Below are 115,343 nucleotides of genomic sequence, written 5' to 3' on the forward strand. Positions count from 1 at the left end.
AGCGCACCCTCACCGACACCTGCCGCAGCCTGTGGGGCGGCTGGGTCCTCACCGCCCCCGACGGCCGCCGCGTCTACTTCGCGGGCGACACCGGCTACGGCCACTGGTTCACCCGCATCGGCCAGCGCTACCCCGGCATCGACCTCGCCCTGCTTCCCATCGGCGCCTACAACCCCCGCTGGTGGCTCAGCGACGTCCACTGCGACCCCGAGGAGGCGGTCCAGGCCACCCAGGACCTCGGCGCCCACCGCATGGCCCCCATGCACTGGGCGACGTTCGTCCTGTCGGCGGAACCGGTTCTGGAGCCCTTGACCAGGGTGCGCAGGGCATGGAAGGAAGCAGGCCTCAGCCGGGCCGACCTGTGGGACCTCCCGGTAGGAGGCTCCCGCACCCTGTCCGACGGAGGCGCGTTGGCCTGAGGGGCGCGGGGAACCGTGCGAGCAACCACAACGCACCGGCCCCGGCACTCAGCCCGCGCCAGCTCCTCGCAGCCGCCGCCAGACCCCCGGCGCCGCGCTGATGAGCACGGTCAGCACCACCGCGGCCACCACCCCCTCCCACGGCTCCGGAAACAACGACCCCCCGAGCACCCCGATCAACTGATACGTCAACGCCCACGCCAGGCAGGCCGGAAAGTTCCCCCGCACGAACCTCCGCAGCGGCCACCGCGCCAACAGACACGCCAGCATCACCGGAATCCGCCCGGCAGGAACGAGACGCGACAGCACCAACACCGCCACCTCGTGCTCGGACAGCTTCGCCTGCGCCTGCGACAGCCGGTCCTCCGGCGCCCGCGACCGGATCGCCTCCAGCCACCGCGACCCGTTCCTCGACCGCATGCCACGCCGCCCCAGCCAGTACAGCGTGACGTCGCCGAGGAACGCGGCCAGCGCCGCCGTGGCGAACACCAGCGCCATCGACACCGGCGCCGCCCGGTGGAACGCCACCACCGCCGCCGAACTGACCAGCGCCCCCGTCGGCACCACCGGCACCAGCGCCCCGATGAGCACCAGCAGGAACAGCGACGGATACCCGATCACCTGGGCGGAGTCCGGGGTCGTCGTCGCCGGGGCCACCGCGAGCCAGCTCACCGCGCGACCTCCAGCCGTAGTCGCTCCCCGTGCCCCAGCCGGTGCACCGCGACCCCCGGCGCCCGCTCGGCCGCCAGCCGCGCGAACTCGTCGCCCGGCGCGTGGAACTCGTGCGGGCGTATCGCGTCCAGCCCGATCGGCCAGTACGTGCCGTAGTGCACCGGCACCGCGACCCCCGGCGCGAGCCGGGCCAGCGCCTCGGCCGCCCGCCCGGGGTCCAGATGGCCGTCGCCGAGGTACGGTCCCCAGCCGCCCACCGGCAGCAGCGCCACGTCGACCCGCCCGACCTCCTCGGCCATCGAGTCGAACAGCCCGGTGTCCCCGGCGAAGTACGTCCGCGCCTCGCCCTGCACCACGAACCCGAGGGCGGGGGAGCGGTGCCGCCCGACCGGCAGCCGCCGCCCGTCGTGCAGCGCGGGCACCGCCCGTATCGTCAGCGCCCCGACCGTCGTCTCGTCGCCCGGCGCCATCTCGGTCAGGCGCAGATGGGTGAGGCGGCGCAGTCCCGGCACGGCACGGGGGGCGCCCCGGGGCACGAGCAGGCGCGTGCCGGGCGCGAGCCGGGACAGCGACGGCACATGAAGGTGGTCGGCGTGCAGGTGGGAGACCAGGGCGACGTCCGCGCGCCGGGCGGCGGGCGGCGGCAGCGCGCCGCGGCGGCGCCGCAGGTGTGCCAGCCGCCGCGCGAACAGGGGGTCGGTCAGCAGGCGCACGTTCGAGTCCTCCACCGCGCAGGTGGCATGGCCCCACCAGGTGATCTCCACCGGCACCTCTTTGCCTCCTTCGCGCGACTCCCCGAAGCCTACGGGCAGGAGTAGGGTCAGCGGCGAAAGCCGGAGGTGAGGGGGACGCCATGGGACATTCCGCGGGTCGGGTCCGCGTCACGGCCATCGCCAGCCTGACCCCGCTCCAGGAACTGGACGCCGATCCCTTCCTGGTGGACTCCCGCAGCCAGCACGCGATGTGCGCCCGCTGGGCCGCCGAGCACGGCTATGTGGTCGTCCGTGAGCTGCTGGTGCGCGGCCTGCGGCCGGACCACGGCGTCCTGTGGGACGGGGTACGGCCGGGCACCGACGTGTTCGTGGCGCCCAGCGACCGGGTGCTGGCCAACGCCCTGTCGGACGTGGCGGCGTTCACCGCCGAGTGCGCCCGGCGCGGGGTCCGCGTGGAGACCGTCGGGTCGGCCGAACCGTCCTACGACGCCCGGATGAAGGCCTGTGTGCACCGGCGGCTGTCGATGCCGACGGCCGGGTACGACGGCCGCTGACGATCGGGCCCCCGCACCGGCCGCGCGCCCTGTTTCGCCGGGCGGTGTGACACGCTGGGTACGGGCCCGCGCCGATGACGGGCCGGGACGTGAGGTGTACGGGGCGTGCTGGGCGGGCGTTGGCGGCGGGTGGCCAGTCAGGTCGGGCGGAGCGTCACGGTGTGGGCCGTCTCCACGGTCACCATGCTCGTCCTCGCCGGGATCCTGCCCGACTTCCGGCTGCGCTCGGCCGACGGCGACAGCGCCACCGACATCGCCGTCACGGCCGCGTTCGGCGCCGGGGCGTTCGGTCTGCTGTCGGCCCTGGTCTGGCCGCTGATGGTACGGCTGCTGCTGCTGGTGCCCGCCCTGGTGCTCGGCCTGCTGGTGTTCTTCCTCAACGGCGCGCTGCTGCTGCTCGCGCTGCGCCTCAACCCCAACCCCGGCGAACACGGCGCCGCCGCCCCCGAGACCGCCGTGGTCGTCGCCGCCGTGATGTCCGCCGTCGCCTCCGCCACCGGCGCCGCCCTGGCCGTGCGCGACGACGACGCCTACCGGCGCCGCCTGTACCGCCTCTCCGACCGCCGCCGCCGCTCCCTGCCGCCGGGCCCCGCCAGCCCCGGCACCGTCTTCCTCCAGTTCGACGGCGTCGGCCACGACGTCCTGCTGGACGCGGTCGGCAAGAACCTGATGCCGACCGTCGCCCGCTGGCTCGGCGGCCCCGGCCAGCACGCCTCCCACCGCCTCACCCCCTGGCGCACCGACTGGTCCAGCCAGACCGGCGCCAGCCAGCTCGGCATCCTGCACGGCTCCAGCTACGACGTCCCCGCCTTCCGCTGGTACGAGAAGGACACCCGCGAGGTGATGGTCTGCAACCGCCCCACCAGCGCCGCCGAACTCCAGCGCCGCGCGGTCGCGCGCACCGGTGACGGCGGACTGCTCGGCGCCGACGGCGCCTCCCGCGGCAACCTCTTCAGCGGCGGCGCCGACGAGCAGGCCCTGGTGCTGTCCATCGCCACCCGGCGGCGCAGCCGCGAGACCCGCTCCCGCGCGGGCTACTTCGCCTACTTCTCCGACCCCGCCAACGCGGTGCGCACCGCCCTGTCCTTCGTCGCCGAGGTCGGCCGCGAGATCGGCCAGTCCACCCGGGCCCGCCTGCGCAAGCAGCGCCCCCGGGTCTCCCGCGGCGGCCTCTACCCCTTCGTGCGGGCCTTCGCCACCGTCGTCGAACGGGACGTCGTCGTCGCCGCGGTGATGGGCGACATGCTCGCCGGGCGCACCTCCGTCTACGCCGACCTGGTGGCGTACGACGAGGTGGCGCACCACTCCGGGCCGATGAGCCGGGACGCCGAGAAGGTCCTGCAGCGCCTGGACCGGGCGCTCGCACTGATCGAGAAGGTCGCCGAGCACGCGCCCCGCCCGTACCGGATCGTCGTCCTGTCCGACCACGGCCAGAGCCCCGGCGAGACCTTCCGCGCCCGCTACGGCCTCACCCTGGGCGACCTGGTGCGGGCGGGCTGCGGGCTGCCCGTGCCGCGCCGGGCCCGGCGCACCCACAGCGGCGCCGAGGCACGGGCCGCGGTGCGGGCCGCGCTGCGCATCCGGGTCGACCGGGGCGACGAGGAGTACCGGCCCGCCCGCCGCTCCGAACCGATCGTGCTCGCTTCCGGCAACCTCGGCCTGGTCTCCTTCCCGGACGTCTCCCACCGGATGACCAAGGAGGAGATCGACGCCCGCCACCCCGCGCTGCTGACCACCCTCGCCAACCACCCCGGCATCGGCTTCCTGCTGGTGCGCAGCGAGACCCACGGCGGGGTCGTCCTGGGCGCGTACGGCGCCGAGATCCCGGTCGCCGACCTCGACCACCGCCCCGGGCCGCTCGCCCCGTTCGGGCCGGGCGCCGCCGACGCCGTGCGCCGCACCCACGCCTTCCCGCACACCGCCGACATCATGGTCAACTCCTTCCACGACCCGGCCGACGGCGAAGTCCTCGCCTTCGAGGAGCAGATCGGCTCGCACGGCGGCCTCGGCGGCGCCCAGGGCAGACCGTTCCTGCTGTCCCCGCTGGTGTTCTCCGACCCGGCCGACGACGGCGCCGAGCTGGCCGGGGCCGAGCAGGTCCACCACGTACTGCGCCGCTGGCTCACGGAGGCATGCGGCCCCCAGGCGCCCGTCGACGAGGCCGAGCCGGACCGTCGCGCCGCCTGAGCCCCGTACCACACGGAACCCGCGCCCGCTCCACCGGTGTTGTGCGTGGGATGCGCTGGAATGTGATCGGATGGTTCCCGGACCCCGGGCACCGGGGTCGCCTCACGGCTTGTGAACGTCTCACCGGCTTGCGAAATCTCACCGGCTTGCGAAAGGAAGAACCGTGGCCACCACGCGCTCCGCACACACCGTCTGGGAAGGCAATCTCCTCGAGGGCAACGGAGTCGTCACCTTCGACTCCTCCGGCGCCATCGGCGACCAGCCCGTCACGTGGGCGTCGCGCGCCCAGGACGCCAACGGCAAGACCAGCCCCGAGGAACTGATCGCCGCCGCCCACTCCAGCTGCTTCTCCATGGCGTTCTCCAACATCCTCACCAAGGGCGGCAACCCGCCCACCAAGCTGGTCACCTCGGCCGACGTCGACTTCCAGCCGGGCGAGGGCATCACCGGCATCCACCTCACCGTCGAGGGCACGGTGCCCGGCATGGAGAGCGAGGCGTTCCTCGCCGCCGCCGAGGACGCCAAGGTCAACTGCCCGGTCAGCCAGGCCCTGAAGGCCGTACCGATCACGCTCTCCGCGAAGCTGGTCTGACCTCCCCGCCGAACCCCGCCCCGCGCGAGGGCGGGGTTCGGCCGGAGCAGGGGCCGGGTATCCAAGCCGGGTGAGCGACCGGTGGGGAAGGGATGGTGCGATGCTGCCGGACGCGGTCGGCGACGCGGCGCTGCTCGACTCCGCCACCCGCGCGCACACCAGGATCGTGCTGCTGTTCAGCCTCGCGGGCCGGATCGACCCCGGGCACGGCACGCGGACCCGCCCGGACAGCCTCGTCGACGGCTACGACTTCGGCCGGTTCGCGCCGCACCTGCTGACCAGCGAGGCGGTGCTGCCCGTACCGGTGCTGTCCGAGCACCCGGCGCCCGCCGCCCTGGCACTGCCGGGCGGTGACGCGCACCCGGCCCTCGCCGCCGTGCGGATCCTCCTCGTCACCACCCCGCGCGGGGACGCCACCCTCCTGCTGGACTGCGAGTTCACCGACCGCACCGAGCCCGCCGCGCTCGCCGCGTGGCTCGCGGCCACCTGCTTCGACCGGGAGCGGATCACCCTGCACGACCGGCCGCTGCTGACCGTGCTGGGCGAACGGCTCGCCCTGCCCGAGCCCCTGGCCTTCGGCCAGAACGTCCACCAGCTCGTCTTCCCCGGTGGCCCGCTCCTCGACGGCCTGCTCACGGCCGCCCGCGGCGGCGACCCGCAGCGGCTGGCCGGACCCCTGGGCGAGATCATCTACCGCGGCAGACTGCGCGCCGCCACGGCCCCGCCGCCCAACCTGCACCACCACGGCGTGACCCTGTCCGCGCACGGCCGCGGCGTCTCCGTCCAGGCGGGCTGGGCCCCGCACGTCGAGAACGGTCTGATGCTGGTCGCCCTCGGCCTGGTCTCCGCGCTGGCCGCCCTGCAGCGCACCCGGCTGGCCGCCTTCGCCATGATGCGGGCCAACGAACAGGCACCGGTCGACTCACCCACCGAGGTCCGCGCCCTCATCTCCCGGCTGTCGGCCGGGGTCAACGAACTCCAGCTCGACCTCGCCTTCGGCGTGGAGGCCTACGTCGACAGCCTCCTCGTACCGGAGATGCTCATGGAGGGCTTCCAGACCTCCCTGGGCGACGCCCTCGGCATCCGCGCCTGCCTGGACAACTCCGCCCGCATGGTGGAGCGGCTGACCTCCGTCATCAACGCCCGCTCCGCCGCCCTCGACGCCGCCCTCGCCGAACGCGACGAACGCCGCGACCGCACCGTCTCCGCGCTGGTCGCCGCGGCCACCTTGATCGCCCTGCCGCCGACGCTGCTGCTGGCGTTCTTCGGCGTCAACGGCACCGACGTCGACGAGGGGCGCTCCATCCTCGACCTGGAGGCCTACGGACCGGCCTACGCGCTCGCCTGGCTGCCCTTCGTGGCGCTGGCGGCCGTCGGCTATGCGCTGCTGCGCCGCGCGGGCCGCCGCTCCGGCGCCCTGCTCACCCCGCCCGACGAGGCCCGCCTGCCGGTGCCCGGGCCCCGCCCGCCCTCCGGGAGCTGACCGCCGTGCCGCCCGGCCCCGCCGTCTCCGCCCACCGCGGCGGCTCCGAGCGCTTCGGCGCCGCCACCTGGCAGGCGTACGAGGACGCGGTCGCCTCCGGCGCGGAGTACGTCGAGTTCGACATCCGCCGGACCTCCGACGGCGTCCTCGTCGTCCACCACGACCCCCGGGTACGGCACACCGGGCCGCTCCTGTCCGAGATCACCCACGCCGAGCTGAGCGCCCGCGCGGGATACCCGGTGCCGGTCGTCGACGAGGTCATGTCGCTGATCGCCGGGAAGCTGGCCGGGCACCTCGACCTGAAGGAGACCGGCTACGAGCGGGAGGTGATCGACCGCGCGGTCACCCTGCTCGGCGCCGACGGCTTGGTGGCCACCACCCTGGAGGACCGCTCCGTCGCCGAGATCACCCGGGCCTTCCCCGAGGTGCGCACCGTCCTGTCCCTGGGCCGCGACCGCAAGGAGATCGCCGCCTCCCGGCTGACCGCGACCCGGCTGAGCGAACTGTTCCCGCTGCGCCGGGTGCGCGCCTGCGGCGCCCACGGGGTCGCCGTGCACCAGCGCCTGGCCCGCGCCAACGTGCTGCGCGAGGCCGCCCGGCACCGCCTGTACACCATGGTGTGGACCGTCAACGACGACACCGCCCTGCGCACCTTCCTCGCCGACCCCCGCGTGGACGTCCTGGTCACCGACCGCCCCCGGCACGCCGTCGCCCTGCGCCGCGACACCCGCGCCGACCGGGGTACTCCGCTGTAGAGGACGTGGCCCCCGGGTAGCCCATACGCGCCATTGACAAGAGGCCACTCAAGTTTTGTGCTGGAGGGAGTGGCGGACACTCCCTGACGCGGAAGGGGACTGCGATGGGACGCGCGGTCGGTATCGATCTGGGGACCACCAACTCGGTGGTCGCCGTCCTGGAGGGCGGCGAGCCCACCGTCGTCGCCAACGCGGAGGGCGCGAGGACCACACCCTCGGTCGTGGCCTTCGCCAAGAACGGCGAGGTCCTGGTCGGCGAGGTCGCCAAGCGGCAGGCCGTGACCAACGTCGAACGCACCGCCCGCTCCGTGAAGCGGTACATGGGCGACGCGCACTGGCGCTTCCCCGACCAGGGCTCCGTCGACGGGACCCGCTTCCGCGCCCAGGAACTGTCCGCGCGGGTCCTGCAGAAGCTCAAGCGGGACGCCGAGTCCTATCTCGGCGAGGACGTCACCGACGCGGTGATCACCGTCCCCGCCTACTTCGACGACGCCCAGCGCCAGGCCACCAAGGAGGCCGGGGAGATCGCGGGCCTGAAGGTGCTGCGGATCATCAACGAACCGACCGCCGCCGCCCTCGCCTACGGCCTCGACCGCGGCGAGGAGCAGACCGTCCTCGTCTTCGACCTCGGCGGCGGCACCTTCGACGTCTCCCTCCTGGAGATCGGCGAGGGCGTCATCGAGGTCAAGGCCACCAACGGCGACACCCACCTCGGCGGCGACGACTGGGACCAGCGGATCGTCGACCACCTCGTGAAGAAGTTCAAGGGGCAGTACGGCATCGACCTCGCGGGCGACAAGATGGCGGTGCAGCGGCTGCGCGAGGGCGCCGAGAAGGCCAAGATCGAGCTGTCCTCGTCCTCGGAGTCCTCGATCAACCTGCCCTACATCACCGCCTCCGCCGAGGGCCCCCTCCACCTGGAGGAGAAGCTCACCCGCGCCCAGTTCCAGGAACTCACCGCCGACCTCCTCGACCGCTGCAAGACCCCCTTCCACCAGGCCGTCAAGGACGCCGGGATCAAGCTCGCCGCGATCGACCACGTCATCCTCGTCGGCGGCTCCACCCGGATGCCCGCGGTCACCGAACTGGTCCGCGAGCTGACCGGCAAGGACCCGCACAAGGGCGTCAACCCCGACGAGGTCGTGGCGGTCGGCGCGGCGCTCCAGGCCGGTGTCATCCGCGGCGACGTGAAGGACGTACTCCTCCTCGACGTCACCCCGCTGTCCCTCGGCATCGAGACCAAGGGCGGCATCATGACCAAGCTCATCGAGCGCAACACCACGATCCCGACCCGGCGTTCGGAGATCTTCACCACCGCCGCCGACAACCAGCCCTCCGTCGGCATCCAGGTCTACCAGGGCGAACGCGAGATCGCCGCGTACAACAAGAAGCTCGGCACCTTCGACCTCACCGGCCTGCCGCCCGCGCCGCGCGGCATCCCGCAGATCGAGGTCGCGTTCGACATCGACGCCAACGGGATCATGCACGTCTCCGCCAAGGACCTGGCCACCGGCCGCGAACAGAAGATGACCGTCACCGGCGGCTCCGCCCTCCCCAAGGACGACATCGACCGCATGATGCGGGAGGCGGAGCAGTACGCCGAGGAGGACCGCAGGCGCCGGGAGTCCGCCGAGACCCGCAACCAGGCCGAGCAACTCGTCTACCAGACCGAACGGTTCGTCACCGAGAACGGCGACCGCATCCCCGCGGAGACCCGCACCGAGGTCGACTCCGCCGTCACGGAACTGAAGGGACTGCTCGAGCAGAACGCCGAGACCGCCGCCCTGCGCACCGGCGTCGAGAAACTCGCCGCCGTCAGCCAGAAGATGGGCCAGGCCATGTACGCCCAGGCGGAGCAGCCGACGGCGGGCTCCGCCCAGGAGCAGGGCACGCCGCAGGACGAGGAGGGCGTGGTGGACGCGGAGATCGTCGACGAGGAACGCGACCAGAAGGGCGGCGCGGCCTGAGGCGCGGGCGGGCGCGGCCCACCCGGGGGCGCGGGGAACCGCGTGACCAGCCACCACGCACCCGCGGACGGAAGGCTCAGCGTGGCTGCGGCACCGGGTCCGTCAGGTCGCCCGGATGGGCGGGCGGCAGTGTCGCGCACACGGCGTCCAGGACACAGGCGTACGGCGTCCCGAACCCGGCCAGGCGCGCCCGCAGTTCCTCCAGCGCGTCCCGGTGCCCGGTCAGCGGATCGGTGTTGCCCGTGCGCGCGGCGAACTCCAGCACCGCGGGCAGGAAGTCCGGCCGCTCCTCACCGGTGCACTCAAGACCGTGCGCCCGGTACAGGTCGGACAGCCGCGCCGGAGCGGCCCCGCCCCGCCCGAGGTAGAGGCCCTGCGCCCCGAACACCCGCACGTACTCCTCCGCCAGCTCACCCGGCGGCGTGACCGCCGCGTGGTCGGCGAACTCCCGCACCTGCGGAGCGGCCTCCCGCAGCAGCGGCAGCCGGGCCAGGAAGTCGTCGTCCGGGTAGGTCAGACAGAGCGCCGCCGCCTGGTACAGCACCTCGAATCCGGGCATCAGGCTCGCCTCCTGCCGGTCGGTCCCGCGCACTCCCTCGCCCGCCCGTCCCTTAGAACCTAGGCGGCGACGCGCCGACGCACCCGCCGACCGCACCCGTACGGGTCACACGCTCCCGCGGTACTCCCGCAGCAGCTGCTTGGTGCGCGCCACCGACGCCGCGTGCGCCGACATGTGGTCCAGCACCTCCAGGTGCCCGGACACCTCGGCACGCGAGTCGAGGTACAGCGCGCCGGTCAGGTACTCGGTGAAGACCATGTCCGGCAGCTCCGGCTGGCCGAACCTGAACAGCGAGAACGGCGCGTACGTCCCCGGATGCGGGCCGTGCCGGAACTCCGCGATCTGCAAGGTCACCAGGTCGCTCTCGGTGGCCTCCAGCAGCCGGTCCACCTGGTCGCGCATCACCTCGGGCTTGGTGCTCACCGGACGCCGCAGCACCGTCTCGTCCATGATCACCCACAGGTGGGGCGGATCCGGGCGCTTCCACAGCTCCTGCCGGGTCAGCCGCAGCTTCACATGCCGTTCGATGGTGTCCGGCCCGGACTGCCCTATCGTCCCCGCCTCCAGCACCGCCCGCGCGTACGCCTCCGTCTGGAGCAGCCCGGGCACGAAGTGCGGCTCGTAGCTGCGGATGATCCGCGCCGCGCCCTCCAGGCTGACGTACATGCTGAACCACTCCGGCAGCACATCGTGGAACCGCTGCCACCAGCCCGGCTGGTTCGCCTCCTCGGCCAGCGACACGAAGGCCGCCACCTCCTCCTCGGCCACACCGTACGTGGTCAGCAGCACCTGGACGTACGGGATCTTCAGCGCGACCTCGGCCGTCTCCATGCGCCGCACGGTGGCCGGGGCGACCCGGAGCACCCGCGCGGCCTCCTCACGGCTCAGCCGGGCCGCCTCCCGCAGTTCCTGCAGACGTCTGCCGAGTACCACCTGGCCCACCGTGGGCGCGGGTCGCCGCTCACTCACGCCACGCCTCCCCTACGCGCCGAAAGCATGGGTGCAGTGTGTCATGTTCCCGCGGCGGTCTCACGTGGCGGGAGGTGAGGTTCTCACCACTCCTGGTCACCAAATCGGGGCGGAGGGACGGATTCTGACCACTGATCACGCATTACCTCGCAGGTAATGGACCACGCCCCCGGCCCGCGGGATCGTGAGGGCACCGGATTCCGGGTCGGCGCACTCCGACCCGGGAGCCGGGTCCCCGCGCACCACCACGACCCCGACGGAGGGTGTTCCGCCATGTCCGCAACCCACCTCGCCGCTCTCGCCCGCACCACCGAGCCGCAGCTGATGCTGCGCCGCTTCCTCGCGCTGGACGCCGTGGTCACCGGGACGAACGGCATCGCCTACCTCGTCGCCTCCGGACCGCTCGGCCGCCTCTTCGACGTCGACTCCGGCCTGCTGCTCGTCCTCGGGGTGTTCCTCGTCGTGTACGCGGCGGCCGTCGGCCTGCTCGGTTCCCGCCCCAGCCCGGCCGCCCTCGGCGTGCGGGCCGTGGTCGAGGCCAACCTCGCCTGGGCGGCGGTGAGTTTCGTCGCCCTCGGGGTGTGGCTGTCACCGAGCACCACCGGGGTGGTCTGGATCGTCCTCCAGGCGCTCACCGTGGCCGGTTTCGCCGCCCTCCAGTACGGCTCCCTCAAGGCACGTCAGGGCAGCAGCGACTGAAGGTACTTGACCGTCGCCGGGTCGCCCGGGAGCAGCGTCTCGATGGCCAGCTCGGCGACGGTCACGTCCATCGGCGTGTTGAACGTGGAGATGGACGAGATGAACGACAGCGTCCGGCCCTCGTGCTCGATCAGCAGCGGCAGCGCGAAGTACGGGACCGGCCCGGCCGGTTCGGCCTCCACCGCCGACTCCGGCACCGGATACGCCGCCACCTCCTCGTACAGCGCCCGCAGCGCCGCCGACCGGTGCAGCGCGATCTGCCGCTCCATCTGCGCCAGCAGATGCCCGCGCCACTCCCGCAGGTTGCGGATGCGCGGCGCGAGCCCCTCCGGGTGCAGGGTCAGCCGCATCGCGTTCAGCGGCGGCCCGAGCAGCGCCTCCGGCACCCCGTCGAGGAGCATCGTGATGCCCCGGTTGGCCGCCAGCACGTTGTAGGTGGCGTCGACCACCAGCGCCGGATACGGCTCGTAGCCCTGTATCAGGCGCTCCATACCGGCCCGCAGCGCGTCCAGCGCCGGGTCGTCCAGCGGGGTCTCCGGGAAGCGGGGGGCGTAACCGGCCGCCAGCAGCAGCGCGTTGCGCTCCCGTACCGGCACGTCGAGGTGCTCCGCGAGCCGCAGCACCATCTCCTCGCTCGGCCGGGAGCGGCCCGTCTCGATGAAGCTGATGTGCCGGGAGGAGGAGTCGGCGCGCAGCGCCAGCTCCAGCTGGCTGATCCGCCGCCGCTCCCGCCAGGCCCGCAGCAGCGGGCCGACCCCCTGGTCGGCGGGCGCGGCGCCGGGCGCGGTACGGGCGGGTGTCGCAGTGCTCATGCCTACGACGGTATCGGCAGACGGCACGCCGGAACGAGCCACCCGGACGGTCCCGGTTCGGTCCTGCCCTCCTGTGGCACGCTGAGAAGGTACCCGTACCCAGGCCCGCGCCCGCGGTGTCCGAGAGCGCCCGTACCCGAAGGGGAGCGACCCCATGCCCGTCCAACCGCTGTCGCCCGGGGAGATCGAGGAGCACCTCGCCGAACTGCCCGGCTGGTCCCTCGACGGGAACCGGCTCACCCGCTCCTACCGGCTCGGCTCGCACATCGCGGCGGCGGCCCTGGTCGTGCACATCGCCCAGGTCCAGGACGAACTGGACCACCACTCCGACCTCACCCTCGGCTACCACGGCGTCGACCTCTCCGTGAACACCCACAGCGTGGGCGGCGCCGTCACCGAACTGGACGTCGAACTCGCCCGCCGCGTCGAGGCGCTGGCCCCCGCGCACGGGGCGAGCTGAGCGGACGCCGCGCCGCGGACGTAGGAGACGTAGGAGACGTAGAAGACGGAGAAGCGGATCAGGTCCGGAGGGGGGTCGGCGATGCTCGACTACGACAAGGAAGCCGAGGGCTACGACGCCTGGCGGGGCGGTGAGCCGAGGGCGGCCGAGGCCGCCGACGCCGTACGGGGACTGATCCCGCGGCAGACCCGCGCCCTGCTCGACCTCGCCTGCGGCACCGGCATCGTCACCCGGCGGCTCGCCACCGCGCGGGAGGGCATGCGGGTCACCGGCGTCGACCGGTCGGTGGCCATGGCCCGGCAGGCCGCCGCCCGGCTGCCGGGCACGATCGTGCTCGCGGACGCCCGCCGACTGCCGTTCCGTGACGGCGAGTTCGACGCCGTCACCAGCGTGTGGCTGCTGCACCTCCCGCCGACGGACGACGACGTGCGGGCCATCGTCGCCGAGTGCGCCCGGGTGCTGCGGCCCGGCGGGGTGTTCGTCACCACCGTCGACAAGGCCGCCTCGCACAACGTGGGCAGTGACATCGACGCCGTGATGGCCGCGCGGCCCCGCCGCCCCGCCAGGGACACCCCGCACCTGGTGGAGTCGTACGCCGCCGAGTGCGGTCTGCGCGCCGCGGGGCAGGCCCGTTTCCGGGGCCGGGGACAGGGCCGCAGCCCCCGCCGTACGATCGCCGACCTGCGCCGCGGCTGGTTCGTCACCGTGCCGCCGGGCAGCCCGCTGGCCGAGGAGTTCATCGGCCGCCTGGCCGCCCTGCCCGACCAGGAACGCGACCGTCCCGACCCGGTGTTCACCCTGCGGGCCTTCCGCAAGGACTGAGGCGGGGGCCGCGAGGACCGAGGCGGGCCGAGGGGGGCCGAGGGGGCCGAGGGGGCCGAGGGGGGGCCGCGCGGGGGGCAACCAATCCGGGCCCGGTGGCGACTGGGAGACGGAATCCATCCGTCCTCCCGGGAGGTACGTCCCGTGCAGCACCCCCACAGGCACCGCAGACGCCGCACGCCCATCCTCGCGGTGGCCGTCGCCGCGACCGCCCTGACCGGCGCCGGACTGACCGCGCTCACCACCGACACCGCCGAGGCCGCGACGGCCCGGCAGGTCGAGAGGCTCGACCGGGGCGTGGCCAGCGTCCACACCGGCACCGGCAACCTGGTCAGCTGGCGCTGGCTGGCGACGGACCCCACCGACGTCGCCTTCAACGTCTACCGGGCCGGTACGAAGGTCAACCCCGCGCCGATCACCGGCTCCACCAACTTCTTCCACTCCGGCGCGCCCAACTCGGCCGACTACACCGTCCGCGCCGTCGTGGGCGGCGTGGAGCAGGGCGACTCGGTGCACGCGGTGCAGTTCCGCGCCGGATACAAGGACGTGCCCATCGCCCCGCCCGCCGGAGGCACGACCCCGGACGGCGTCGCCTACACCTACGAGGCCAACGACGCCTCGGTGGCCGACCTGGACGGCGACGGCGCCCTGGACTTCGTCCTGAAGTGGCAGCCCACCAACGCCAAGGACAACTCCCAGTCCGGCTACACCGGCAACACCGTCGTCGACGGCATCAAGCTCGACGGCACCCGGCTGTGGCGCATCGACCTGGGCCGCAACATCCGCTCCGGCGCGCACTACACCCAGTTCCAGGCCTACGACTACGACGGCGACGGCAAGGCCGAGGTCGCCATGAAGACCGCGGACGGCACGGTCGACGGCACCGGCGCGGTGATCGGCAGCGCGTCGGCCGACCACCGCAACTCGTCCGGCTACGTCCTGTCCGGCCCCGAGTACCTCACGATGTTCAACGGCCAGACCGGCAGGGCGATGGGCACGGTCGACTACGTCCCCGCCCGTGGGACCGTCTCCTCCTGGGGCGACTCCTACGGCAACCGCGTCGACCGCTTCCTCGCGGGCACGGCGTACCTGGACGGCGCCCGCCCCTCCCTGATCATGGCCCGCGGCTACTACACGCGCTCCGTCATCGCCGCCTGGGACTGGCGGGGCGGCGCCTTCACCCGCCGCTGGACCTTCGACACCAACTCCTCCACCAACAGCGGCCGGGGCTACGACGGCCAGGGCTCGCACAGCCTCTCCGTCGGCGACGTCGACAACGACGGCCGCGACGAGATCGTCTACGGCTCGATGGCCGTCGACGACAACGGCAACGGCCTGTGGACCGCCCGCACCGGCCACGGCGACGCCCAGCACCTGGGCGACCTCGACCCGTCGGCCTCGGGCCTCGAGTACTTCAAGGTCTCCGAGTCCACCTCACAGCCCGCCGAGCTGTACCTCAACCCCGCCAACGGCTCGATCCGCTGGCAGCTCTCCGCCTGCTGCGACAACGGCCGCGGTGTCGCCGCCGACATCCACGCGGGCAACGACGGCGCCGAGATGTGGTCGGCCTCCGACACCTCCATCCGCGACGAGGCCGGTGCCGCCAAGGGCCGTGAGCCGTCCTCGGTGAACTTCCTGTCCTGGTGGGACGGCGACACCGTCCGCGAACTCCTCGACGGCACCCGGATCGACAAGTACGGCACCTCCGCCGAGACCCGTCTGCTGACCGGCTCCGGCGTCTCCTCCAACAACGGCACCAAGTCCACCCCCGCCCTCGCCGGGGACATCATCGGCGACTGGCGCGAGGAGGTCGTCTGGCGCACCAGCGACAACCGCAACCTGCGCATCTACTCCACCCCCCACGAGACCACCACCAAGATCACCACCCTCCTCCACGACACCATGTACCGCACGGGCCTGGCCTGGCAGAACACCGCCTACAACCAGCCCCCGCACCCCAGCTTCTTCATCGGCAACAAGATGCCCACGGCGCCTCGGCCGACGGTGTACACGCCGTAGTCCGCCCACATGCCGTGGTGCGTACGGCGCACAGGGGGCGCGTGCCGGGCACGCGCCCCCTGTCCTTGTGCCCGTTCCGGTCAGCCGACCGTGCAGTTCTGGTCGCCCAGCTTGAACGCGGCCGGTTTCGGGTTCGACTGGTTCCAGTTGCCCGTGAAGCCGAAGCTCACGGAGGAGCCCGCCGCCACGCCCGCGTTCCAGCCGACGTTCCTCGCCGTCACCGTCGTGCCCGTCTGGGTGTGGTCGGCGTTCCACATCTGCGAGACCGTCTGGCCCTGGGGGAACGTCCAGCTCAGGGACCAGCCGGACCATGCCGTGGTGCCGGTGTTGGTGAGGCGTACGTCCGCCTGGAAGCCGCCCGACCACTGGTTGGTGACGGCGTACGTGACCGCGCAGGCGCCGGTCGGGTCGGGATCGGGGTCCGGGCCCGGGCCGCCGGAGTCGGACGTGTCGCCGTAGATGATGCCGCGGCCGTTCGTCGACACGTACACCCGGCCGTAGACGCGCGGGTCGCCGGTGATGGCGGCGCCGGTCCAGCCCCACTGGTGGGCGTCGTCGTTGATGCGGGTCCAGCTCGTGCCCTGGTCGGTGGAGCGGAAGACGCCGCGTACGCCGCCGATCTCGGCGCTGGTGTAGAGGGTCTGGTAGGAGGCGCCGGGGGCCGCCTTGCCGAAGCCGATGGTGTCGGCCTCGGCGACGTTCGCCAGCTTGGTGAAGCTGGTGCCGCCGTTGGTGGAGTGCCACAGCCCGTAGGTGCCGCCCTCCTCGCCGCCCGCCAGCCAGATGTCGCCCTTGGTGCCGGGCAGCGCCTTGAAGCGGACGCTGTCCCCGCCGGGCAGCCCGGTCGCGGCGGACGCGGTGAAGGTCGCGCCGCCGTCCGTGCTGACGTAGAACGTCCCCGACTTGAAGCCGTAGAAGGTGCGCGGGTCGACCCGGTCGGACTCGACGATCGCGCCCGCCGGGATGCCGCTGGACGCCGACCAGGACGAGCCGAAGCCGGTGGTGTGGTGGACGCCCGCGCCCTCGGGGCTCCACACGAACCGGCTCCCGTCGGCCGCCGCCGCGACCGTGCCGCCGCCGCTGACGCCCGAAGGGTCGCTGCCCGCGAACCAGTTGGCGCCGTTGTCGGTGGAGAAGGCGACATGCGGTCCGGAGTCGAGGTTGCCGACGCGGACGACGGTGTTCGGGTCGGACTCCGCGAAGTCCAGGCTGGTGGTGGAGGTGAAGTTGGGCTGGGTGTACATCATCGGCGGGACCTTGGTGAGATCCGTGTGCCGGAAGCCGCCGACGTCGCCCAGCGCGCTGAGCAGCGGGGCGCCGGAGGGGGGCGAGGCGAGGTCGAGGACCGCCGTCTCCTCCAGGCCCCGCACCATGGGCGTGATGGTGAACTGGCTTCCGCTGTCCCAGTCGGTGAGGTCCTCGGTGCCGTAGATCGTCGCGCCCGTGCCGTACATCATGCGGTCGGAGTCGAACGGGTCGATCTCCATCGCCTCGGTCATCCAGCCGAGCTTGGGTGTCTGCTCGGGCGGCGACGGGTTCGCGCCCCAGGTCAGCCAGGGGGAGGACGAGACGTCCATGGTGTAGCGGTTGGAGCGGTTGGGGTAGGACGTGTACTCCCACGCCTGGGTCCAGGTGGCGCCGCTGTCGGTGGAGCGGAAGATCTGGGTGTCCGGCCACCAGGAACTGTAGGCCGTGGCCATGACCGTGCCGGGGTTCTGACGGTCGACGGTCAGCCCGCTGAAGCCGTAGTAGGTGTCGGCCTCCGCGACCGGGCTGATGTCGGTCCAGGTGCCGGTCGCGGTGGAGTAGCGCCAGAGCTGGCCCTTGCCGCCGTCGTAGGGACCGCCCTTGTCGCTGTATGCGATGTACAGATGACCGTTCACGGTGTCCAGTACGCCCTTGTGCGGTAGGTAACCGGTCGGTTGACCCGCAACTCGTGACCAGGTCGCGCCCGCGTCCGTGGACCGGTACACCGCGTTCTCCTTGTCGGCCACGCCGACGTAGATCGTCCGCGTGGCGCTGCCCGCCGCGCCCGTCGACTCGTCGAAGGTCACCCAGGCGATGCCCTGGTTGTCGGAGGCGTAGCCGCTGGTGTCGCCGGGATCCTGTATGTAGTTGCCGGGATTCGGGAAACTGGCGACCTTCGACCAGGTCGCGCCCGAATCCGTCGACCGCCACAGCCCGTTGCCGCTGGGCGCGCCCAGATACAGCACGCTGTTGCGGTTCGGGTCGATCGCCAGGCGCTCGCCCATGCCGCGGCCCGGCATGTTGCCGCCCAGCTTGAACGGCAGCGCGGCCTTCTGCCAGCTCGCGCCCCGGTCGGCGGAGCGCAGCACGGCCCCGTTCCCCGGATCCCAGCTGTTGGTGTACGTGCCGACGGCCGCGTACACCCGATCCGGGTCGACGGAGTCGGTGGCGAGGCTCACCACACCGGTGTGGCCCCAGTCGTCCCAGCCGACCGAGTCCAGCAGCGGTGTCCAGGATTTTGTCGACTGCTGCCAGCGGTAGGCGCCGCCGATGTCGGTACGGGCGTAGGCGAGGTTCGCTTCCTTGCGGTTGAAGACGATGCCGGGGACGAAGCCGCCGCCGTCGACGCGGGCGTTCTGCCAGGTGTAGGTGTCCGCGGCGAGTGCCGCCGTCGGCCGCGGCGCCTCGGCCGCCAGCGCGGGCGGGGTGCCCGCGAGCAGCCCGGCCGCGAGCGCCAGCACGGCCGTGAGGATACGGGTTCTTCGCACGGTGGGGAGTCCTTCCTGTCCGGTCGGTCCGGTCCGTTCAGGTAGTTCCGTCGCGGTGGTTCCGCAGGGGATTCTGTTGCGGTCGTTCCGTCGGGGAGCGCGCGACGGCCGGACGGTCCCCAGTGCGGGTGGGGACCGCCCGGCCGCGAGGGGGCCCGCCGTCAGGTGGCGGGCCCCATGTACACGGAGCGTTCAGCGGGGGCTATTCGAGCAGCTCCGCGTACGTGCCCATGGCCAGGGCGATGTCCGCCTGGGCCCAGAACCGGTGGTACGTGAAGGTGGGCGCGGCACCGCCCGCCAGATAGCTCTCGATCTTCGACCAGGCCGGGTCGTCCTCGTAGAAGGTGCGGATCGACTCGAACGTCGACGAGGAGTTGATCGGGTCGCCGTTCGGCATGGTGCCGGTCCAGCCGCTCGGCACGTACACCGCGTCGTCGAAGCGGCTGTAGTCGGTGCGGGTCTCCGGGACGGCGATGCCGAGCGCGTCCTGGTTGTGCTCCCACATGCCGTCGAGCAGCGCCTTCGCCACCCGGGCCGCCTCGGTGTCACCGGAGCGGTCCGCGTAGTGGATCAGGGTGTTGGCGTAGCTGCCCGCCACACCGACGTCGCTGCTGTAGTCGGTGACGGAGACGTGCAGGCCGTTGTTGGCACCCGGGTTCGCGGCGTTCCAGGTGTCGGGCGCACCCGACCACTGGAGCGTGGCGGGGATACGGAAGGTGCCGTCCGGGTTGATCGTGGTCTCGGACAGCGCCCAGTCGACCCACTTGTCCAGGACCGACTTGGCCGTGGCGTTGCCGGTCTGCTGGTACAGCTCCGCGACCCGCTGCATGGACCAGGCCTGGAAGCCGAACCACTGGTTGGACGGCGGGTCGTGGTAGACCGGCTTCTCGTCGTAGTACATGCCGTAGAAGGTCGGTGTCCCGGACGGGGGAGTGGCGTAGCGGCCCGCCCAGCTGTTGGTCGCGCCGCCCGCGATGGCGCCCTCCGCCGACTGCAGCCAGCGGTAGAACTCCACCTGGCGGTCCAGGGACTTGGCCCAGTCCGCCTGACCCGTCGCCGACTTCGGCTTCAGGTCCGGGTAGTTGGCGAGCGCGTAGGCGGCCATGGGGTTCTGGTAGCCGCCGTGCGCGTGGCTGGAACCGATCCGCCAGGCCCAGCCCGCCGAGGAGTCGGTGGCGCCGCCCCAGGCGTAGTACCAGGACAGCAGGTAGTGCGAGGAGTCCTTGCCGGTACCGGCCGGGCAGGTGGACGGCCCCACACAGTTGCCGATCTTCTTGAAGTACTTGTCGTAGGTGGCGTAGCGCAGGTAGTCGCCCATCTTCGCCGCCTTGGCGACGGTCCCGGCGACCTCGCCGCCCTTGCCCTGCTCCTCGGCCCACAGGTCCGCCCAGTACGCGGCCTGCACGGCGCGCGCGTCGGCGTCGGGGGCGTTGGTGAACTTCCACTGCTTGGCGTAGGACGCGTCCTTGGTGAACAGGTCCAGATAGCCGTTCGTGCCGCCGTACTTGAAGGCGTCGCAGGTCGGCTGCGGGATCGTCTCCCAGACCGACTCCTGCGGGCCGCGCTGGAAGGTGTTGATGTACGACGGTCCGGTGTCCGTCGGGCCCGCCTCGCACTTGCCGGGCGCGTTGCCGTAGCCGTAGACGTTGTCGACGTCCTGGAGCCAGTGCATACCGTAGACGTCGTCCGTACCGTATGCGGTCTTCAGTTCACCGGCGATCGGATCCGGCCCCACCGACACACCGGTGTCCAGCGCGGACGGGTACTGGCTGGGCTGGTCGTGCTCCGGTGCGTAGGTCGCGGGCTTGGACGGCGTGTAGAAGGAACTCGTCGCCTGGTCCGCGTGCGTCGGGATCATGTACTTCTCCATGATCTCCCAGGCACTGTTGAACTTGGTCCAGTCGCCGGTCACCTTGCCGTACATGGCCTGCAGCCAGATCAGATAGCTGTACGCCTCCGAGGTGGTCTCATGGCCGTGGTCCGGCGCCTCGACGATCAGCGTCTCGACCGAGTGGTACGGGATGCCCTCCGGCGAGAAGTAGCCGCTCGCCGGGTCGGTGATCTTCCCGTACAGCTCCAGGAACCGGGCGTCGTACTCCTTCGACGCCGCGATCTGGGTGACCGTGACGCTTGCCTTGCCATGGCCGGGCGCCGTCGACTCGAAGGTGGCCGCGCCGGTGCCGGAGGAGTCCGCGCTGATGGTCACGCGCTGCGCGGTGTTCCAGTTCGACGGGGTGAAGGTGAGCGAGGCGCCACCCGTCACGGACAGTCCGGTGTTGCCGCCGGTGCGGGCGGTCGTCACCGTCACATTGCCGGACGGCTGTGTCGACAGCTTGACGTCGAACGTGCCCGACTGGCCCTGGCGTACCGGCAGCTGGGCCGGGGTGGCCACCACGGCCGGTCCCGAGGCGACGGTGATGCCGACCGGAGTCGAGTCACCGGTGGCGCCCAGGCTGTCGTACGCCTTCGCCACCAGCGAATGACTGCCCACGGTCAAATTCGAGACCGAGAGCGAGTACGGCGCGCTGGTGTCGGTGCCGAGCAGGGTGGTGTCGTCGTAGAACTCCACCTTGGTGATGGTGGCGTTGTCGGCCGCGGCGGCCGTGGCCGCGAGCGGGACGGCGGTGCCCTGCGAGTACACCGCGCCCGGTGCCGGGCTGGTCAGCACCGTGATCGGCGGCTGGTGGGCGCCGACGCAGTTGACGCCGTTGACCGCGAACGAGGCCGGGGCGGTGTTGCTGCCGCTGTAGGTGAACTGGGCGCCGGTCGAGACCGCGGCCCCGGCGGCGATCCTGCCGTTGTAGGACGCGTTCCGCACGGTGACCGACTGGCCGGACTGGGACCAGGTTCCGTTCCAGCCGTTGGAGAGGCGCTGGTTGCCGGAGTAGGCGTAGGTCAGGGTCCAGCCGTCGATCAGGTCCGTACCCCGGTTGGTGATCGTCAGGTCCGCGGTGAAACCGGAACCCCAGTCATTGGTCTTGTAGTCGACGCTGCACTGAACCGCCGCCGCCTGCGCGGGCGTCGGATTCGCGGCCAGCAGCGACAACGGCACCGCGAAAGCGGCCACGAGGGCCGTCCATAACCGCCGCGCGGTGCGGCGTCTGCTTCTGGGGGGCATGGTGCTGGTTCCTCCTTGCGGCTCGACGAAGTCAAGGCTTGAACCAGTGGGAGCGCTCCCATAGTGGAGACGGGGCGTTGACGGGTCAAGATGCTTGAAGAGTCGAAAAAGTTCGACGGGTTCAACTCCAAAAAGTCAAGTCAACCCTCTGTTCTTTACCGTCACTTGGCGCTACCTTCGCCGTCACCAGTGGGAGCGGTTCCAACAGTCGACGCGTCCGTCACGTCGTGCCCGTACTGCCAGGAGTCGCTCATGTGGCACCCCCCGCGTTCAGGTCTTTTACTCGCGTAGCGGCACCGGGCTGCGCGCCGTTCGGCGCGCCCTCGACGGACTCACCCCCACGAGAGGAAACCCGCACCGATGAGCCGTACCACCAGCACCAGAACAGCGTTGCTCGCTGCGCTGACCCTGGTCGTCGGCAGCGCGGGGACCGCCCTTGCGGCCGTCCCCGGCGATGTCGGCACCGCCGCCGTCCCCTGCACCGTCGACTACCAGATCCAGAACCAGTGGGGCTCCGGCTTCACCGCCTCTGTCAAGGTCACCAACAACGGCGCCGCCAAGAACAGCTGGTCCGTGAAGTGGTCGTACGCGGGCAACCAGCGTGTCACCAGCGCCTGGAACGCCCGCGTCACCCAGAGCGGCGCCGAGGTCACCGCGGCGAACGAGTCGTACAACGCCTCGCTGGCCACCGGTGGTTCGGCCACCTTCGGCTTCCAGGGCAGCTACAGCGGCACCAACGCACTCCCCACCACCTTCACGCTCGACGGTGTGACCTGCAATGTCGACGACGGCGGCGGTGGCGGTCCCGACCCGGACCCGGGTGGCCCCGGCAACCGGGTCGACAACCCGTACGCCGGTGCCAAGGTGTACGTGAACCCCGAGTGGTCCGCGAACGCCGCCGCCGAGCCGGGCGGCAGCCGGATCGCCAACCAGCCGACGGGTGTGTGGCTGGATCGCATCGCCGCCATCAACGGCGTCAACGGCGGCATGGGGCTGCGCGACCACCTCGACGAGGCGCTGGTGCAGAAGGGCTCCGGCGAACTCGTCATCCAGCTGGTCATCTACAACCTGCCCGGCCGGGACTGCTCCGCCCTCGCCTCCAACGGCGAACTCGGCCCGACCCAGATCGACCGGTACAAGACCGAGTACATCGACCCGATCGCCGCGATCCTCGCCGACCCGAAGTACGCGGGCCTCAGGATCGTCACCACGGTCGAGATCGACTCCCTGCCCAACCTCGTCACCAACACCGGCAGCCGTCCGACGGCCACCCCCGAGTGCGACGTGATGAAGGCCAACGGCAACTACGTCAAGGGCGTCGGCTACGCCCTCAACAAGCTCGCCGACGCGGGCAACGTCTACAACTACGTCGACGCCGGGCACCACGGCTGGATCGGCTGGGACGACAACTTCGCCCCGTCCGCGCAGCTGTTCAAGGAGGCCGCGACCGCCGAGGGCGCGACCGTCAACGACGTGCACGGCTTCATCACCAACACGGCCAACTACAGCGCCCTGAAGGAGAACAACTTCACCATCGACTCCACGGTGAACGGCACCTCCGTCCGCCAGTCCAAGTGGGTCGACTGGAACCGCTACGTGGACGAGCTGTCCTTCGCCCAGGGCTTCCGCAACCAGCTGGTCTCGGTCGGCTTCAACAGCAACATCGGGATGCTGATCGACACCTCCCGCAACGGCTGGGGCGGCAGCGCCCGGCCCGCGGGCCCGGGCGCCACGACCAGCGTGGACACCTACGTCGACGGCGGCCGCTACGACCGCCGCATCCACATCGGCAACTGGTGCAACCAGTCCGGAGCGGGCCTGGGCGAGCGCCCGCAGGCCAGCCCCGCGACCGGGATCGACGCCTACGTCTGGATGAAGCCGCCGGGTGAGTCCGACGGTTCCAGCAAGGCGATCCCGAACGACGAGGGCAAGGGCTTCGACCAGATGTGCGACCCGGCCTTCACCGGCACCCCGCGCAACGGCTACAACCTGACCGGCGCCCTCCCGGACGCGCCGATCTCCGGGCACTGGTTCTCGGCCCAGTTCCAGCAGCTGATGCAGAACGCCTACCCGCCGCTGCCGTAACACGGTGACGGCACCCGTCGCCGCGGTGCGGTGACGGTCCCGGTCCGCCGGGCGGGGCCCGCCCGGCGGACCACCTCTCTTTGCTGCCTTGGCAACCTGACTTGCCTCCTCGCGGTGTGCCGTCGCACGCTGACGCCATCCGGAGGAGAGGCTGAGACCATGGCGCACGACCACCACGACCACGACCACCACCAGCGGCAGCGGCACGACCACGCCCACGGTCACCACCACGACCACGACCACGGCGACATCGACTGGACCGCCATGGCCCCACACCTGGAGGCCGAGGCGGAGCTGTACACGCCCTTGTACGAGCGGGCCATGGCCTGGCTCGGCAAGAAGCAGACCGAACCCGGCCTGATCGTCGACGCGGGCAGCGGGCCCGGCGTCATCTCGGCCCTGCTCGCCGAGGCCTTCCCCGGCGCCCGAGTCGTCGCCGTCGACGCCGCCGGACCGCTCCTCGAACGCGCCCGCGAACGGGCCGAGCGGCGTGGCGTGGCCGACCGCTTCAGCACGCTCACCGGCGAACTGCCCGACGTCCTGGGCGACTTGGACTACCCGGCCGATCTGATCTGGGCCAGCAACAGCCTGCACCACCTCGGCGACCAGCGCGCCGGGCTCGCCGCCTTCGCCGAACGCCTCGCGCCCGGCGGCACGCTCGCGCTGCTGGAGGGCGGACTGCCGGTACGGTTCCTGCCGCGTGACATCGGCATCGGCCGCCCCGGCCTCCAGGCCCGGCTCGACGCGGCGCAGGCCGACTGGTTCGCCGAGATGCGGGCTGCCCTGCCCGGCACCGTGGACGTGCCCGAGGACTGGCCGGACCTGCTCGCCTCGGCCGGGCTACGGCCCACCGGTACCCGCAGCTTCCTGCTCGACGTCCCGCCCCCGGCCACCGACCGGGCCCGCGCCTGTCTGGTCACCACCCTCTCCCGGATCCGGGAGGCCTGCGCCGACCGCCTCGACGCGACCGACGTCGCCACGCTCGACCGGCTCATCGATCCCGAGGACAAGGCGGGCCTGCACCATCGCAGGGATGTCTTCTTCCTGACGGCGCGGACGGTGCACACGGCTGCCCGGCTGGAGAGGGGCTGACCTCTGGACCGGGCATGACCTCTGGGGAGGGCTTGACCTCGAGAGCGCTCCAAGTGATGGACTCCCGGCATTCACCGGACAAGAGGGGGACATCATGAGCGACTCTTCGAACACTCCGGACTCTCCGGAGTCTCCGGTCGCGCTCATCACCGGGGGTGGCAGCGGCATCGGGGCTGCCGTGGCGCGGCAGTTGCTGGCTGCCGGGTGGCGGGTGGCCGTCACCGGGCGGGGCGAGGAGCGGCTGCGCGGCTTCGCCAAGGAACTCGGCGAGCAGGGACTTGGTGAGCAGGGACTTGGCGAGCAGGGACTCGGTGAGCAGGGACTCGGTGAGCCGGACCGTCTGCTGACGATGGTCGGCAGTGCGGCCGAGTACGACGATGTACGGTCGGCGGTCGACACGACGCTGACCGCATACGGCCGACTGGATACAGTCGTCGCCAACGCCGGTTTCGCCACCCATGACTCGGTCGCGGACGGCGACCCCGCCGGATGGACCGAGATGGTGCTGACCAATGTGCTCGGCCCCGCCCTGCTCATCCGCGCGTCGGTGGACGCGCTGAAGGAGACCCGCGGCCGGATCGTGCTGGTCGGCAGCGTCGCCGGGTTCGTGCACACGCCCGGCAACATCTACGGCGCCACCAAGTGGGCGGTCACCGGATTGGCCGAGAACACCCGGCGCCAGGTCACCGAGTGGGGCATCGGGGTGACCCTGATCGCGCCGGGCCGGGTCGAGACCCCCTTCTGGGACGGCTACGGCAGCCTGCCGCCCGGGCAGTTGCTGACCGCCGACCAGATCGCCGACTCGGTGGTCTGGGCGATTCGGCAGCCCGCGGGCGTCGACGTCAACACGGTGGTCGTACGGCCGGTCGGGCAGCCCAACTGAGATACGCCGGTGCCCCCGTCACCGCGGCGGTCACGGGGGCACGCGGGCGCGGGGCTCGGTCAGCCGAAGGTGGCCGGGTCCGGGCCCAGCCGCCGGTCCTCGTTGAGGGCGCTGATCGCCGCCAGGTCCTCGTCGTCCAGGCTGAAGTCGAAGACGTCGATGTTCTCGCTGATCCGGGACGGGGTCACGGACTTCGGGATCACGATGTTGCCCAGCTGGAGGTGCCAGCGCAGCACGATCTGGGCCGGGGTGCGGTCGTGCTTCCGCGCGATGGCGACGATCGCCGGGACCTCCAGGAGGCCCTTGCCCGAGCCCAGCGGCGACCAGGCCTCGGTGGCGATGCCCTGTTCCGCGTGGTACTCACGGGCGGCGCGCTGCTGGAGGTGCGGGTGCAGCTCGATCTGGTTGACCGCCGGGATGACCGACGTCGCCTCGATCAGCCGCTCAAGGTGCTCCGGCAGGAAGTTGGAGACGCCGATGGCGCGGATGCGGCCGTCGGCGAGCAGCTTCTCGAACGCCTTGTAGGTGTCGGTGTACTTCCCCTGCGACGGCATGGGCCAGTGGATGAGGTACAGATCCAGATAGTCCAGGCCCAGCTTGCCGAGGGAGGTGTCGAAGGCACGCAGGGTGGTGTCGTACCCCTGGTCGCTGTTCCAGAGCTTGGTCGTGACGAAGAGGTCCTCGCGGGGGATGCCGGACCCGGCGATGGCCTTGCCGGTGCCCTCTTCATTGCCGTAGGCCGCCGCCGTGTCGATGCTGCGGTACCCGGCCTCCAGCGCCGTGGCCACCGCCTGCTCCGCCTCGGTGTCCGGCACCTGCCAGACGCCGAAACCCAGCTGGGGCATCGCGACGCCGTTGTTGAGGATGATCGGGGGGACCTTGCTGCTCACGAGCTTCTGATCCTTACGGTTGTCGTCAGGTGGTACTCCCATCGTCAACGATCAGCGGCCCGTTTGCATTCCTGACGGTGGAATTCAGGTCCGGTACAGCGCCTCGACCACATCCGCGTACGCGTTCTCGATGGCCTTGCGCTTCAGCTTCAACGACGGGGTGAGCAGACCGTGCTCCTCGGTGAAGGGCTGGGTGAGGATGCGGAAGGTGCGGATCTGCTCGGCCTGCGAGACCAGGGTGTTGGCGGCGACCACCGCGCGCCGCACCTCCATCTCCAGGTCCGCGTCCCGCACCAGTTCGGCGTCCGGCGGCCGGGGCTTGGCGCGCATCTGGAGCCAGTGGTCGACGGCCTCCTGGTCGAGGGTGACCAGGGCGGCGACGTACGGGCGGTCGTTGCCGACGAGGATGCACTGGTGGACGAGCGGATGGTCCCGTACCCGCTCCTCCAGCGGGCCGGGGGAGACGCTCTTGCCGCCGGAGGTCACCAGGATCTCCTTCTTGCGGCCGGTGAGGGTGAGGTAGCCGTCGTCGTCGAGGAAGCCCAGGTCGCCGGTTGCCAGCCAGCCGTCGTGCAGGGTCTCGTCGGTGGCCTTGGGGTGGTTGAGGTAGCCCTGGAAGACGTTGGCGCCCCTGAGCCAGATCTCGTTGTCGTCGGCGATGTGCACGCTCACGCCCGGCACGGGCTGCCCGACGGTGCCGTAGCGGGTGCGTTCGGGCGGGTTGGCGGTGGCGGCGGCCGTGGACTCGGTGAGGCCGTACCCCTCGTAGACCTGCACGCCCGCGCCCGCGAAGAACAGCCCGAGCCGCCGGTCCATGGCGGAGCCGCCGGACATCGCGTTGCGGATCCGGCCGCCCATCGCGGCGCGCACCCTGGCGTAGACGAGCTTGTCGAACAGCTGGTGCTGGAGCCGCAGCGCCGTCGACGGTCCCGGCCCGGTGCCCCAGGCCTTCGCCTCCACGGCGTCCGCGTACTTCACGGCCACGTCGACGGCCTTCTCGAACGGCCCGGCGCGCCCTTCCTTCTCGGCCTTGCGGCGGGCGGCGGCGAGGACCTTCTCGAAGATGTACGGCACCGCCAGGATGAACGTCGGCCGGAACGCGGCCAGATCCGGCAGCAGCGCGGCGGCGTTCAGCTGCGGCTGGTGCCCGAAGCGGACCCGGCCGCGGATCGCCGCCACCTCCACCATCCGGCCGAACACATGGGCGAGCGGCAGAAAGAGCAGGGTGGCCGCCTCGTCACCCTTGCGGGAGTGGAACACCGGCTCCCAGCGCTCGATGACGGTGTCCGCCTCCCACATGAAGTTGCCGTGCGAGATGACACAGCCCTTGGGGCGGCCGGTGGTGCCGGAGGTGTAGATGACGGTGGCGATGGAGTCGGGGGTGACCGCCCTGCGGTGCCGGTGCACCACCTCGTCGTCCAGATGGGCGCCCGCGTCGTACAGCTCCCGCACCGCGCCCGAGTCCAGCTGCCACAGCTCGCGCAGCAGCGGCAGCCGGTCGATGACGGTGGCGATCGTCATCGCGTGGTCCTCGTGCTCCACCACCGCCGCGGTCACCTCGGCGTCGTACAGCATCCAGAAGCACTGCTCCGCCGACGACGTCGGATACACCGGCACCACCTGCGCGCCGATCGTCCACAGGGCGAAGTCGAACAGCGTCCACTCGTAGCGGGTACGGGACATGATCGCGACGCGGTCACCGAACCGTACGCCGCGCGCGAGCAGCCCCTTGGCGAGCGCGAGCACCTCGTCGCGGAACTCGGCGGAGGTCACGTCCCGCCACTGACCGGCCTGGTCCTTGCGGCCGAGGGCGATGGCCTGCGGGTCCGTGCGGGCGTGCTCGAAGACGACGTCGGCCAGGCCGCCCACCGGCGGCGGCAGCTCCACCGGAGGACTGGTGAACTCGCGCAACCCGCATCGCTCCTTGTGACGGCTCCTTGTGACGCTCCGCACAGTGCGCTGCAAGTTACCCCACCGTTTTCTGGGCGGGGAGGGGCTCAGGGGCCCGGCAACGGTCCGATTCGTGCGGTTCGTCGACAGAGAATGCACCCACATGGGGCAGGAGCGGACACAAATCTGACCGCGGAGTAAGTTTTCGCTCCGTAATCTGCACGGAATCTGTACGACCCGATTACGGCCGTCGTGGCGGTGTCGTCGTGCTGCGGTGCCGTCTCGTTACGGTGCCGTCGCGTTGCGGTGCCAGCGCGCTACGGCCGTTGCAGGCGGTCGCCCGCCGCCAGGATCGCCGTGGACAGCGCGTCCGCGGCGCTCGCCGTGTCAGGGGCGGTGGGGCGGCGGGGGCCCGGCGCGAGGGCGAAGTCGACCTGCCCGAGTTCGGGCAGGCCGAAGCGGTCCGGGACGCGGACCAGGCCCGGGGGGATGAACCCGCGCGAGTGGGCCATCACCCCGAGGCCCGCGCGGGCGGCGGCGATCAGACCGTTGAGGCTGCCGCTGGTACAGGCGATCCGCCACGAACGGCCCTGCCGCTGCAGGGCCTCCAGCGCCAGGGCGCGGGTGATGCCGGGCGGCGGATAGACGATCAGCGGGACCGGACGGTCCGCGTCCAGACGCAGACGCTGGGCGCCGATCCACACCAGCCGGTCGTGCCAGACCAGCTCGCCCAGCGGATCCTGCGGTCGCCGCTTGGCCAGCACCAGGTCCAGCTTCCCGGCCGCGAGCATCTCGTGCAGCGTGCCGGACAGCTCGACCGTCAGCTCCAGGTCCACCTCGGGATGATCGTGCCGGAAGCCCTCCAGGATCTCCGGCAGCCGGGTCAGTACGAAGTCCTCCGAGGCGCCGAAGCGCAGTCTGCCGCGCAGCCGGGTGCCGGTGAAGAACGCGGAGGCCTGCTCGTGCACCGCCAGGATCCGGCGCGCGAACCCGAGCATCGCCTCGCCGTCCTCGGTCAGCTCCACCGAGTGCGTGTCCCGGCTGAACAGCTGCCGCCCGGTGGCGTCCTCCAGCCGCCGTACGTGCTGGCTCACCGTCGACTGGCGCAGGCCGAGCCGCCGGGCGGCCTGGGTGAAGCTCAGCGTCTGCGCCACCGCCAGGAAGGTCCGCAGATGGGAGGGGTCGTACACGCCGCCAGGTTATCGCGGAACGCGATGACAGTCAGAGTGGTGTGCGGGATTCCCGATCGAAGCGCGGAGGAGCAAGATGGACCGGGGACCCCTTGTCCCCGTGTACCAGCGAGAAACCGTCAGTGGAGCACCGTGAGACGCCTGCGCTGGCCGGCCCGGATGCCGGTCGACCCCTACATCCTGCTGCTGCTCGGGACGGTGGGCCTGGCGGCGCTGCTCCCCGCCCGCGGCATGGGCGCCGAGGTGGCGTCCGGGGCTTCCACGGCCGCGATCGCCATCCTGTTCTTCCTCTACGGCATCCGGCTGTCCACCCGGGAGGCGCTGGACGGCCTCAAACACTGGCGGCTCCACCTCACGGTCCTGGCCTGCACCTTCCTGGTCTTCCCGGTGCTCGGCCTGGCCACCCGGGGACTGGTCCCGGTACTGCTGACCGACCCCCTCTACCAGGGCCTGCTCTTCCTCACCCTCGTCCCCTCGACCATCCAGTCGTCGATCGCCTTCACCTCCATCGCCCGCGGCAACGTGCCCGCCGCGATCTGCGCGGGCTCCTTCTCCTCCCTGGCCGGAATCGTCCTCACCCCGCTGCTCGCGGCCTCGCTGCTGGGCAGCGCGGCGGGCGGGTTCGCCGCCGACTCGGTGCTGGAGATCGTGCTGCACCTGCTGGTGCCGTTCGTCGCGGGGCAGTCGCTGCGCCGCTGGCTCGGCGGCTTCGTCGCCCGGCACAAGCGGGTCCTCGGGCTCGTCGACCGCGGTTCCATCCTGCTGGTCGTCTACACCGCGTTCAGCGAGGGCATGGTCGAGGGCATCTGGCACCAGGTGAGCCCCGCCCGGCTGGCCGGGCTGCTCGGCGTGGAGGCCGTACTGCTCGCCGTGATGCTCGCCCTGACCTGGTACGGCGCCAAGGCGCTGCGCTTCGACCGGGAGGACCGCATCGTCGTCCAGTTCGCCGGGTCGAAGAAGTCCCTGGCCGCCGGACTGCCCATGGCCAGTGTCCTGTTCGGCCCGCAGGCCTCGCTCGCCGTGCTGCCGCTGATGCTCTTCCACCAGATGCAGCTGATGGTGTGCGCGGTGATCGCCAAGCGCCGCTCCCGCGACCCGGTCGAGGAGGACCCGGTCAGCGCGCCGGGGTCAGACGCAGGGTCACGAACCGCGGTCGGTACAGGGACACGTTCCCGTTGATGTGCGCCGAGGCGCCGACCGTGTGCAGGGAGTTGACGTCGTAACTGAGGACCAGCCGCCCGTCACCGCCCAGTTCGGGGTGCGTCTGCGGGTTGTAGGCGGCGACGACCTCGGCACCCGTCGGCCCACCGCCTGGCAGCGGCGGCCGGAAGTCCCTGGCGGGGCCGTGCCAGGGGCCGGTGGGGGAGCAGGCCCAGTACGACGTCACCGCGGTCAGCCCGGCGCCACCCGCCGCCATCGTGAACAGCACGTACGTGCCTCCCCTACGGACCACCGAGAACGCGCTGCCCACACCGGTGCGCCGCTCGTCGCCGAGGACCGGGGCGGCCCGCTCGGCGGCGCGGGTCCAGGCGCCGCCGTCCCAGTACCGCCAGGCGGCGGGATCCGCCAGCCGTCCCTTCGGCACCCGTGCCACATACGCCGACGAGGTCGCCCGCGAGGCCGCCTGACCGTCGTCGCCGCCGAAGACGTACGTCCACCCGTCGCGCTCGATCAGCGTGGTGCCGTAGAGGACGCGCCGGGAGGGGTCGGGGAGCAGGCGCTGGCCGAGGACCTCGGTGACGGACTCCACGCGCAGGTCCGGCAGGGAGAGCGTGGCGACCTCGGTGGCGGTCGGCACGCCGTAGATCCACGGGGCCTGGCCTTCGGCGCGCACCCACAGCAGCACCCGCACGACCTGCTCCGTCGAGCCGGGGGAGCGCGGCTCGACGCGGGCGGCGACCGGCCAGCGCCACTGGCTCGGGGCCGGGTCGGGGAAGAGGGGCGCGGGCAGGGTCCGGGTGAGCCGTCCGTCCCGCATCACCACCGCCGAGTTGCGCACCAGGGGCGCGGTCGTGTCACGCCAGGCGGCGGACTCGCCGGACGGATTGGGCGGGGGGTGCACCCGGCCGAGGTAGGTGTCGGAGAACAGCCACAGCACCCTGCCGTCGGGCAGGGCGAGGGAGTGGGTGCCGTCGCCGCCGGTCCAGTCGTCGGTGCGGGTGGCGTCGTCGCCGTAGCGGGCGAACTCGGTGGTGAGGCGGTCGGCGGTCGACCACTCGGCGACGGTGTGCGGTATACAGTCGCCGCCATTTTGTCGACTGTCGTCCCGGTGTCGACGGTCGTCGGTATCCGGTAGCGCCGTGAGCAGCACGGCCGCGAGAACCAGGGTCAGCAGCAGGCCGACCCCGGCTCCCGTTCGCTGTCGTGCTCGTACGTCGTCGGGCACGCTCCCGGACGTTAGCCGCTGGTGCTCACCTGGTCCATGGGCAGCCATGTCAGGGTGCCGAGGGCCGGGCCGGTGCCGGTGCCGCGCATGGTGCCGATCTCGCCGTCGCTCAGCGCCCGGTTCCAGACCCGTACGTCGTCGATGGCGCCGGTGAAGAAGGCGCGGCTGTCCATCCGCTGGCCGATGTGCACCCCGAACGGCGAGTTGCGGCTGACCGAACCGGCCACGTCGGCGGTGCTGCCGACCGCCTCGCCGTCCAGGAACAGCGTCAGCTTGCCGCCGCCCCGGCGCAGCACCACGTGGTGCCACCGGCCGTCGTTGTAGGCGCCGTTCGCGTCGACGTAGGCGGTGCGGACGGTCCGCGCGCCCTCGCGGGTCGTGATCAGTCCGCGCAGGAGGCCGTTCGCGGGGTCGCCGCGCAGCCACACCTGCGGCTGGCTGACACCGATGCCGCCGATCCACAGCAGCGGCTGCTCACCCCTGTCCGCCGTGTGACGGAACCACAGCGAGGTGGTGAAGTCGCCGCTTCCCAGGGCGAGTTCGGAGCGGTAGGGGAGGCGTACGGCGTCGTCCTTGCCGTCGAAGGACAGCGCCTCGCCGACCACCCCGGGCGTCGGAGCGGCGCCGCCGAGCACCGTGGCCCGGGGGGCGAGCAGGCCGTGGTCGGCGGTGGTCGGGTCCGGGTCGCGGCGCGGGGCGAGCTGGCTCTCGGTGACCCGGACGAAGCGGATCTCGTCGCGTGCGTCGACCGTGCCGCCCTCGTACATCAGGCCCACGGTCTCGCTGTCGACGTCCACCAGATCGGAGTAACCGGCCCAGTCGTGGCCGATGACCGTGCCCCGGTCCACGCTGTCCCAGGTGCGGCCGCCGTCGTAGGAGGAGCGCAGCATCATGGTGCGGCGGCGGTCGGGGTCGCCGGGGGCCGCCAGCAGGACCCGGTCGTCCAGGCTGAGCAGCGCCCCCTGGACCTCCGGCGTGTAGAGGTCGGGCAGTCCCTGGAACGGGGTGGTGAAGCTCTCGCCGCCGTCCCGGCTCAGCGTCTGGGAACGGTGGCCGAGGTCGGTGCCCTCCTCGTCGCGACTGCTGACCAGGAGCGAGCCGTCGGCCAGTTCGGTCGGGGTGACCTCGGAGGGCTTCTGCCGGAAGGAACCGTCGGAGGCGACCGGGTAGGAGTCCGTGGCGCCGATCCGCCAGTGCTCGCCGCCGTCGTCGCTGATCACCAGCGCGGCGTGGTTGGTGGTGACCCGGCCGTCGCTGAACGTCTCGGCGTTGACGCCGAGGACGAGCCGTCCGGCGTGGGCGCCGCGGGTGAGCTGGATGCCGTGTACGGGGCCGGTGGCGAACCAGGAGTTCCAGTTCGCCGGGAGCAGTTCGGCGCTCAGGTCGCGCGGCTTGGACCAGGTGCGGCCGTCGTCGTCGCTGTACTGGAGCCACGGGGCGCGGTCACAGGGGATGGTGCAGTGCGCGCTGTCCGGACGGCCCGTGTTGTAGGTCTGGGCCAGGATGATCCGGCCGGTCTCCCGGTCGACGACCGGCGCCGGGTTGCCGTGGGTGTCGCCGTTGCCGTCGTTGACCACCTGGAGCGGGCTCCAGGTGCGGCCTCCGTCGGTGGAGCGCTTCAGGACGATGTCGATGTCCGTCGCGTCGCCGCAGTTGAGGACCCGTCCCTCGGCGAACGCCAGGAGCGTGTTGTCGTTGGTGCGCACGATCGCGGGGATCCGGAAACAGGCGTAGCCGCCGGGGTCGCGGTCGGCGCGGAAGAGGACCTGGTGGTCGAACGGGGCCGCCGGGGCGGCGGGGCGGGCGTGTGCGGCGAGGTCGGCCTGTGCGGTAGGGCGGGCCTGCGCGGCGCTCGGCAGGAAGGCCGCGGCGGCGGTGACGGCGGCCGCGGTGAGGGTCGCCGTGGTGAGGGTGGCTCTGGGACGGACGCGACGGCTTGACGGCCGGTGTGACCTGCCCTTCAGGGCTGGGCGACGCATCGACCGCACCTCCAGGGGTTCGTTGGGGATCCCAACGATTAGCAGGTAATCGTAGGGAAGTCCAACGAATCTGACCTAGAGTGTTGGCATGTCAGAAGCCCCACCGCCCGCGATACGCGCCCTGCCCAGTTGGCTGCTCGCCCGGGCCGCGGCCCGCGGTCGCACCCTGATGGCCGACGCGCTGGCCGCGGAGGGCCTGAAGGTGTGGCACCACGTGGTGCTGCTCGCCGTGCGCGATCTCGCCCCCGTCGCCCAGGCGGACCTCGGCCGACGGGTCCGGCTCGACCCCAAGGACCTGGTCGGCGTACTGGACGACCTCCAGTCGGCGGAGCTGGTCGTCCGCGCCCCCGACCCACACGATCGGCGCAAGAACGCCGTCTCGCTCACGGAGCAGGGGGTCCGGCTGCTGGAGCGGTGCGAGCGGGCGGCTGGGGAGGCGAATGATGCGCTGCTCGGGCCGCTTACGGAGGCGGAGAGGGAGCGGTTCACCGGGATGCTGGTGCGGATTGCTGGGGCGGATGAGGGGGTGGCGTAGGGCGTAGGGCGTAGGGCGTAGGTGTGGGGCCGTGGGCTGTATGTCGGCGGCGGTGGGCCGGATGCCGGTGCCGGTGGACTGTATGCAGGCGGCGGTAGGTTGCATGTCGGTGTCGGTGTCGGTGTCGGTGTCGGTGTCGGTGGAGCGTCTGCGGGTGGCGGTGGGCCGTAGGCGGGCGCCGGTGGACCGTATACCGAATTCCGGGGATCGCGGACTGTATACCGCAGCCCGCAGCCCGCAGCCCGCAGCCCGGATCCTGGATCCTGGCCCAGTGGCCCGCCCGCGGACGCGGCGGGTGAGGCGGGGCCCCTGCGGCGCAGGGGGCGCTCCCCGCCGGTCGGGGCCCCGCCGCCGTGCCGCGGGGGACCGTCAGCCCTGGGTGGCCGCGGCCCGCAGAGCGATCCGGTCCTCGCCCGCGTACACGTTCATGGAGCTGCCCCGCAGAAAGCCCACCAGGGTCAGCCCGGTCTCCATGGCCAGGTCCACCGCGAGCGACGAAGGCGCCGACACCGCCGCAAGGACCGGGATCCCGGCCATGACCGCCTTCTGCGCCAGCTCGAAGGAGGCCCGGCCGGAGACCAGCAGGACCGTCCGGGACAGCGGCAGGCCGCCGCTCCGCACCGCGCGCCCGACCAGCTTGTCCACCGCGTTGTGGCGGCCCACGTCCTCGCGCACGTCGAGCAGTTCGCCGTCCTCGGTGAACAGGGCCGCCGCGTGCAGGCCCCCGGTGCGGTCGAAGACCCGCTGGGCGGCGCGGAGCCGGTCGGGGAGGCTCGCGAGCAGCTCGGGTTCGAGCCGCACCGGGGGAGTGTCGGCGATGGGCCAGCGGGCCGTCGTACGCACCGCGTCCAGGCTGGCCTTGCCGCACAGGCCGCAGGAGGAGGTGGTGTAGACGTTGCGTTCGAGGGTGATGTCGGGGATCACCACGCCGGGGGACGTTCGGACGTCGACCACGTTGTAGGTGTTCGAGCCGTCGGCGGTCGCCCCGGCGCAGTAGACGATGTTCTGCAGATCAGATGCGGTCGCCAGTACGCCCTCGCTCACCAGGAACCCGGCGGCGAGCGCGAAGTCGTCGCCAGGGGTGCGCATCGTGATGGCGAGGGGTTTGCCGTTCAGCCGGATCTCCAGGGGTTCCTCGGCGACGAGGGTGTCCGGGCGCGCGGAGACCGTGCCGCCCCGGATGCGGATCACCTTGCGTCGTTCCGTGACTCGTCCCATGTCCCCATCAGCCCCGATCAGTTTCGGTTCTGCACGTGCTGGTAGCCGAAGCGGCCCTTGATGCAGAGATTGCCATGGGTCACAGGATTGTCGTGCGGCGAGGTGACCTTGACGATCTCGTTCTCCTGGACGTGCAACGTAAGGTTGCAGCCCACGCCGCAGTACGCGCACACCGTGGTCGTCTCCGTCTGCTTCGACTCGTCCCATGTACCCGCCGCCCGCATGTCGAACTCCGACTTGAACGACAGCGCCCCCGTCGGACACACCTCGATGCAGTTGCCGCAGTACACACACGCCGAGTCGGTCAGCGGGGCGTCGTGCTCCACCGCGATCCGGGCGTCGAAGCCGCGGCCCGCGACCGAGATGGCGAAGGTGTTCTGCCACTGGTCGCCGCAGGCGTCCACGCACTTGTAGCAGAGGATGCACTTGTCGTAGTCGCGGACGTAGAGGTCGTTGTCGATCTTCGGGCCCTCGTTGAGGCGGGCCGCGTCCGGGCCGAAGCGATCCGGTTTCGCCTCGTACTCCTTCAGCCATCCGGCGACCTCGGGCGTCGTCGACAGGTCGACGGAGGAGGCGAGGAGTTCGAGGACGATCTTGCGGCTGTGGCGGGCGCGTTCGGTGTCGGTGCGCACGACCATGCCGGGCTCCGCCTTGCGGGAGCAGGCCGGGACCAGGGTGCGGGAGCCCTCGACCTCGACGACGCAGACCCGGCAGGCGTTCTTCGGGGTGAGTGTGTCGCCCTGGCAGAGCGTCGGCACGTCCTTCCCGACGGCCCGGCAGGCGTCCAGGATCGTCGCGCCCTCGGGCACCCGGGCGGCCTCCCCGTCGATGGTGAACTCCAGCAGACGGCGGGGAATCCCCAGCGGTGTCACGGTCATTCGTACGCCCCCAGACGGTCGATGGCGGATTCCACGGCGTTCCACGCGGTCTGCCCGAGACCGCAGATGGAGGCGTCCCGCATCGCGCGGCCGACCTCCCTGAGCAGGGCGATGTCATCGGCGGCAGCCGCTCCGGTGCGGTCCGCGATCCGGTGCAGCGCCTCCTCCTGGCGTACGGTGCCGACCCGGCAGGGCACGCACTGCCCGCACGACTCGTCGCGGAAGAACTCCGCGATCCGCAGCAGCAGCCGGGGCAGCGGCACGGTGCCGTCGAAGGCCATCACGACCCCGGAGCCGAGCGTCGTGCCCGCCTCCCGGGTGCCTTCGAAGGTGAGCGGGATGTCCAGCTCGTCGGCGCGTACGAAGCCGCCCGCCGCGCCGCCGAGCAGTACCGCGCGCAGCCCGTCCCGCACCCCGGCGAGGGTGAGCAGCTCGCCGAGCGTGGCGCCGAACGGCAGCTCGTAGATGCCGGGCCGCGCCACGCTGCCGGAGACGCAGAACAGCTTGGGGCCGGTGGACTTGGGGGTGCCGATCGCCGCGTAGGCCTCGGCGCCCATGGTCAGGATCGGCAGGACGTTGACGAGCGTCTCGACGTTGTTCTCCGCCGTCGGCTTGCCGAACAGGCCCTTCTCCACGGGGAACGGCGGCTTGGAGCGCGGCTCGCCCCGGTAGCCCTCGAGGGAGTTGAACAGCGCGGTCTCCTCGCCGCAGATGTAGGCGCCCGCGCCGCGCCGGATCTCGATGTCGAAGGCGTAGCCCTGGCCGAGGATGTCGTCGCCGAGCAGTCCACGGGCTCGCGCCTGGTCGACGGCATATTGCATACGGTGTATCGCCCGCGGATATTCGCCGCGCAGATACAGGAAACCCTTCCGCGCGCCGACCGCGTACCCCGCGATCGTCATCGACTCCACCAGGGCGTACGGATCGCCCTCCATGATCACGCGGTCCTTGAAGGTGCCCGGCTCCGATTCGTCCGCGTTGCACACCAGGTAGTGCGGATGGTCCGGCTGGGACGCCGTCGCCTGCCACTTGCGGCCGGTGGGGAAGGCCGCGCCGCCCCGCCCGACCAGGCCGGAGTCGGTGACCTCCCGGATCACCCCGGCCGGACCCAGCTCGAAGGCCCGCCGCAGCGCCGCGTAGCCGCCGTGCGCCCGGTAGTCGTCCAGCGACGCCGGGTCCACCGTGCCGACCCGGCCCAGCAGCGTCAGCGAAGGGTCACCGGCCTGCGGTACCGCCATCGCCGCCGAGGGTTCCTCCGGCGCCGAGTCGGGCGCGCTCGCGGCGAGTACGGCGCCCTCCACGGTCGCCGGTGCCGCCACCGCCGTACGCACCGGATCGCCCGCCCGGATCGCCAGCGCGGCCGGGGCCCGTTCGCACAGTCCCAGGCAGGGGCTGCGCTCCACCTGCACCCCGCTGCCGAGGCCGAGCCGCGCCTCGACACCCGCGCACAGCTCCTGCGCGCCCGCCGCCGCGCACGCCAGGTCCGCGCACACATGGAGCACGGTCGCGGGCCGGGGCCGTACCGAGAACATCGCGTAGAAGGTGGCGACGCCGTACGCCTCCGCCGGGGGCACGGTCAGCCTCCGGCACAGATAGTCCAGCGCGCCCTCGCTGATCCAGCCGATCCGGTCGTTGATCGCGTGCAGCCCCGGCAACAGCAGCTCGCGGCGGTCCCGTGCGGCCCGCCCGCCGCGCGCCCACCTCAGATCGTCCGTCCGCATCTCGTCGCGGGCGGCGCCCTCCCAGGAGGACTCGGGCGGGCCGAGCAGGGCGTCGACGGCCGCCCGTTCCTCGTCCGTCGGCTTGCTGTCGCCGAAGTGCAGGTCCACTTACGTCACCTCACGATGGTCGCGACGGGGAGCTTCTCGATCCGGATCGCCGACGCCTTGAACTCCGCCGTGCCCGCGATCGGGCAGTTGGCCTCGATCGTCAGCGCGTTGGTGTCCACCTCGTCGGGAAAGTGCATGGTCATGAAGGCGAGCCCGGGCCGCAGCGCGGGGTCGACCCACACCGGCGCCTCCACCGACCCGCGCCGCGAGGTCACCCGCACCCGCTCGCCGACGACGACGCCGTACCGCTCGGCGTCCTCCGGGCACAGCTCGACGTACTCCCCGCGCCTGAGCGGCGAGGCGAAACTCCCGCTCTGCACACCGGTGTTGTACGAGTCGAGGCGCCGCCCCGTGGTCAGGCGGATCGGGTACTCCTCGTCGGTGAGGTCGACCGGCGGATCGTGCCGGACGATGCCGAACGGCGCGAGCCTGCCGCGCCGCCCCGGGTCCGGATCCCACAACCGGGCGTGCAGATACGTCGGTTCGAGCTGCTCGGTGCTCGGGCACGGCCACTGGATGCCCTGGTGCTCCTCCAGGCGCTCGTACGTCATGCCGTAGTGGTCGGGGGAGACCGAGCGCAGCTCGTTCCAGACCGTTTCGGCGTCGGTGTACTTCCAGTCGTGGCCGAGGCGGGTGGCGAGGTCGCAGATGATGTCGATGTCCTCGCGGGCCTGGCCGGGCGGGGTCACCGCGCGGCGCACCCGCTGCACCCGCCGTTCGCTGTTGGTGGTGGTGCCCTCGGTCTCCGCCCAGCCCGCGGTGGCGGGCAGGACGACGTCGGCGAGCTGGGCGGTCTTCGTCAGGAAGATGTCCTGGACGACGAGGAAGTCCAGCGCGCCGAGGCGGCGTACCGCCTGTTCGCTGTCGGCTTCGGACTGCGCGGGGTTCTCGCCGATGCAGTAGACCGCCCGCAGTGAACCGTCTTCCATCGCCTCGAACATGTCGGTCAGGTTCAGCCCGTAGTGCGGTTGGATGACCGTGTCCCAGGCGGACTCGAACTTGAGCCGGATGTCCGGGTCGAGGATGTCCTGGAAGCCGGGCAACCGGTTGGGGATGGCGCCCATGTCGCCGCCGCCCTGGACGTTGTTCTGGCCGCGCAGGGGCTGTAGGCCGGAACCGTAGCGGCCCACGTGGCCGGTGAGCAGGGAGAGGTTGATCAGGGCGCGGACGTTGTCGGTGCCGTTGTGGTGCTCGGTGATGCCGAGGGTCCAGCACAGCTGGGCGCGTTCGGCGCGGGCGTAGGCGTGCGCCAGTTCGCGGATCGCGGCGGCGGGGACGCCGGTGACCTTCTCGGCGAGGGAGAGGGTCCAGGGCTCCACGAGTTCCCTGTACTCGTCGAAGCCGCTGGTCGCCCGCTCGAGGAACGCCTCGTTGGCCAGGCCCGCGTGGATGATCTCGCGGCCGATGGCGTGCGCCATCGGGATGTCGGTGCCGACGTTCAGCCCGAGCCAGCTCTCCGCCCACTCGGCGGTGGACGTCCGTCGCGGGTCGACCGCATACAGTCGTCCGCCGTTGTGTACACCCTTCAGTACATGCTGGAAGAAGATCGGATGCGCGAACCGGGCGTTGGAGCCCCACATGACGATCACATCGGTGTGCTCGATCTCCTCGTACGACGACGTCCCGCCGCCGGAGCCGAACGCGGCGCTCAGCCCCGCGACGCTCGGGGCGTGGCAGGTGCGGTTGCAGGAGTCGACGTTGTTCGTGCCCATGACCACGCGGGCGAACTTCTGCGCCACGTAGTTCATCTCGTTGGTGGCGCGGGCGCAGGAGAACATCCCGAACGCGCCGCGGTTGCGCTCGAGACCCCGGGCCGCCCGGTCGAGCGCCTCGTCCCAGCTCGCCTCCCGGAAGGGTTCGTCGCGGGAGTCGCGGACCAAGGGGTGAGTGAGCCGGGTGTAGTTCGTCGGCCTTCGGCGTTTGCTCATACGGCGCTCCTCGTGTTGGCGCTGTTCGCGCGCGTCGTGCGCCTCATGCGCGTCGTGCGCGTCGTGTGACCCAGGTGCGTCATGCGGCTCATGCGGCGGTCCTCAGCGCGAGCAGGTCCGAGATGGCGTGCACGGTGCGCAGGGTGGGCACGTCCACGCCGGTGATCTCCGCCAGTTCGACGACCGCGGCGAGCAGCACGTCGAGTTCGAGCGGCTTGCCGCGCTCCAGGTCCTGGAGCGTGGAGGTGCGGTGGTCGCCGACCCGTTCGGCCCCCGCGAGGCGGCGTTCGATGGAGACGCCGACCTCACAGCCGAGCGCCTCGGCGACGGCGAGGGTCTCGGTCATCATGATCTCGATGACCTTGCGGGTGCCGCCGTGCAGACACATCTGCCGCATGGTGGCGCGGGCGAGCGCGCTGATCGGGTTGAAGGAGATGTTGCCGAGCAGCTTCAGCCAGATGTCGTTGCGCAGGTCCGGTTCCACCGGGCACTTCAGCCCGCCCGCCGTCATGGCCTCGCTGAACGCCAGACAGCGCTTGGAGACACTGCGGTCGGGCTCGCCGATGGAGAACCGTGTGCCCTCCAAGTGCCTGACGACGCCCGGGCCTTCGAGTTCGGTGGCGGCGTAGACGACACAGCCGATGGCCCGCTCGGGGGCGAGCACGGCGCTGACGGCGCCGCCGGGGTCCACGCTCTCGATGCGGTGGCCGTCGTGGGGGCCGCCGTGCCGGTGGAAGTACCACCAGGGGATGCCGTTCTGCGCGGCGATCACCGCGGTGGAGTCGTGCAGCAGGGGCTCGATCAGCGGCCCGCACGCCGCGTACGAGTTGGCCTTCAGGCCGAGGAGGACGTAGTCGACCGGGCCGATTTCGGCCGGGTCGTCGGTGGCGCTGGGGTGCGCGGTGAAGTCGCCGCGAGGGCTGAGCACCCGTACCCCGTGCTGCCTCATGGCCGCCAGATGCGGTCCACGGGCGATGAGGTGCACATCGGCACCGGCGCGTTCCAGCGCGGCACCGACGTAGGCGCCGATCGCACCGGCGCCGAGGACTGCGACTTTCACGGAAACGCTCCGTTCGGTTTGAGGGATACCGCGGAGGTGGTCGTGGCCGAGACCGTCAGAATGATGTCGACGAAATATTGTCTACAGTATGGAAGTGGGCGCAGCAAGGCTTCGGACAACCGTCGATTGCATACCGGGTGCTGTCGCCTGGCTGCGGGCTACTGCCGTCTGCCTATCGGCTGCGGGTTACGGGGCTCGCGCTGCCGTGCGCTTGCACACCGGCTACCGGCTACCGGCTACCGACCGCCGTGCGCGAGCTACCGGCTACCGACCACCGTGCACGGGCTACCGACCACCGTGCACGGGCTACCGGCTACCGGCTACCGGCTACCGCACATTGGATACCGCGTCCCGCCTACCGCGCCCCGCCAACCGGCAGCCACAACCGCCCGCCCCCACACCGCCAATCGCCTACCGCCTACCGCCTACCGCCTACCGCCAACCACCCTTAACAGATCCGCGGCAACAACTCCCCCAGCGGCATGTCCACCACCCGCCGAGCACCCACCAACGTGCGCAGCACGACCCGCCCCTCCGGACCACCCGCCACGACCTCACCGATCCGCACGGCGTCCCGCCCCTCGGGCCGCCCCCGCAGCGCGGCCAGCGCTCCCTCCGCCGCCGACGGTGCGACAAACGCCACCAGACACCCCTCGTTGGCGACGACCAGCGGATCCAGCCCCAGCAGATCGCAGGCGGAACGCACCGCCTCAGGCACCGGCACCGCACTCTCCTCGATCTCGACCGCCACCCCCGAGTCCCGCGCGATCTCGTTCAGGGCGGCGGCCAGCCCGCCGCGCGTCGGGTCGCGCAGGACGTGCACCCGCTCCCCGAACGGCGCCAGCCCGGCCACGAGCCGGTGCAGCGGACGGCTGTCCGAGACGACGTCGCTCTCGAAGCCGAGGCCCTCGCGGGTGGCCAGCACCGTGGTGCCGTGCAGCCCGATCGGCCCCGACAACAGCACCGCGTCACCCGGCCGGGCCAGCGCCGCGGACGGCCGCAGCCCCGCCAGCCGCTGCCCGACCCCGGTCGTGTTGACGAACACCCGGTCCGCCGCACCGCGCCCCACCACCTTGGTGTCACCGGTGACCACGGGCACCCCCGCCGCCCGCGCCGCCTCACCCAACGACACGGCCACCCGGCGCAGTTCGGCCAGCGGCAGCCCCTCCTCCACGATCAACGCCACCGACAGGGCGACCGGCCGCGCCCCGCGCATCGCCACGTCGTTGACCGTGCCGTGCACCGCGAGGCTGCCGATATCACCGCCAGGGAAGAACAGCGGGCTGACGACGAAACTGTCCGTGCTCACCACCAGGTCCGGATGGCCGGGCAGCAGCGCGGCGTCCTCCAACGGCCCGCTCTGCCCGTCGAACGCGGGCAGCACCACACTGTCCAGGAGTTCCGTGGTCAGCCGCCCGCCCGCCCCGTGGCCGAGCAGGACGACGTCGTCCTCGTGATGGGGACTGGGGCATACGACGGTCATGGCGACGCCACTCCCTTCGTGCGGCCGGCCGCGTGGAAGGCGGCGCAGGTGCCCTCGGCGGAGACCATCGGCGCGCCCAGCGGATGACGGGGCGTGCAGCGGGTGCCGTAGGCGGGACAGTCGGTCGGCAGCCGGGCGCCGGTCAGCACGGCCCCGGCGATGCACTCCGGATCCTCGACCGGGCGCAGCCCGTCCACGGCGAACCGCCGGGCCGCGTCGAACCGGGCATAGGGCGGGCGGAGTTCGAGACCGCTGCCGGGCAGCTCCCCGAGGCCGCGCCAGGCCCGCCCGGTGACGCGGAAGACGCTGCGGACGGCGTCCTGCGCCGCGGTGTTGCCGGACCGGCGCACGGCCCGTACGTACTGGTTCTCCACCTCGGCCCGGCCCGCCTCCAGTTGCCGGACGGCCATCAGGATGCCCTCCAGCAGATCCAGCGGCTCGAACCCGGTGACCACGATCGGCACCCGGTACTCGGCGGCGATCGGCTCGTACTCGCGCCAGCCCATCACCGCGCACACATGCCCCGCCGCCAGGAACGCCTGCACCTCGCAGGCGGGGTCGCCGAGCAGCGCCGTCATCGCGGGCGGCACCAGCACATGGCTGACCAGCATCGAGAAGTTCGCCAGCCCGAGGCGTGCGGCGTGCAGCACCGCCATGGCGTTGGCGGGCGCCGTGGTCTCGAACCCGACCGCGAGGAACACCACCTCACGGTCCGGGAGGCCGACGGCCAGCCGGACGGCGTCCATCGGCGTGTACACCACCCGGACGTCGGCGCCGCGCGCCCGCGACGACAGCAGGTCGGTGTCCGTGCCGGGCACCCGCAGCATGTCGCCGAAGCTGGTGAGGACGACCCCGGGCCGCGCCGCGATGGCCATCGCCCGGTCCAGGGTCTCCAACGGAGTGACGCACACCGGGCAGCCGGGGCCGTGGATCATCCGCATACCCGCGGGCAGCAGCTCGTCGATGCCCTGCCGGACCAGCGTGTGGGTCTGGCCCCCGCACACCTCCATGATCCGCCACGGCCGCGTCGCGGTCCGGCGCAGTTCGTCCAGCAACCGCCGGGCGACGGCTGGATCACGGTACTCGTCGAGGTACTTCATGACGGCCCACCAACGGTCAGGCGCGTACGACGGTCAGGTCGAGGAAGTGGGTGGCGCAGGAGATGCACGGGTCGTGGTTGCGGACCGCCCGCTCGCACAGCCGCGCCAGCTCCTCGTCGGTCGTCCCCTCCCGGGCGACGGCCGCCTGCGCGACCCGGACCAGGTCGTCCTCGATGGTGCCCTGGTTCTGCGCCGTCGGCGGCACGATACGGGCGTCCGTGACGGTGCCGTCGGCAGCCAGCTCGTAGCGGTGGTACAGCAGCCCGCGCGGCGCCTCCGTCGCCCCGTGCCCAAGGCCGGCGACCGGCGGCACGTCGACGTACGGGCGGGCCGGGGGCTCGTACCCGGCGATGAGCCGCAACGCCTCGTCCACGGCGTACACCACCTCCACGGCCCGGACCAGGACCGACCGGTACGGGTTACGGCACACCGGCCGCCGCCGCGGATCACCGAGCCCGGCCTCGCGGGCCGCCTCCCGCGCGGCCTCCGACAGCAGGTGCCCGCTGACCGCGTACCGCGCGAGCGGGCCGGTGAGATGCCGCCGCCCGTCGAGCCGGGAGTGCAGCGCCGTGGAACGCGGCACCTGCTCCTCACGGACACGGTCGAGGAAGGCGGAGAGGGGGAACGCGCCGCGCACCCCGTCCGTACGCACCACCGTCGGCATGCCCTCCTCGATCGCGTACGTGTCCGGCGCGGCCAGCGCCAGGAGGTCGGCGTCGACCTCGCCTTCCGGGAAGTCGAAGCCCGCCACCCAGCGCACGGTCTCCCGCGCGTCGTCGGCGGCCCGGCGCAACCGCTCGGCCAGCGGGCGCAGTTCGGACCGCGTCGGGACCCGGTAGAAGCCGCCCAGCCGGACGTTGACCGGGTGGACCGCACGCCCACCGAGGAGTTCGAGGAGGGCGTTGCCCGCCTGCTTCAGCCGCAGCCCCCGCTCCACCGCGGCCCGTTCGGTGCGGGCCAGCTCGACGGCGCTGTCACAGCCGAGGAAGTCCGGGGCGTGCAGCAGATGGATGTGCAGGGCGTGGCTCTCGATCCACTCGCCGCAGTACAGCAGCCGCCGCAATTCCCTCACCGACCGCTCGACCGTGACACCGCAGGCGCCCTCGATCGCCTGGCAGGCGCTCATCTGGTAGGCCACCGGGCAGATACCGCACACCCGGGCGGTGATGTCGGGCGGCTCGGTGTGGGCCCGGCCGCGCAGGAACGCCTCGAAGAAGCGCGGCGGTTCGTAGATCCGCAGCGACGCCTCCTCGATACGGCCGTCCGCCACCCGCAGCAGCAGGGTGCCCTCACCCTCGACCCGGGCGAGCGAGCCGACGCGCAGGACACGGGAGCCTCGGTGTGTCATGTCCGGACCTCCTCCGCGTTCCGGGCGGACTCCGACTGCTCCGCGGAGTGGGCGAGCCGGTCGAAGGCGGGCGCGTTGAAGGTGCGAAGGACGCGTTCCACGTCGCGGTCGTCGAGCCCGTCGCGGTGCAACAGCTCGACCAGCGCGGGCAGGTTCGCCGAACCCGACGGGCCGAAGCAGCCGTAGCAGCCGCGCCCGTACGCCGGGCAGATCGCCCCGCACCCGGCGTGGGTGACCGGCCCCAGGCAGGGCGTGCCCCGGGCGACCGTGACACAGACCGCGCCGCGCCGCTTGCACGCGAAGCACACGCTGTGGTTCGGCACGTCCGGCTTGCGCCCGGCCAGGAACGCGGTGATGACCTCCAGCAGCTGGCCGCGGTCGATCGGGCAGCCGCGCAGTTCGAAGTCGACGTCGACATGGGCGGAGACGGGCGTCGAGGTGGCGAGGGTGTCGATGTAGTCGGGCCGCGCGTACACCGCGCGCGTGAACTCCTCGACATCGGCGAAGTTCCGCAGCGCCTGGATGCCCCCGGCGGTCGCGCACGCCCCGACCGTCACCAGCACCCGGCACCGCGCGCGGATCTCCCGGACCCGCTCGGCGTCCGCGGCGGTGGTCACGGAACCCTCGACCAGCCCGAGGTCGTACGGGCCGGGCGCCACCGCCCCGGAGGCCTCCAGGAAGTGCGCGATCCGCACCCGGCCCGCCAGGGCGAGCAACTCGTCCTCGCAGTCCAGCAGCGTCAGCTGGCAGCCGTCGCAGGACGCGAGCTTGAACACGGCTAGGGTGGGCGCTGACCTGGTCGACATCACAACTCCCTCACCGACAGCGGGCTCTCGGCCCGGTCCCAGCCGATCACGGGGCCGTCCCGGCACAGCAGCACGCCGCCGAGCTGGCAGTGGCCGCACAACCCGGTGGCGCAGCGCATGTTCCGCTCCAGCGAGACCCGGATCCGCTCCGCGGGCACGCCCAGGCGACACAGCGCGCGGGCGGTGACGCGGATCATCACCTCCGGGCCGCACACGAAGGCCGTGGCGTTCCCCGCCGTGAACCGGGCGTCGTCCAGCAGCGCGGTGACGACACCGACGCGGCCGTGCCAGCCGGGGGAGGGGCGGTCCACCGTGACCGCGCAGTGCGGCGGGCCGTGCGCCGCGGACCAGGCGCGCACCTGACGGCCGTAGAGCAGGTCCTCGGGGGTCCGGGCGCCGACGAGCAGGTTCAGACGGCCGTAGGCGTGCGGGGCGGCGAGCGCGGCGTCCAGCAGCGGACGCAGCGGGGCGAGGCCGATGCCGCCCGCGACGGCCAGGACGTCCCCGCCCGCCGCCCGGCCGAGGTCCCAGCCGGTGCCGAAGGGGCCGCGCAGGCCCACCCGGTCGCCGGGCCGCAGCGCGCACAGCGCCGCCGAGACCGCGCCGACCGAGCGGATCGTGTGCGTCAGCGCGTGGCCGTCGATACGGGACACCGAGACCGGGATCTCCCCGACCCCGAAGGCGTACACCATCGCGAACTGCCCCGGCGTGAAGGGCGCGAGGACGGCCGTGCCCGCGGGGGCCAGCGTGAGGCTGACCGTGTCGGCCGTCTCGGACCGTACGGCGGTCACCCGGTAGGGCAGCGGTACGGCGGTCATGTCCGGCTCCCGCCGCCGTGCGGGGCGTAGAGGTCGAGCAGCCGGACACGGGAGGCCTGCAGTCGGTCGGCGACCACCCGGCCGACCCAAACGGCCACCGCACGCCCGAACTCGGGATCCTGCGCGCACATCTCCCGTACCGACGCCGCGTCGAACTCCCAGGCCCGCACCGGGCTGAGCGCCTCGGCGCCCAACTGCCACCAGTACGGCGGGAAGTGCCAGGACCAGCCGACCAGCTCGCCGTGCCCCAACGACTCGATCACGGCCGGGCGGCGGTCGGGCACCTGCAGGTCCAGGACGACGGTGCCGGTACGGATGATCCAGAACCGGTCCGCGCGCTGCCCCTCCTCGAACAGCCGGGCGCCCGACGCGAAGGAGACCTCGCGGGCGATCCGCATCAGCCGTGCGCGGGGCTCGGCTGGCAGGGCCGTGGCCAGGGTGGTGGTGGAGGTCATCGTCGGGTCTCCTCATGCTGCTCGGGCGGTGGCAGTGCGGCGTGTTCGTCGTACGAGGCCGTGTCCGGGTCGGTGTCGTACGAGGCCGTGTCCAGGGCGGTGTCGTAGGAGGCCGTGTCCAGGGCGGCGTACCGGGCCGTGTACAGGGCCGTGGCCTCTTCGGTGATGTCGATGCCGACCGGGCACCAGGTGACGCAGCGCCCGCAGCCCACACAGCCGGAGCTGCCGAACTGCTCGTACCAGGTGGAGAGTTTGTGGGTGAGCCACTGCCGGTAGCGGCTGCTGGCCGAGGACCGCACCGGGCCGTCGTGCAGACGACTGAAGTCCAGGTCGAAGCAGGAGTCCCAGCGTTGCCACCGCTCGGCGTGGTCGCCGGTGAGGTCGGTGACCTCCTCGGTGGTGACGCAGAAGCAGGTGGGGCACACCATGGTGCAGTTGCCGCAGGTCAGACAGCGGGCGGCGACCTCGTCCCAGCGGTCCGCCGTGCGGCTTACGCCGAGCAGCGTCCGCAGGTCCACGGGCGGCATGGCCCGGCCCATCCGGTGCCGCGCCGTGTCCACCGCGTCCCGGGCGGCGCTGCGGGCCGCGGGGTCGGCCGGGCGGTGCGGGACCGCGGCGAGGACCTCTTCTCCGGCGTCGGTGCCCGCCCGGACCAGGAAGCGGTGACCGGCCGCGTCCACGAGTTCGGTCAGCGCGAGGTCGAAGCCGTCGTCGGCGCCGGGCCCGCCGCCCATCGACACGCAGAAGCAGGTGGCTCCCGGCTCCGTGCACTCCACGGCCACCAGGAAGGCACCCTCGCGCCGTGCCGCGTAGCCGTCGTCCTCGTAGTGGCCGCCGGTCAGCACCCGGTCCTGGATCGCGATGGCCCGCAGATCGCAGGGCCGCACGCCGAGGAAGGCGTACGACGGCCGTACGGGGGGTGCGGCGGTCAGCGACAGCTCGCCGTCCGGCGTACGGTCGGCGTCCCACAGCTTCTCCCGCTCGGGGTGCAGGAACGCCTTCCACGACTGCGGACCCGTGGTGTGCGCGAAGGCCGCGCCGTCCGCCCGCGGAACCAGCCGGTAGCGGCCCGCCTCGACCTCGGTGCCCCAGCCGAAGGGCAGTTCGTCGGCCGACTCGATCTCGCCGAGCACGACGGCGGCGTCCCGCACGGTGGGCCCCACGACCGTGCGGCCCCGCGCACGCAGCACCTGGACGAGGGCGTCGAGCCCGGTCCGGTCCAGTACGGCGGTGCTTCGCTGCTCGGACATCGGGGTCCCCTCCGGAGGCCGTGGGGGTGCTCGTACGAGCTGATACCAGCCTCCGCCCGATCCCGGTGGGGCACTACGGGCCGCCTGGCCCGAAGCGGGGTCGTTCGGCCCTAACGACCGCTTTCGCGGGGACGACAGGGAGGGGCGTGGGCGTGCCGCGGAGGGAGGGGAGGGGAGGGCTTGGGATGGCGAGGGCAGGGCAGGGGATGGCGAGGGCCGTGTGGCGACACGGCGGGACGGGAAGGACCTCACCCGCTTCTCGCGGATCCGAATTGCGCGGTGCGCGGCCGGGGGAAACCGCTTCTCCGCGTCTGTGCCGGGTCCTTCCCGTCACCACCAGTAGAGCGCGTTGGACGGAGGGCCACCAGGGCCGATCGGCCCTTTCTGGGGAAGGTTGGCGGTTCGTGGATGACGGGTGGCGGGTGATACTCGGTGGTCGGTGGTCGGTGGTCGGTGGTCGGTGGTCGGTGGTCGGTGGTCGGTGGTCGGCGGTTTGCGGTCGACCGTTTGGGGTCGGCCGTTTGCGGGTGACTGGCGATCGTAGACAATCGACCGGCGACCGGATGGCGGTCGGCAGGCGACAGCCGCCTGTGGCCTACCGCCAGCCCTGTGCTACCTGTCGCCGGTCACGTGTCGACAGTCGACAGTCAGACGACGGACGGCAAACGTCCGGCGACAGACGACCGGCGGCAGACGACCGGCGACTCGCGACCACCGCCCAGTCAGCCCACATCCCCCCGCCGAGACGGCAGCGGCTCCCCCAACTCACCCGTCACTGCGTCCGCCATGGCCCGCAGCACCTCCAGCGTCCGCTCCGCCTCGGCCTCGTCGACCTGGGCGATGGCGAAGCCGACATGGACGATGACATACGTGCCGACCTCGGCCTGCGGGGTGTAGGCGAGGCACACCTCACGGCGTACGCCGCCGAAGTCGACCGTTCCCGTGCGCAGGCCCGCCTCCTCGCGGACGTCGATGATCCGGCCGGGGATGCCCAGGCACATCGCGCTCACTCCTCCCGTGCCAGCAGGGCGGCGGCCACCGCCGCCTGTCCGTAGCTGATGCCGCCGTCGTTGACCGGCACGGCCCGCCCGGTGAGCACCCGCATGCCCCGCGCGCGCAGCAGCCGGGACACCTCGCCCAGCAGCCGCAGGTTCTGGAAGCACCCACCGCCCAGACACACGGTGCGCGGGCCCCCGTCCGCCACGGCACGCTCGACCAGCGCCGCGGTGACCTCGGCGACGGCCGTGTGGAAGGCGGCGGCGAGCCGGGGCACCGGCACCCCGTCGGCGAGCCCTTCGAGGAGGGCGGTGAGCGTCGGCGCGGGGTCGTACACCCACAGCCCGTCCGCCCGCGCCAGCCGCCACGGTAGCGCACCCGCCCGCAGTCCGCCCGCCACGCTCTGCAGCGCGACGGCCGCCTGTCCCTCGTACGACACCGTGTCCCCGAGGCCGAGCAGACTCGCCGCCGCGTCGAACAGTCGTCCGGCGCTGGAGGCGGGTGGGCAGTTGACGCCGCGTTCCACCATGGCCCGTACGACCCCCGCCGCACGGGCGTCGAGCCGGTCCGTGAAGGGCCGGGTGAGGCCGGGGCCGGGCCGGGGCGCCCCGAGTGGTTCGAGGCCGTGCAGGTAGCCCAGTGCCATCCGCCACGGATGCCGGACCGCGGCCTCCCCGCCGGGCAGCGGTGCCCGCGCGAAGCGGCCCACGCGGCGGTAGCCCGCCAGGTCGGCGACGAGGATCTCGCCGCCCCACAGCGTGCCGTCGTCGCCGAGCCCGAGCCCGTCGTAGGCGACGCCGACGAACGGCCCGGTCACCGCGTGCTCCGCGGCGACGGCGGCCACGTGCGCGTGGTGGTGCTGCACGGCGATACACCGTTCGAAGCGCCCCGCGCGGGCCCACTGCGTGGACAGATAGCCGGGGTGCGGATCGTGGGCGACGGTGCGTGGCGCGAGGCCGGTGAGGCGGGTCAGGTCGGCGTACGACGTCTCGAAGGCGTCGAGGGTCGCCGCGTCCGCCAGGTCCCCGGTGTGGGCGCCCAGGTGGACCCGGTCCCCCTCGGCCAGCGCGAAGGTGTGCTTGAGCTGGGCACCGGCGCCCACCAGGGGCTCGGCGGCCGGGACCGGCGACGCGAGCGGCTCGGGGGCGTATCCGCGCGCCCGCCGCAGCAGCAGTACGGCGCCCCGTCCGACCTGGACCACCGAGTCGTCGTAGCGGGCCCGGATCGGCCGGTCATGGGTCAGGAACCCGTCCGCGACCGCGCCGAGCGCCCGGCGGGCCGCGTCGTCGTCGGTGGCTATGGGCTCGTCGGCGAGGTTGCCACTGGTGACGACGAGCGGCCGGTCCAACGCACGCAGGAGGAGGTGGTGCAGCCCGGTGGTGGGCAGGAAGAGGCCCACGCGTACGGTGCCGGGACGCACCAGCGGCGCGAGGGGGCCGCCCCGGCGCCGGGCGCGGAGCAGGACGACCGGACGCTGCGGGGACGCGAGCACCGCCTCCGCCGCGCGGCCGGTGTGCGCGAGCCGCCGGGCCAGGGGCAGGTCGGCCACCATGACGGCGAACGGCTTGGCGGGCCTGCGCTTGCGCTCCCTGAGCACGGCCACCGCCGAGGCGTCGGTGGCGTCGCACACCAGCTGGTACCCGCCGAGCCCCTTCACCGCGACGATGCCCCCGCCGTCGACCGCCCGTACCGCCGCCTGCAGCGCGTCCTCGCCGGTCAGCCGCCCCCACGCCAGCCGCGGGCCGCACACCGGGCAGGCGAGCGGCTCGGCGTGGAAGCGCCGGTCGGCCGGATCGGCGTACTCGGCGGCACAGTCGGGACACAGCGGGAACCGGCGCATCGTCGTGCGCTCACGGTCGTACGGCAGGTCTTCGATGACCGTGGCCCGCGGCCCGCAGTCGGTGCAGTTGATGAACGGGTAGCGGTACCGCCGGTCGGCCGGGTCGAACAACTCGGCCAGACACGCGCCGCAGATCGCCGCGTCCGGTGGGATCTCGCGCGGCGCGGGGGAGGAGACGGCGTCGGCCTGGCTCGCGACCACGGTGAAGCCCCTACCGGGCGGGCGGTCACCGGGCGCGTCCGTTACGTCGATGCGGCGTACGGCGGCCAGTGGCGGCGGTTGTTCGCGCAGCCGTGCGACCAGCTCGCGCAGGCGGTCCGGATGGCCGGAGACGGTGAGTCGCACATGGCCGTCGACGTTGCAGACCCAGCCGTCCAGGCCGAGCGCGGTCGCCGTCCGGTGCACGTACGGACGGAAGCCGACGCCCTGGACCCGGCCGAAGACCTCGATGTGCCGGGTGCGTCGCTCGCTCGTCACGGCTCCTGCCTCCGGTCCGAATCCGGGTCCGAATCCAGGTCCGAATCCGGGCCCGCGTCCCGCTCCGGGTCCCGCAGCGGGTCCCGCTCCGGGTCCCGCTCCGCATACCGTCGTACGTCGTCCTCGACCGCGCGTACCAGCGCGTCCACCCCGGCCTCGACCTGGGCGGACAGGCCCCGGCCCATCGACCGGTCGGCGCCCTCGACGGCGTACACCACGAGCCGTCGCGGCAGCCGGTCCAGGGCGCGGGACAGTTCGACGGCCTCACCCAGGCCGAGCCCGTGGGAGCTGGCCGTGGAGGTCCGGGGCGGGTGCACGTCGTCCAGCGTGAGCCGGTGGACGCGGCCGGGGTGGGGTGGTTCGGCGTCGGCGGCGTCGACGACGACGGCGAGGGCGGCGTTCTCCCACAGGCCGAGCAGCCTGGCGGGGTCGCCGTCGCAGTTCTCCAGGACGGTGCCCGGCGGCAGCGTGCCGCCGGGGGCGCGCTCCGCGAGCCGCGCTGTCACGGCCCAGCCGACACCGTCGTCATGACGGAACTCGTTCCCGATGCCGATGACGACGATCCGGCCGACGGACATCTTCCGCTCCCTCACTCCGGTCCCCCCGCCATCGTCCGGCCCTCGCCCGACGCCGGGGCAGGGGCCGAACGGCCCCCGCCGGGACCGAACCGCCCCTGCTGCCCGCCCGGCGCGGCTGCCACGGTGGGCATGGACCGCGCACCCTGCCCGACGACGAGGTGGTGGGAACGATGACGACTGTGCAACTGCCCCTGGTGGTGGGGGTGGACGGCTCGGACGGCAGCCTCACGGCGGTGGACTGGGCCGTCGACGAGGCCGCCCGTCGCGGCCTGCCGCTGCTCCTGGTGTACGCCTCCCTCTGGGAGCGCTACGAGGGCGTCACCCTGTCGGACGACGTCAGGCGCCCGTCGGAGCAGGTGCTGGCGGAACACATCGTCACCGCCGCGGCCGAACGCGCCCGCCGACGCGATCCCGACGTGAAGGTCTTCACGGCCGTCCACGCGTCCGACCCGGTGGACGCGCTGCTGCGCGCCGCCAACGACGCCACCGCCCTGGTCACCGGGTCCCGGGGGCGCGGTGAGCTGGCCGGACTGCTGCTCGGCTCCGTGAGCCTCGCCGTCGCCGCCCGCGCACACTGCCCGGTGATCGTGGTCCGAGGCGACCGGGCCGGTCTCGCGGGTACCCACGGGCGCGTCCTGCTCGGCGCCGGAGACCCGGCCACCGGCGGGGCCGCGGCACGCTTCGCCGTCCACGAGGCCGAGATCCGCGACTGCACCCTCGACGCGGTCCGCGCCTGGCGCTGCCCCGCCCACGAGAGCGCCGACCTGGACGCGCTCGCCCGGGAACCGGCCCACGAGCACGAGGAACGCGCCACCGCCCAGCTCGACGAGCTGCTCAGCGGGCCGCTGGCCGACCACCCCGGCGTACGGGTCCGCCGTACGACGGTGGAGGGATCGGCGCGCAAGGTGCTGGTGCGGCACTCGGCCGCCGCCGACCTCGTGGTCGTCGGGGCGCGGCACCGCCGCCAGGGACACCTCGGTCTCCAGCTCGGCAGGGTCGCCCACACGCTGCTGCACCATGCCGAGTGTCCTGTCGCCGTGGTGCCGCAGCAGGGCTGAGCACCGCCGAGTACGGGCGAGTACGGCCGCAGACGACCACTGTGGGCGTGGGGGCGGGCGGTCGCAGGTCGGGCCGCATGGCCCTTCCTGCGACCGCCCGGGATGACGGACCCTGGTGGTTGGAGGCCTGACGCGTCTCCGGCCCGCGCGGTCGTATCCGGCCGCCCCGCACACACGGCATGACCAGGAGGTGACGGTCATGATCAGGCCAGTAGTCGCCGGTGTGGACGGTTCGCGTGAGGGCTTCGCCGCCGCCGACTGGGCGGCGCGGGAGGCACTGCGCCGTGGACTGCCGCTACGGCTCGTGCACGCCTGGGAGGCGGGCCTGCCGGAGGGCGCCGCGGAGGGCGCCGCGGAGGCCGGAATCCTCCCCGAGCTGCGGGCTCCCCAGCACCACGCCCGGCATGTGCTGCGCAGCGCCCTGGACCGGCTGGACGAGCGGTACCCGCAGCTGACCATCACCGCCGAGCAGGTGGCCAGGCCGCCCGTGCCCGCCCTGCTCCAGGAGGCGGAGGGCGCCGAACTGCTGGTCATCGGCAGCCAGGGGCCCACCGGGCTGGGCGGGTTCCTCTCAGGGTCGGTCGCCATGGCCGCCGTCGCCCACAGCGAGCGGCCGATCGTCCTGGTGTGCGAGGGCGCGTCCGCCGAGGACGAGCACCTGCCGGACGGCGGCGGCAGGGCGTCGGTGCGCACACCCTGCCGGGAGGTTGCGGTCGCCGTGGACGTCGACGAACCGAACGACGACGTCCTGGCCTTCGCCTTCCGGGCCGCCGAGCTGCGCCGGGCGCCGCTGCGCGCCGTGCACGCCTGGCATCTGCCGTTCGCCCACGGCCTCACGGACGCCGCCGAGCGGCAGGCCCGGATGCGCGGGTCGGCGGAGCGTGAACTGGCCCAACTGCTGCTGCCATGGCGCGAGAAGTTCCCGACCGTGCCCATCTCGGAGGTCTGCCACGAGGGGCGCCCCGCCCATGTGGTGATACGGGCCGCGAACGGCTCCGGTCTGCTGGTGGTGGGGCTGCGGCGGCGTCGTACGGCGGTGGCGCCGCAGACGGGGCCGGTGGCGCACGCACTGATCCATCGGGTGAAGGGGCCGGTGGCGTTGGTGCCGCACGACTGAGGGCGGCGTACGGTACGGGGCACGTTGTACAGCGCTCACTGGCTGCTGCCCACTGACCACCGTCGACCGCACGACGTTTGCGGCATGGTGCATGGCGCATGGTGTATGCCGCATGGCGGGTGGCGCATGGGGCATGGCGGGTGGTGTATGCCGCGCGTCGCCCGCCGGTTGACACCCGCACACCGCATACAACTCGCTGCATACAGATCACCGCACACGGTCGGCGCGCAGCACACGGCTCACTGTATGCACGTCACCGCATACGGCCGCCACATCGCATCCCACTCACCGCGCACTGCATACCGCTCATCGCATACGGTCGACGCAAAGGGCTTCTCAACTCCCCGACGCCTTCCTATCGTTCGGGATCATGAGTCCCCCCATAGCTCCCCCCGGCTGGAGCCGCTGGCTCGTGCCCCCCGCCGCGCTCTCCGTACACCTCTCCATCGGCCAGGCCTACGCCTGGAGCGTGTTCAAACCTCCCCTCGAATCCGCCCTCGACCTCAGCGGCACCCAGAGCGCGCTGCCCTTCCAGCTCGGCATCGTGATGCTCGGCCTGTCCGCCGCGTTCGGCGGCACCCTCGTGGAGCGCAACGGCCCGCGCTGGGCGATGACCGTGGCGCTGGTGTGCTTCTCGTCCGGCTTCCTGCTCTCCGCGCTCGGCGCGGCGACCGAGCAGTACTGGCTGATCGTCCTGGGCTACGGCTTCGTCGGCGGTATCGGCCTCGGCATCGGGTACATCTCGCCGGTCTCCACGCTGATCAAGTGGTTCCCGGACCGGCCCGGCATGGCCACCGGCATCGCCATCATGGGCTTCGGCGGCGGGGCGCTGATCGCCTCGCCGTGGTCGGCGCAGATGCTGGAGTCGTTCGGTGCCGACAACACCGGGATCGCCCTCGCGTTCCTCGTCCACGGAATGTCGTATGCAGTCTTCATGCTGCTCGGCGTCCTCCTCGTCCGGGTCCCTCGCGCCGAGCGGCCGACGGCGTCCGGCCCGGTCGCGGTGGAGGGCGTGCAGGTCTCGGCCCGCGGAGCGGTACGCACCCCGCAGTTCTGGTGTCTGTGGGTCGTGCTCTGCATGAACGTCACCGCGGGCATCGGCATCCTGGAGAAGGCCGCCCCCATGATCACGGACTTCTTCGCCAACACCGCGACCCCCGTGACCGCCACGGCCGCCGCCGGTTTCGTCGCCCTGCTGTCCGCCGCCAACATGGCCGGGCGCATCGTCTGGTCGTCCACCTCCGACCTGGTCGGCCGCAAGAACATCTACCGTCTCTACCTCGGCGCCGGAGCGCTGATGTACCTCCTCATCGCGCTGTTCGGTGACTCGAGCAAACCGCTGTTCATCCTGTGCGCGCTGGTGATCCTCTCCTTCTACGGCGGCGGGTTCGCCACGATCCCGGCCTATCTGAAGGACCTCTTCGGCACCTACCAGGTCGGCGCCATCCACGGACGGCTGCTCACCGCCTGGTCCACGGCGGGCGTCCTCGGCCCGCTGATCGTGAACTGGATCGCCGACCGGCAGGAGGAGGCGGGCAAGGACGGCTCGGCCCTCTACGGAACGTCGTTCATCATCATGATCGGGCTGCTCGTCGTCGGCTTCGTCGCCAACGAACTCGTCCGCCCCGTCCACCCCCGGCACCACGTCACCACGCAGAAGGAGGCCACCGATGTCCGACGACAGCAGCCAGAGTCCGCCTGACCGGCGTCCGTTGATCGCCCTGGCGTGGGTGTGGGTGGGCGCGCCGCTCGGTTACGGACTGTACGAGCTGGTGCGGAAGGCCACGCAACTGTTCACCGGGTAGCCGGACGCGCGGCAGCGGAAAAGGACCACCGGAAACGGGACCCGCGCGACGCGGCCTACGTGTTCGAGAGCTGTTCGGCCGTCCGACGGTCTGAGGGAAGCCGACAACTCGGGCGGCCGTTTCCTGTTGCCTTGCCTGCCGCCGTACCCGTGAGTCACTGATCAGACTGGTGAATCCCGCTACCCACGGCAACGAGGGGGATCCACCCATGACCGGCTCACGCATTGCCTCGCTCGGCCACTACCAGCCCGCGAAGGTGCTCACCAACGAGGACCTCGCGGGCCTGGTCGACACCAGTGACGAGTGGATCACGAGCCGGGTGGGCATCCGCACGCGCCACATCGCCGGTCCGGACGAACCGGTCGACGAACTCGCCGCGCACGCCGCCGCCAAGGCGCTGGCCGCGGCGGGCCTCGCCCCCAGCGACATCGACCTGGTCCTGGTCGCCACCTCCACGGCCGTCGACCGCTCCCCGAACATGGCCGCCCGCGTCGCCGCCCGGCTCGGCGTGCCCTCGCCCGCCGCCATGGACGTCAACGTCGTGTGCGCCGGTTTCACCCACGCCCTGGCCACCGCCGACCACGCCGTGCGGGCGGGCGCCGCGACCCGGGCGCTGGTGATCGGCGCGGACAAGATGTCCGACGTCACCGACTGGACGGACCGTACGACGTGTGTGCTGGTCGGGGACGGGGCGGGCGCCGCCGTCGTCGAGGCGTCCGGTTCCGGCGAGGCGGGCATCGGTCCGGTGCTGTGGGGCTCGGTGCCGGAGATGGGGCACGCGGTGCGCATCGAAGGCGTACCGGCGCGGTTCGCGCAGGAGGGGCAGAGCGTCTACCGCTGGGCCACCACCCAGCTGCCGCCGATCGCCCGGCGAGCCTGCGAGCGGGCCGGGCTGACGCCCGCCGACCTCGCCGCGGTGGTGCTGCACCAGGCCAACCTGCGCATCATCGAACCCCTCGCCGAGAAGATCGGCGCCGTCAACGCCGTGGTCGCCCGCGATGTCACCGAATCGGGCAACACCTCGGCCGCCAGTATTCCGCTCGCCTTCTCCAAGCTGGTCGAGCAGGGCGCGGTCTCCAGCGGGGATCCAGTGCTGCTGTTCGGCTTCGGCGGCAATCTGTCGTACGCCGGACAGGTCGTACGGTGCCCGTGAGCGGCTGCTGATCATCACCCGATCATCACCTGACCACCGGCTGGTCTCCGGCTGATCGCCGACAGGCCTCCGGCTGATCGCCGACAGACCTCCGGCTGACCGGCGGCTGCTCACCGGCCCCGGTCGACGGTGTGACGCGCTCAACTCCCCCGTGGGCTGGTCTTGGTGCACCGTAGACTGTAGACGAAAGACAATCGATACTGGCTACCAGTGCCGTCGGCCTTTCGCCCGCCGCACTGGCCCGCCGAGGAGGGGGACCGATGTTGTCGACAGGACTGCCGCAGGGGGCGGTACCCAAGCTCGAACGTCCCGGGCCACTGCGCGACCGCGTCTACGAAGCGCTGCTGGAACTCATCACCACCCGCGCCCTCCAGCCGGGCCAGCACCTCGTCGAGAGCGAACTCGCGGGCCACCTCGGCGTGTCACGTCAGCCGGTGCGCGAGGCACTGCAACGCCTCAACACCGAGGGCTGGGTCGATCTGCGGCCCGCCCAGGGCGCCTTCGTGCACGAGCCCACCGAGGAGGAGGCCGACCAGCTGCTGACGGTCCGTACGCTCCTGGAGGCCGAGGCCGCCCGGCTCGCCGCCGCGAACGCCACCAAGGAGGGCATCGACGCCCTCTACGACCTGCTGCACCAGGGCATGCGGGCCGTCGCCGCCGACGACGTGGACGCCGCCGTCGTCCTCAACGCCCGTTTCCACGCCAAGGTCATGGAGCTGGCAGGGAACGCCGTCCTCGCCGAGCTCGCCGCGCAGGTCGACCGCCGGGTGCGCTGGTACTACACCCCGGTCGCCCGCCAGCGGGGCCATCAGTCCTGGATCGAGCACAAGGACATGATCGGGGCGATCGAGGACGGTGACGAGCAGCTGGCCACCCGGCTGATGCGGGAACACACCGAGCACACCCGCCGCTCGTACCACGCCCGTCAACAGCCCTGACGCACCCGCACCCGGGTACCCGTACCGGTACCCGGCCAGGACCTGCCCCGCACCCGGCCAGGTCCCGTCTAGAACTCGGCCGCGTGCGCCCGCGCCCACTCCTCGAAGGTGCGCGGCGCCCGGCCGGTGACCTCCTCGACGGTCGGCAGGACCTCCGACTCGTCCAGCGTGCCGTCCACGAAGAAGCTGAAGAAGGCGTCCACGTACGGCACCGGCATCCGGGCCTCCAGCTCCGCCCGCGCCTCCTCGTTCGTGAGCCCCACCGTCCGCAGCTCCCGCCCCAGCACCTTGCCCAGGATCCGCACCCGGTCGGCGGGCAACAGCGCCTCGGGACCGCTGACTTCCAGGACGCGCCCGGCGAACTCGGCCGACCGCAGGGCGTGCAGGGCGGTCCGCGCGATGTCGTGTGGGTCGATGTCGGCGGTCGGCGCGTCCGGGAACGGCACCCGCACGGTGTCGCCCGCGCGGATCTGGTCCGCCAGTTGCAGCGCGTTCGACATGAAGCTGGTCGGCCGTACGAAGGTCCACGCCAGCCCGGACTCCCGTACCGACGTCTCGGCCTCGATCATGTACCCGGCGACCGCGTTACCGGTGTCGCCGGTCCCCGCCGACCGGCCCGACAGCATCACGACCCGCTCCACGCCCGCGTCCCGCGCGTCCGCCAGGATCTCCCGCTGGGCGCCGTAACCGGGCATCAGGAACATCGCCCGTACGCCGTCCAGGGCGTCCCGCACCGTCTCGGCCCGGTTCAGATCGCCCGCCACGGCCTGCACACCCGGCGGCAGCCCGTCCGTGCGCCCGGCCCTGCTCATGGCCCGCACCGGCTCACCCGCCTCGGCCAGGCCCCGCACCAGTTCGGCGCCGACGTTCCCGGTGGCGCCCGTCACTAAGAACATGTGCTCGTCCTCTCCCCTGTCCGGGCCGTGCGGCCCTGCGTCGCGACCATCCTCGGATGCCGTGCCGGGGGATACCAGCGCGCCACGCGGCCTGCGTTAGGTAGAGAAATGCGGGTCTGCTCCCGATATGCCCCCCAGCTTTGTCCTGCGAGTGGAAAAAGTCGTCGTCAATTCGTGCACGACTTCTTCCCAGTGGTGGCAGCCGCTGCTACGTTCCCGTACCGAAGCAAGCCACACAGGTGGCACAGTGGCCGGAAACCGGCGCGCACTGGCCGAACGAGGCGGGGAGGGGCTCGTGAGACGCATGACGGCACGACCCGCGAACGCCCACCAGGCCAAGCTGCTGAGGCTGCTGCGCGACGGCGGTCCCAACTCCCGGGCCCAGCTGGGCGACCAGGTCGACTTGTCCCGGTCCAAGCTGGCGGTGGAGGTGGACCGGCTGCTGGAAACCGGTCTGGTGGTGGCCGACGGACTCGCCGCCTCGCGCGGTGGCCGCCGTTCCCACAACATCCGGCTCGCCCCGAATCTGCGGTTCCTCGGCGTCGACATCGGCGCGACCTCCATCGACGTCGCGGTCACCAACGCCGAGCTGGAGATCCTGGGGCACATCACCCAGCCCATGGAAGTGCGCGAGGGTCCGGTCGCGGTCTTCGAGCAAGTCCTCGCCATGGCCGCGAAGTTGCGGGCATCGGGACTCGCGGAGGGCTTCGACGGCGCCGGCATCGGCGTCCCGGGCCCGGTGCGCTTCCCCGAGGGCGTCCCCGTGGCACCCCCGATCATGCCCGGCTGGGACGGCTTCCCCGTACGGGAGGCGCTCAGCCAGGAACTCGGCTGCCCGGTCATGGTCGACAACGACGTGAACCTCATGGCGATGGGGGAACAGCACGCCGGAGTCGCCCGGACCGTGGGCGACTTCCTCTGCGTCAAGATCGGTACCGGTATCGGCTGCGGCATCGTCGTCGGCGGTGAGGTCTACCGCGGTACGACGGGCAGTGCGGGCGACATCGGGCACATCCAGGCCGTGCCCGACGGACGTCCGTGCGCCTGTGGCAACCGGGGCTGCCTGGAAGCCCACTTCAGCGGCGCCGCGCTCGCCCGCGACGCACTGGAGGCGGCCCAACAGGGCCACTCGGCCGAACTCGCCACACGGCTGGAGGCGAACGGCGGTCTCAGCGCCGCCGACGTCGCCGCGGCCGCCGCCGCGGGCGACGCCACCGCCCTCGACCTGATCCGCCTGGGCGGCAACCGCACCGGCCAGGTGATCGCGGGTCTGGTCAGCTTCTTCAACCCCGGCCTCGTGGTGATCGGCGGTGGGGTGACCGGCCTCGGCCACACCCTGCTCGCCGCGATCCGCACCCAGGTCTACCGCCAGTCGCTGCCGCTGGCGACCGGCAACCTCCCCATCGTCCTGGGTGAGTTGGGCCCCACCGCCGGAGTCATCGGCGCGGCCCGGCTCATCAGCGACCATCTGTTCTCACCCGCGTAGCACCAGCACACCGCACCGCACCACACCGCATCGCATCGCATCGCACGGCACGGCACGGCACCGCACGGCACCGCACCACACCGCATCGCACGGCACCGCACCCAGGTCACACCTGTACCTCGGCTCGTTCAGCGCCACACCCCGCACAGCCCTGCCCTGCCCCGCTCCACGCCCATAGCACCCCTGCCTAGCTCCGCCCTGCCCTGAACCGGCCCGTACGCCCGCCAAGGGGAACCCACATGGCACCAGAACCACCGCTGCTCAGCATGTCCGGCATCACCAAGTCGTTCCCCGGAGTCCGCGCCCTGGACGGAGTAGACCTCGACGTCCAGGCGGGTGAAGTGCACTGCCTGCTCGGCCAGAACGGCGCCGGCAAGTCCACCCTGATCAAGGTCCTCGCGGGCGCCCACCAGCCCGACGGCGGCACCATCAACTGGCGCGGCGAGCCGGTCACCCTGCGCTCGCCGATCGCCGCCATGCGCCTCGGCATCGCCACCATCTACCAGGAACTCGACCTGGTGGAACACCTGTCCGTCGCCGAGAACGTCCACCTCGGTCATGAGCCGACGGCCGCCGGTTTCGTCGTACGGCGGGGCGCCGCCCGCGCGTCGACGGCCGCGCTGCTCAAGCGGCTCGGCCATCCGGAGATCGATCCGGCGCGGCTGGTGGGGGAGTTGTCGGCGGCGCAGCAGCAGATCGTGTCGATGGCACGGGCGCTCTCCCACGACGTACGGCTGATCGTGATGGACGAGCCGTCCGCGGCCCTCGACCCGGACGAGGTCGCCAACCTCTTCCGGATCGTCGGCGACCTCACCGCCGACGGGGTCGCGGTCGTCTACATCTCGCACCGGCTGGAGGAGATCCGGCGGATCGGCGACCGGGTGACCGTGCTGAAGGACGGCCGGGCGGTGGCGGGCGGGCTGCCCGCGAAGTCCACCCCGACGCGCGAGGTCGTGGCGATGATGACCGGCCGCAACGTCGAGTACGTCTTCCCCGACCGGCCCACCGAGCCGCCCACCCGGGAGCCGCTGCTCCAGGTGCGGGGGCTGGCCCGGGAGGGTGAGTTCGAGCCGCTGGACCTGGAGGTGCGGCCGGGGGAGATCGTCGGCCTGGCCGGGCTGGTCGGGTCGGGGCGATCCGAAATACTGGAGACTGTATACGGTGCACGGAAGCCGACATCCGGTGAAGTGCTGGTCGACGGTCGACCGTTGCGGCCCGGCAGTGTACGGGCGGCCGTACGCGCCGGACTCGGACTCGCCCCCGAGGAGCGCAAGGCCCAGGCCCTGCTGATGCTGGAGTCGGTCACCCGCAACGTCTCCGTCTCCTCCATGTCCCGCTTCTCCCGCGGCGGCTGGATCGACCGGGGCGCCGAACTGGGCGCCGCGCGGGCCGCCACCCGCCAGCTGTCCCTGCGGCCCGACAACCCGTCCGTGCCGGTACGCACCCTCTCCGGCGGCAACCAGCAGAAGGCGGTCCTGGCCCGCTGGCTGCTGCGCGGCTGCCGGGTGCTGCTGCTCGACGAACCGACCCGCGGTGTCGACGTGGGCGCCCGCGCCGAACTGTATGCGGTCGTCCGTCGACTGGCGGACGAAGGCCTCGGTGTGCTGCTCGTATCCAGCGAAGTGCCCGAGGTGCTCGGCCTCGCCGACCGTGTCCTGGTGCTCCGCGAGGGCCGCGTCGTGCACACCGCGCCCGCCCGCGAACTCGACGAACACCGCGTACTCGACCTCGTGATGGAAGGAAGCCCGGCGTCATGACGCAGCACGTCTCCCCACCGCGGGACAGCGCCGACAAGGTGCCGTCGGCGCCCTCGACCCCCGCCTGGCGCGGCATCCTGTTCCGCGCCGACGTCCGTACCCTGAGCCTGCTGGGCGTGCTCGCCGTACTGATCCTCATCGGCGGTGTCACCAAGCCCGACGAGTTCCTGGACACCCGTAACCTCCAGCTCGTCCTCACCCAGGCCTCGGTCATCGGCGTCGTCACCGTCGGCATGACCTTCGTCATCATCTCCGGCGGCATCGACCTCTCCGTGGGCGCGATCGTCGCGCTGGCCTCGGTGTGGGCGACCACCGTCGCCACCCAGGAGTACGGATTCGGCGGCATCCTGTTCACCGCCGTACTCGTCGGCGTAGGGTGCGGGCTGGTCAACGGGCTGCTCATCGCCTACGGCGGGATGGTGCCCTTCATCGCCACCCTCGCCATGCTCGCCTCCGCCCGCGGCCTCGCCCTGCAGATCACCGACGGACGCACCCAGATCGTCACCGTCGACAGCATCCTCGACCTCGGCGAACGCGACGCCTACGTGCTCGGCATCCCGCCGCTCGTGCTCGTCTTCGCCTTCGTCACCATCGTCGGCTGGCTGGTGCTCAACCGCACCACCTTCGGCCGCCGCTCCGTCGCCGTCGGCGGCAACGCCGAGGCCGCCCGCCTCGCCGGGATCGACGTCCGCCGCCAGCGCCTGTACCTCTACCTGCTGTCCGGACTGTGCTGCGGCATCGCCGCATTCCTGCTGATCATCCTGTCCGGCTCCGGCCAGAACACCAACGGAAACCTCTACGAACTCGACGCCATCGCCGCCGCGATCATCGGCGGCACCCTGCTCAGCGGGGGCCGCGGCACCATCGTCGGCTCCGTGCTCGGCGTCCTGATCTTCACCACGATCACCAACATCTTCGCCCTGAACAACCTGCAGAGCGACGTTCAGCAGATCGCCAAGGGCGCGATCATCGTCGCCGCCGTGCTGGTCCAGCGCCGTACCGCGAGCACGACTTGAGGAAAGGGTTCACCGACATGACACAGCTCCCCACACGCAGAGGACTCCTCTTCGGGACCGCAGCCGTCTCGGCCGGTGCCCTCCTCGCAGGTTGCACGAGTAATGAGTCCAGCGACAACGACAACGACAAGGCGGACAACAACCAGCCCGCCGCCGACGACAAGCCCGGCAAGCAGGTCACCATCGGCTTCGCCGGTCCGCAGGCCGACCACGGCTGGCTCAACGCGATCAACGACAACGCCAAGAGCCGCGCCGAGAAGTACTCGGACGTCACCCTGGAGATCACCGAGGGCTCCAACGACACCGCCCAGCAGATCGGCCAGATCGAGACCCTGATCAACAAGAAGGTCGACGTCCTGGTGGTGCTGCCCGCCGACGGCAAGGCGCTCACCCAGGTCGGCCTCAAGGCGATGCGCGCGGGGATACCCGTGGTCAACCTCGACCGCATCTTCAACAGCCCGCAGGCCTACCGCTGCTGGATCGGCGGCGACAACTACGGCATGGGTCTCAACGCCGGGCACTACATCGGCGAGAAGCTCAAGGACAAGCCGAACGCCCGCGTCATCGAACTCGCCGGGCTCGACAACCTCGAACTCACCCAGCAGCGCACCCAGGGCTTCGACGACGCGCTGAAGAACTACCCCAACATCAAGAAGGTCGCCCGTCAGGCGGCCGAGTTCACGGTGGAGTCCGGGCAGGCCAAGATGGCCCAGCTGCTCCAGGCGCAGTCCAACTTCGACGCCCTGTGGAACCACGACGACGACCAGGGCGTGGGCGCCCTGCGCGCCATCGAACAGGCCGGACGCGACGACTTCCTGATGGTCGGCGGCGCGGGCGCGCTCTCCGCCTTCCAGGCCATCGAGGCCGACAACAGCGTCCTGAAGGCCACCGTCCTCTACCCGCCGACCATGGCCGCCTCCGCGATCGACCTCGCCCGCGCGCTGGGCCAGGGCAAGGGCGTCAGCGGCATGGCCGAGTTCGAGATCCCCGCGTCGATCACGCTCTACTCGGCCGTCGTCGACAAGGAGAACGTCGGTCAGTACATGTCCACCGGCTTCGAGTGAGGCGTTCCCCTAAACGGGCCCGGCCCGGCACGGACGGGCCGGGCCCCACCCCCCACCGCGCCACGACGACGAGGAGGAGTCATCCAATGGGACAGCCGCAGCAGCCCGAAGGGCCCGACGACCAGGGCGAGGCCCCAGCGCCGCCCCTGCGCATCGGCATGGTCGGCTACGCCTTCATGGGCGCCGCCCACTCCCAGGGCTGGCGCACCGTGGGCCATGTCTTCGACCTGCCACGGCGGCCGGAGCTGACCGCGATCTGCGGACGGGACGCCACGGCCGTGCGCGCCGCGGCCGACCGGCACGGCTGGGCGGCGACCGAGACCGACTGGCGGGCCCTGGTCGCCCGCGACGACATCGACCTCGTCGACATCTGCACCCCCGGCGACAGCCACGCCGAGATCGCGCTGGCCGCCCTGGCCGCGGGCAAGCACGTGCTGTGCGAGAAGCCCCTCGCCAACACCGTCGAGGAGGCCGAGGCCATGTCGGCGGCGGCCGAGACGGCATACGAACGCGGCCAGTTGGCGATGGTCGGCTTCAACTACCGCCGGGTGCCCGCCACTTCGCTGGCCCGGCGCATGGTCGCCGAGGGCCGCCTCGGCACGCTGCGGCACGTGCGGGTGACGTACCTCCAGGACTGGCTGACCGACCCGCGGTTCCCGCTCACCTGGCGGCTGCGCAAGGAGCACGCCGGATCCGGCTCACTGGGCGACCTGGGCGCGCATATTGTCGACCTCGCACAGTATCTGGTCGGCGAACCACTGGCTGGGGTATCCGCGCTGACCGAGACCTTCGTACGACACCGGCCCCTGCCCGGCGGACCCAGCAGCGGGCTTGCGGCGGTGTCGGCCGACGGCACCGGTGAGGTCACCGTCGACGACGCCGCCCTGTTCACCGGCCGCTTCGCCTCCGGCGCCCTCGCCTCCTTCGAGGCCACCCGCTACGCCACCGGCCGCAAGAACGCCCTGCGCCTGGAACTCAACGGCGAGCGCGGCTCCCTCGCCTTCGACCTGGAACGCCTCAACGAACTCTGGTACCACGACGGCACCGAACCGGACACCTACTCCGGCTTCCGCCGCATCCTCGTCACCGAACCCGACCACCCGTACCTGGAGGCCTGGTGGCCGCCGGGCCACGGCCTCGGCTACGAGCACACCTTCGTCCACCAGGCCCGCGACCTGATCCACGCCGTCGCGGAGGGCCTCCGCCCCGAACCGTCCTTCGCCGACGGTCTCCAGGTGCAGCGGGTGCTCGCCGCGGTGGAGGAGAGCGCCGAGAAGAACAGTGTCTACACGCCCATCGCCGCCTGACAGCAGCCCGAGGAGGACCGGACAGATGCCCCGCGACTTCACGCTCTTCACCGGCCAGTGGGCCGACCTGCCGCTGGAAGAGGTCTGCCGCCTCGCCCGCGACTTCGGCTACGACGGACTCGAACTCGCCTGCTGGGGCGACCACTTCGAGGTCGACAAGGCCCTCACCGACCCCGGCTACCTGGACACCAGGCGCGCCCTGCTCGACAAGTACGGCCTGAAGTGCTGGGCCATCTCCAACCACCTCGTCGGCCAGGCCGTCTGCGACGCCATCATCGACGAACGCCACCAGGCGATCCTGCCCGCCCGGATCTGGGGCGACGGCGAGGCCGAGGGCGTACGCCGACGGGCCGCCGCCGAGATCGCCGACACCGCCCGCGCCGCCGCCGCGTTCGGCGTGAACACCGTCATCGGGTTCACGGGATCGGCGATCTGGCACCTGGTCGCGATGTTCCCGCCCGCGCCGGAGTCGATGATCGAGCGCGGGTACGAGGACTTCGCCGAGCGGTGGAACCCGATCCTGGACGTCTTCGACGCGGAGGGCGTGCGGTTCGCGCACGAGGTCCACCCGAGCGAGATCGCATACGACTACTGGACGACCGTACGCACGCTGGACGCGGTCGACCGCCGCCCGGCCTTCGGCCTCAACTTCGACCCCTCCCACTTCGTGTGGCAGGACCTCGACCCGGTCGGCTTCCTGTGGGACTTCCGCGACCGGATCTACCACGTGGACTGCAAGGAGGCCCGCAAACGCCTCGACGGCCGCAACGGCCGCCTCGGCTCCCACCTGCCCTGGGGCGACCCGCGCCGCGGCTGGGACTTCGTCTCCGCCGGACACGGCGACGTCCCCTGGGAAGACGTCTTCCGGATGCTGCGCTCCATCGACTACCAGGGACCCATCTCCGTGGAGTGGGAGGACGCGGGCATGGACCGCCTGCAAGGCGCCCCGGAAGCACTGCGACGGCTGAAGGCCTACGACTTCGAACCGCCCACCGCTTCCTTCGACGCGGCGTTCGGCAACTGACGTGACGTCCGCGGGCCCGGCGCGTGAGTGCCGGGCCCGGCAACGGATCGGCCGGGCTCGGCGACTGACGTTCGTCGATGGTCGACCGGCGCCCGTCAATCGGCGATGGTCGACCGAGGATTGTCGACCGGCGATTGTTGACCGGCGATTGTCGACCGACGGTCGCGGGTCGTAGACCGGCGCCCGCCTGTTGTCGACCGACAGCCGTGGGGCGTCGACCTTCGGCAGAAGGCCGTCGACCGGCGTCAGTGGGTCGTCGACCGCTACCAGCAGGTCGCCGACTGACACCAGTAAGCCGACGACCACCGACAGTAAGCCGACGACCGCCGACAGTGGGCCGTCGACTGTAGACGACCAACCGAGGTCCCCCAGACCTCCGCACCAGGCTCACCGGGGTGACGGCGCACCCCGGCGTTCGCACCCGCCCGTACAACCGGCCCCTTCCTGGAGGCACTCGTGCACGGGAACGACCGCACCACCCACACCGCCACCACCCCCAAAAACGCCACCCACAACAGACGCCCCTTCCTCCGAAAAGCGATCGCCCTGCTCAGCGGCGCCCTGCTGGCAGGCGCGTCCCTCACCCTCGCCGCCCCCCAGGCGGGCGCGGCCTCCCCCGCGGACGTCTCCGCCGCCGCCGAGGGCTTCCAGCAGGTCACCCTCGCCAAGGGCGAGGCGGAGGTCGGTGAGCCGATGTCGCTCGCCGTCCTCCCGGACCGCTCGGTCCTGCACACCTCCCGTGACGGCGAACTCCGCCTCACCGACGCCGCGGGCAACACCAAGCTCGCCGGAAAGCTGGACGTCTACTCCCACGACGAGGAGGGCCTCCAGGGCATCGGCGTCGACCCGAACTTCGAGAGCAACCGCTTCATCTACCTCTACTACGCGCCCCCGCTGAACACCCCCGCGGGCGACGCCCCCGAGACCGGCACCGCCGCCGACTTCGCCCCCTTCGACGGCGTCAACCGCCTCTCCCGCTTCACCCTCAACGCGGACGGCACCCTGAACAACGCCTCCGAGACCAAGATCCTCGACGTTCCCGCCACCCGCGGCATCTGCTGCCACGTCGGCGGCGACATCGACTTCGACGCGGCGGGCAACCTGTACCTGTCGACCGGCGACGACAGCAACCCCTTCCAGTCGGACGGCTACACGCCCATCGACGAGCGGTCCAACCGCAACCCCGCCTTCGACGCCCAGCGGACCTCCGGCAACACCAACGACCTGCGCGGCAAGATCCTGCGCATCAAGGTCAACGCGGACGGCTCGTACGCCATCCCGGAGGGCAACCTCTTCGCCCCCGGCACGGACAAGACCCGCCCCGAGATCTACGCGATGGGCTTCCGCAACCCCTTCCGCTTCAGCGTCGACAAGGAAACCGGCATCCTCTACGTCGGTGACTACGGCCCCGACGCGGGCACCGCCAACCCCAACCGCGGCCCCGCGGGCCAGGTCGAGTTCGCCCGCGTCACCGCACCGGGCAACTTCGGCTGGCCGTACTGCACCGGCGACAACGACGCCTACGTCGACTACGACTTCGCCACCGGCACCTCCGGCGCGTCCTTCGACTGCGCCGCCCCGGTCAACAACTCGCCGCACAACACCGGCCTGACCGAGCTGCCCCCGGCGCAGGCCGCCTGGATCCCGTACGACGGCGGATCGCTGCCCGAGTTCGGCACCGGCTCCGAGTCCCCGATGGGCGGCCCGGTCTACCACTACGACCCCGCGCTCGACTCGCCGGTGAAGTTCCCCGAGGCCTACGACGGTGACTTCTTCGCCGGTGAGTTCGGCCGCCGCTGGATCAAGCGGATCAGCAGCGATGCCGACGGTACGGTGCAGACAATCAGCGACATACCGTGGACCGGCACCCAGGTGATGGACATGGCCTTCGGTCCCGACGGCGCCCTCTACGTCCTCGACTACGGCCTCGCCTGGTTCGGCGGCGACGAGAACTCCGCCCTGTACCGCATCGAGAACGCCACCGACGGCCACTCCCCGGTCGCCCAGGCCGCCGCCGACCGCACGTCGGGACAGGCGCCGCTGCGGGTGAGCTTCTCCTCCGCGGGCACCACCGACCAGGACGGCGACGCCCTCACCTACCGCTGGGACTTCGGCGACGGCTCCACCTCCACCGCCGCCAACCCCACGCACCGCTACCGCAAGAACGGCACCTACACCGCCACCGTCACCGCCGAGGACCCCTCGGGCCGCACCGGCAGCGCCAGCGTCCAGATCGTCGTCGGCAACACCGCGCCCACCGTGGTGCTGGAGACCCCGAAGGACGGTCAGCTGTTCAGCTTCGGTGACGCCATCCCGTTCAAGGTGAGGGTCACCGACCCCGAGGACGGCAAGACCATCGACTGCTCCAAGGTCACCGTCAACTTCATCCTCGGCCACGACACCCACGGCCACCCGCTCACCTCCGCCAAGGGCTGCACCGGCACCCTCCAGACCAGCGCCGACGGCGGCCACGACGAGGACGCCAACATCTTCGGTGTCGTCGACGCCGAGTACACCGACGGCGGAGGCGGCGGCCAGGCCCCGCTGACCACCCACGACCAGCACGTCACCCAGCCCAAGCACCGCCAGGCCGAGCACTTCGGCAACAGCTCCGGCGTCTCGGTGATCACCAAGGACACCGCGCACGGCGGCCGCACGGTCGGTGACATCAACAACGGCGACTGGATCTCCTTCACGCCGTACGCCCTCAGCAACGCCAAGAGCGTCACCGCACGCGTCTCCTCCGGCGGCGCGGGCGGCACCCTGGAGATCCGCGCGGGCTCCGCCACTGGCACCCTGCTCGGCAAGGCGACCGTGCCCGTGACCGGCGGCTGGGAGACCTTCCAGGACGTCCAGGCCGACCTGTCCCGCGCACCGCGCGGCACCACCACGCTCTACCTGGTGTTCAAGGGCAGCGGCACCGGCGCCCTGTTCGACGTGGACGACTTCACCTTCACCACGGGCTGAGGGAGGCGACGATGACACGATCCAACGGCAGACTGCTCACCACCGCCGTGGGCACGGCCATGCTGCTCGGCTGCGTGGTCTCCACCCCGGCCGTCTCGCAGTCGGAGCAGACCTCCGGCGACGACTCCCGCGTGCTGGTCTTCTCCAAGACGGCGGGCTTCCGCCACGACTCCATCCCCGAGGGCATCGCGGCCGTCCGTGAACTCGGTGAGAGCGGCGGCTTCACGGTCGACGCCACCGAGAACGCGGGCGCGTTCACGGCGCGCAACCTGCGCAAGTACGACGCCGTCGTCTTCCTGTCGACGACGGGCGACGTCCTCAACCCCACCCAGCAGCGCGCCTTCGAGAGCTACATCCGCAAGGGCGGCGGCTACGTCGGCATCCACGCCGCCGCCGACACCGAGTACGACTGGGCGTTCTACGGCGGCCTCGCGGGCGCCTACTTCCAGTCGCACCCGCAGATCCAGCCCGCCACGGTCGAGGTCGAGGACCGCGCCCACCCCGCCACGGCGGGTCTGGAGAGGGCCTGGAACCGCACCGACGAGTGGTACAACTACCGCTCCAACCCCCGCGAGCACGCCCATGTGCTCGCCTCCCTCGACGAGTCCTCCTACACCGGCGGCACCATGCAGGGCGACCACCCGATCGCCTGGTGCAAGGACTACCAGGGCGGTCGCGCCTTCTACACCGGCGGCGGCCACACCAAGGAGTCCTTCGCCGAACCCGCCTTCCGGCAGCACCTGCTGGGCGGCATCCAATGGGCCACCGGTGCCGCCCAGGCCGACTGCCGCCCCGAGACCGGCTACCGTCCGCTCTTCGACGGCACCGCCGCCTCGCTGGACGACTGGCGGCAGGCGGGCCCCGGCTCCTTCGAGCTGAGCGCCGACGGCACGCTCACGTCGTCGGGCGGCATGGGCATGCTCTGGTACGCCGCCTCGGGCTTCGGGGCCTACTCCCTGAAGCTCGACTGGAGGATGGCCAGCGAGTTGGGCGACGACAACTCGGGTGTGTTCGTGGGCTTCCCGCCCTCGGACGACCCGTGGTCGGCGGTCAACAACGGCTACGAGATCCAGATCGACGCCACCGACGCACCGGCGAAGACCACCGGCGCCGTCTACGACTTCCAGTCCGCCGACATCAGCCAGCGCGACCGTGCGCTGAACCCGCCGGGGGAGTGGAACACGTACGAGATCAGGGTGGAGGGCGAGCGCCTCCGCGTCTGGCTCAACGGCGTGCTGATCAACGACTTCGCCAACACCGACCCGGCCCGCAGCCTCACGGACGGACACATCGGCATCCAGAACCACGGTGCCGAGGACAAGGTGTCCATCCGCGATGTGCGGATCAAGGAACTGCCCGCGGGGGCCTCGACAGCCCCGCCGGGCGACTGAGCGGCGGCGGGCGGGAGACGCCGGACTCCCGCCCGCCGTCATCCACCCCACCCTTTTCCCCCTCCGGCTCCTTCGCAGGTCACTGAACTGCCGTCGGGGCCGTCCGGCTCCTTCCAGGGTTCGCGCACGACAAGGAGGCTGCCCATGTCCGCGTCCCTTCCCCGACCGCGCGTCGGCGTCTGGCTGATCGGAGCCCGCGGCTCCGTCGCCACCACCGTCGTCGCGGGCTGCGCCGCCATGACGGCAGGACTGCACCCGCCCACCGGCCTGGTCACCGAGACCCCGCCCTTCACCGACACCGGTCTGCCACCCCTGTCCGCCCTCGTCTTCGGCGGACACGACACCATCGACTGCCCCCTTCCCAAACGCGCCGAGGCACTGGCCGCGGGCGGGGTACTCCCCGGTGGTCTGCCCTCCGCCGTCGCCGCCGAACTCGCCGCCGCCGACCGCGAGATCAAACCCGGCGGCCCCGCCCCCGGCGACACCCGCTCCCCCCAGGACCTGATCGCCGCCTTCGCCGACGACATCCTGGACTTCGTACGACGCCATGAACTGACCCGGGCCGTGGTGGTCAACGTCGCCTCCACCGAGCCCGCCCCCACCGACGGCACCCTGCCGCCCAGCTCCCTCTACGCGGCGGCCGCCCTGCGCGCGGGCTGCCCCTACGTCAACTTCACCCCCTCCACCGGCCTGCACCACCCGGCGCTCGCCGACGAGGCCGCCGCCAGCGGACTGCCGTACGCGGGCCGCGACGGCAAGACCGGGCAGACCCTGCTGCGCGCGGCACTCGGCCCGATGTTCACCCAGCGGGCGCTCGACGTACGGGCCTGGTCCGGCACCAACCTGCTCGGCGGCGGCGACGGCGCCGCCCTGGCCGACCCGGCCGCCGCGGCGGCGAAGAACGCGGGCAAGGAACGCGTCCTCGCCGACACCCTCGGCAGCACACCGCAGGGCGAGGTCCACATCGACGACGTCCCCGCGCTCGGCGACTGGAAGACCGCCTGGGACCACATCGCCTTCGACGGCTTCCTCGGCACCCGCATGATCCTCCAGACCATCTGGCAGGGCTGCGACTCCGCCCTCGCCGCCCCGCTGGTCCTCGACCTGGCCCGCCTCACCCTGCGCGCCCACGAGGCGGGCCTGTCCGGACCGCTCGGTGAACTGGGCTTCTACTTCAAGGACCCGGTGGGGGACGGGCCGTCGGCCCTGGCCGACCAGTACACGGCACTGATCGGCCTCGCCGCCCGTCTGCGCGACACCGAGCCCACCGCTCCCCGATCCGAGGGGGCGCGGTGACGGCGACCGTGACGGTGCAACCGCCCGGGGCCCACACCGGCCCCCGGCGCGACACCAGGCCCACCAGGAACGCCCACAGCGCGCGCCGCACCCGCCGAGCCTGGGCCGAACTCCTGCGCCTCCCCGCCCTGTTCACCGTCCCCGGCGACGCGCTCGCCGGAGCCGCCGCGACCACCTCGCGCCCCACCTCCCGCACCCTGCTCGCCATCGGCTCCTCCCTCTGCCTGTACTCCGCCGGAATGGCCCTCAACGACTGGGCGGACCGCGAGGAGGACGCCGCCGAACGCCCCCACCGCCCCCTCCCGTCCGGCAGGGTGCGCCCCGCCGCCGCCCTCACCGCGGCCTGCGCCCTCACCGGCGCCGGACTCGCCCTGGCGGCCCGCGCCGGACGCCCCGCCCTCACCGTCGCCGCACCCCTCGCGGCCACCGTCTGGGCCTACGACCTGGCCCTGAAGCACACCCCCGCCGGGCCGTTCGCCATGGCCACCGCCCGTGGCCTGGACCTGCTGCTGGGCGCGGCGGCCACCACCGGCCGCACCCGCGACGCCCTCCCCTCCGCCGCCCTCCTCGGCACCCACACCCTCGCCGTCACCGCCGTCTCCCGCCGCGAGACCCAGGGCGGCTCCACCCTGGCCCCCTTGGCGGCCCTCGCGGCCACGACCGCCGTCACCCGGCTCCTGACCCTCGGGTCACCCAGGCCCCCGGCAGGCCGGAGGAACGCAGCCACCTCCGACCTGCCGGGCACCACCTCCCCGCCCGGCACCCTGCGCACCGGCCTCGGCGCCCTCTACGCCGCCACCGCGGCCCGCCCCTACGCCCATGCCGTCCTCAACCCCTCACCCCCGCTCACCCAACGGGCCGTCAGCGGCGGCATCCGCGCCACCATCCCTCTCCAGGCCGCCCTCGCCGCCCGCTCCGGTGCGCCGGTCACCGCCCTGTGCGTCGCGGCACTCGCCCCCCTGGGCCGGAAGTACGCCAGGAAGGTGAGCGTCACATGAGCCCGCTGCCCCTCCGCTTCGGCTACGGCACCAACGGCCTCGCCGACCTCCGCCTCGACGACGCCCTGGCCCTGCTCGCCGACCTCGGCTACGACGGCGTCGGGCTCACCCTCGACCACATGCACCTCGACCCCCTCGCCCCGGACGCCGCGACCCGCACCCGCCAGGTCGCCCACCGGCTGGCCGACCTCGGACTCGGCGTCACCGTCGAGACCGGCGCCCGCTATGTGCTCGACCCACGCCGCAAGCACGGCCCCTCCCTGCTGGACCCGGACCCCGACGCCCGCGCCCGGCGCGTCGACCTGCTGGTCCGCGCCGTCCGGATCGCCGCTGACCTCGGTGCCCACGCCGTCCACTGCTTCAGCGGGATCACCCCTTCCGGTACGGACGAGGACACCGCCTGGAAACGCCTCGCCGAGACCCTCACCCCCGTCCTGGACGCCGCCACCACCGAGGGCATCCCCCTCGCCGTCGAACCCGAGCCCGGGCATCTCCTGGCCACCCTCGCCGACTTCCACCGACTGCGTGACGCCCTCGGCGACCCCGGCCACCTCGGCCTCACCCTGGACATCGGCCACTGCCAGTGCCTCGAACCCCTCTCTCCCGTCGACTGCGTGCGGGCCGCCGCGCCCTGGCTGCGGCACGTCCAGATCGAGGACATGCGCCGCGGCGTCCATGAGCACCTTCCCTTCGGCGAGGGGGAGATCGACTTCCCGCCCGTCCTGGCGGCCCTCGCCGCCACCGGCTACCAGGGCCTGACCGTCGTGGAACTGCCCCGCCACTCCCACGCGGGCCCCCACTACGCCGAGCTGTCCCTCCCCTTCCTGCACCGCGCGGCAGCCTCCGCCACCGCGGACACCCCGCCCGTCGCACCATCCCCAGGCGAGCCCTCCGCCACCCCAGAAGGGAGCACCCCATGACCCACCCGCACACCGCCCCGGACACCCCGGCGAGCGCCGTGGGCGCGGACACCACCACGACCACCGCCCCCAAGAGCACCACCGGCACCACCAGCACCAGCCCCACAGCGCACCCACCCCTCGCTCACACCCCACCGCAACACCTCCGCACCGACCTCGGCACCCGCCTCGGCGGCGCCGCCCGCGCCTGGCTCGACCAGGCCCTCGACGAGGCCGCCGCCCACCCCGGAACCCATGGGCCGATCTCCGTGTGGGAGCTGCGCCTCGCCGAGGCCGGACGCCGCTGCGGTACCGAACACGCCGACGCCGCCCGCGTCCTGATCCTGCACGCGGCCCGCGCCGACACCACCGCGCTCAGCCGCGTCTACTACCAGGGCACCGCCGCCGAACGCCGCGCGGTCCTGCACGCCCTGCCCCACCTCGTCACCGGCCCCGACGCCCTCCCGCTCATCGAGGACGCCCTGCGCACCAACGACACCCGGCTGGTCGCCGCCGCCGTCGGCCCCTACGCCGCCCGGTACCTCGACGCGCACAACTGGCGGCACGCCGTCCTGAAGTGCCTGTTCACCGGTGTGCCCGTGGACCAGGTGGCCGACCTGGAGCGCCGCGCCCACGCCGACGCCGAACTCGCCCGCATGCTCGGCGACTACGCCGCCGAACGCACCGCCGCGGGCCGCCCGGTCCCCGAGGACCTGCACCGCGTCCTGGCCCTGACCGAGTCCGCGCCCGCACCCCACGGAACGGACACCCCCCACGGCAAGGAGTCCTGATGCGCATCTTCGACCCCCACATCCACATGACCTCCCGGACCACCGACGACTACGAGGCCATGTACGCCGCGGGCGTCCGCGCCGTCGTCGAACCCTCCTTCTGGCTCGGCCAGCCCCGCACCTCCCCGGCCACCTTCCTCGACTACTTCGACTCCCTCCTCGGCTGGGAGCCCTTCCGCGCCGCCCAGTACGGCATAGCCCACCACTGCACGCTCGCCCTCAACCCCAAAGAGGCCAACGACCCGCGCTGCGCGCCCGTCCTCGACGAACTGCCCCGCTATCTCGTCAAGGACCAGGTCGTCGCCGTCGGTGAGATCGGCTACGACTCGATGACCCCCGCCGAGGACGCCGCCCTCGCCGCCCAGCTCCAGCTCGCCGCCGACCACGGACTGCCCGCACTGGTGCACACCCCGCACCGCGACAAGCTCGCCGGTCTGCGCCGCACCCTGGACGTCGTCCGGGAATCCGCCCTGCCCCTGGACCGCGTCCTGGTCGACCACCTCAACGAGACCACCGTCAAGGAGGCCAAGGACAGCGGCTGCTGGCTCGGCTTCTCCGTCTATCCGGACACCAAGATGGACGAGGAGCGGATGGTCGCGATCCTGCGTGCCTACGGGCCCGAACAGGTCCTGGTGAACTCCGCCGCCGACTGGGGCCGCAGCGACCCCCTCAAGACCCGCAAGGTCGGCGACCTGATGCTCGCCGAAGGCTTCAGCGAGGACGACGTGGACCGGGTGCTGTGGCGCAACCCGGTGGCCTTCTACGGGCTCAGTGGCCGCCTCCACCTCGACGTCACCCCCACCGACGCCACCCACGAGGGCAACTCCATCCTGCGCGGCGGGGAGTGAGCGATGCGCTTCCGCCACCCGGACGGCTCCACCATCCACCTCGCCTACTGCACCAACGTCCACCCCGCGGAGACTCTCGACGGCGTCCTCGCCCAGCTCCGCGACCACTGCGAACCGGTGCGCCGCAGGCTCGGCCGGGACCGGCTCGGCATCGGCCTGTGGCTGGCCAGGGACGCCGCCCACGCCCTGGTCACCGACCCCTCCGCACTGCGCGGCCTGCGCTGCGAACTCGAACGGCGCGGCCTGGAGGTCGTTACCCTCAACGGCTTCCCCTATGAGGGCTTCGGCGCCGAAGAGGTCAAGTACCGCGTGTACAAGCCGGACTGGACCGACCCCGAGCGCCTCGAGCACACCACCGCCCTGGCCCGGGTCCTCGCCGCACTCCTGCCCGACGACGTCACCGAGGGCAGCATCTCCACCCTCCCCCTCGCCTGGCGCACCGCGCTCCCACAGCCGAACGCAGACGGTCCCGCCGACGAGCCCACCCGGCCCGCCCGCATCGCCCTGCTCGCGCTCGCCCAGCGCCTGGACGCGCTCAGGGAGCTGACCGGCCGCTCCATCCGCCTCGGCCTGGAACCGGAACCCGGCTGCGTCGTCGAGACCACCGGCGACGCCATCGCCCCGCTCACCGCGATCGCCCACGACCGCATCGGCATCTGCGTCGACACCTGCCACCTCGCCACCTCCTTCGAAGACCCCGACACCGCCCTGGACACCCTCACCCGCGCCGGTGTCCCCATCGTCAAGTCCCAGCTCTCGGCCGCCCTGCACGCCGAACACCCCCATCTCCCCGAGGTCCGCGCCGCCCTCGCCGCCTTCGACGAACCCCGCTTCCTGCACCAGACCCGCACCGCCACCGCCGCCGGGCTGCGCGGCACCGACGACCTCGGCGAGGCCCTGAACGGCGACGCCCTGCCCGACGCCGCCCCCTGGCGCGCCCACTTCCACGTCCCCCTGCACGCGGCCCCCGCCGCGCCCCTCACCTCCACGCTTGACGTCCTGAGCACCGCACTGGCCCGCCTCGTCGGCGGCCCGCACCCGCTCACCCACCACCTCGAGGTCGAGACCTACACCTGGCAGGCCCTCCCGCCCGAGCTGCGCCCCCGCGGACGCACCCAGCTCGCCGACGGCATCGCCGCCGAACTCACCCTCGCCCGCGACCTGCTGACCGACCTCGGCCTGAAGGAGCTGCCATGACCGCGCCCACCCCGCTCCTGGTCCTCGACGTCGTCGGTCTCACCCCCCGTCTCCTCGACCACATGCCCCACCTCAAGTCCCTCGCCCAGTCGGGCTCCCAGGCACCGCTGGGCACCGTCCTGCCCGCGGTGACCTGCGCCGCCCAGTCGACCTTCCTCACCGGCACGCTCCCCTCCGAGCACGGCATCGTCGGCAACGGCTGGTACTTCCGCGAACTCGGCGACGTACTGCTGTGGCGCCAGCACAACGGCCTCGTCGCCGGAGACAAGCTCTGGGACGCCGCCCGCCGCGCCCACCCCGGCTACACCGTCGCCAACATCTGCTGGTGGTACGCCATGGGCGCCGACACCGACATCACCGTCACGCCCCGTCCCGTCTACTACGCCGACGGCCGCAAGGAACCCGACTGCTACACCCGGCCACCGGCCCTGCACGACGAACTCACCGAGAAGTTCGGCACCTTCCCCCTCTTCCACTTCTGGGGACCCGGCGCGGACCTGGTCTCCAGCCAGTGGATCATCGACGCCACCCGTCACATCCTGCGCACCCGCCACCCCGACCTGGCACTCTGCTACCTCCCGCACCTCGACTACGATCTCCAGCGCTTCGGCCCCGACGACCCGCGCTCCCTGAAGGCCGCCGCCGATCTCGACACGGCCATGGCACCCCTGCTCGACGACGCCCGCGCCGAGGGCCGTACCGTCGTCGCGCTCTCCGAGTACGGCATCACCCGGGTGAGCCGCACCGTCGACATCAACCGCGCCCTGCGCCGGGCGGGGCTGCTGGAGGTGCACACACAGGACGGCATGGAGTACCTCGACCCGATGGCGTCCAGGGCCTTCGCCGTTGCCGACCACCAGCTGGCCCACGTCTACGTCCGCAGGCCCGAGGACCTCGACCCGGCCCGCGCCGCGCTCGAAGGACTGCCCGGTATCGACCAACTCCTCGACGACGAGGGCAAGAAGACCCACCACCTCGACCATCCGCGCTCCGGCGACCTCGTCGCCGTGGCGGAGCCGGACGCCTGGTTCACGTACTACTACTGGCTCGACGACGCCCGCGCGCCCGACTTCGCACAGCTCGTCGAGATCCACCGCAAACCCGGCTACGACCCGGTCGAACTCTTCATGGACCCACTCGACCCCTACGTCAAGGTCAAGGCCGCGACCGCGCTGGCCCGTAAGAAGCTCGGCATGCGCTACCGCATGGCGGTCGTGCCCCTGGATCCCTCACCTATTCGCGGGAGCCACGGCCGCCTCCCCGCGAGCGATGACGAAGGTCCGCTCCTCATCTGCTCCACCCCCCGTTCGGTCGGCGACCGCGTCGCGGCCACCGACGTGAAAGCACTGCTGCTCCACCTCGCCGGTCTCAGCACCTGACCGACGGTTCCTACTGGTCACAAGTGAAGCACTCACCACTGACAACGCACCGTCACCCGGAGGAGTTCCGCATGAGCCGCACCCCCCGCGACAACCGCTGGAGCAAGGCCGAAGACCCCGAACTGAGCCATCGCCTGAGCAGACGAGGCATGCTCGGCGTGGCCGCGGGCGCCACCGCCGCCGCACTGCTCGGTGCCGCCGCCCCCGCCCAGGCCGCCACCACCGCCGGACGCGGCCGTCCCGTCCTGCCCCCCGGCCGCCTCGGCATCCAGCTCTACAGCCTGCGCGACAAGGTCTCCACGCTCGGCTTCGCCCCCGTCTTCGCGGAACTGCAGAAGTACGGGTACGACGAGGTCGAGTTCGCCGGATACACCCAGGGCTCGGCCGGACCCATCACCCTCGCCCAGCTCAAGCGGCTGGCGCGGAACCACGGCCTGAACCCCATCGGCAGCCACGTCGGTTACTACTCCAGTGACCCCAACGCCTACACCTTCGCCCAGAACCTCGAGAAGGTCCTCGACGACGCCCAGGCCCTCGGCCTGAAGCACGTCGGCACCGCCTCCGGGCCCTTCCGCTACGGCTCCACCGTCGACGCCTGGAAGCGGGCCGCCGAGGAGTTCAACACCTACGGCGCCGCCGCCAAGGCCCGCGGCATGAAGTTCTACCAGCACAACCACTCCGAGGAGTTCTCCTTCGCCACCGACCAGCCGAACGTCCGCCTCTACGACGTGCTGCTCGCGGAGACCGACCCCGACCTCGTCTACCTCGAGATGGACATCTACTGGGCGTACGTCGGCCAGTTCCGCTTCTCCCAGCGGCCGGACGGCACCCCCGCGCCGTTCGAACCGCTCGACTACGTCCTCGACCAGCCCGACCGCTACCCGCTGTTCCACGTCAAGGACGGCGAGAGCGACCCGTCCGTCCCGCACGGCTACCGCATGGTCGACGTCGGTGACGGCGACATCGACTACCAGCGCTTCATCTCCGGTGTGACCAGGCTGCGCGGTCACCGGCTGGCCCACCACTGGCAGGCCGAGCACGACAACCCGGCCGAGTCCTTCGCCTTCGCCCGTAAGTCCAGCGCGCACCTGCACTCACTGCGCGAGAAGTGCTGACGGCCGTACACACGTGAGGAGGCCCTCCCCGAGAGCGGGGAGGGCCTCCTCACTCATGGGCCGGTCAGCCCACGTACACCTGTGATGAGTTGCTGACGGCCATGACGGCCATGACGGCCATGACGGCACGGTGGGGACGGTACGCGGCGGAGGGCTGGGTCACGCCGTCTCGTCGCCGAGCGGCTGGGGATTGGGGGTGATGTGGCGCTTGCTCCTGTTGCCTCCCGGTGGGGTGAGGAACAGGGCCATGAAGCCCGCGAAGATCGAGATGCAGCCCGCCAGGGTGAAGGCGCCGTTGTAGCCCCAGGCGCCCACGACCACGGAACCCATGCCCGCGCCCAGGCCGGAGACGAGCTTGGAGCTGTAGACCATTCCGTAGTTGGTCGCGTTGTTGTTCTCGCCGAAGTAGTCCGCCGTCATCGCCGCGAACATCGGGAAGATGGCGCCGCCGCCGAAGCCGGAGATGGCGGAGAAGATCAGGAACAGCGGCAGGTTCTTGATCTCGGCCGACCAGATGATGCCGAACTGGGCGAAGCCCAGGATGGCGCACACATAGAGCAGGCACTGCTTGCGGCCGTAGAGGTCGGACAGCCAGCCGATGACACCGCGGCCGGTGCCGTTGACGATCGCCTTCAGTGACATCGCGGTGGCCACGATCCCGGCCGCGAAGCCCGCGTCCTCCCCGATGTCGACCTGGAAGGCGATACCGAAGATGTTCACGCCGGAGGTGCAGGCGAGACAGAACCACATCAGCGCCACCCGGCCGGTCCGCCAGGCCTCCAACGGGGAGTACTGCTTGTCCGCCGGGGGGTTCTTCTCCAGCGAACGCCGGGCCCGCGGGTCCTCCGGCGGGTTCAGCGGGTCGATCTCGGTCGGCCACCAGTTCTTCGGCGGGTCCCGGAAGTAGAAGCCCGCGACCGCCACCACCGTGGCGAGGAAGAAGCCGACCGAGACCAGCACCCAGCGGAAGTTGGAGCCGTCCATGAATCCGGTGAAGATGAAGACGAACGGCACCGAGCCGTAGGCGAAACCGCCGTTGACGAAGCCGGTCTTGCCGCCCTTGCGCTCCGGATACCACTTGCCGACCATGTTGACGCAGGTGGCGTACACCATGCCCGCGCCCATACCGCTGAACATGCCGAAACCGAAGAAGGCCACCATGACGTGCGGCGCGTACGCCAGCGACAGATAGCCCAGCAGGGTGCCGAGCGCGCCCAGCATCATCGCCCAGCGTGCGGGCAGCTTGCCGCTCTCACGCAGCCGTCCCGCCGGAAAGGCGACCGCGGCCTGGCAGAACACCCAGACGGTCATCATCCAGTAGATGCTGCCGCTGGACCAGTGGTGCGCCTCGTGGAGGGTGTCCTCGGCGGACGCGAACGCGTACTCGGCCGAGGAGATGCCCATCATGCCGATCCAGGGAAGGATCACCATCCACTTGCGCTTGCGGCCCATGATGTCGATGTCGGACTCACCGACGCGGTAGACGCGTCCGTTCCTGTCCGTCACCTCCCGATAGGTGGCGACCCGGGTAACGTCGGTAGTTGTCACGTTGATTGCACCCCTTGCGTCGAAAGTTCTGGCCAGCGCCCCCTGTCCATTGCCTTTCGTGCGCGCGCGGGTCCCGGGGCTGGCCGACGCGCACCGTCGGCCAGCCCCCCGCTGCGTCACCTCATGAACCGCCCCCCAACAACCCCGCCGCCCGCGCCCACCGGTACTTGGCGCCCAGCACGGCCACCGGCTTCTCGGTCGTGTACGGATACGCCACGACACCCCGCTCGAAGAGGTACTGGCACGCCTCCTCGACCTCGACGTCACCCGCGAGGGAGGCGACGACGGGCTTCTCGATCCCGCGCTCGCGGAACTCGGCGACCACCCGCGCGGTCAGCTCGGCGAAGACCATCGGCGGAGTGACGATGGTGTGCCAGTAGCCGAGGACGAGCGCGTGGACGCGCGGATCCTCCAGGCCGAGCCGGATCGTCGCCTCATACGTCGACGGGGGTTCGCCCCCGGTGATGTCGACCGGGTTTCCCGCGGCCCCGAAGGGCGGGATGAACTCCCGGAAGGAGGCGTCCAGGTCCGGCGGGATCTCCATCAGCGTCAGGCCGTTGTCCGTCACGGCGTCGGACAGCAGCACGCCGCTCCCGCCCGCCCCGGTGATGATCACGACGTTGTCGCCCTGGGGAGCGGGCAGCACCGGCAACGCGCGCGCGTACTCCAGCATGTCGTTCAGGCCCGGCGCCCGGATGACACCCGCCTGCCGCAGGATGTCGTCGTACACGGCGTCGTCGCCCGCGAGGGCCCCGGTGTGCGAACCGGCGGCCCGCGCACCCGCCGCGGTGCGGCCCGCCTTCAGCACGACGACGGGTTTCCTCGGCACGGTCGCGCGCGCGGCCTCCACGAACGCCCGCCCGTCCTTGAGGTCCTCCAGGTGCATGGCGATGCACTCGGTGTGCGGGTCCTCACCGAACCAGGTGAGCAGATCGTCCTCGTCCAGGTCCGACTTGTTGCCGAGCCCGACGATCGCCGACACGCCGGTCTTCGTCGTCCGGGCGAATCCCAGGATGGCCATCCCGATGCCGCCGGACTGCGAGGTCAGCGCGACCCCGCCCTTGACGTCGTACGGCGTGCAGAACGTGGCGCACAGGTCCTGCCAGGTGGAGTAGTAGCCGTAGATGTTCGGGCCGAGCAGCCGGACGCCGTACCGCTCGGCGATGGTGACGATCTCGGCCTGGAGTTCGTGCTCACCGGTCTCGGCGAACCCGGAGGGGATCAGGACGGCGTTGGGGATCCCCTTGCGTCCCACCTCCTCCAGAGCCCTGGCCACGAACTTGGCGGGAATGGCGAAGACGGCCACATCCACCTCACCGGGAACGTCCGTGACACTCTTGTACGCCTTGCGGCCCAGAATGTCATCGGCCTTGGGGTTCACCGGATGGATCTCCCCGGAGAAGCCCCCGTCGACGAGGTTGCGCATCACCGAGTTGCCGATCTTCCCCGCCTCGTTGGAGCCGCCGATCACGGCGACCGACGACGGCTGCATCAGCCGCCGCATGGAGGTGAGGATCTCCTCGCGCGAGTACTTCCGCCGCGGCGTGGGCTGGGATTCTGCGAGGATGATCCGGATGTCGGCGGCGACCGCGCCCCCGGCGGTCGCGATCACCGGGTTGAGGTCCACTTCGGCGATCTCCGGGAAGTCCGCGACGAGCTGGGACACCCGGCGGATCTGCTCGGCGACCGCCCACCGGTCCACGCCCGCCTGTCCCCGCACCCCGCGCAGGATCTCCGCCGACCGGATCGAGTCCAGCATGGACAGCGCCTCGTCGGCGTCGACGGGCGCGAGCCGGAAGGTGACGTCCTTCAGCACCTCGACCAGCACCCCGCCGAGCCCGAACGCCACCACCTTGCCGAACGTCGGGTCCTTCACCGCCCCGACGATGACCTCCTGCCCCTGCGGCAGGAGTTCCTGCACCTGGACGCCGTCGATCCGGGCGGTGGCGTCGTACGCGCGCGCACTCTCGATGATCTTGTGGAAGGCCGCGCGGACCTCGGCTGCGCCCTCGACCCCGACGATCACCCCGCCCGCGTCGGTCTTGTGCAGGATGTCCGGGGAGACGATCTTCAGTACGACGGGCCCGCCGAAGCGCGCCGCACAGGCCACGGCCTCGTCGACGTCGGTCGCCAACTCCTCCCCGGGTACGGCGATCCCGTACGCGTCGGCCACCACCTTGCCCTCGGGCGCGGTGAGCGCGGTACGTCCCTCGGCCCGCACGGAGTCGAGGAGCGCGCGCACCCGCAGCACCCGGTCTTCGGCCATCACGTCAGATCACTCCGTTCGACTTGAGCAGGCGCAGCTCCTCGTCGCCGAGGCCCAGCTCGCCGACGAACACCTCTTCGTTGTGCTCGCCCAGCAGCGGTGAACTGGTCACGTCCACGGGGGAGTCGGAGAGCTTGAGCGGGCTGCCCACGGTCACGAACTCGCCGCGCTCGGGGTGCGGGACGCGCACCACCATCTCGTTGGCGACCAGCGAGGAGTCCTCGATGATCTCCTTGGTGGACAGGATCGGCCCGCACGGGATGTTGTGCGCGTTCAGCCGCTCCAGCACCTCCCACTTGGGCAGCGTCGAGGACCACTCCTCGATCAGCTGGAACATCTTGTTCAGCTTCGGCAGCCGGGCCTGCGGCGTCGCCCACTCCGGGTCCTCGGCCAGCTCCGGCCGCCCGATCAGCTCGCTGATCGGCTGCCAGCCGACGGGCTGCACGATGACGTACACGTAGTCGTTGGGACCACCCGGCGCGCACTTCACCGCCCAGCCGGGCTGACCTCCGCCGGACGCGTTCCCGGACCGGGGAACCTCGTCGCCGAAGTCCTCGTTGGGATATTCAGCGAGTGGGCCATGGGCCAGGCGCTGCTGGTCGCGCAGCTTCACCCGACAGAGGTTGAGCACCGCGTGCTGCATGGCCACGTTCACCCGCTGCCCGCGCCCGGTGCGCTCCCGCTGGTACAGCGCCGCGAGGATGCCCGCCACGGCGTGGACGCCCGTGCCCGAGTCCCCGATCTGGGCGCCCGTCGCCAGCGGCGGTCCGTCCTCGAACCCGGTGGTCGACATCGACCCGCCCATGGCCTGAGCGACGACCTCGTACGCCTTGAAGTTGGTGTACGGGCCCTCGCCGAACCCCTTGATGGAGGCATAGACGATCCGAGGATTGATCTCCTGGATGCGGTCCCAGGTGAAGCCCATGCGGTCGACCGCGCCCGGTCCGAAGTTCTCGACCATGACGTCCGAGCGCCGGATCAGCTCGGTGAGGAGTTCCTTGCCGCGGTCGGTCTTGGTGTTGAGGGTGATGCTCCGCTTGTTGCAGTTGAGCATCGTGAAGTAGAGGGAGTCGACGTCCGGGAGGTCACGCAACTGCTTGCGCGTGATGTCACCGGTCGGCGCCTCCAGCTTGACGACGTCCGCGCCGAGCCAGGCCAGCAGCTGGGTCGCGGAGGGACCGGACTGGACATGGGTCATGTCCAGGACGCGGATGCCGTCGAGTGCCTTGGTGGGCGTGCCAGTCATCGGGGCCACCTCACTTGTACATCGTCTGGTTCATGGTTCCGGGGGCGTACGCGTCCGGGTCGACCCAGACGTTGATCAGCGACGGCTTGCCCGACTCGCGGGCGCGCCGCAGCGCGGGGCCGATCTCGGCGGGGTCGCGGACCTCCTCGCCGTAACCGCCCAGCATCTGGGCGAACTTGTCGTAGTGGACGTCGCCGAGGGTGTTGCCGATGCGCTCGCGCTCCTTGCCGTACTTGGCGGCCTGGCCGTAGCGGATCTGGTTCATGGAGGAGTTGTTGCCGACGATGCCGACGAAGGGGAGGTCGTAGCGGACGAGGGTCTCGAAGTCCCAGCCGGTGAGGGAGAAGGCGCCGTCGCCGAAGAGGGCCACGACCTCCTTGTCGGGCCGCGCCTGCTTGGCGGCCAGCACGAAGGGGATGCCGACGCCGAGCGTGCCCAGCGGACCGGGGTCCATCCAGTGGCCCGGCGACTTGGGCTGCACGACCTGTCCGGAGAAGGTGACGATGTCGCCGCCGTCGCCGATGTAGAGGGAGTCCTGGGTGAGGAAGTCGTTGATCTCGCTGACCAGCCGGTACGGGTGGATGGGGGAGGAGTCCGACCTGAGCTGCGGCAGCCGCTTGTCCAGCGCGGTCTGCTCGGCGGCGCGCAGTTCGTCGAGCCACTCCTTGCGCTTCGACGCGCCCCCGTTGACCCGGCCGGAGGCGGCTTCCGTCACCGACTTCAGCACCAGTCCCGCGTCGCCGACGATGCCGAGGTCGATGTCACGGTTCTTGCCGACGGTGCGGTAGTCGAGGTCGATCTGCACGACGGTCGCCTCCGGCGACAGCCGCTTGCCGTAGCCCATGCGGAAGTCGAAGGGGGTGCCGACGATGACGATGACATCGGCGTTGGAGAAGGCGTACCGGCGGGAGAGCTGGAAGTGGTGCGGGTCGCCGGGCGGCAGCGTGCCGCGGCCCGCGCCGTTCATGTAGGCGGGGATGTTCAGCGTGCGCACCATCTCGATGGCCGCCTCGGTGCCACGGGTCGTCCACACCTGGCTGCCCAGCAGGATCGCGGGCTTCTCGGCGTGCACCAGCAGATCGGCGAGCTTCTCGATCGCCTCGGGGTCCCCGGCCGAGCGGGTGGAGGCCCGGTAGGCGCCGGACCTGGGCACCCGCGCCTTCTCCACCGGCACCTTGGCGTCGAGCACGTCGCGGGGGATCTCCAGGAAGGAGGGGCCGGGCGCGCCGTGGTAGCACTCGCGGAACGCCATCGACACCATGTCCGCCGCGCGCGCCGTGTCCGGCACGGTCGCCGCGAACTTGGTGATCGGCGCCATCATGTCGACGTGCGGCAGGTCCTGGAGGGACCCCATCTTGTGCTGGGTGAGCGCGCCCTGACCGCCGATCAGCAGCATCGGGGACTCCGCGCGGAAGGCGTTGGCGACCCCGGTGACGGCGTCGGTGGTCCCGGGACCGGCGGTGACGACCGCGCAGCCCGGCTTGCCGGTGATGCGCGCGTAGCCGTCGGCGGCGTGCGCGGCGACCTGCTCGTGACGGACGTCGACGACCTCGATGCCCTCGTCGACGCAGCCGTCGTAGATGTCGATGATGTGCCCGCCGCACAAGGTGTAGATGACCTCCACACCTTCCGCTTTGAGCGCCTTGGCGACGAGATGCCCACCCGAGATGAGCTGTTCGTTCTGGTCGCGGCTGTCGTCAGGCATGGCGAAGTCCTGTCCCTTCGTAGGGGTTTGGAAGGCTCTCGCGGTAGATTGCATACAGTCGACGAATACTGTATGAAGCTTGTTATCCCGCATCCGGTGGGTGGTGTCCAGGGGGCGTGCGGCACTTTTAAGTCAGGAGCCGAGATGGACCTGTACGAGCACCAGGCAAGGCAACTCTTCGAAGAACACGGCATCGTGGTGCCCAGGGCCGAGGTCACCGACTCGCCCAAGGAGGCCCGCGAGATCGCCCGCGGGCTCGGCGGCCGGGTCGTCGTCAAAGCGCAGGTCAAGACGGGCGGACGCGGCAAAGCGGGCGGGGTCAAACTCGCCGCCGACCCGGCCGCCGCCGAACTGACAACACGTCAGATCCTCGGAATGGACATCAAGGGCCACACCGTCGGCAAGGTCATGCTGGCCCAGCCCGTCGACATCGACACCGAGTTCTACGTCTCCTACGTCCTCGACCGCGCCGCGGGCACCTTCCTCGCCATCGCCTCCGCCGAGGGCGGCATGGACATCGAGGAGGTCGCCGCGACCCGGCCCGAGGCCGTCGCCCGCATCCCCGTCGACCCCGCCGAGGGCGTCACCGCGGCCAAGGCGGGCCAGATCGCCGAAGCGGCCGGACTGCCACCGCAGACCGTCGACACCCTCGTCCGGCTCTGGGAGGTACTCGTCCGCGAGGACGCCCTCCTGGTCGAGGTCAATCCGCTCGTGCGCACCCGGCAGGGCCAGATCCTCGCCCTTGACGGCAAGGTCACCCTGGACGACAACGCGTCCTTCCGGCAGACCCGTTGGGGCGCCGGCGACGAGGACCGCGAGGACCCGCTGGAGGCTGCCGCCGCCGCCAAGGGCCTCAACTACGTCAAGCTCGACGGCGCGGTGGGCATCATCGGCAACGGCGCCGGACTGGTGATGTCGACCCTCGACGTGGTCGCCGGATGCGGCGCCCGACCCGCCAACTTCCTCGACATCGGCGGCGGCGCCTCCGCCCGCGTCATGGCGGACGGCCTGTCGGTCATCCTCTCCGACCCCGCCGTGAAGTCGGTCTTCGTCAACGTCTTCGGCGGGATCACCGCCTGCGACGCCGTCGCCGACGGCATCGTGCAGGCCCTGGACACCGTACGACTGACCAAACCCCTCGTCGTCCGGCTCGACGGCAACAACGCCGCCCGGGGCCGCACCATCCTCGACGAACGCGCCCACCCACTGGTCGAGCAGGCCCCCACCATGGACGGCGCCGCCGCCCGTGCCGCCCAACTCGCCACCACCGCCTGAGGAGTCCGGACGCCATGGCCATCTACCTCACCAAGGAGAGCAAGGTCCTCGTCCAGGGCATGACCGGCGGCGAGGGCATGAAGCACACCCGCCGGATGCTCGCGGCGGGCACCGACGTCGTCGGCGGCGTCAACCCGCGCAAGGCGGGCCGCACCGTCGACTTCGACGACCGCGCCGTCCCCGTCTTCGGATCCGTGGCCGAGGGCATGGCGGAGACCGGCGCGGACGTCACCGTCGTCTTCGTGCCGCCCGCCTTCGCCAAGGCCGCCGTCACCGAGGCCGCCGACGCGGGCATCGACCTCGCGGTCGTCATCACCGAGGGCATCCCCGTCCACGACTCCGTCGCCTTCACCGCCTACGCCGGTCAGCGCGGCACCCGCATCATCGGCCCCAACTGCCCCGGCCTCATCACCCCCGGCCAGTCCAACGCGGGCATCATCCCCGCCGACATCACCAAGCCCGGCCGCATCGGCCTGGTCTCCAAGTCCGGCACACTGACCTACCAACTCATGTACGAACTACGCGACACCGGCTTCTCCACCTGCGTCGGCATCGGCGGCGACCCGGTCGTGGGCACCACCCACATCGACTGCCTGGCCGCCTTCCAGGACGACCCCGACACCGAACTCATCGTCCTCATCGGCGAGATCGGCGGCGACGCGGAGGAGCGCGCCGCGGCCTACATCCGCGACCACGTCACCAAGCCCGTCGTCGGCTACATCGCCGGTTTCACCGCACCCGAGGGCAAGACCATGGGCCACGCGGGCGCCATCGTGTCCGGTTCGTCGGGTACGGCGCAGGCGAAGAAGGAGGCGCTGGAGGCGGTCGGCGTACGGGTGGGGAACACGCCGACGCAGACGGCCCGGCTGGCGCAGTCGGTGCTGGAGGCGGCTCAGTGACCTCACTCATAGTCGCCTGACGCGGGTGTCGCATACCGTGTCGGGTCGCTAGCGTTCCGTGTACGGCATCCCGTATCGCGTCCACTGGGCATCCCATGCGGCATCCCGCATGCGCCATTTCGCATACAGAATCCTGCGCCCATTGTGCATACGGCCGTACGACTGCGGGCGGTCGACGGGTGACTGCATACAGTCGCCCGTCCGCCGCCCACCGCCCCCTGCATACAGGCGTCGGCATTCCCCCTTCGCCATCCACTACGCCGTATCGCGCCATACCCCCCGCCCCGACTGTGCACCGAGAGCGGAGCAGACAATGGCACCCACCCTCACCCCCACCGTCACCCCCACCCTCACCCTCACCCTCAAATCCGGCACCTCCTGGACCGAGGCCTGGCAACGCTGCCGCGCCGTCGCCCCCGAGGCCTTCCGGGACGACCGCGTCCTCAACCTCTGGGACTCCAGCTGGCACGCGGACGGCCGGGCGCTGCCCGCCACCACCCCCGTCGACGGCAGCCCCATCGCGGGCCCGCCCCGCCTGGACCGGTCCACCGCCCAGCAGGCGGTACGCGCCTCACTGGACCAGCACCGGGCCTGGCGGCACGTGCCCCTCACGGAGCGCCGCGCCCGTGTCGCCGCCACCCTCGACGCGCTCACCGAACACCGCGAACTGCTCGCCCTGCTGCTCGTCTGGGAGATCGGCAAGCCCTGGCGGCTCGCCCAGGCGGACGTGGACCGGGCCATCGACGGGGTGCGCTGGTACGTCGACGGCATCGAGCCGATGCTGGACGGGCGAGCGCCGCTGGACGGCCCGGTGTCGAACATCGCGAGCTGGAACTACCCGATGAGCGTGCTCGTTCACGCCATGCTGGTACAGGCACTTGCGGGCAACGCGGTCATCGCCAAGACCCCGACCGACGGCGGCGTGGCCTGCCTGACCCTCGCCGCCGCGCTCGCCGCCCGCGAGGGGATCCCCGTCACCCTTGTCAGCGGCAGCGGGGGCGAGCTGTCCGAGGCGCTGGTGCGGGCGCCGGAGATCGGCTGCGTCTCCTTCGTCGGCGGTCGCGACACCGGCGCCGCGGTGGCCACCGCCGTCGCCGACCTCGGCAAGCGGCACATCCTCGAACAGGAGGGACTCAACACCTGGGGCATCTGGAACCACTCCGACTGGGACACGCTGACGGCCGTGATCCCCAAACTCTTCGACTACGGCAAGCAGCGCTGCACGGCGTACCCGCGCTTCGTCGTCCAGCGGACGCTGTTCGACGAGTTCCTGGCGGCGTACCTCCCGGCGGTCCGCACCCTCAAGGTCGGCCACCCGCTGGCGGTCGAGCAGGAGACCGACCCGTATCCGGTGCTGGACTTCGGGCCGGTGATCAACGCGGCCAAGGCCAAGGAACTGCACGACCAGGTCGCCGAGGCCGTCGACCGGGGCGCCGTCCCGCTGCACCGCGGACAGCTCTCCGACGCCCGCTTCCTGCCCGGTCAGGACACCTCGGCATACGTCCAGCCCGTCACCCTCCTCAATCCACCGCCGTCCTCCCCGCTGCACCACGCGGAACCCTTCGGCCCGGTCGACACCATCGTCCTGGTCGACACCGAGGCCGAGCTGCTGGCCGCCATGAACGCCTCCAACGGCGCCCTGGTCGCCACCCTCTCCACGGACGACCCCGCGACCTACGACCGGCTGGCCCCCCAGATCCGCGCCTTCAAGACCGGCCACGGCAAGCCACGCTCCCGAGGCGACCGTGACGAGCTGTTCGGCGGCTTCGGCGCGTCCTGGCGCGGCGCGTTCGTCGGCGGCGACCTGCTCGTGCGCGCCGTGACCCGGGGCCCGGCGGGGGAGCGGCTGCCCGGGAACTTCCCCGACTACCACCTGATGCCGTAACCCCGGCGCGGGCCGGGCGGCACCGGCGCGGCCCCAGGGGCGACTCTCCCTGGGGCACGGCTCTCCCGGGTGACCGTCGTGCACACACCGTGACGACGTCACAGCGTGCCGTCCACGCCGCCTGCCCCGCCCCCAGGGAAGGAAAACGCAGGTGAAGGGCGCTCCGAACTCTTGGTATTGTTGTCCCTGTCGCCGCGGGGAGCACCCCGCCAAGGCGGCACACACCTAGTCCGGGTGGCGGAATGGCAGACGCGCTAGCTTGAGGTGCTAGTGCCCTTTATCGGGCGTGGGGGTTCAAGTCCCCCCTCGGACACTGACTGATCACCGTCCGTGCGGGTCGAGCTGAGTCTCGGCCCGCACGAACTGTTTCGCGGGCCTGACCCCACCTACTGCTCCGCCATCGCCAACTTCGGCGCGACCGCTCCCGACGATGGCCACCGCCGCGACATGGCACGGGCTCGCTCCCGCGTGCGCGGTGTTGTCCGGCACCGCGCCCGCCCCCGTCGATGGCATCCGACCGTGCGTTGACCTTCCGGGCGGCAGCCACGCGCAGCCGCGGACACTCCAGGGCGCCTCCCGCACCGGGGGCCGCCTCAGCAGGCGTACCCGTCGGCGCGTGGGTCGTTCACCGGGCAGGCCACGGACATCTCCTACGCGCTCATGGCGCCCGGTCACGAACGCGACGACATACGCGTCCGTATCGTCAGCGCACCGGACGGAGGCTGGGGGACGGGCGGCCACGCCCGCACGGGCGAAAGCCTGGCCGACGCCATCCAGGCGGGTGGCGGCCGTGTCGGTCGACACCTGACGTTCACCTCTTGGACGTACTTGCGCCACGAAGGGATAACGATGGGCAACCCTTGCGCGGCCCATGAGGTCTAGTCCGCCATGAAGATCTCTTTCTTGATCCACAACGCCTATGGGATCGGAGGGACGATCACCACCACGTTCAACCTGGCGCAGGCGCTGGCCGAGCGGCACGAGGTGGAGATCGTCTCCGTACTGCGGCACCGGGAACGCCCGAACTTCACCCTGGACCCGAAAGTCACCCTGCGGCCGTTGGTGGACCTGCGGCAAGAGAAGGAGCATCCCCTGCATCTGCGACCGGCGCGGGTCTTCCCCCGTGCCGAGTACCGCTACCAGCAGTACAGCGCGCTGACGGACCAGCGGATCGCCGAGTGCCTGGCGGCCATCGACGCGGACGTGGTCATCGGCACCCGCCCCGGCCTCAACGTGCACCTCGCACTCCAGACGCCGCGCCACATCGCCCGTATCGGCCAGGAGCACCTCACCCTGGACAACCACCCGCCCGCTCTGCGCACCACCCTGCGCAGGGCCTACCGCGGCCTCGACGTGCTCACCACGGTCACTGAGGCGGACGCCGCCGCCTACCGGCGCAAGATGCTGCTGCCCGGGGTCCGCGTCGAGGCCCTCCCCAACAGCGTCCCCGACCCGGTACTGCCCGCCGCCGACGGCACCGCGAAGGTGGTCGTCGCGGCCGGGCGACTCGTCCCCGTCAAGCGCTACGACCTCCTCATACGGGCCTTCGCCCTGGTCGCCGCCGAGCACCCGGACTGGCAACTGCGCATCTACGGCAAGGGCGAGGAACACGACCGGCTCCGACAGCTCATCGAGAGCCTCGGCCTGTGGAACAACGTCTTCCTGATGGGCGCGGCGGCCCCCATGGAGGCCGAGTGGGTCAAGGGCTCCATCGGCGCGGCGGCGTCCAACTTCGAACCGTTCGGCATGACCATCGTCGAGGCGATGCGCTGCGGACTGCCCGTCGTGAGCACCGACTGCCCGTACGGCCCCGGCGAGATCATCGACGACGGAGCCGACGGCCGCCTGGTACCCGTCGGCGACCACCACGCGTTCGGCGCTGCCCTCCTGGACCTCGTCCGCGACGACGAACTGCGCCGACGGATGGGACGTACGGCCATCCAGAACGCGCGACGCTTCGCGCCCGGCCCCGTCGTCGAGCAGGCCGAGCGGCTGATGGACGCCGCGATCGAGGCGAGAGCGAGCGGATCGCGGCCCGCTCCACCGGCCCGGGGGCGAGTCCAACGCGCCCTGGTCAGCCAGACGTTCGCCGCCCGCGACGTCGCCTATGCCGCGGCCAGCAGCGCGCTGCGCACCGTACGGAGGGGACAGCGATGAGCGACGCCACGGACACCACAACGACGGAGCACACCGCACCTGACACGACGGTGACAACCGACATGCAACCACGTACCAACTGCACGGTGGACACGGACGGCCGGATCAGCTTCGTCCTGCCGCCGGGTCTCGCCGCCGACGTCCCCTCGCCCCGTCTGCTCCTGCGGCTGCGACCCAAGAAGGGGCAGCCCGAGAAGACCCTGCGCGTGCTCGGACTCGAGCCCGCGGACGACGGCCGACTGCGCGGCGTACTGGAACCGGACCCCGCGCTCGCCGAGGGGCGGTGGGACCTGTACCTGCTGACCGGCGGGACCGAACCGGACGCCCCTCGGCACCGGTTGCGGCCGGGGCTGCGGGATCTGCGGGCGCTGGTCGACGGGTACACCCGTGACCGGCCGTCACCGGTCGCCGTACGCGTGCCGTACGCCACCAAGGACGGCTTCCTCGCCCTGCGGACCTGGCTGCGCCCCGCCCACGCGGAGGTCGCGAGCATGGCACCGTCGGACCGGTCGTTGACGATCCGGGCCCGGCTGCACGGCACCCCGCTCTCCGACGAGGCCACCGTACGGCTTCGCCTGCGGGGCGGCGACGGGGTGGTCAAGACCGTGCCCGCACACGCCGAAGGCGACGAGTGGGGCTTCTCCTTCACCGTGCACTACGAGGATCTGGTGGCCGACGGCGGCGGCGGTACGGCCCGCGTCTGGGACGTTTTCGTGCAGGCGCAGGCGCAGGCGCAGGCGCAGGCGCAGGCGCAGGACGCCGGTGCCGCGGCGGGCGCGCCGGTGCGGCTCGGCCGTCTCCTGGACGACGTGGCCGACCGTAAGAAGGTCTTCGTCTTTCCGGCGGCCGTGGTCGGGGGCGCCACCGTGCGTCCCTACTACACGGTCGACAACGACCTCGCGATAGTGGTGACGCCCGAGGTCTGACAAAGGAGGTCAGTGCCCTTGCGGCACTGACCTCCTCATGCGCTGTCAGTACCTATCCCTTACGGCTTTCCCACGACTCTCCTACGGCAGGGTCCATTTCTGGTTGGGGCCGGTGTGGCAGGTCCACAGGTGGACGGGGGTGCCGTCGTTCCAGGTGGAGCCGGACGCGTCCAGGCATTTGGCGGACTGGGGGTTGCGCAGGGTGCCGTCGGGTTGTGGGGTCCATCGCTGGGCGCCGGTGCCGTTGCAGGTCCACAACTGGATTTTGGTGCCGTCGGCGGTGGCGCCGCCTGAGATGTCGAGGCATTTGCCGAGGGCTCGGATGGTGTTGTCGCCTGGAACGGTCCAAGTCTGGGCTGTGCTGTTGTTGCAGGTCCAGATCTGGATCTGGGTGCCGTCGGCGGTGGCGCCGCCGGAGACGTCCAGGCACTTGCCGTTCACGCCCTTCACCGGGCCCGAGCGCGGTCCGGTGGGGCCACCCGACTCCTTGATCCGGATGTTGCGGAACGCCACCTCGTCGCCGTCGCCGTGGTTCTGCAGTCCGATGTGACCCTGCGCGAGACTGCGCACCGGGTCGGTGTTGGTGAAGTCGTTGACCTTGCGGCCGTTGAGGAAGATCTCCAGCCGCTCACCCGTGACCCGCAGTTCGTACGTGTTCCACTCACCCGGAGGGTTGAGCGCGGCATCGCGGGCCGCGAGGTCGGCGGACTTGAAGCCGTAGACGGAACCGGTGGTGCGGTCGGGGGTGTCCGTGGCGTCGATCTGGATCTCGTAACCGTTGTTCACCGCCGACCAGGGGTCGCTGGAGGCCGGGAAGCCGATGAGGACACCGGAGTTGTCGTCGCCGCTCGCCTTCCAGTCGAGCTTGAGGGAGTAGTCGCCGGTGAACTCCTTGCCCGAGTACCACAGCATGCCCATGCCGCCCTGGGACGTGAGCGTGCCGTCGGCCAGGGTGAAGCCGCCCGGGCCCGCCTGGCTCCAGCCCGCGGTGCCCGAGCCGTCGAAGAGCGGACGGTAGCCGGTCTCCGGTCGACAGTCGGCACGGGTCATGCCCGCCGCCCAGCGGACGCCGCCCAGCAGATGGCGGCGGAAGGCGGGCTCGCTGTAGGACTCGTCGGTGTGGCCGCCGCCCGTGTAGAAGGCCCGGCCGCCCTGGTAGTCCTTGCACCAGCTGATCGGGTGGTCGCCGGACATGTTGCCGCCGCTGTAGCTGGACTCGTCGAGGGAGGCCAGGACATGGGCGGTGGTGCGGGGGTTGGAGCGGTAGTTGTACCACTCGTCGGTCCGCTGCCAGGCGCTGCCGAGGTGGGCGGTGGCGTCATGGGCGCGGTCCTCGACCTTGACGGTCGCGGACTGGATCGCGGGGTGCGAGTGGAACAGGGCTCCGGCCAGGCCTTCGTAGAACGGCCAGTCGTACTCGGTGTCGGCCGCCGCGTGCACGCCGACATAGCCTCCGCCGCCCTGGATGTACTGCTCGAAGGCCGTCTGCTGGGTGCCGTTGAGTACATCGCCGGTGGTGGAGAGGAAGACCACCGCCCGGTACTGGGCGAGGTTGCCGGTGGTGAAGGCGGTCGCGTCCTCGGTGGCGTCCACGGTGAAGTTGTTGGCGGTGCCGAGGGCGCGGAGGGCGGCTATGCCGTCGTCGATGGAGGAGTGGCGGAATCCTGCCGTCTTGGAGAAGACCAGGATTCTGTATGCCGGATCCGCGGCGGCTGCGGTGTATGCGATGTCCTGGATGCCGCGTGCGGCGTCTTGGCTTGTGTATGCCATGTCCCGGCTGGTGTATGCGGTGTTCCTACCACCGTCCGCGGGATCCGCCGCGGACACGCCCGGAGTCATGGCCAGCAGGGCCCCGGCGAGCAGGGTCACTGCGGTGCGTAGTTGCTTGCGCATGGGGTGACTCACCTCCTTGTGGTCCTTGTGCTCCTCGTGCGTGCTTACGGCAGGGTCCATTTCTGGTTGGCGCCGGTGTGGCAGGTCCACAGGTGGACGGGGGTGCCGTCGTTCCAGGTGGAGCCGGACGCGTCCAGGCATTTGGCGGACTGGGGGTTGCGCAGGGTGCCGTCAGCCTGGGGGGTCCACTGCTGGGCGCCGGTGCCGTTGCAGGTCCACAGCTGGATCTTGGTGCCGTCGGCGGTGGCGCCGCCTGAGATGTCGAGGCATTTGCCGAGGGCTCGGATGGTGTTGTCGCCTGGAACGGTCCAAGTCTGGGCTGTGCTGTTGTTGCAGGTCCACAGCTGGATCTGGGTGCCGTCGGCGGTGGCGCCGCCGGAGACGTCCAGGCACTTGCCGTTCACGCCCTTCACCGGGCCCGAGCGCGGTCCGGTGGGACCGCCCGAGGTGGCGAAGGAGAACTCGTCCACGTCGAACAGGGAGCCCGCTGCGCCCTTGAACACCAGGTACAGGGTGGTCGTGCTGCTGGGCCGGTTGGCGAGGGAGGCGTTCACGTCCACGAAGGTCTCCCAGCCACCGGTCACCGGCACCGTGGCCGTGCCCATCAGCGTGCCGGTCGCGGAACCGGCGCGCACCTCGATGGTGCCGCCCGCGCCCGCCGAGGAGACCCGGGCGGTGAACTGGGTCGCGTTGTCCAGCGCGTAGGGCTTGAACGAGATCCAGTCGCCGTTCTCGATATGGCCGACGGTCCTGCCGCCGTGCGCCGGGGCGTGGTTGACGACCTGGACGCCCGCGGAGTCGCCGTAGTGCTCGGCCTGCCGGTGGGACGGCTGGGTGATGTGCTGGTCGTGGGTGGTGAGGGCGGGCTGGCCGTTCGCGCCGTTGTCGGTGTACTCGGCGTCGATCACCCCGAAGATGTTGGCGTTCGGGTCGTGCTCACCGTCCGCCAGGGTCTGGAGGGTGCCGGTGCAGCCGGTGGCGGAGGTCTGCGGATGGCCGTGGCTGTCGTGCCCGACGATAAAGCTCACCTTGACCTTGGAGCAGTCGATCGTGCCGTCCTCGGGGTCGGTGACGGTGACCTTGAAGGGGATCGCCGCGCCGAAGTCGTAGACACGGCCGTCCAGCGGTGTGTCCAGGGTGACCGTCGGAGCGGTGTTGCCGACCGTGATCTGCACGGAGGCCGTCGCCGACTGGCCGGTGGAGTCCGTCACCGTCAGGGTCGCGGTGTAGCGGCCGTTGGCGGTGTAGGAGTGGGTCGGGTTCGCGGACGTCGACGTGGCGCCGTCGCCGAAGGTCCAGCGGTAGCTGATGCTGTCGCCGTCCGGGTCGGAGCTGCCCGCCGAGGAGAACGACACGCTCAGCGGTGCCCTGCCCGACGTCACGTTCGCCGCGGCCTGGGCCAAGGGTGCCCGGCCGCCGGTGACGTGTTCGATCCGGTAGAGGGCGGAGTTCTCGTCGCCGTTGAAGTAGCCGGTGCCGTAGTCGAGGACGTAGAGCGCCCCGTCCGGGCCGAAGGCCATGTCCATGACCTGGGTGCCGGTCCAGGGGAAGGCGTTGATGGATTGGACCGTTCCATCCCCGCCGCTCTCGATGCGCTTGATCCAGCGGCGCCCGAACTCCCCGGCGAAATAGTCACCGTCGTACTCCTGCGGGAACTTCACCGCCGACGTCGACGAGGCGTCGTAACGGTAGACCGGTCCGCCCATGGGCGACTCCGAGCCACCGCCGAACTCCGGTACGGAGGTGCCGTTGTACGGAATCCAGGCGGGCTGGGCCGGGGGCAGGTCGGTGAGTCCGGTGTTGTTGGGGGAGGTGTTCCTCGGCGCCGAGCAGTTGAAGGCGGAGCCCGAGGCGCCGGTGGCGAAGTTGTAGTCCACGTAGGCGTTGTTGGCGCCGGTGCAGTACGGCCAGCCGAAGTTGCCCGCCCTGGTGATCCGGTTGAACTCGACCTGGCCCTCGGGCCCACGGGTGGGGCTCGACGTACCGGAGTCGGGGCCGTAGTCGCCGAGGTAGACGATGCCGGTGGCCTTGTCGACGCTCATCCGGAAGGGGTTGCGGAAGCCCATCGCGTAGATCTCGGGGCGGGTACCCGCGGTGCCCTGCGGGAACAGGTTGCCCGCCGGGATGGAGTACGAGCCGTTCGCGTTGACCTTGATCCGCAGGACCTTGCCGCGCAGGTCGTTGGTGTTGCCGGAGGAGCGCTGGGCGTCGAAGGCCGGGTTGCGGTCGGCGCGTTCGTCGATGGGGGTGAAGCCGTCCGAGGCGAACGGGTTGGTGTCGTCGCCGGTGGACAGGTACAGGTTGCCCGCCGCGTCGAAGTCGATGTCGCCGCCGACGTGGCAGCAGGTGCCGCGGGACGCCGGGACGTCGAGAATCCTCGTCTCCGAGGCGAGGTCCAGGGTGCCGTCGGTCCTCAGCACGAAGCGGGAGAGGCGGTTGACGCCGTTGAAGGGCGCGAAGTCCGACGCCGTGCCGTTGGCCGGGGCGTCACCGGCCGGGGTGCTGAGCTTGGGGGCGTAGTACAGGTAGACGTGGCGGTTGCTGGCGAAGGCCGGGTCGGCCGCGACGCCCTGGAGGCCCTCCTCGTCGTGGCTGTACACGTCGAGCTTCCCGGCCACCTTGGTGGTGCCCGCCGCGTCGGTCAGCCGGAGCGTGCCGTCGCGCGAGGTGTGCAGCACCGAACGGTCGGGCAGCACCGCCAGCGTCATCGGCTCCCCCGTCTCGGCCACGCCCTTGGCCAGCGTGACCTGCTGGAACACCGGGTCGGCGGCGGCCGCGGGGGCAGCTTCGGGGACGGATGCCGCAGGGGTGGCGGGCAGGGTCAGACCGACGGCGCACACCACCGCCGGTACCAGCAACTGCGTCAGTCTGCGCATCACTCTGCGCCTGAACGGTCTCTTGCGCACAGATGTCTCCCATGGGTGGGGGTGGAGGGCAGGCCGGAACCGGTCCGCCGGGGGGAGTACAGGCGCGCGCCGTCGCGCCGTGGAACACCGGTCATGAGGTCATGTCCCGGTCATTTCAAGGAAGTTAGTGGTCTTCGTACGGAGACGTAACCCCTTTCGCTCAAGATCTCGTCGCTTCTTCCATCGCGCGGACAAAGTCGCGGCACGCCCTGCCCGGCGAAAACCGCGTGCCGCCCGGCCGCCCCGTTCCCTACACTCGCCACACCATCGCGCGCCGCCCACCACGGGGCGGCGCGGCGTCGTGACGAGTCGAGGGGAGCCGGGCCGTGCGTGATCGCGCCGTCGCCGTCGCTCCCCGCTCCCGCTACGAGGTGATCCTGGTGTCCTCCTCCGCCCGGTGCCCGCTGCGCGCCCGGCACCGGACACCCGTGGCACACCACGCCTGACACCCCTGTACGGCCGTCTCGCAGACGGTGGCTGACGGGGTGCCAGTACGCCCGTGTCGTCGCCCGGGAATCGCGCTGCCCGAACACCTCTGACTCACCGAAAGGCCACCACGGGCCATGCGCACCACCACGAGCCGTCAGCTCGCCAACCCGCTCGCCGTCGTCCGCAACCTGGGCATCCTCGCCCATGTCGACGCCGGGAAGACCACCGTCACCGAGCGGATCCTGTATGCGACCGGCAGTACACACAAGCGCGGCGAGGTCCATGACGGCACCACCGTCACCGACTTCGACCCCCAGGAGCGCGACCGCGGCATCACCATCTTCGCCGCCGCCGTCAGCTGCGACTGGGACGGTCACCGCGTCAACCTCATCGACACACCGGGCCACGTCGACTTCGCCGACGAGGTGGAGCGTTCGCTGCGGGTGCTGGACGGGGCGGTCGCGGTGTTCGACGCCGTCGCCGGGGTGGAACCGCAGAGCGAGAGCGTGTGGCGGCAGGCCGAGCGGCACGGCGTACCGAGGATCGCCTTCGTCAACAAGCTCGACCGCGCGGGCGCCGACCTGGACACCGCCGTCGCCTCCATCCGCGACCGGCTGCACCCCGCCCCGCTCGTCGTCCAACTGCCGATCGGCACGGAGGACGGCTTCACCGGCGTGGTGGACCTGGTGCGCATGCGGGCACTGGTCTGGACGGACGGCACACCCACGGCCACGGAGGGCCCGGTGCCGCCCGACCTCCTGGCGGAGGCCGGGCGGCGGCGCAGGCTGCTGGAGGAGGCGGTGGCCGAACTGCATCCGGTGGCGCTGGAGGAGTTCTGCGCCACCTCGGCGCTCGCTGCCGAGACGCTGACCGGCGCGCTGCGGGACCTCACCCGCGACGGTGGCGGCGTGGTCGTGCTGTGCGGCTCGGCCTACCGCAACCGCGGTATCGAGCCCCTGCTCGACGCCGTCGTGGACTACCTGCCGTCGCCGCTGGACGTGCCCGCCGTACGCGGCACCCACGACGGTGCCGAGCAGCGGCGGCCCGCCGACCCGGCGGCACCGTTCGCGGCACTGGCGTTCAAGGTGAACGCCACGCCCACGGGGCGGCTGACGTTCCTGCGGGTGTACTCGGGGACCATTGAGAAGGGAGACACGGTGTGGGAGTCCAACACGGGCCGCACCGAGCGGATCGGACGCGTCCTGCGCGTCCAGGCCGACCGGCACGCCCAGGTCGACCGTGCGTCGGCCGGTGACATCGTCGCCGTCGTCGGGCTGAAGTCGGCCCGCGCGGGTTCGACGCTGTGCGCGCCCGGCGCCCCGCTCGTCCTCGAACCGCCCGGCGTGGCCGAACCGGTCGTCTCCGCGGCGGTCGAGGCCCGCGCCTCCACCGGCACCGACCGGCTGGCCGCGGCACTGGCCCGGCTGACCGAGGAGGACCCGTCGCTGGTCGCGCGGACCGACCCCGAGACCGGCCAGACGGTGCTCTCCGGCATGGGCGAACTCCATCTCGAGGTCGCGGTGGAGAAGCTCCGCCGCGCCCACGGCCTGGAGGTCAACGTCGGTCGGCCACGGGTGGCGTACCGGGAGACGGTGGTGCGGGGGGTGTCCGGACTGGTCTTCCGGCACGTCAAGCAGGACGGTGGGGCGGGGCAGTTCGCCCATGTCGTGCTGGACGTGGAGCCGCTCGACGCGGGCGAGGCCGGTGCCACCGGGTTCGAGTTCCGGTCGGTGGTCGTCGGTGGGCGGGTACCGCAGGAGTACGTCCGGGCGGTCGAGGCCGGGTGCCGGGACGCGCTGGCCGACGGGCCGCTCGGCGGCCACCCGGTGACCGGGCTGCGCGTCACGCTGACCGATGGGGCGACTCATGTGAAGGACTCCTCCGAGATGGCCTTCCGCACCGCCGGGCGGCTGGCGTTGCGCGGTGCCCTGCGGGACTGTGCGATGGCGGTGCTCGAGCCGGTCGCCGAGGTCACCGTCACCGTGCCCGAGGACGCGGTGGGCGGGGTGCTCGGTGACCTGGCGGCGCGGCGGGGTCGGGTGACGGGGTCCGCTACCCGGGCGGGCGCGGCGGTGGTGACCGCTACGGTGCCGCTGGCCGAGTTGTTTGGCTACGCGACGCGGTTGCGTAGTCGTACGCAGGGGCGGGGGACGTTCACGGCGCGGCCGACGGGGTATGCGGTGGCGCCTGTGGGGGTGGCTGTGGGGGAGGGGCGGTAGGCGGGCGGCAGTTGGCTGTATACAGCCGACTGTTGTTACGCGCTGTGCGGTCGACTGCATACCGGCGACTAGCCCTATGCGGTCGACCGCATACAGCCGACAGCCGACTGTTGTCGTGCGGTTGGCTGTATGCGGCCGACGGCCGACAGTCGACAGCCGACTGCGTCGTCGTGGTGGTCGATCGCATACAGCCCACCCCACCCGATCCACGGCCACCCGATCCACGGCCACCCGACCCACCGCCCTGCCGACCCACCCCCTACCGATCCACCCTCTACGGATACGCCACCACAGTCGAAGGCACCGTAGACGTCCCCGAAGTAGGCGCCCCCACATTGTTGATCACATGCGCGTACTGCCCATTACCGCCAAGCGAGACGACCAGCAGGTTGTGGAACCTCACCCCAGACCGCACCGGCGCCGCGAACCCGTGCTCCTGCACGATCGTCGGGTCGACGTTGTAGTAGCAGTAGCTGCCCAGCCCCCACCCCTCGTGCGTGGTGACCCGGTCGTCGACGCGGTAGGCGGCGTACCCCCGCAGCGACCCGTTCTGGATGGCGGCCTGGTTCGAGGCGTCGTAGGCCTTCTCGTTCTGGAAGAAGATCGTGCGGCCGCGCTGCCCGAACCACTGGACGTCGTACTTGTTGAAGTGCTCCACGAACAGGCCGGTGGCGAGTACGTCGTCGCCGTTGACGACCAGGCCGTAGTCGGCGCGGTTGGTCTCCCAGCCGACGCCGTCGCCGTGGTCGGCGCGCCAGATCCAGGTGTGGTCGATGATGGTGTGGCGGCTGTTGACGACGAGGCTGGTGGTGGCCTTGCCGGGCCCGGCTCCGCCGATGCGGATGAACACGTCCTGGACGGTGGTCGGGTTGGCGGAGTGGTCCCGGGAGGCGCCGCGCGGGCCGATCTCCACCAGCGTCGCGGAGTTGACGGTCCCGGCGTCAACGAGGAACCCGGCAAGCCGCACGCCGTCGACGTCGGCGACGGTCAGGGCGGTGACGCCGTTGTCGGGGATGAGGGTGGCGTACCCGAGGCCCAGGACGACGGTGTTGGGGCGGTTCACCCGGACCGGCTGGTCGAGGTGGTAGATCCCCGGCGTCAGCAGCAGGTGCAGCCCCTGCTCCAGGGCCTGGTTGAGGGTGGCGGCGGAGACGCCGGGCCGGGCGACGTAGAACTGGGTCAGCGGCAGTGAGGTGCCGCGCGGGGTGCCGTTGCCCCAGGTGACGCCGCGGGAGTTGGTCCGCTTCTCCGGCAGGAAGACGCGGTAGTCGTTCCCGCTCAGGTACAGGAAGGGCTTCTCGCGGGAGATGGGGGTGGTGTCGAGCGTGGTGTACGGCGGATTGGGGAAGCTGGTCGCGGGGGCGCCCTGGACGCCGGAGAACACCATGTTCCACACGGCGTTGATCCAGCCGCCGACGGAGCTGTCCCGGGTGTACCACTGCTGTTGCGAGTACGGGCCGACCTGCCCGTCTATCCGGCTGTCGGCGATGTAGCCGCCGCTGGCCCAGCCGTAGCCGTCGGGGGCGAGGTTGAGGCCGCCGCGCACGTGCATACGGCGGAAGGGCGCCGCCTGGGCGACGGCCCAGCGGTTGGTGCCGTTGACCGGCACGAGGGCGAGGTTCTCCGCGGAGCGCCAGAAGTTCTGGGTGGCGTTGCCGTTGAACCAGCCCGCGTCGACGGTCACGTCACCGTTGATGGTGGTGTCGTCGGGGGACAGGCCGAGCCCGGCGATGGAGGTGTAGAAGCCGAGCTGGGCGTTGAGGCCGTGGTAGGTGCCGGGCCTGAACAGCAGGGCCCAGCGGCCGGTGCCGAACTGGGCCGATTCCTGCTGGCGGAAGATGTCGTCCAGTCGGCCCTGGATGTTCGGCGTGGACGGGTCGAAGACCACCACGTTGGGACCGAGGTCCCCGCCGCCGGGCAGGGCGTGGGGCCGCTTGCGCCTCGGGACCGGGTCCGCGGCAGCCGCCGCGGGGGCGGCGGCCAGCCCGGCGAGCACGGGCGCGACAGCGGCGGCGACACCGAGCACGGCGCGACGCGGGACGCCGGTCGGCTCCGCCGGTTCTACGACGTGGGTCGCCTCCGCCGGTTCCACGGCGCCGGTCGCCTCCGCCGGTTCCACGACGCCGGTCGACTCGACCGGTCTCACGGCCGAAGCAGGCCCACCAGACGGCCCACCTGACGGCTCGACAGACGGCCCGACAGACAGCCCAGCAGAGGGCGCAGCAGACGCCTCAGCAGACGCCTCAACAGGCGCCGCGACGAACGGCTCAACAGACGGCTCAACAAACGACTCAGCAGACGACTCAGCAGACGGACGCGAGCGGGGAAGTGGAAGTGGGGGCATGGCGCGGCTCTCTCCTGGTTCAGGGTTGTTCAGGAAATGAACGTTGGGGGGTACAGGGAGCGCTCTCTCGCCGGGGAATGCTTCAGGCGTCCAACGTACGCGTCAAGAGCTGCGGCAGAGTTCGGCGAATGGTGTCCAAACCCTTGACGGACCCCGCGTTCACGGTTTAACTCACGTCCTAAATTAAGCCATGAGGGGATCCCTTGAGCGTGCTTGAGCGCGAGGGCGGCTCCCCTGAAGGGACACCAGGAGCCATGCGCAGAGTCCGAGCCGCGGCCGTAGGCGCCGTCACCCTGTCTCTCGCCCTCGCCGCCTCGGCCTGCGGAGGCGGTTCTTCGACGGGCGGCGGGTCGAACGACTCGCCCAAGACGCTCACGTACTGGGCGTCGAACCAGGGCGCCAGCATCGAGATCGACAAGAAGGTCCTCCAGCCGGAACTCGACAAGTTCGAGAAGGAGACCGGCATCAAGGTGAAGCTGGAGGTCGTGCCCTGGTCCGACCTGCTGAACCGGATCCTGACCGCCACCACCTCCGGCCAGGGCCCGGACGTGCTGAACATCGGCAACACCTGGTCGGCGTCCCTCCAGGCGACGGGCGCGCTGCTGCCCTGGGACGAGGAGAAGTTCGCCGCCATCGGCGGCCGGGACCGCTTCGTCGACTCGGCGCTCGGCTCCACCGGCGCGCAGGACCAGGACCCGGCCGCGGTGCCGCTGTACTCGATGGCGTACGCCCTCTACTACAACAAGAAGATCTTCGCCGAGGCCGGTATCGACGAACCGCCCGCCACCTGGGACGAGTTGGTCGCCGACGGCAGGAAGATCAGCGCGGCGGGCAAGCAGGTGCTGGGCGCGGAGGGCGCCAACCCGGCGGAGAACATCCACCACGTCTACGTCTTCGCCAAGCAGCACGGCGCCGACTTCTTCACCCCCGACGGCAAGGCCGACTTCACCTCGGACAACGCCGTCGCCGCGGTCAAGCAGTACGTCGACCTGATGGCCAAGGACAAGGCCATCCCGCCGGGCAACGCCGAGTACGCGCAGAACCAGTCCGTCAGCGACTTCGCCAAGGGCAACACCGCGATGCTGCTGTGGCAGTCCGCGTCCGCCAACCTCAAGTCGCAGGGCATGAGCGAGGACGACTACGGCGTGGCGCCCGTCCCCGTCCAGTCCGGCACCCCGGGCTCCGGCGCGCAGGTCAACTCGATGGTCGCGGGCATCAACCTGGCCGTCTTCAAGAACTCCGACAACCTCGACGGCGCCACCGAGTTCGTGGAGTTCATGACCAGCGACGAGGAACAGAAGATCCTCAACAAGGCCTACAGCTCCATACCGCCGGTCAAGGCCGCGCAGGAGGACCCGGCGTTCAACACCCCCGCCAACGCGGTCCTGAAGAACACCCTCGCGACCAGTGCGGTGGCGCTGCCGCAGGTCGCCGACGAGTCACAGTTCGAGACGACGGTCGGTACGGCGGTCAAGGGACTGTTCGCCGAGGCCGCCGCCGGACGCCCGGTCACCACCGAGTCGGTGAAGGCGGCGCTGGAGAAGGCCCAGCAGCAGATGCCCAAGAAGTGACCCCGATGGCGACCACTGTCCCGGTGCAGACCGACGCCACCGACGATGGCGGGACCAGTGGCGGGAAGACCCCCGGTGTGGCGCGCGGCCCGCGTCGCACCGGGCGGCTCCGCCGCGTCTCACTGCCGTATCTGCTCCTCCTGCCCGCCCTGCTCCTCGAACTCCTGGTCCACCTGGTGCCGATGGTCACCGGTGTGGTGATGAGCTTCAAGGAACTCACGCAGTTCTACATCCGCGACTGGAGCACCGCGCCCTGGTCCGGCTTCGACAACTACGACCTGGCGGTGGACTTCAACGCCCCCGTCGGCGAGGCGCTGCTGCGTTCGTTCCTGATCACCTGTGTCTTCACGGTGCTGTCGGTCGGCCTGTGCTGGCTGATCGGCACGGCTGCCGCCATCTGTATGCAGGATTCGTTCTACGGTCGAGGGTTGCTCCGCGCCCTGTTCCTGGTGCCGTACGCCCTGCCCGTCTACGCGGCCGTGATCACCTGGGTGTTCATGTTCCAGCACGACAACGGCCTGGTGAACCACGTCCTGCACGACCAGCTCGGCCTCACCGACAAGCCCTCCTTCTGGCTCATCGGCGACAACAGCTTCTTCGCGCTGCTCACCGTCTCGGTGTGGAAGGGCTGGCCGTTCGCCTTCCTCATCGTCATGGCCGGACTCCAGAACATCCCCAAGGAGCTGTACGAGGCGGCGGCCCTGGACGGCGCGGGGATTTGGCAGCAGATCCGCCGTATCACCCTCCCCTCCCTCCGCCCCGTCAACCAGGTGCTGGTCCTGGTCCTCTTCCTGTGGACGTTCAACGACTTCAACACGCCGTACGTGATGTTCGGCCGGGCCGCTCCCGAGGCCGCCGACCTGATCTCCGTCCACATCTACCAGGCGTCCTTCGTGAGCTGGAACTTCGGCACCGGCTCCGCCATGTCCGTCCTGCTGCTGCTTTTCCTGCTCGTCGTGACGGGCGTGTACCTGGCCCTGACCTCCCGCGGAAGGAAGACGGCCGATGTCTGACAGCTCACCCCTGGCCCCGCCGCGCTCCTTCCTGTGGACCCGCCGGATCTTCCTCACCCTGCTCACCGGCTTCGTGATGCTGCCGGTGTACGTCATGGTCTCCAGCTCCCTGAAGCCGCTCGCGGACGTCACGGGAAAGTTCCGCTGGCTGCCCAGCGAGCTGACCATCCGCCCGTACATCGACATCTGGTCGACGGTTCCGCTGGCCCGCTACTTCGTCAACTCGCTCATCGTGGCGGGCGCGGCCACGGTCTGCTCGGTGATCATCGCGGTCTTCTCGGCGTACGCGGTCAGCCGCTACCGCTTCCGCGGCAAGCGGATCTTCACCGTCACCGTCCTGTCCACCCAGATGTTCCCCGGCATCCTCTTCCTCCTCCCCCTCTTCCTCATCTACGTCAACATCGGCAACGCCACCGGAATCGCCCTGTTCGGCTCCCGCGGCGGCCTGATCCTCACGTATCTCACCTTCTCCCTGCCCTTCTCCATCTGGATGCTGATCGGGTACTTCGAGTCGGTGCCCCGTGACCTCGACGAGGCCGCGATGGTCGACGGCTGTGGTCCCCTCGGCGCCCTCTTCCGCGTCGTCGTCCCGGCGGCGGTGCCCGGCATCGTCGCGGTGGCCGTCTACGCCTTCATGACCGCCTGGGGAGAGGTGCTGTTCGCGTCGGTGATGACGAACGAGACCACCCGCACCCTCGCGGTCGGCCTCCAGGGCTACTCCACCCTCAACGACGTGTACTGGAACCAGATCATGGCGGCCTCACTGGTCGTCAGCCTCCCCGTCGTCGCGGGCTTCCTCCTCCTGCAGCGCTACCTGGTCGCCGGGCTGACGGCAGGAGCCGTCAAGTGACCACCGCCTCCCCCCGTTCCGAAAGGACCTTCGTGACCATCGACCTCGCCGCACTCCCGCACGACTTCCTGTGGGGCACGGCCACCTCGGCGTACCAGATCGAGGGAGCCGTGACGGAGGACGGCCGGGCGCCGTCGATCTGGGACACCTTCTCGCACACCCCCGGCAAGATCGCGGGCGACGACCACGGCGACACCGCCTGCGACCACTACCACCGCTGGCGTGAGGACATCGCGCTGATGCGCAGACTCGGCACGAACGCCTACCGCCTGTCGATCGCCTGGCCCCGCGTCCTGCCCGGCGGCGACGGCCCGGTGAACCCGAAGGGCCTGGCCTTCTACGACGCCCTGATCGACGGCCTCCTGGAGGCGGGCATCACCCCCTCCGTCACCCTCTACCACTGGGACCTGCCGCAGGCCCTCCAGGACCGCGGCGGCTGGCCGGAACGCGAAACGGCCGAACACTTCGCCGCGTACGCCGAGGTGGTGGCCGCCCGCCTCGGCGACCGCGTGACCCACTGGACCACCCTCAACGAACCACTGTGCTCGGCCTGGATCGGCCACCTCGAAGGCCTCATGGCCCCCGGCTTGACCGACCTCACGGCCGCCGTCCGCGCCTCCTACCACCTGCTCCTCGGCCATGGCCTGGCCACCCAGGCCATCCGCGCGGCGGCCCCGCACGCCGAGGTCGGCATCGTCAACAACCTCTCCACCATCCACCCCGCCACCGACACCCCCGAGGACATCGCCGCCGCCCGCCGCATGGACGGCCACACCAACCGCTGGTGGCTGGACCCCGTACACGGCCGCGGCTTCCCGTCCGACATGCGCGAGGTCTACGGCGTCGACCTCCCGGAACGCCCCGGCGACGCGGCGACGATCGCCGCCCCCCTGGACTGGCTGGGCCTGAACTACTACTTCCCCCAGACCATCGCCGCCGACCCGACCGCCCCCGCCCCCTACATCCGCACCGTCGACCGCCCCGGCGTCCCCCGCACCGGCATGAACTGGGAGGTCGACGCCACCGGCATCGAAACCCTCCTGCTCCGCCTCACGGAGGAGTACGGCCCCCGCAAGCTCTACGTCACGGAGAACGGCTCCTCCTACCCGGACGTCGTCCGCCCCGACGGCACGATCGACGACCCGGAACGCCGCGACTACCTCGACCGCCACCTCGCCGCCTGCGCCTCCGCCGCCCGCAAGGGCGCCCCGCTGGCGGGGTACTTCGCCTGGTCCCTCCTCGACAACTTCGAGTGGGCGTACGGCTACGACAAGCGCTTCGGCCTCGTCCACGTCGACTACCGCACCCAGGTCCGCACGATCAAGGGCAGCGGCCACCACTACGCGAACATCATCCGCGACCATCGGGGGATGGTGCGCCGGGCGGCGTGACGCCCCGGTCCCGGCGGTCGCGCCAGCACGCGACCGCCGGGACACCGGCGCGCCGGGTCAGTTGACCAACGACCTGCGCTCCACGTGAGCAACCTCCACCGAATCGATGTCGGACGCGTCGCGCCCGTCCTCGAAGGTGTCGTACTCGCCGAACTCGCCCTCGTCGGAGTCGGTCTTCCCGGCGGCCAGGTGGGTGGCGCCGATGTAGGTCTGGCCGATGAAGTCGCCGTCCTCGTCGAAGGCGTTGACGATGACGGAGTAGTTGGCGTAGCCGCTGCCCTTGTTGGTGATCTCGTACTCGAACTCGTAGGTCGCGTCCGTGTCCGAACTGCCGTACGTGTCGCAGTCGTTGTACGAGAACGCGTCGGTGTCGTCGCAGTCCTCGCCGTAGGCGCTGTCGTCGTTGACGAGCTTGCCGCCGGAGAGTTCGACGTGGTCGATCGCGCCGCCGCCGTCGCCCCCGTCGTCGCGGGCGAGGGCCCACCAGGCGGTGCCGCCACCGGCGAGGAGCAGCACGACGACCACGGTGACTACCAGGGCGCGTATGCCGGTTCGGGACGGCGGTGCGGGCGGCGGGGGGACGGTGACGGTGGCCGGGTAGGCGTAGGGGGGTGCGGCGGGGGGCGGGGGTGATGACAGGTGCTGGGTGGTGGTGTCCGGTCTCTCCGGCGTGCTGTCGGTCATGGGACGGGCTCCTTCTCGGGGCGGTGCCCGCCGTGCGCGATCGGTCGGGTCGTCGCACGGTCGGGGCGCGGTGGCGGCGAGGCCAGGCGGGTGCGGTGAACATACCCGCGAGGGCTGGCGCACAGAACACGCCGGAAGCCCGGTGAATGGTTCCCAGGCCTGGTCGTGCCCGTCCGTCCCGTTCAAGCAAGGGCCGTCAGCCAGCCAGTGGCTCCAGGACCCGGTCCTTCTCCTCGGCGGTCTTCGGGGCAGCCGACCTCTCGGTGACCCGCGACCGCCGCCACAGCCACACCACGTCCCGTCCGAACGACCACACCAGCAGGCCCAGGGCCAGCGCCACGACCCCCGTCGTCACCGGGTGGGGCAGTACGTCCGCGCCCGCCACCAACAGCAGCACGCCCTGCAAGGCCGCGACCGTCTTGCGCGCCGTACTCGGCGGCAGGGGTGCATTCAGCCAACGGTATACACGCGACGCCGCGACGAACGCATACCGCATACCGCCGATCAGCAACGCCCACGGCCCCACCGAGACAGTGACCGACACATACACACTCAGGACGAGGATCAGGAACGCGTCCACCTCCATGTCGAACCGCGCCCCCAGCGCGGACGACGTCCCCGTGCGTCGGGCCACCTTGCCGTCGACGCCGTCCAGCAGGAGGGCCACCGCCGTCAGGCCGACCAGCAGGGTCACCGGCGGAGGGCTGGCGAAGGAGTCCGCGACCAGGGCCGTCACACCGCCGACCAGGGTGGCGCGGCCGAGGGTGACCCGGTTCGCCGGGCCGAAGGAGCGCAGCCGGGAGCGGTGCACGGCCCGGGAGAGTACGGCCCAGGTGCCGACCGCGAAGCCGAGGCCGGTCAGCCAGCCCGCCGGGCCCATGCCGATCGCCGGGCCGAGCAGTGCGAGCAACAGGATCTGTACGCCCGCGCCGACCGCGGGTTCCTGTAGCACCGGGCTCGCTCCATAGGGGTTGTTCAGGGCCACCGCACATCCTCCGGCCGTGTGACAGAGTCGATCACCGCCGCGTACTGTGCGCGGCCTGTGCACACCTCGGTACGTGGACAACTTCCCGATCGTTCAGGAGGATGCCGATGACTCGCACCGCACGTGCGTTCTGGCTCAGCTCACCCGGGCGGGCCGAGATCCGGGAGGAGGCCCTTCCGGAACCCGCCGACGGTGAGGTCCTCGTGCGGGCCCGTTACTCCGGCGTCAGCAGGGGCACCGAGACGCTCGTCTTCCGTGGCGGGGTGCCGCGCAGCCAGTGGACCGCCATGCGGGCGCCGTTCCAGGAGGGCGACTTCCCGGGCCCGGTGAAGTACGGCTACCTCAGCGTCGGGGAGGTGGAGGCGGGACCGGCGGACCTGCTCGGCCGTACGGTCTTCTGTCTGCATCCGCACCAGACCCGCTACGTCGTTCCCGCGACCGCCGTCACGCCGGTGCCGGAGCACGTACCCGCCGAACGCGCCGTCCTCGCGGGGACGGTGGAGACCGCCGTCAACGCGCTGTGGGACGCCGCCCCGCTGGTGGGCGACCGGATCGCGGTCGTCGGCGGCGGCATGGTCGGCTGTTCCGTGGCCGCCCTGCTGGCCCGCTTCCCGGGGGTGCGGGTGCAGCTCGTCGACGCCGATCCGGCCCGGGCCGAGACCGCCGCGGCCCTCGGTGTCGACTTCGCGCTGCCCGCCGACGCCCGCGGTGACCGCGACCTCGTCGTGCACGCCAGCGCCACCGAGCGGGGCCTCGCCCGCTCCCTGGAACTCCTCACCACCGAGGGCACCGTCATCGAACTGAGCTGGTACGGCGACCGGCAGGTCAGCCTTCCGCTCGGCGAGGCATTCCACTCCCGCCGCCTGACCATCCGCGGCAGCCAGGTCGGCACCGTCTCCCCGGCCCGCCCCGGCCGCACCTACGCCGACCGCCTCGCCCTCGCCCTCGACCTCCTCGCCGACCCGGCGCTGGACGCGCTCGTCACCGGTGAGTGCGCCTTCGAGGAGCTGCCGGAGGTGATGCCCGCGCTCGCCTCGGGCGAGATCCCGGCGCTCTGCCACCGGGTGCGGTACGACGAGGACCTCTGACAGCCACCCGACTGCCGCCGGACTGCCGCCCGACTGCTGTCCGACTGCTGTCCGACCATCGCCTGACCTGAGAGAAGAACGTACGACCGGCTGAACAAGGGAAGGACTCCGGCCGTACTACTCGGCATCCATGCGCCGCACCTGGAGGGTCGTTTCGTTGTTCAGTGTCACCGTCCGCGATCACATCATGATCGCCCACAGCTTCCGCGGCGAGGTGTTCGGACCCGCGCAGCGTCTGCACGGGGCCACGTTCCTGGTGGACGCCACCTTCCGGCGCGAGCAGCTGGACGACGACAACATCGTCGTCGACATCGGCCTCGCCACCCGTGAACTGGGCGCCGTGGTCAGCGAGTTGAACTACCGCAACCTCGACAACGAGCCCGACTTCGCCGGGATCAACACCTCCACCGAGTTCCTGGCGAAGGTGATCGCCGACCGGCTCGCCGAGCGGATCCACCAGGGCGCGCTCGGCGAGGGCGCCCGGGGCATCGAGGCCCTCTCGGTCACCCTGCACGAGTCGCACATCGCCTGGGCGAGTTACGAGCGTGCCCTGTGACCGACGTGAGCCTGGAGCACACCCCCCTCGCCTACGTGCCCGCGCAGGCGGCCCCGAGCAACGGCGAGATCATCCCCATGTCCCTGCGCACCGTGCACTTCCTGATGCCGGGCGGCGTCGACGACCCGGCGGCCCCGAGCGGCGGCAACGCCTACGACCGCCGCGTCTGCCTCGACCTCCCCGGCTTCGGCTGGCAGGTGCACAGACACCTGGTCGACGGCGCCTGGCCCAGCCCGGACGCGACGGCCCGCGCCGAACTCGGCCGCGAGCTACGGGAGTTGCCGGACGGGTCCGTCGTACTCCTCGACGGGCTGGTGGCCTGCGGCGTCCCGGAGACCGTCGTACCCGAGGCGGAGCGGCTGCGGCTCGCCGTGCTCGTCCATCTGCCGCTCGGTGACGAGACCGGTCTCGCGCCCGGGCGCGCCGCCGAACTCGACGCCAGGGAGCGGACCGTGCTGCGCGCCGCGTCCGCGGTCATCGCCACCAGCGACTGGGCGGCCCGCCGCCTCGTCGCCCACCACGGACTCGCCCCCGACCGCGTCCACGTCGCCGCCCCCGGCGCCGACATCGCACCCCTCGCCCCCGGCACCGACGGCGTCTCCGCGCTGCTGTGCGTCGCCTCGGTCACCCCGCGCAAGGGCCAGCACCGCCTGATCGAGGCCCTCGCCACGGTCACCGACCTGCCCTGGACCTGCACCTTCGTCGGCGGACTCACCCAGGACCCGCAGTACGTGGCCCGACTGCGCGGCCGTATCGAGGACTACGGCCTCCAGGACCGCGTCCGCCTCACGGGACCCCGCGCCGGTGCCGCGCTCGACGCCAGTTACGCCGCCGCCGACCTGATGGTCCTCGCCTCCTACGCCGAGACCTACGGCATGGCGGTCACCGAGGCCCTCGCGCGCGGCATCCCGGTGCTGGCCACGGACGTCGGCGGGCTCCCCGAGGCCGTCGGCCGGGCCCCCGACGGCGGCGTGCCCGGCATCCTCGTACCGCCGGAGGACCCGGCCGCGCTCGCCGCCGAACTGCGCGGCTGGTTCGGCGAGGCCGACGTCCGGCGCCGCCTGAAGGCCGCCGCCCGTGGCCGCCGCGCCGCCCTGGACGGCTGGGCGACGACCGCCAAGAACCTGGCCGGGGTACTGACCCGGCTCCCGACCGAACCCCGGAGGGCGGCATGAACGAGCCGACGGCCACACGACAGGGCGCCCCGACCCTCCCCGCCCAGCCGGGACCCGCCGTGATGCCCGGCGCCGGGCCCGCCGCCAGGCCGGGGGAGCGGCCGACCCTGCGGCTGCGGGACTCCGGCTCCGAGGACGGTGACGGGGAGCCGCCCCGGTACGCTCCCGAGTGGCTGGAGTTGCGCGAAGGCACCGACGCCGCCGCGCGGGCGCCGGAGCTGCTCGACCCGCTGCGGATCCGGCTGGCGAACCTGCCGGGCCGCTCGGGCGGGCTGGTCGTCCACGACCTGGGGTGCGGCACCGGGTCCATGGGCCGTTGGCTGGCCCCCCGCCTCGACGGTGCCCAGCACTGGATCCTGCACGACCGCGACCCCTACCTCCTCCACTTCGCCGCCGTGTCGTCGCCGCGCTCGGCCGCCGACGGCAGCCGGGTCACCGTGGAGACCCGGCGCGGTGACGTGGCCCGGCTGACCGTGGACGCGCTGGCCGGGGCCCGTCTGGTGACGGCCTCCGCACTGCTCGACGTACTCACCCGCGAGGAAGTCGACACGCTCGCCGCCACCTGCGCCGCAGCCGGGTGCCCGGCCCTGCTGACACTGACGGTGGCGGGGCGCGTCGAACTGAGTCCCGGCGATCCGCTGGACGCCGAGATCACCGAGGCGTTCAACGAGCACCAGCGCCGCGGTGGCCTGCTCGGACCGGACGCGGTCACCGTGGCCTGCGAGGCGTTCGCCGCGCACGGCGCCACCGTACGGGTGCGGCCGAGCCCTTGGCGGCTCGGTCCCGACGAGGCCGAGCTGACCGCGCAGTGGCTGCGCGGCTGGGTCCAAGCGGCGGTGGAGCAGCGTCCCGAACTGGCGGCCCGCGCCGAGAAGTACCTGGCGGCCCGGCTGGCCGCCTGTGGCGCGGGGGAGTTGCGCGTCACCGTCCACCACAGCGACCTGCTGGCGCTGGCCCGTCCGACGGGCGGGGCATCATGAGCGGCGGGCGGGCGGCCACGGCCGGGAAGCCGCCCGCGGCGGCCACGGCCGGGAAGCCGCCCGCGGCGCGCGCCCTGCGCACCCACCTGGGCACGCTCGCCGGCGTCGCCATCCTCGCCGTACTGCTGTGGCGGCTCGGCACCGGCGTCCTGCTGGACGGGCTGCGGCGGATCGACGCGGCGGCGTTGCTGGCGGCGGTCGCGATCGGGCTGGTGACCACGGTGTTCAGCGCGTGGCGCTGGCAGTTGGTGGCGCGCGGGCTGCGCATCCGGCTGCCGCTCGCCGGGGCCGTCGCCGACTACTACCGCGCCCTCTTCCTGAACGCCGCCCTGCCCGGCGGTGTCCTCGGCGACGTGCACCGGGCCGTGCGGCACGGACGCGGCGCCGGGGACCTGGGCCGGGGGGTGCGCTCGGTGGTGCTGGAGCGGACGGCCGGGCAACTCGTGCTCGCCGTCGTGGGCGTGGCCGTGCTGCTGACCATGCCGTCGCCGGTGCGGACCGCGACCCGGCACGCCGCGCTGCCGGTGCTGATCGCCGGGGTGGGCGCGCTCGCCGTGGTCCTCGCCCTGCGCATGAACCGCTCGCCCGCCGCCCGCAGGCGCCGTGCCCTCCTCGGCGAGGTGCGCGAGGCCCTGCTGTCCCGGCGCAACGGTCCGGGCGTCGTCGGCTCCTCCGTCGTCGTCCTGGCGGGCCATGTCGCTACGTTCGTGCTGGCCGCGCGGGTCGCCGGGACCGGTGCGCCGGTGACCGTGCTGCTGCCGCTGGCGGTACTGGCGCTGCTCGCCATGAGCGTGCCGCTGAACGTCGGCGGCTGGGGGCCGCGCGAGGGGGTCACCGCCTGGGCGTTCGGCGCGGCGGGGCTCGGGGCGGGCAGTGGTCTGTCGGTGGCGGTCGTGTACGGGGTGCTGACCTTCGCGGCCAGTCTGCCGGGGGTGGTCGTGCTGGCCGTGCGGTGGTACGGCGGTTCGCGGGCCCCCGGCGATCCGCGGGCCCGCGCCTACGGCAGCTCGCCGCCCGCCGAAGTCAGCACCGCGACATACGCCCCGAAGGATTCCGTCAGGCTCGCCAGCAATGCCTTCCCCTTTTCCGCGTCGCCCAGGGAGGGACGCCCGATGACCCCCGAGTCGGTATAGGCGGACATTCCGACGGTGAGCAGATGCCGCCGGTCGTCGGCGACGAAATCGGCGGTCTCGTAGCCGGGCCGGACCAATTCCGGATGAGTGTGCAGAAGGACGGAGGTCTCGATTTCCCCCGCGTGCATATCGGTGAGCAGTGAGGTCCGCACCCCGGCCCGCTCCCGCGCCGTCTCCCAGTCCTCGGT

89 protein-coding genes, 1 tRNA gene and 1 pseudogene (2 of these 91 cut by a window edge) are annotated in these 115,343 nt (G+C 71.7%); 53 read left to right on the forward strand and 38 right to left on the reverse strand.

Features of this window, described 5'->3' with window-relative positions; all coding sequences use genetic code 11:
- Positions 1-419 carry the end of an MBL fold metallo-hydrolase gene (locus ACFVQG_RS05440; protein WP_383377118.1) on the forward strand. Its footprint begins 676 nt before the window's first position, so only the last 419 of its 1,095 coding nucleotides appear in the window; its start codon lies off the left edge, out of view; it ends in the stop codon at positions 417-419.
- Positions 420-467: 48 nt separating this feature from the next.
- Here the strand turns inward: ACFVQG_RS05440 and ACFVQG_RS05445 are convergent, their stop codons facing one another.
- Positions 468-1,091 carry a DedA family protein gene (locus ACFVQG_RS05445; RefSeq protein WP_383377120.1) on the reverse strand — a complete coding sequence of 208 codons (624 nt, stop codon included), beginning with the start codon at positions 1,089-1,091 and terminating at the stop codon, positions 468-470.
- Entirely contained in the window at positions 1,088-1,861 is a 774-nt protein-coding gene (locus tag ACFVQG_RS05450; RefSeq protein WP_383377122.1) for an MBL fold metallo-hydrolase, read from the reverse strand. Before ACFVQG_RS05450 ends, ACFVQG_RS05445 begins: the two co-directional genes overlap by 4 nt.
- An 83-nt stretch (positions 1,862-1,944) precedes the next feature.
- Between ACFVQG_RS05450 and ACFVQG_RS05455 the strand changes: the two genes are divergently transcribed.
- From ACFVQG_RS05455 to dnaK, 6 genes are all read left to right on the forward strand, one after another.
- Entirely contained in the window at positions 1,945-2,358 is a 414-nt protein-coding gene (locus ACFVQG_RS05455; RefSeq protein WP_383377124.1) for a hypothetical protein, read from the forward strand.
- Positions 2,359-2,463: 105 nt separating this feature from the next.
- Complete coding sequence (locus tag ACFVQG_RS05460) at positions 2,464-4,545, forward strand: phage holin family protein (protein ID WP_383377126.1); 2,082 nt, start codon at positions 2,464-2,466, stop codon at positions 4,543-4,545.
- Positions 4,546-4,708: 163 nt separating this feature from the next.
- A complete protein-coding gene (locus tag ACFVQG_RS05465; protein WP_383377128.1) occupies positions 4,709-5,137 on the forward strand; it encodes an OsmC family protein in 429 nt (142 codons plus the stop codon).
- Between the two features lie 100 nt (positions 5,138-5,237).
- The gene (locus tag ACFVQG_RS05470) at positions 5,238-6,620 is read left to right on the forward strand and encodes a hypothetical protein (RefSeq protein WP_383377129.1); all 1,383 of its coding nucleotides are present in this window, start codon (positions 5,238-5,240) and stop codon (positions 6,618-6,620) included.
- A gap of 5 nt (positions 6,621-6,625) precedes the next feature.
- Positions 6,626-7,375 (forward strand): glycerophosphodiester phosphodiesterase family protein, encoded by a 750-nt coding sequence (locus ACFVQG_RS05475; protein ID WP_383377133.1) that lies wholly within the window; start codon positions 6,626-6,628, stop codon positions 7,373-7,375.
- Between the two features lie 104 nt (positions 7,376-7,479).
- Entirely contained in the window at positions 7,480-9,342 is a 1,863-nt protein-coding gene (gene dnaK, locus ACFVQG_RS05480; RefSeq protein ID WP_383377135.1) for a molecular chaperone DnaK, read from the forward strand.
- Positions 9,343-9,418: 76 nt separating this feature from the next.
- Here the strand turns inward: dnaK and ACFVQG_RS05485 are convergent, their stop codons facing one another.
- Both ACFVQG_RS05485 and ACFVQG_RS05490 read right to left on the reverse strand, forming a co-directional pair.
- The gene (locus tag ACFVQG_RS05485) at positions 9,419-9,901 is read right to left on the reverse strand and encodes a nitrate reductase molybdenum cofactor assembly chaperone (protein ID WP_383377136.1); all 483 of its coding nucleotides are present in this window, start codon (positions 9,899-9,901) and stop codon (positions 9,419-9,421) included.
- A gap of 105 nt (positions 9,902-10,006) precedes the next feature.
- Positions 10,007-10,870 carry a helix-turn-helix domain-containing protein gene (locus tag ACFVQG_RS05490; RefSeq protein WP_383377138.1) on the reverse strand — a complete coding sequence of 288 codons (864 nt, stop codon included), beginning with the start codon at positions 10,868-10,870 and terminating at the stop codon, positions 10,007-10,009.
- A 273-nt stretch (positions 10,871-11,143) separates the two neighbouring features.
- On the opposite strand from ACFVQG_RS05490, the gene ACFVQG_RS05495 reads away from it, so the two are divergent.
- Positions 11,144-11,569, forward strand: coding sequence for a hypothetical protein (locus ACFVQG_RS05495; protein WP_383377140.1), 426 nt, complete (start codon positions 11,144-11,146; stop codon positions 11,567-11,569).
- Here ACFVQG_RS05495 and ACFVQG_RS05500 read toward each other — a convergent pair.
- A complete protein-coding gene (locus tag ACFVQG_RS05500) occupies positions 11,551-12,381 on the reverse strand; it encodes a helix-turn-helix domain-containing protein (protein ID WP_383377142.1) in 831 nt (276 codons plus the stop codon). The genes ACFVQG_RS05495 and ACFVQG_RS05500 overlap by 19 nt on opposite strands.
- A 154-nt stretch (positions 12,382-12,535) precedes the next feature.
- Between ACFVQG_RS05500 and ACFVQG_RS05505 the strand changes: the two genes are divergently transcribed.
- The 3 genes from ACFVQG_RS05505 to ACFVQG_RS05515 all read left to right on the forward strand — a co-directional run bounded on the left by ACFVQG_RS05505 (position 12,536) and on the right by ACFVQG_RS05515 (position 15,682).
- Entirely contained in the window at positions 12,536-12,841 is a 306-nt protein-coding gene (locus ACFVQG_RS05505) for a 4a-hydroxytetrahydrobiopterin dehydratase (RefSeq protein WP_383377145.1), read from the forward strand.
- A gap of 81 nt (positions 12,842-12,922) precedes the next feature.
- On the forward strand, positions 12,923-13,663 hold the full coding sequence (locus ACFVQG_RS05510) for a class I SAM-dependent methyltransferase (RefSeq protein ID WP_383377147.1): 741 nt from the start codon (positions 12,923-12,925) through the stop codon (positions 13,661-13,663).
- Positions 13,664-13,807: 144 nt separating this feature from the next.
- Entirely contained in the window at positions 13,808-15,682 is a 1,875-nt protein-coding gene (locus ACFVQG_RS05515; protein WP_383377149.1) for a rhamnogalacturonan lyase, read from the forward strand.
- Positions 15,683-15,762: 80 nt separating this feature from the next.
- Here ACFVQG_RS05515 and ACFVQG_RS05520 read toward each other — a convergent pair whose 3' ends face one another.
- Positions 15,763-18,417 (reverse strand): cellulose binding domain-containing protein, encoded by a 2,655-nt coding sequence (locus ACFVQG_RS05520; RefSeq protein WP_383377151.1) that lies wholly within the window; start codon positions 18,415-18,417, stop codon positions 15,763-15,765.
- A 202-nt stretch (positions 18,418-18,619) separates the two neighbouring features.
- Positions 18,620-21,535: a glycoside hydrolase family 48 protein gene (locus ACFVQG_RS05525; RefSeq protein ID WP_383377153.1), complete on the reverse strand. Its 2,916-nt coding sequence runs from the start codon at positions 21,533-21,535 to the stop codon at positions 18,620-18,622.
- 360 nt (positions 21,536-21,895) lie between these two features.
- Between ACFVQG_RS05525 and ACFVQG_RS05530 the strand changes: the two genes are divergently transcribed.
- The 3 genes from ACFVQG_RS05530 to ACFVQG_RS05540 all read left to right on the forward strand — a co-directional run bounded on the left by ACFVQG_RS05530 (position 21,896) and on the right by ACFVQG_RS05540 (position 25,595).
- Positions 21,896-23,620 (forward strand): glycoside hydrolase family 6 protein, encoded by a 1,725-nt coding sequence (locus ACFVQG_RS05530; RefSeq protein WP_383377155.1) that lies wholly within the window; start codon positions 21,896-21,898, stop codon positions 23,618-23,620.
- Positions 23,621-23,779: 159 nt separating this feature from the next.
- Positions 23,780-24,712 carry a class I SAM-dependent methyltransferase gene (locus ACFVQG_RS05535; RefSeq protein WP_383377157.1) on the forward strand — a complete coding sequence of 311 codons (933 nt, stop codon included), beginning with the start codon at positions 23,780-23,782 and terminating at the stop codon, positions 24,710-24,712.
- Positions 24,713-24,806: 94 nt separating this feature from the next.
- Positions 24,807-25,595 carry an SDR family oxidoreductase gene (locus ACFVQG_RS05540; protein WP_383377159.1) on the forward strand — a complete coding sequence of 263 codons (789 nt, stop codon included), beginning with the start codon at positions 24,807-24,809 and terminating at the stop codon, positions 25,593-25,595.
- A gap of 59 nt (positions 25,596-25,654) precedes the next feature.
- Here ACFVQG_RS05540 and ACFVQG_RS05545 read toward each other — a convergent pair whose 3' ends face one another.
- The 3 genes from ACFVQG_RS05545 to ACFVQG_RS05555 all read right to left on the reverse strand — a co-directional run bounded on the left by ACFVQG_RS05545 (position 25,655) and on the right by ACFVQG_RS05555 (position 29,565).
- Positions 25,655-26,485, reverse strand: a complete 831-nt coding sequence (locus tag ACFVQG_RS05545) for an aldo/keto reductase (protein ID WP_383377161.1) — start codon at positions 26,483-26,485, stop codon at positions 25,655-25,657.
- 84 nt (positions 26,486-26,569) lie between these two features.
- The gene (locus ACFVQG_RS05550; RefSeq protein WP_383377163.1) at positions 26,570-28,396 is read right to left on the reverse strand and encodes an AMP-dependent synthetase/ligase; all 1,827 of its coding nucleotides are present in this window, start codon (positions 28,394-28,396) and stop codon (positions 26,570-26,572) included.
- 296 nt (positions 28,397-28,692) lie between these two features.
- A complete protein-coding gene (locus ACFVQG_RS05555; protein WP_383377165.1) occupies positions 28,693-29,565 on the reverse strand; it encodes a LysR substrate-binding domain-containing protein in 873 nt (290 codons plus the stop codon).
- Positions 29,566-29,724: 159 nt separating this feature from the next.
- Between ACFVQG_RS05555 and ACFVQG_RS05560 the strand changes: the two genes are divergently transcribed.
- Positions 29,725-30,744: a bile acid:sodium symporter family protein gene (locus ACFVQG_RS05560; RefSeq protein ID WP_383377942.1), complete on the forward strand. Its 1,020-nt coding sequence runs from the start codon at positions 29,725-29,727 to the stop codon at positions 30,742-30,744.
- On the opposite strand, the gene ACFVQG_RS05565 is transcribed toward ACFVQG_RS05560, so the two are convergent.
- Entirely contained in the window at positions 30,680-31,951 is a 1,272-nt protein-coding gene (locus ACFVQG_RS05565; protein ID WP_383377166.1) for a DUF4185 domain-containing protein, read from the reverse strand. The genes ACFVQG_RS05560 and ACFVQG_RS05565 overlap by 65 nt on opposite strands.
- Positions 31,952-31,962: 11 nt before the next feature.
- Positions 31,963-33,930 (reverse strand): exo-alpha-sialidase, encoded by a 1,968-nt coding sequence (locus ACFVQG_RS05570; RefSeq protein WP_383377168.1) that lies wholly within the window; start codon positions 33,928-33,930, stop codon positions 31,963-31,965.
- Between the two features lie 88 nt (positions 33,931-34,018).
- Here ACFVQG_RS05570 and ACFVQG_RS05575 point away from each other — a divergent pair, with 88 nt between their 5' ends.
- Positions 34,019-34,465: a MarR family winged helix-turn-helix transcriptional regulator gene (locus ACFVQG_RS05575; protein WP_383377170.1), complete on the forward strand. Its 447-nt coding sequence runs from the start codon at positions 34,019-34,021 to the stop codon at positions 34,463-34,465.
- A 369-nt stretch (positions 34,466-34,834) separates the two neighbouring features.
- On the opposite strand, the gene fdhD is transcribed toward ACFVQG_RS05575, so the two are convergent.
- The 15 genes from fdhD to ACFVQG_RS05650 all read right to left on the reverse strand — a co-directional run bounded on the left by fdhD (position 34,835) and on the right by ACFVQG_RS05650 (position 52,529).
- Entirely contained in the window at positions 34,835-35,683 is an 849-nt protein-coding gene (fdhD, locus tag ACFVQG_RS05580) for a formate dehydrogenase accessory sulfurtransferase FdhD (RefSeq protein ID WP_383377172.1), read from the reverse strand.
- Between the two features lie 17 nt (positions 35,684-35,700).
- Positions 35,701-36,561, reverse strand: a complete 861-nt coding sequence (locus tag ACFVQG_RS05585) for a 2Fe-2S iron-sulfur cluster-binding protein (protein WP_383377174.1) — start codon at positions 36,559-36,561, stop codon at positions 35,701-35,703.
- Positions 36,558-38,390 (reverse strand): NAD(P)H-dependent oxidoreductase subunit E, encoded by a 1,833-nt coding sequence (locus ACFVQG_RS05590; protein ID WP_383377176.1) that lies wholly within the window; start codon positions 38,388-38,390, stop codon positions 36,558-36,560. Before ACFVQG_RS05590 ends, ACFVQG_RS05585 begins: the two co-directional genes overlap by 4 nt.
- A gap of 5 nt (positions 38,391-38,395) precedes the next feature.
- Positions 38,396-40,318 carry a molybdopterin oxidoreductase family protein gene (locus tag ACFVQG_RS05595; RefSeq protein WP_383377178.1) on the reverse strand — a complete coding sequence of 641 codons (1,923 nt, stop codon included), beginning with the start codon at positions 40,316-40,318 and terminating at the stop codon, positions 38,396-38,398.
- 88 nt (positions 40,319-40,406) lie between these two features.
- Positions 40,407-41,378 carry a 2-dehydropantoate 2-reductase gene (locus ACFVQG_RS05600; RefSeq protein WP_383377179.1) on the reverse strand — a complete coding sequence of 324 codons (972 nt, stop codon included), beginning with the start codon at positions 41,376-41,378 and terminating at the stop codon, positions 40,407-40,409.
- A gap of 448 nt (positions 41,379-41,826) precedes the next feature.
- Complete coding sequence (gene hypE, locus ACFVQG_RS05605) at positions 41,827-42,861, reverse strand: hydrogenase expression/formation protein HypE (RefSeq protein ID WP_383377181.1); 1,035 nt, start codon at positions 42,859-42,861, stop codon at positions 41,827-41,829.
- The gene (hypD, locus tag ACFVQG_RS05610) at positions 42,858-43,961 is read right to left on the reverse strand and encodes a hydrogenase formation protein HypD (protein ID WP_383377183.1); all 1,104 of its coding nucleotides are present in this window, start codon (positions 43,959-43,961) and stop codon (positions 42,858-42,860) included. The genes hypE and hypD overlap by 4 nt, the downstream gene beginning before the upstream one ends.
- 16 nt (positions 43,962-43,977) lie before the next feature.
- Entirely contained in the window at positions 43,978-45,309 is a 1,332-nt protein-coding gene (locus ACFVQG_RS05615; protein ID WP_383377185.1) for a Ni/Fe hydrogenase subunit alpha, read from the reverse strand.
- Positions 45,306-46,115: an oxidoreductase gene (locus ACFVQG_RS05620; protein ID WP_383377186.1), complete on the reverse strand. Its 810-nt coding sequence runs from the start codon at positions 46,113-46,115 to the stop codon at positions 45,306-45,308. The genes ACFVQG_RS05615 and ACFVQG_RS05620 overlap by 4 nt, the downstream gene beginning before the upstream one ends.
- Positions 46,115-46,933, reverse strand: coding sequence for an FAD/NAD(P)-binding protein (locus ACFVQG_RS05625; protein WP_383377188.1), 819 nt, complete (start codon positions 46,931-46,933; stop codon positions 46,115-46,117). The genes ACFVQG_RS05620 and ACFVQG_RS05625 overlap by 1 nt, the downstream gene beginning before the upstream one ends.
- Positions 46,930-47,388, reverse strand: coding sequence for a cyclic nucleotide-binding domain-containing protein (locus tag ACFVQG_RS05630; protein ID WP_383377190.1), 459 nt, complete (start codon positions 47,386-47,388; stop codon positions 46,930-46,932). The genes ACFVQG_RS05625 and ACFVQG_RS05630 overlap by 4 nt, the downstream gene beginning before the upstream one ends.
- A complete protein-coding gene (locus ACFVQG_RS05635; protein ID WP_383377191.1) occupies positions 47,385-48,638 on the reverse strand; it encodes a 4Fe-4S dicluster domain-containing protein in 1,254 nt (417 codons plus the stop codon). The genes ACFVQG_RS05630 and ACFVQG_RS05635 overlap by 4 nt, the downstream gene beginning before the upstream one ends.
- 722 nt (positions 48,639-49,360) lie before the next feature.
- Positions 49,361-49,639 (reverse strand): HypC/HybG/HupF family hydrogenase formation chaperone, encoded by a 279-nt coding sequence (locus ACFVQG_RS05640; protein WP_383377193.1) that lies wholly within the window; start codon positions 49,637-49,639, stop codon positions 49,361-49,363.
- Positions 49,640-49,644: 5 nt separating this feature from the next.
- Positions 49,645-51,951, reverse strand: coding sequence for a carbamoyltransferase HypF (hypF, locus tag ACFVQG_RS05645; protein WP_383377195.1), 2,307 nt, complete (start codon positions 51,949-51,951; stop codon positions 49,645-49,647).
- Positions 51,948-52,529 (reverse strand): hydrogenase maturation protease, encoded by a 582-nt coding sequence (locus ACFVQG_RS05650; protein ID WP_383377197.1) that lies wholly within the window; start codon positions 52,527-52,529, stop codon positions 51,948-51,950. Before ACFVQG_RS05650 ends, hypF begins: the two co-directional genes overlap by 4 nt.
- Positions 52,530-52,699: 170 nt before the next feature.
- On the opposite strand from ACFVQG_RS05650, the gene ACFVQG_RS05655 reads away from it, so the two are divergent.
- From ACFVQG_RS05655 to ACFVQG_RS05675, 5 genes are all read left to right on the forward strand, one after another.
- Positions 52,700-53,587 carry a universal stress protein gene (locus tag ACFVQG_RS05655; RefSeq protein ID WP_383377199.1) on the forward strand — a complete coding sequence of 296 codons (888 nt, stop codon included), beginning with the start codon at positions 52,700-52,702 and terminating at the stop codon, positions 53,585-53,587.
- 199 nt (positions 53,588-53,786) lie between these two features.
- Positions 53,787-54,704 (forward strand): universal stress protein, encoded by a 918-nt coding sequence (locus ACFVQG_RS05660; protein WP_383377201.1) that lies wholly within the window; start codon positions 53,787-53,789, stop codon positions 54,702-54,704.
- Positions 54,705-55,074: 370 nt separating this feature from the next.
- Entirely contained in the window at positions 55,075-56,406 is a 1,332-nt protein-coding gene (locus ACFVQG_RS05665; RefSeq protein ID WP_383377203.1) for an OFA family MFS transporter, read from the forward strand.
- A gap of 311 nt (positions 56,407-56,717) precedes the next feature.
- A complete protein-coding gene (locus ACFVQG_RS05670) occupies positions 56,718-57,662 on the forward strand; it encodes a beta-ketoacyl-ACP synthase III (RefSeq protein ID WP_383377205.1) in 945 nt (314 codons plus the stop codon).
- Positions 57,663-57,922: 260 nt separating this feature from the next.
- Positions 57,923-58,600: a GntR family transcriptional regulator gene (locus tag ACFVQG_RS05675; RefSeq protein WP_383377207.1), complete on the forward strand. Its 678-nt coding sequence runs from the start codon at positions 57,923-57,925 to the stop codon at positions 58,598-58,600.
- Between the two features lie 68 nt (positions 58,601-58,668).
- Here ACFVQG_RS05675 and ACFVQG_RS05680 read toward each other — a convergent pair whose 3' ends face one another.
- Positions 58,669-59,496, reverse strand: coding sequence for an NAD(P)H-binding protein (locus tag ACFVQG_RS05680; protein WP_383377208.1), 828 nt, complete (start codon positions 59,494-59,496; stop codon positions 58,669-58,671).
- Between the two features lie 304 nt (positions 59,497-59,800).
- Between ACFVQG_RS05680 and ACFVQG_RS05685 the strand changes: the two genes are divergently transcribed.
- From ACFVQG_RS05685 to ACFVQG_RS05760, 16 genes are all read left to right on the forward strand, one after another.
- Entirely contained in the window at positions 59,801-60,982 is a 1,182-nt protein-coding gene (locus ACFVQG_RS05685) for an ROK family transcriptional regulator (RefSeq protein ID WP_383377211.1), read from the forward strand.
- A 239-nt stretch (positions 60,983-61,221) separates the two neighbouring features.
- Positions 61,222-62,739 (forward strand): sugar ABC transporter ATP-binding protein, encoded by a 1,518-nt coding sequence (locus ACFVQG_RS05690; protein ID WP_383377213.1) that lies wholly within the window; start codon positions 61,222-61,224, stop codon positions 62,737-62,739.
- Entirely contained in the window at positions 62,736-63,755 is a 1,020-nt protein-coding gene (locus ACFVQG_RS05695; protein ID WP_383377215.1) for an ABC transporter permease, read from the forward strand. Before ACFVQG_RS05690 ends, ACFVQG_RS05695 begins: the two co-directional genes overlap by 4 nt.
- Positions 63,756-63,772: 17 nt before the next feature.
- Complete coding sequence (locus tag ACFVQG_RS05700; RefSeq protein WP_383377217.1) at positions 63,773-64,819, forward strand: substrate-binding domain-containing protein; 1,047 nt, start codon at positions 63,773-63,775, stop codon at positions 64,817-64,819.
- Positions 64,820-64,905: 86 nt separating this feature from the next.
- Positions 64,906-66,126, forward strand: coding sequence for a Gfo/Idh/MocA family protein (locus tag ACFVQG_RS05705; protein WP_383377219.1), 1,221 nt, complete (start codon positions 64,906-64,908; stop codon positions 66,124-66,126).
- A 25-nt stretch (positions 66,127-66,151) separates the two neighbouring features.
- Positions 66,152-67,150: a sugar phosphate isomerase/epimerase family protein gene (locus tag ACFVQG_RS05710; protein ID WP_383377221.1), complete on the forward strand. Its 999-nt coding sequence runs from the start codon at positions 66,152-66,154 to the stop codon at positions 67,148-67,150.
- A gap of 456 nt (positions 67,151-67,606) precedes the next feature.
- Positions 67,607-70,117 (forward strand): PQQ-dependent sugar dehydrogenase, encoded by a 2,511-nt coding sequence (locus ACFVQG_RS05715; RefSeq protein WP_383377223.1) that lies wholly within the window; start codon positions 67,607-67,609, stop codon positions 70,115-70,117.
- 11 nt (positions 70,118-70,128) lie between these two features.
- On the forward strand, positions 70,129-71,508 hold the full coding sequence (locus tag ACFVQG_RS05720; RefSeq protein ID WP_383377224.1) for a ThuA domain-containing protein: 1,380 nt from the start codon (positions 70,129-70,131) through the stop codon (positions 71,506-71,508).
- A 144-nt stretch (positions 71,509-71,652) separates the two neighbouring features.
- Entirely contained in the window at positions 71,653-72,804 is a 1,152-nt protein-coding gene (locus ACFVQG_RS05725; protein ID WP_383377226.1) for an inositol-3-phosphate synthase, read from the forward strand.
- Positions 72,801-73,802, forward strand: coding sequence for an SCO3242 family prenyltransferase (locus ACFVQG_RS05730; protein ID WP_383377228.1), 1,002 nt, complete (start codon positions 72,801-72,803; stop codon positions 73,800-73,802). The genes ACFVQG_RS05725 and ACFVQG_RS05730 overlap by 4 nt, the downstream gene beginning before the upstream one ends.
- Positions 73,799-74,722 carry a sugar phosphate isomerase/epimerase family protein gene (locus ACFVQG_RS05735; protein WP_383377230.1) on the forward strand — a complete coding sequence of 308 codons (924 nt, stop codon included), beginning with the start codon at positions 73,799-73,801 and terminating at the stop codon, positions 74,720-74,722. Before ACFVQG_RS05730 ends, ACFVQG_RS05735 begins: the two co-directional genes overlap by 4 nt.
- A complete protein-coding gene (locus tag ACFVQG_RS05740; protein WP_383377232.1) occupies positions 74,719-75,492 on the forward strand; it encodes an EboA domain-containing protein in 774 nt (257 codons plus the stop codon). The genes ACFVQG_RS05735 and ACFVQG_RS05740 overlap by 4 nt, the downstream gene beginning before the upstream one ends.
- On the forward strand, positions 75,492-76,340 hold the full coding sequence (locus ACFVQG_RS05745; protein ID WP_383377233.1) for a TatD family hydrolase: 849 nt from the start codon (positions 75,492-75,494) through the stop codon (positions 76,338-76,340). The genes ACFVQG_RS05740 and ACFVQG_RS05745 overlap by 1 nt, the downstream gene beginning before the upstream one ends.
- Before the next feature lie 3 nt (positions 76,341-76,343).
- On the forward strand, positions 76,344-77,537 hold the full coding sequence (eboE, locus tag ACFVQG_RS05750) for a metabolite traffic protein EboE (protein WP_383377235.1): 1,194 nt from the start codon (positions 76,344-76,346) through the stop codon (positions 77,535-77,537).
- Positions 77,534-78,916, forward strand: coding sequence for an alkaline phosphatase family protein (locus ACFVQG_RS05755; protein WP_383377239.1), 1,383 nt, complete (start codon positions 77,534-77,536; stop codon positions 78,914-78,916). Before eboE ends, ACFVQG_RS05755 begins: the two co-directional genes overlap by 4 nt.
- 71 nt (positions 78,917-78,987) lie before the next feature.
- Positions 78,988-80,031 carry a sugar phosphate isomerase/epimerase family protein gene (locus ACFVQG_RS05760; protein WP_383377241.1) on the forward strand — a complete coding sequence of 348 codons (1,044 nt, stop codon included), beginning with the start codon at positions 78,988-78,990 and terminating at the stop codon, positions 80,029-80,031.
- 159 nt (positions 80,032-80,190) lie between these two features.
- Here the strand turns inward: ACFVQG_RS05760 and ACFVQG_RS05765 are convergent, their stop codons facing one another.
- From ACFVQG_RS05765 to ACFVQG_RS05780, 4 genes are all read right to left on the reverse strand, one after another.
- Positions 80,191-81,579, reverse strand: a complete 1,389-nt coding sequence (locus tag ACFVQG_RS05765) for an OFA family MFS transporter (protein WP_383377243.1) — start codon at positions 81,577-81,579, stop codon at positions 80,191-80,193.
- Positions 81,580-81,700: 121 nt separating this feature from the next.
- Complete coding sequence (locus ACFVQG_RS05770) at positions 81,701-83,845, reverse strand: acetate--CoA ligase family protein (RefSeq protein WP_383377946.1); 2,145 nt, start codon at positions 83,843-83,845, stop codon at positions 81,701-81,703.
- Positions 83,846-83,849: 4 nt separating this feature from the next.
- A complete protein-coding gene (frc, locus tag ACFVQG_RS05775) occupies positions 83,850-85,091 on the reverse strand; it encodes a formyl-CoA transferase (RefSeq protein WP_383377245.1) in 1,242 nt (413 codons plus the stop codon).
- A gap of 10 nt (positions 85,092-85,101) precedes the next feature.
- A complete protein-coding gene (locus tag ACFVQG_RS05780; RefSeq protein WP_383377247.1) occupies positions 85,102-86,796 on the reverse strand; it encodes a thiamine pyrophosphate-binding protein in 1,695 nt (564 codons plus the stop codon).
- A 144-nt stretch (positions 86,797-86,940) separates the two neighbouring features.
- Between ACFVQG_RS05780 and sucC the strand changes: the two genes are divergently transcribed.
- From sucC to ACFVQG_RS05810, 6 genes are all read left to right on the forward strand, one after another.
- Positions 86,941-88,071, forward strand: a complete 1,131-nt coding sequence (gene sucC, locus ACFVQG_RS05785; protein ID WP_383377249.1) for an ADP-forming succinate--CoA ligase subunit beta — start codon at positions 86,941-86,943, stop codon at positions 88,069-88,071.
- A gap of 14 nt (positions 88,072-88,085) precedes the next feature.
- On the forward strand, positions 88,086-88,970 hold the full coding sequence (sucD, locus tag ACFVQG_RS05790; protein ID WP_383377251.1) for a succinate--CoA ligase subunit alpha: 885 nt from the start codon (positions 88,086-88,088) through the stop codon (positions 88,968-88,970).
- A 313-nt stretch (positions 88,971-89,283) separates the two neighbouring features.
- The gene (locus ACFVQG_RS05795) at positions 89,284-90,855 is read left to right on the forward strand and encodes an aldehyde dehydrogenase family protein (RefSeq protein ID WP_383377253.1); all 1,572 of its coding nucleotides are present in this window, start codon (positions 89,284-89,286) and stop codon (positions 90,853-90,855) included.
- 228 nt (positions 90,856-91,083) lie between these two features.
- Positions 91,084-91,168, forward strand: a tRNA-Leu gene (locus ACFVQG_RS05800).
- A 575-nt stretch (positions 91,169-91,743) separates the two neighbouring features.
- Positions 91,744-93,012, forward strand: a complete 1,269-nt coding sequence (locus tag ACFVQG_RS05805; RefSeq protein ID WP_383377255.1) for a glycosyltransferase family 4 protein — start codon at positions 91,744-91,746, stop codon at positions 93,010-93,012.
- A gap of 62 nt (positions 93,013-93,074) precedes the next feature.
- Positions 93,075-93,938, forward strand: coding sequence for a transferase (locus ACFVQG_RS05810; RefSeq protein WP_383377257.1), 864 nt, complete (start codon positions 93,075-93,077; stop codon positions 93,936-93,938).
- A gap of 81 nt (positions 93,939-94,019) precedes the next feature.
- Here the strand turns inward: ACFVQG_RS05810 and ACFVQG_RS05815 are convergent, their stop codons facing one another.
- Together ACFVQG_RS05815 and ACFVQG_RS05820 are read right to left on the reverse strand one after the other, a co-directional pair.
- Positions 94,020-95,831 carry a ThuA domain-containing protein gene (locus tag ACFVQG_RS05815; protein WP_383377259.1) on the reverse strand — a complete coding sequence of 604 codons (1,812 nt, stop codon included), beginning with the start codon at positions 95,829-95,831 and terminating at the stop codon, positions 94,020-94,022.
- Positions 95,832-95,875: 44 nt separating this feature from the next.
- A complete protein-coding gene (locus tag ACFVQG_RS05820; protein ID WP_383377261.1) occupies positions 95,876-98,707 on the reverse strand; it encodes a PQQ-dependent sugar dehydrogenase in 2,832 nt (943 codons plus the stop codon).
- 593 nt (positions 98,708-99,300) lie between these two features.
- Between ACFVQG_RS05820 and fusA the strand changes: the two genes are divergently transcribed.
- Positions 99,301-101,385: an elongation factor G gene (fusA, locus tag ACFVQG_RS05825; protein ID WP_383377263.1), complete on the forward strand. Its 2,085-nt coding sequence runs from the start codon at positions 99,301-99,303 to the stop codon at positions 101,383-101,385.
- Positions 101,386-101,659: 274 nt separating this feature from the next.
- Here the strand turns inward: fusA and ACFVQG_RS05830 are convergent, their stop codons facing one another.
- Positions 101,660-103,477 carry a coagulation factor 5/8 type domain-containing protein gene (locus ACFVQG_RS05830; protein ID WP_383377948.1) on the reverse strand — a complete coding sequence of 606 codons (1,818 nt, stop codon included), beginning with the start codon at positions 103,475-103,477 and terminating at the stop codon, positions 101,660-101,662.
- Positions 103,478-103,983: 506 nt separating this feature from the next.
- On the opposite strand from ACFVQG_RS05830, the gene ACFVQG_RS05835 reads away from it, so the two are divergent.
- From ACFVQG_RS05835 to ACFVQG_RS05850, 4 genes are read left to right on the forward strand one after another with little or no spacing between them, the layout of a single operon-like run.
- Positions 103,984-105,300, forward strand: coding sequence for an ABC transporter substrate-binding protein (locus ACFVQG_RS05835; protein WP_383377265.1), 1,317 nt, complete (start codon positions 103,984-103,986; stop codon positions 105,298-105,300).
- A gap of 5 nt (positions 105,301-105,305) precedes the next feature.
- The gene (locus ACFVQG_RS05840; protein ID WP_383377268.1) at positions 105,306-106,313 is read left to right on the forward strand and encodes a carbohydrate ABC transporter permease; all 1,008 of its coding nucleotides are present in this window, start codon (positions 105,306-105,308) and stop codon (positions 106,311-106,313) included.
- 10 nt (positions 106,314-106,323) lie between these two features.
- Positions 106,324-107,163 (forward strand): carbohydrate ABC transporter permease, encoded by an 840-nt coding sequence (locus ACFVQG_RS05845; RefSeq protein ID WP_383377950.1) that lies wholly within the window; start codon positions 106,324-106,326, stop codon positions 107,161-107,163.
- Positions 107,164-107,195: 32 nt separating this feature from the next.
- Positions 107,196-108,554: a GH1 family beta-glucosidase gene (locus tag ACFVQG_RS05850; protein ID WP_383377271.1), complete on the forward strand. Its 1,359-nt coding sequence runs from the start codon at positions 107,196-107,198 to the stop codon at positions 108,552-108,554.
- A 57-nt stretch (positions 108,555-108,611) separates the two neighbouring features.
- Here the strand turns inward: ACFVQG_RS05850 and ACFVQG_RS05855 are convergent, their stop codons facing one another.
- The gene (locus ACFVQG_RS05855) at positions 108,612-109,238 is read right to left on the reverse strand and encodes a hypothetical protein (RefSeq protein ID WP_383377273.1); all 627 of its coding nucleotides are present in this window, start codon (positions 109,236-109,238) and stop codon (positions 108,612-108,614) included.
- A gap of 196 nt (positions 109,239-109,434) precedes the next feature.
- Complete coding sequence (locus ACFVQG_RS05860; RefSeq protein ID WP_383377274.1) at positions 109,435-110,223, reverse strand: CDP-alcohol phosphatidyltransferase family protein; 789 nt, start codon at positions 110,221-110,223, stop codon at positions 109,435-109,437.
- Positions 110,224-110,330: 107 nt separating this feature from the next.
- Between ACFVQG_RS05860 and ACFVQG_RS05865 the strand changes: the two genes are divergently transcribed.
- The 5 genes and pseudogenes from ACFVQG_RS05865 to ACFVQG_RS05885 form a co-directional block, all read left to right on the forward strand.
- Complete coding sequence (locus ACFVQG_RS05865; protein WP_383377276.1) at positions 110,331-111,311, forward strand: dehydrogenase; 981 nt, start codon at positions 110,331-110,333, stop codon at positions 111,309-111,311.
- A 157-nt stretch (positions 111,312-111,468) separates the two neighbouring features.
- Positions 111,469-111,867, forward strand: a complete 399-nt coding sequence (locus tag ACFVQG_RS05870; RefSeq protein WP_383377279.1) for a 6-pyruvoyl tetrahydropterin synthase family protein — start codon at positions 111,469-111,471, stop codon at positions 111,865-111,867.
- Positions 111,868-111,944: 77 nt separating this feature from the next.
- Positions 111,945-113,042: a glycosyltransferase family 4 protein gene (locus tag ACFVQG_RS05875; RefSeq protein ID WP_383377952.1), complete on the forward strand. Its 1,098-nt coding sequence runs from the start codon at positions 111,945-111,947 to the stop codon at positions 113,040-113,042.
- Positions 113,039-114,022: an SAM-dependent methyltransferase gene (locus tag ACFVQG_RS05880; RefSeq protein WP_383377282.1), complete on the forward strand. Its 984-nt coding sequence runs from the start codon at positions 113,039-113,041 to the stop codon at positions 114,020-114,022. The genes ACFVQG_RS05875 and ACFVQG_RS05880 overlap by 4 nt, the downstream gene beginning before the upstream one ends.
- Positions 114,019-114,888, forward strand: a pseudogene (locus ACFVQG_RS05885) (lysylphosphatidylglycerol synthase transmembrane domain-containing protein); the annotation flags it as partial. The gene ACFVQG_RS05880 and the pseudogene ACFVQG_RS05885, both read left to right, overlap by 4 nt.
- A gap of 131 nt (positions 114,889-115,019) precedes the next feature.
- Here the strand turns inward: ACFVQG_RS05885 and ACFVQG_RS05890 are convergent.
- Positions 115,020-115,343, reverse strand: partial view of a creatininase family protein gene (locus tag ACFVQG_RS05890; RefSeq protein ID WP_383377285.1) — the end only. The gene runs 519 nt beyond the window's last position; 324 of the gene's 843 nt are visible here — the last part of the coding sequence; its start codon lies beyond the right edge, outside the window; the stop codon is at positions 115,020-115,022.

It is taken from the genome of Streptomyces sp. NPDC057877 (assembly GCF_042796855.1).
Lineage (GTDB): Bacteria > Actinomycetota > Actinomycetes > Streptomycetales > Streptomycetaceae > Streptomyces.

What these genes read in the sequence shown, in the direction of transcription:
- ACFVQG_RS05500 (WP_383377142.1), bottom strand. Translation starts at nt 12,381, where the DNA reads ATGAGCACTGCGACACCCGCCCGTACCGCGCCCGGCGCCGCGCCCGCC.
- fusA (WP_383377263.1), top strand. Translation starts at nt 99,301, where the DNA reads ATGCGCACCACCACGAGCCGTCAGCTCGCCAACCCGCTCGCCGTCGTC.
- ACFVQG_RS05495 (WP_383377140.1), top strand. Translation starts at nt 11,144, where the DNA reads ATGTCCGCAACCCACCTCGCCGCTCTCGCCCGCACCACCGAGCCGCAG.
- ACFVQG_RS05470 (WP_383377129.1), top strand. Translation starts at nt 5,238, where the DNA reads ATGCTGCCGGACGCGGTCGGCGACGCGGCGCTGCTCGACTCCGCCACC.
- ACFVQG_RS05630 (WP_383377190.1), bottom strand. Translation starts at nt 47,388, where the DNA reads ATGACCTCCACCACCACCCTGGCCACGGCCCTGCCAGCCGAGCCCCGC.
- ACFVQG_RS05525 (WP_383377153.1), bottom strand. Translation starts at nt 21,535, where the DNA reads ATGCCCCCCAGAAGCAGACGCCGCACCGCGCGGCGGTTATGGACGGCC.
- ACFVQG_RS05780 (WP_383377247.1), bottom strand. Translation starts at nt 86,796, where the DNA reads ATGCCTGACGACAGCCGCGACCAGAACGAACAGCTCATCTCGGGTGGG.
- ACFVQG_RS05535 (WP_383377157.1), top strand. Translation starts at nt 23,780, where the DNA reads ATGGCGCACGACCACCACGACCACGACCACCACCAGCGGCAGCGGCAC.
- ACFVQG_RS05880 (WP_383377282.1), top strand. Translation starts at nt 113,039, where the DNA reads ATGAACGAGCCGACGGCCACACGACAGGGCGCCCCGACCCTCCCCGCC.
- ACFVQG_RS05625 (WP_383377188.1), bottom strand. Translation starts at nt 46,933, where the DNA reads ATGACCGCCGTACCGCTGCCCTACCGGGTGACCGCCGTACGGTCCGAG.
- ACFVQG_RS05740 (WP_383377232.1), top strand. Translation starts at nt 74,719, where the DNA reads ATGACCCACCCGCACACCGCCCCGGACACCCCGGCGAGCGCCGTGGGC.
- eboE (WP_383377235.1), top strand. Translation starts at nt 76,344, where the DNA reads ATGCGCTTCCGCCACCCGGACGGCTCCACCATCCACCTCGCCTACTGC.
- sucD (WP_383377251.1), top strand. Translation starts at nt 88,086, where the DNA reads ATGGCCATCTACCTCACCAAGGAGAGCAAGGTCCTCGTCCAGGGCATG.
- hypE (WP_383377181.1), bottom strand. Translation starts at nt 42,861, where the DNA reads ATGACCGTCGTATGCCCCAGTCCCCATCACGAGGACGACGTCGTCCTG.
- ACFVQG_RS05690 (WP_383377213.1), top strand. Translation starts at nt 61,222, where the DNA reads ATGGCACCAGAACCACCGCTGCTCAGCATGTCCGGCATCACCAAGTCG.
- ACFVQG_RS05695 (WP_383377215.1), top strand. Translation starts at nt 62,736, where the DNA reads ATGACGCAGCACGTCTCCCCACCGCGGGACAGCGCCGACAAGGTGCCG.
- ACFVQG_RS05725 (WP_383377226.1), top strand. Translation starts at nt 71,653, where the DNA reads ATGTCCGCGTCCCTTCCCCGACCGCGCGTCGGCGTCTGGCTGATCGGA.
- frc (WP_383377245.1), bottom strand. Translation starts at nt 85,091, where the DNA reads ATGACTGGCACGCCCACCAAGGCACTCGACGGCATCCGCGTCCTGGAC.
- ACFVQG_RS05620 (WP_383377186.1), bottom strand. Translation starts at nt 46,115, where the DNA reads ATGTCGACCAGGTCAGCGCCCACCCTAGCCGTGTTCAAGCTCGCGTCC.
- dnaK (WP_383377135.1), top strand. Translation starts at nt 7,480, where the DNA reads ATGGGACGCGCGGTCGGTATCGATCTGGGGACCACCAACTCGGTGGTC.
- hypD (WP_383377183.1), bottom strand. Translation starts at nt 43,961, where the DNA reads ATGAAGTACCTCGACGAGTACCGTGATCCAGCCGTCGCCCGGCGGTTG.
- ACFVQG_RS05680 (WP_383377208.1), bottom strand. Translation starts at nt 59,496, where the DNA reads ATGTTCTTAGTGACGGGCGCCACCGGGAACGTCGGCGCCGAACTGGTG.
- ACFVQG_RS05815 (WP_383377259.1), bottom strand. Translation starts at nt 95,831, where the DNA reads ATGCGCAAGCAACTACGCACCGCAGTGACCCTGCTCGCCGGGGCCCTG.
- ACFVQG_RS05835 (WP_383377265.1), top strand. Translation starts at nt 103,984, where the DNA reads ATGCGCAGAGTCCGAGCCGCGGCCGTAGGCGCCGTCACCCTGTCTCTC.
- fdhD (WP_383377172.1), bottom strand. Translation starts at nt 35,683, where the DNA reads ATGGGACGAGTCACGGAACGACGCAAGGTGATCCGCATCCGGGGCGGC.
- sucC (WP_383377249.1), top strand. Translation starts at nt 86,941, where the DNA reads ATGGACCTGTACGAGCACCAGGCAAGGCAACTCTTCGAAGAACACGGC.
- ACFVQG_RS05540 (WP_383377159.1), top strand. Translation starts at nt 24,807, where the DNA reads ATGAGCGACTCTTCGAACACTCCGGACTCTCCGGAGTCTCCGGTCGCG.
- ACFVQG_RS05875 (WP_383377952.1), top strand. Translation starts at nt 111,945, where the DNA reads ATGTCCCTGCGCACCGTGCACTTCCTGATGCCGGGCGGCGTCGACGAC.
- ACFVQG_RS05820 (WP_383377261.1), bottom strand. Translation starts at nt 98,707, where the DNA reads ATGCGCAGACTGACGCAGTTGCTGGTACCGGCGGTGGTGTGCGCCGTC.
- ACFVQG_RS05805 (WP_383377255.1), top strand. Translation starts at nt 91,744, where the DNA reads ATGAAGATCTCTTTCTTGATCCACAACGCCTATGGGATCGGAGGGACG.
- ACFVQG_RS05585 (WP_383377174.1), bottom strand. Translation starts at nt 36,561, where the DNA reads ATGACCGTGACACCGCTGGGGATTCCCCGCCGTCTGCTGGAGTTCACC.
- ACFVQG_RS05675 (WP_383377207.1), top strand. Translation starts at nt 57,923, where the DNA reads ATGTTGTCGACAGGACTGCCGCAGGGGGCGGTACCCAAGCTCGAACGT.
- ACFVQG_RS05455 (WP_383377124.1), top strand. Translation starts at nt 1,945, where the DNA reads ATGGGACATTCCGCGGGTCGGGTCCGCGTCACGGCCATCGCCAGCCTG.
- ACFVQG_RS05735 (WP_383377230.1), top strand. Translation starts at nt 73,799, where the DNA reads ATGAGCCCGCTGCCCCTCCGCTTCGGCTACGGCACCAACGGCCTCGCC.
- ACFVQG_RS05710 (WP_383377221.1), top strand. Translation starts at nt 66,152, where the DNA reads ATGCCCCGCGACTTCACGCTCTTCACCGGCCAGTGGGCCGACCTGCCG.
- ACFVQG_RS05760 (WP_383377241.1), top strand. Translation starts at nt 78,988, where the DNA reads ATGAGCCGCACCCCCCGCGACAACCGCTGGAGCAAGGCCGAAGACCCC.
- ACFVQG_RS05640 (WP_383377193.1), bottom strand. Translation starts at nt 49,639, where the DNA reads ATGTGCCTGGGCATCCCCGGCCGGATCATCGACGTCCGCGAGGAGGCG.
- ACFVQG_RS05670 (WP_383377205.1), top strand. Translation starts at nt 56,718, where the DNA reads ATGACCGGCTCACGCATTGCCTCGCTCGGCCACTACCAGCCCGCGAAG.
- ACFVQG_RS05660 (WP_383377201.1), top strand. Translation starts at nt 53,787, where the DNA reads ATGATCAGGCCAGTAGTCGCCGGTGTGGACGGTTCGCGTGAGGGCTTC.
- ACFVQG_RS05635 (WP_383377191.1), bottom strand. Translation starts at nt 48,638, where the DNA reads ATGTCCGAGCAGCGAAGCACCGCCGTACTGGACCGGACCGGGCTCGAC.
- ACFVQG_RS05530 (WP_383377155.1), top strand. Translation starts at nt 21,896, where the DNA reads ATGAGCCGTACCACCAGCACCAGAACAGCGTTGCTCGCTGCGCTGACC.
- ACFVQG_RS05855 (WP_383377273.1), bottom strand. Translation starts at nt 109,238, where the DNA reads ATGACCGACAGCACGCCGGAGAGACCGGACACCACCACCCAGCACCTG.
- ACFVQG_RS05745 (WP_383377233.1), top strand. Translation starts at nt 75,492, where the DNA reads ATGCGCATCTTCGACCCCCACATCCACATGACCTCCCGGACCACCGAC.
- ACFVQG_RS05615 (WP_383377185.1), bottom strand. Translation starts at nt 45,309, where the DNA reads ATGACACACCGAGGCTCCCGTGTCCTGCGCGTCGGCTCGCTCGCCCGG.
- ACFVQG_RS05840 (WP_383377268.1), top strand. Translation starts at nt 105,306, where the DNA reads ATGGCGACCACTGTCCCGGTGCAGACCGACGCCACCGACGATGGCGGG.
- ACFVQG_RS05505 (WP_383377145.1), top strand. Translation starts at nt 12,536, where the DNA reads ATGCCCGTCCAACCGCTGTCGCCCGGGGAGATCGAGGAGCACCTCGCC.
- ACFVQG_RS05755 (WP_383377239.1), top strand. Translation starts at nt 77,534, where the DNA reads ATGACCGCGCCCACCCCGCTCCTGGTCCTCGACGTCGTCGGTCTCACC.
- ACFVQG_RS05665 (WP_383377203.1), top strand. Translation starts at nt 55,075, where the DNA reads ATGAGTCCCCCCATAGCTCCCCCCGGCTGGAGCCGCTGGCTCGTGCCC.
- ACFVQG_RS05655 (WP_383377199.1), top strand. Translation starts at nt 52,700, where the DNA reads ATGACGACTGTGCAACTGCCCCTGGTGGTGGGGGTGGACGGCTCGGAC.
- ACFVQG_RS05685 (WP_383377211.1), top strand. Translation starts at nt 59,801, where the DNA reads ATGACGGCACGACCCGCGAACGCCCACCAGGCCAAGCTGCTGAGGCTG.
- ACFVQG_RS05595 (WP_383377178.1), bottom strand. Translation starts at nt 40,318, where the DNA reads ATGAGCAAACGCCGAAGGCCGACGAACTACACCCGGCTCACTCACCCC.
- ACFVQG_RS05575 (WP_383377170.1), top strand. Translation starts at nt 34,019, where the DNA reads ATGTCAGAAGCCCCACCGCCCGCGATACGCGCCCTGCCCAGTTGGCTG.
- ACFVQG_RS05795 (WP_383377253.1), top strand. Translation starts at nt 89,284, where the DNA reads ATGGCACCCACCCTCACCCCCACCGTCACCCCCACCCTCACCCTCACC.
- ACFVQG_RS05770 (WP_383377946.1), bottom strand. Translation starts at nt 83,845, where the DNA reads ATGGCCGAAGACCGGGTGCTGCGGGTGCGCGCGCTCCTCGACTCCGTG.
- ACFVQG_RS05705 (WP_383377219.1), top strand. Translation starts at nt 64,906, where the DNA reads ATGGGACAGCCGCAGCAGCCCGAAGGGCCCGACGACCAGGGCGAGGCC.
- ACFVQG_RS05570 (WP_383377168.1), bottom strand. Translation starts at nt 33,930, where the DNA reads ATGCGTCGCCCAGCCCTGAAGGGCAGGTCACACCGGCCGTCAAGCCGT.
- ACFVQG_RS05485 (WP_383377136.1), bottom strand. Translation starts at nt 9,901, where the DNA reads ATGCCCGGATTCGAGGTGCTGTACCAGGCGGCGGCGCTCTGTCTGACC.
- ACFVQG_RS05700 (WP_383377217.1), top strand. Translation starts at nt 63,773, where the DNA reads ATGACACAGCTCCCCACACGCAGAGGACTCCTCTTCGGGACCGCAGCC.
- ACFVQG_RS05560 (WP_383377942.1), top strand. Translation starts at nt 29,725, where the DNA reads ATGCCGGTCGACCCCTACATCCTGCTGCTGCTCGGGACGGTGGGCCTG.
- ACFVQG_RS05650 (WP_383377197.1), bottom strand. Translation starts at nt 52,529, where the DNA reads ATGTCCGTCGGCCGGATCGTCGTCATCGGCATCGGGAACGAGTTCCGT.
- ACFVQG_RS05720 (WP_383377224.1), top strand. Translation starts at nt 70,129, where the DNA reads ATGACACGATCCAACGGCAGACTGCTCACCACCGCCGTGGGCACGGCC.
- ACFVQG_RS05865 (WP_383377276.1), top strand. Translation starts at nt 110,331, where the DNA reads ATGACTCGCACCGCACGTGCGTTCTGGCTCAGCTCACCCGGGCGGGCC.
- ACFVQG_RS05510 (WP_383377147.1), top strand. Translation starts at nt 12,923, where the DNA reads ATGCTCGACTACGACAAGGAAGCCGAGGGCTACGACGCCTGGCGGGGC.
- ACFVQG_RS05810 (WP_383377257.1), top strand. Translation starts at nt 93,075, where the DNA reads ATGCAACCACGTACCAACTGCACGGTGGACACGGACGGCCGGATCAGC.